The sequence below is a fragment of the Streptomyces sp. NPDC031466 genome, assembly GCF_055581265.1.
In genome coordinates this window covers 57,672-169,293 of record NZ_JBVIJT010000007.1, presented here as the reverse complement: position 1 = coordinate 169,293, position 111,622 = coordinate 57,672, and the positions used below count along the sequence as shown (strand labels likewise).

The 111,622-nt window shown below is 71.7% G+C and carries 97 protein-coding genes, 2 tRNA genes, 1 other RNA gene, 4 pseudogenes and 2 riboswitches (1 of these 106 running past the window's edge); of the genes and pseudogenes, 34 read left to right on the top strand and 70 right to left on the bottom strand.

All coding sequences use genetic code 11. The features are described from left to right. Positions 1–169: 169 nt before the first annotated feature. From ACZ5GP_RS18715 to ACZ5GP_RS18695, 5 genes and pseudogenes are all read right to left on the bottom strand, one after another. Positions 170–829: pseudogene (locus ACZ5GP_RS18715) on the bottom strand (class F sortase); the annotation flags it as partial. Between the two features lie 16 nt (positions 830–845). Next, on the bottom strand, positions 846–1,385 hold the full coding sequence (locus ACZ5GP_RS18710; RefSeq protein ID WP_468751895.1) for a hypothetical protein: 540 nt from the start codon (positions 1,383–1,385) through the stop codon (positions 846–848). 109 nt (positions 1,386–1,494) lie between these two features. Next, positions 1,495–2,274, bottom strand: coding sequence for an HAD-IIA family hydrolase (locus tag ACZ5GP_RS18705; RefSeq protein WP_361076127.1), 780 nt, complete (start codon positions 2,272–2,274; stop codon positions 1,495–1,497). 177 nt (positions 2,275–2,451) lie between these two features. Beyond that, positions 2,452–3,237 (bottom strand): hypothetical protein, encoded by a 786-nt coding sequence (locus tag ACZ5GP_RS18700; protein WP_468751894.1) that lies wholly within the window; start codon positions 3,235–3,237, stop codon positions 2,452–2,454. A 541-nt stretch (positions 3,238–3,778) separates the two neighbouring features. After that, positions 3,779–5,305: an ROK family transcriptional regulator gene (locus tag ACZ5GP_RS18695; RefSeq protein ID WP_468751893.1), complete on the bottom strand. Its 1,527-nt coding sequence runs from the start codon at positions 5,303–5,305 to the stop codon at positions 3,779–3,781. 56 nt (positions 5,306–5,361) lie between these two features. Here ACZ5GP_RS18695 and ACZ5GP_RS18690 point away from each other — a divergent pair, with 56 nt between their 5' ends. After that, positions 5,362–6,486 carry a Gfo/Idh/MocA family oxidoreductase gene (locus ACZ5GP_RS18690; RefSeq protein WP_468751892.1) on the top strand — a complete coding sequence of 375 codons (1,125 nt, stop codon included), beginning with the start codon at positions 5,362–5,364 and terminating at the stop codon, positions 6,484–6,486. Next, complete coding sequence (locus ACZ5GP_RS18685; RefSeq protein ID WP_468751891.1) at positions 6,483–7,010, top strand: heme-degrading domain-containing protein; 528 nt, start codon at positions 6,483–6,485, stop codon at positions 7,008–7,010. The genes ACZ5GP_RS18690 and ACZ5GP_RS18685 overlap by 4 nt, the downstream gene beginning before the upstream one ends. 109 nt (positions 7,011–7,119) lie before the next feature. Here the strand turns inward: ACZ5GP_RS18685 and ACZ5GP_RS18680 are convergent, their stop codons facing one another. The 3 genes from ACZ5GP_RS18680 to ACZ5GP_RS18670 form a co-directional block, all read right to left on the bottom strand. Continuing rightward, entirely contained in the window at positions 7,120–7,977 is an 858-nt protein-coding gene (locus tag ACZ5GP_RS18680; RefSeq protein ID WP_468751890.1) for a fumarylacetoacetate hydrolase family protein, read from the bottom strand. Positions 7,978–8,121: 144 nt separating this feature from the next. Continuing rightward, positions 8,122–8,883 (bottom strand): YidC/Oxa1 family membrane protein insertase, encoded by a 762-nt coding sequence (locus tag ACZ5GP_RS18675; RefSeq protein ID WP_468752152.1) that lies wholly within the window; start codon positions 8,881–8,883, stop codon positions 8,122–8,124. A gap of 124 nt (positions 8,884–9,007) precedes the next feature. Further along, complete coding sequence (locus ACZ5GP_RS18670) at positions 9,008–9,328, bottom strand: DUF6412 domain-containing protein (RefSeq protein ID WP_468751889.1); 321 nt, start codon at positions 9,326–9,328, stop codon at positions 9,008–9,010. A 578-nt stretch (positions 9,329–9,906) separates the two neighbouring features. Here ACZ5GP_RS18670 and ACZ5GP_RS18665 point away from each other — a divergent pair. The 3 genes and pseudogenes from ACZ5GP_RS18665 (at position 9,907) to ACZ5GP_RS18655 (ending at position 15,122) form a co-directional block, all read left to right on the top strand. Further along, on the top strand, positions 9,907–10,938 hold the full coding sequence (locus tag ACZ5GP_RS18665; protein WP_468751888.1) for an SEC-C domain-containing protein: 1,032 nt from the start codon (positions 9,907–9,909) through the stop codon (positions 10,936–10,938). 124 nt (positions 10,939–11,062) lie between these two features. Then, a pseudogene (locus ACZ5GP_RS18660) lies at positions 11,063–13,324 on the top strand (DUF3427 domain-containing protein); the annotation flags it as partial. A 739-nt stretch (positions 13,325–14,063) separates the two neighbouring features. Next, entirely contained in the window at positions 14,064–15,122 is a 1,059-nt protein-coding gene (locus ACZ5GP_RS18655) for an SRA domain-containing endonuclease (RefSeq protein ID WP_468751887.1), read from the top strand. A gap of 398 nt (positions 15,123–15,520) precedes the next feature. On the opposite strand, the gene ACZ5GP_RS18650 is transcribed toward ACZ5GP_RS18655, so the two are convergent. Next, on the bottom strand, positions 15,521–17,032 hold the full coding sequence (locus ACZ5GP_RS18650) for an MFS transporter (protein ID WP_468751886.1): 1,512 nt from the start codon (positions 17,030–17,032) through the stop codon (positions 15,521–15,523). Between the two features lie 321 nt (positions 17,033–17,353). Further along, positions 17,354–18,628 (bottom strand): DUF445 domain-containing protein, encoded by a 1,275-nt coding sequence (locus tag ACZ5GP_RS18645; RefSeq protein ID WP_468752151.1) that lies wholly within the window; start codon positions 18,626–18,628, stop codon positions 17,354–17,356. 336 nt (positions 18,629–18,964) lie between these two features. On the opposite strand from ACZ5GP_RS18645, the gene ACZ5GP_RS18640 reads away from it, so the two are divergent. Further along, on the top strand, positions 18,965–20,296 hold the full coding sequence (locus tag ACZ5GP_RS18640; RefSeq protein WP_468751885.1) for an SGNH/GDSL hydrolase family protein: 1,332 nt from the start codon (positions 18,965–18,967) through the stop codon (positions 20,294–20,296). Here ACZ5GP_RS18640 and ACZ5GP_RS18635 read toward each other — a convergent pair. The 5 genes from ACZ5GP_RS18635 to ACZ5GP_RS18615 form a co-directional block, all read right to left on the bottom strand. Next, positions 20,272–20,967 carry a L,D-transpeptidase gene (locus ACZ5GP_RS18635; RefSeq protein ID WP_468751884.1) on the bottom strand — a complete coding sequence of 232 codons (696 nt, stop codon included), beginning with the start codon at positions 20,965–20,967 and terminating at the stop codon, positions 20,272–20,274. The genes ACZ5GP_RS18640 and ACZ5GP_RS18635 overlap by 25 nt on opposite strands. 176 nt (positions 20,968–21,143) lie before the next feature. Further along, positions 21,144–21,827, bottom strand: coding sequence for a DUF1707 SHOCT-like domain-containing protein (locus tag ACZ5GP_RS18630; RefSeq protein ID WP_468751883.1), 684 nt, complete (start codon positions 21,825–21,827; stop codon positions 21,144–21,146). A gap of 30 nt (positions 21,828–21,857) precedes the next feature. Beyond that, the gene (locus ACZ5GP_RS18625; protein ID WP_468751882.1) at positions 21,858–22,823 is read right to left on the bottom strand and encodes an ABC transporter ATP-binding protein; all 966 of its coding nucleotides are present in this window, start codon (positions 22,821–22,823) and stop codon (positions 21,858–21,860) included. 6 nt (positions 22,824–22,829) lie between these two features. Beyond that, positions 22,830–23,672: an ABC transporter permease gene (locus tag ACZ5GP_RS18620; RefSeq protein ID WP_468751881.1), complete on the bottom strand. Its 843-nt coding sequence runs from the start codon at positions 23,670–23,672 to the stop codon at positions 22,830–22,832. Continuing rightward, positions 23,665–24,486, bottom strand: a complete 822-nt coding sequence (locus tag ACZ5GP_RS18615) for an ABC transporter permease (protein ID WP_468751880.1) — start codon at positions 24,484–24,486, stop codon at positions 23,665–23,667. The genes ACZ5GP_RS18620 and ACZ5GP_RS18615 overlap by 8 nt, the downstream gene beginning before the upstream one ends. 187 nt (positions 24,487–24,673) lie before the next feature. Between ACZ5GP_RS18615 and ACZ5GP_RS18610 the strand changes: the two genes are divergently transcribed. Beyond that, complete coding sequence (locus tag ACZ5GP_RS18610) at positions 24,674–27,064, top strand: transglycosylase domain-containing protein (protein WP_468751879.1); 2,391 nt, start codon at positions 24,674–24,676, stop codon at positions 27,062–27,064. A 35-nt stretch (positions 27,065–27,099) separates the two neighbouring features. Here the strand turns inward: ACZ5GP_RS18610 and ACZ5GP_RS18605 are convergent, their stop codons facing one another. The 3 genes from ACZ5GP_RS18605 to ACZ5GP_RS18595 form a co-directional block, all read right to left on the bottom strand. Next, on the bottom strand, positions 27,100–27,420 hold the full coding sequence (locus tag ACZ5GP_RS18605; RefSeq protein ID WP_369212939.1) for a DMT family transporter: 321 nt from the start codon (positions 27,418–27,420) through the stop codon (positions 27,100–27,102). A 46-nt stretch (positions 27,421–27,466) separates the two neighbouring features. Further along, positions 27,467–27,537, bottom strand: a riboswitch (guanidine-III (ykkC-III) riboswitch). Positions 27,538–27,589: 52 nt separating this feature from the next. Further along, entirely contained in the window at positions 27,590–27,934 is a 345-nt protein-coding gene (locus ACZ5GP_RS18600; protein ID WP_468751878.1) for a GroES family chaperonin, read from the bottom strand. Between the two features lie 43 nt (positions 27,935–27,977). Continuing rightward, positions 27,978–28,298: a DUF3618 domain-containing protein gene (locus ACZ5GP_RS18595; RefSeq protein ID WP_361076183.1), complete on the bottom strand. Its 321-nt coding sequence runs from the start codon at positions 28,296–28,298 to the stop codon at positions 27,978–27,980. A gap of 180 nt (positions 28,299–28,478) precedes the next feature. Between ACZ5GP_RS18595 and bcp the strand changes: the two genes are divergently transcribed. The 5 genes and pseudogenes from bcp to ACZ5GP_RS18570 all read left to right on the top strand — a co-directional run bounded on the left by bcp (position 28,479) and on the right by ACZ5GP_RS18570 (position 32,131). Next, on the top strand, positions 28,479–28,946 hold the full coding sequence (gene bcp, locus ACZ5GP_RS18590) for a thioredoxin-dependent thiol peroxidase (protein WP_358580114.1): 468 nt from the start codon (positions 28,479–28,481) through the stop codon (positions 28,944–28,946). Between the two features lie 129 nt (positions 28,947–29,075). Further along, positions 29,076–30,572, top strand: coding sequence for a glycine betaine/L-proline transporter ProP (proP, locus tag ACZ5GP_RS18585; protein WP_468751877.1), 1,497 nt, complete (start codon positions 29,076–29,078; stop codon positions 30,570–30,572). 140 nt (positions 30,573–30,712) lie between these two features. Beyond that, positions 30,713–31,354: pseudogene (locus tag ACZ5GP_RS18580) on the top strand (HNH endonuclease signature motif containing protein). Further along, positions 31,351–32,013: an HNH endonuclease gene (locus ACZ5GP_RS18575; protein ID WP_468751876.1), complete on the top strand. Its 663-nt coding sequence runs from the start codon at positions 31,351–31,353 to the stop codon at positions 32,011–32,013. The pseudogene ACZ5GP_RS18580 and the gene ACZ5GP_RS18575 overlap by 4 nt, the downstream one beginning before the upstream one ends. A gap of 35 nt (positions 32,014–32,048) precedes the next feature. After that, positions 32,049–32,131, top strand: a tRNA-Leu gene (locus tag ACZ5GP_RS18570). 44 nt (positions 32,132–32,175) lie between these two features. Here ACZ5GP_RS18570 and rdgB read toward each other — a convergent pair. The 4 genes and pseudogenes from rdgB to ACZ5GP_RS18550 form a co-directional block, all read right to left on the bottom strand. Then, positions 32,176–32,778 (bottom strand): RdgB/HAM1 family non-canonical purine NTP pyrophosphatase, encoded by a 603-nt coding sequence (rdgB, locus tag ACZ5GP_RS18565; protein ID WP_468751875.1) that lies wholly within the window; start codon positions 32,776–32,778, stop codon positions 32,176–32,178. A 34-nt stretch (positions 32,779–32,812) separates the two neighbouring features. Beyond that, entirely contained in the window at positions 32,813–33,208 is a 396-nt protein-coding gene (locus tag ACZ5GP_RS18560; protein ID WP_468751874.1) for a hypothetical protein, read from the bottom strand. Between the two features lie 141 nt (positions 33,209–33,349). Further along, positions 33,350–34,090 carry a ribonuclease PH gene (gene rph / locus ACZ5GP_RS18555; RefSeq protein ID WP_468751873.1) on the bottom strand — a complete coding sequence of 247 codons (741 nt, stop codon included), beginning with the start codon at positions 34,088–34,090 and terminating at the stop codon, positions 33,350–33,352. 85 nt (positions 34,091–34,175) lie between these two features. After that, positions 34,176–34,424: pseudogene (locus tag ACZ5GP_RS18550) on the bottom strand (PTS sugar transporter subunit IIB); the annotation flags it as partial. Between the two features lie 233 nt (positions 34,425–34,657). Here ACZ5GP_RS18550 and ACZ5GP_RS18545 point away from each other — a divergent pair. Then, positions 34,658–35,971, top strand: a complete 1,314-nt coding sequence (locus tag ACZ5GP_RS18545) for a PTS transporter subunit EIIC (protein WP_468751872.1) — start codon at positions 34,658–34,660, stop codon at positions 35,969–35,971. Positions 35,972–36,200: 229 nt separating this feature from the next. Next, positions 36,201–37,451, top strand: coding sequence for a PTS transporter subunit EIIC (locus ACZ5GP_RS18540; protein ID WP_468751871.1), 1,251 nt, complete (start codon positions 36,201–36,203; stop codon positions 37,449–37,451). A 98-nt stretch (positions 37,452–37,549) separates the two neighbouring features. Here the strand turns inward: ACZ5GP_RS18540 and ACZ5GP_RS18535 are convergent, their stop codons facing one another. Continuing rightward, entirely contained in the window at positions 37,550–38,302 is a 753-nt protein-coding gene (locus ACZ5GP_RS18535) for an MBL fold metallo-hydrolase (protein WP_468751870.1), read from the bottom strand. Between the two features lie 198 nt (positions 38,303–38,500). Here ACZ5GP_RS18535 and ACZ5GP_RS18530 point away from each other — a divergent pair, with 198 nt between their 5' ends. Then, positions 38,501–38,962, top strand: coding sequence for a type II toxin-antitoxin system PemK/MazF family toxin (locus tag ACZ5GP_RS18530; RefSeq protein WP_468751869.1), 462 nt, complete (start codon positions 38,501–38,503; stop codon positions 38,960–38,962). 91 nt (positions 38,963–39,053) lie between these two features. Here the strand turns inward: ACZ5GP_RS18530 and ACZ5GP_RS18525 are convergent, their stop codons facing one another. From ACZ5GP_RS18525 to clpS, 10 genes are all read right to left on the bottom strand, one after another. Then, positions 39,054–40,007: a PLP-dependent cysteine synthase family protein gene (locus ACZ5GP_RS18525; protein ID WP_468751868.1), complete on the bottom strand. Its 954-nt coding sequence runs from the start codon at positions 40,005–40,007 to the stop codon at positions 39,054–39,056. A gap of 12 nt (positions 40,008–40,019) precedes the next feature. After that, a complete protein-coding gene (locus ACZ5GP_RS18520; RefSeq protein ID WP_358580142.1) occupies positions 40,020–40,298 on the bottom strand; it encodes a MoaD/ThiS family protein in 279 nt (92 codons plus the stop codon). 131 nt (positions 40,299–40,429) lie between these two features. Then, entirely contained in the window at positions 40,430–40,531 is a 102-nt protein-coding gene (locus ACZ5GP_RS18515) for a putative leader peptide (RefSeq protein ID WP_320590866.1), read from the bottom strand. 69 nt (positions 40,532–40,600) lie between these two features. Continuing rightward, positions 40,601–41,416, bottom strand: coding sequence for an ABC transporter ATP-binding protein (locus tag ACZ5GP_RS18510; RefSeq protein ID WP_468751867.1), 816 nt, complete (start codon positions 41,414–41,416; stop codon positions 40,601–40,603). Continuing rightward, entirely contained in the window at positions 41,371–42,387 is a 1,017-nt protein-coding gene (locus ACZ5GP_RS18505; RefSeq protein WP_468751866.1) for a FecCD family ABC transporter permease, read from the bottom strand. Before ACZ5GP_RS18505 ends, ACZ5GP_RS18510 begins: the two co-directional genes overlap by 46 nt. Positions 42,388–42,509: 122 nt before the next feature. After that, entirely contained in the window at positions 42,510–43,469 is a 960-nt protein-coding gene (locus ACZ5GP_RS18500; RefSeq protein ID WP_468751865.1) for an ABC transporter substrate-binding protein, read from the bottom strand. Between the two features lie 45 nt (positions 43,470–43,514). After that, a riboswitch (cobalamin riboswitch) is annotated at positions 43,515–43,634 on the bottom strand. A 3-nt stretch (positions 43,635–43,637) separates the two neighbouring features. Then, positions 43,638–44,060, bottom strand: coding sequence for a M67 family metallopeptidase (locus tag ACZ5GP_RS18495; protein WP_358580148.1), 423 nt, complete (start codon positions 44,058–44,060; stop codon positions 43,638–43,640). Between the two features lie 88 nt (positions 44,061–44,148). Next, positions 44,149–45,636: an amino acid permease gene (locus ACZ5GP_RS18490; protein ID WP_468751864.1), complete on the bottom strand. Its 1,488-nt coding sequence runs from the start codon at positions 45,634–45,636 to the stop codon at positions 44,149–44,151. 372 nt (positions 45,637–46,008) lie between these two features. After that, the gene (locus tag ACZ5GP_RS18485; RefSeq protein ID WP_468751863.1) at positions 46,009–46,614 is read right to left on the bottom strand and encodes a DUF2017 domain-containing protein; all 606 of its coding nucleotides are present in this window, start codon (positions 46,612–46,614) and stop codon (positions 46,009–46,011) included. A 28-nt stretch (positions 46,615–46,642) separates the two neighbouring features. Further along, positions 46,643–46,948 (bottom strand): ATP-dependent Clp protease adapter ClpS, encoded by a 306-nt coding sequence (gene clpS / locus ACZ5GP_RS18480; RefSeq protein WP_468751862.1) that lies wholly within the window; start codon positions 46,946–46,948, stop codon positions 46,643–46,645. Positions 46,949–47,036: 88 nt separating this feature from the next. Between clpS and ACZ5GP_RS18475 the strand changes: the two genes are divergently transcribed. Both ACZ5GP_RS18475 and ACZ5GP_RS18470 read left to right on the top strand, forming a co-directional pair. Further along, positions 47,037–48,365 carry a nicotinate phosphoribosyltransferase gene (locus tag ACZ5GP_RS18475; protein ID WP_468751861.1) on the top strand — a complete coding sequence of 443 codons (1,329 nt, stop codon included), beginning with the start codon at positions 47,037–47,039 and terminating at the stop codon, positions 48,363–48,365. Between the two features lie 78 nt (positions 48,366–48,443). Next, positions 48,444–49,028, top strand: a complete 585-nt coding sequence (locus tag ACZ5GP_RS18470) for an isochorismatase family protein (RefSeq protein ID WP_468751860.1) — start codon at positions 48,444–48,446, stop codon at positions 49,026–49,028. Positions 49,029–49,041: 13 nt separating this feature from the next. On the opposite strand, the gene ACZ5GP_RS18465 is transcribed toward ACZ5GP_RS18470, so the two are convergent. Both ACZ5GP_RS18465 and ACZ5GP_RS18460 read right to left on the bottom strand, forming a co-directional pair. Next, positions 49,042–49,341 carry a hypothetical protein gene (locus ACZ5GP_RS18465; RefSeq protein ID WP_468751859.1) on the bottom strand — a complete coding sequence of 100 codons (300 nt, stop codon included), beginning with the start codon at positions 49,339–49,341 and terminating at the stop codon, positions 49,042–49,044. A gap of 112 nt (positions 49,342–49,453) precedes the next feature. After that, complete coding sequence (locus tag ACZ5GP_RS18460; RefSeq protein WP_468751858.1) at positions 49,454–51,874, bottom strand: immune inhibitor A domain-containing protein; 2,421 nt, start codon at positions 51,872–51,874, stop codon at positions 49,454–49,456. Positions 51,875–52,363: 489 nt separating this feature from the next. Between ACZ5GP_RS18460 and ACZ5GP_RS18455 the strand changes: the two genes are divergently transcribed. Beyond that, positions 52,364–52,675: a hypothetical protein gene (locus ACZ5GP_RS18455; RefSeq protein WP_468751857.1), complete on the top strand. Its 312-nt coding sequence runs from the start codon at positions 52,364–52,366 to the stop codon at positions 52,673–52,675. Positions 52,676–52,721: 46 nt separating this feature from the next. Here the strand turns inward: ACZ5GP_RS18455 and ACZ5GP_RS18450 are convergent, their stop codons facing one another. Both ACZ5GP_RS18450 and ACZ5GP_RS18445 read right to left on the bottom strand, forming a co-directional pair. Further along, a complete protein-coding gene (locus tag ACZ5GP_RS18450; protein WP_468751856.1) occupies positions 52,722–53,516 on the bottom strand; it encodes an RDD family protein in 795 nt (264 codons plus the stop codon). A gap of 55 nt (positions 53,517–53,571) precedes the next feature. Beyond that, positions 53,572–55,077 carry an RDD family protein gene (locus ACZ5GP_RS18445; protein WP_468751855.1) on the bottom strand — a complete coding sequence of 502 codons (1,506 nt, stop codon included), beginning with the start codon at positions 55,075–55,077 and terminating at the stop codon, positions 53,572–53,574. Between the two features lie 279 nt (positions 55,078–55,356). On the opposite strand from ACZ5GP_RS18445, the gene ACZ5GP_RS18440 reads away from it, so the two are divergent. Then, a complete protein-coding gene (locus tag ACZ5GP_RS18440; protein ID WP_468751854.1) occupies positions 55,357–55,836 on the top strand; it encodes an SsgA family sporulation/cell division regulator in 480 nt (159 codons plus the stop codon). A gap of 49 nt (positions 55,837–55,885) precedes the next feature. On the opposite strand, the gene ACZ5GP_RS18435 is transcribed toward ACZ5GP_RS18440, so the two are convergent. Beyond that, complete coding sequence (locus ACZ5GP_RS18435; RefSeq protein ID WP_468751853.1) at positions 55,886–57,256, bottom strand: FAD-binding oxidoreductase; 1,371 nt, start codon at positions 57,254–57,256, stop codon at positions 55,886–55,888. A gap of 97 nt (positions 57,257–57,353) precedes the next feature. Between ACZ5GP_RS18435 and ACZ5GP_RS18430 the strand changes: the two genes are divergently transcribed. After that, positions 57,354–58,880 (top strand): tetratricopeptide repeat protein, encoded by a 1,527-nt coding sequence (locus ACZ5GP_RS18430; protein ID WP_468751852.1) that lies wholly within the window; start codon positions 57,354–57,356, stop codon positions 58,878–58,880. Between the two features lie 3 nt (positions 58,881–58,883). Here ACZ5GP_RS18430 and ACZ5GP_RS18425 read toward each other — a convergent pair whose 3' ends face one another. After that, positions 58,884–59,333 (bottom strand): MarR family winged helix-turn-helix transcriptional regulator, encoded by a 450-nt coding sequence (locus ACZ5GP_RS18425; protein WP_468751851.1) that lies wholly within the window; start codon positions 59,331–59,333, stop codon positions 58,884–58,886. Positions 59,334–59,430: 97 nt separating this feature from the next. Here ACZ5GP_RS18425 and ACZ5GP_RS18420 point away from each other — a divergent pair, with 97 nt between their 5' ends. After that, positions 59,431–59,988 (top strand): quercetin 2,3-dioxygenase, encoded by a 558-nt coding sequence (locus ACZ5GP_RS18420; protein ID WP_468751850.1) that lies wholly within the window; start codon positions 59,431–59,433, stop codon positions 59,986–59,988. 36 nt (positions 59,989–60,024) lie between these two features. On the opposite strand, the gene hppD is transcribed toward ACZ5GP_RS18420, so the two are convergent. Further along, positions 60,025–61,173, bottom strand: coding sequence for a 4-hydroxyphenylpyruvate dioxygenase (hppD, locus tag ACZ5GP_RS18415; RefSeq protein ID WP_468751849.1), 1,149 nt, complete (start codon positions 61,171–61,173; stop codon positions 60,025–60,027). 121 nt (positions 61,174–61,294) lie between these two features. On the opposite strand from hppD, the gene ACZ5GP_RS18410 reads away from it, so the two are divergent. Beyond that, positions 61,295–61,765 carry an Lrp/AsnC family transcriptional regulator gene (locus tag ACZ5GP_RS18410; RefSeq protein WP_468751848.1) on the top strand — a complete coding sequence of 157 codons (471 nt, stop codon included), beginning with the start codon at positions 61,295–61,297 and terminating at the stop codon, positions 61,763–61,765. Between the two features lie 29 nt (positions 61,766–61,794). Here ACZ5GP_RS18410 and ACZ5GP_RS18405 read toward each other — a convergent pair whose 3' ends face one another. The 3 genes from ACZ5GP_RS18405 to ACZ5GP_RS18395 form a co-directional block, all read right to left on the bottom strand. After that, positions 61,795–62,604 (bottom strand): S16 family serine protease, encoded by an 810-nt coding sequence (locus ACZ5GP_RS18405; RefSeq protein ID WP_468751847.1) that lies wholly within the window; start codon positions 62,602–62,604, stop codon positions 61,795–61,797. 101 nt (positions 62,605–62,705) lie between these two features. After that, positions 62,706–63,347, bottom strand: a complete 642-nt coding sequence (locus ACZ5GP_RS18400; RefSeq protein ID WP_160505296.1) for a helix-turn-helix domain-containing protein — start codon at positions 63,345–63,347, stop codon at positions 62,706–62,708. Between the two features lie 330 nt (positions 63,348–63,677). Further along, positions 63,678–65,477, bottom strand: coding sequence for a DEAD/DEAH box helicase (locus tag ACZ5GP_RS18395; RefSeq protein WP_361076257.1), 1,800 nt, complete (start codon positions 65,475–65,477; stop codon positions 63,678–63,680). Between the two features lie 317 nt (positions 65,478–65,794). Between ACZ5GP_RS18395 and ACZ5GP_RS18390 the strand changes: the two genes are divergently transcribed. From ACZ5GP_RS18390 to ACZ5GP_RS18380, 3 genes are all read left to right on the top strand, one after another. Next, positions 65,795–66,208, top strand: a complete 414-nt coding sequence (locus tag ACZ5GP_RS18390) for a hypothetical protein (RefSeq protein WP_468751846.1) — start codon at positions 65,795–65,797, stop codon at positions 66,206–66,208. After that, positions 66,205–66,666, top strand: coding sequence for a hypothetical protein (locus tag ACZ5GP_RS18385; RefSeq protein WP_468751845.1), 462 nt, complete (start codon positions 66,205–66,207; stop codon positions 66,664–66,666). The genes ACZ5GP_RS18390 and ACZ5GP_RS18385 overlap by 4 nt, the downstream gene beginning before the upstream one ends. Positions 66,667–66,727: 61 nt before the next feature. Then, positions 66,728–66,802: transfer RNA gene (locus ACZ5GP_RS18380), tRNA-Cys, on the top strand. A gap of 8 nt (positions 66,803–66,810) precedes the next feature. Here ACZ5GP_RS18380 and ACZ5GP_RS18375 read toward each other — a convergent pair. The 7 genes from ACZ5GP_RS18375 to ACZ5GP_RS18345 form a co-directional block, all read right to left on the bottom strand. After that, the gene (locus ACZ5GP_RS18375; protein WP_468751844.1) at positions 66,811–67,362 is read right to left on the bottom strand and encodes an AAA family ATPase; all 552 of its coding nucleotides are present in this window, start codon (positions 67,360–67,362) and stop codon (positions 66,811–66,813) included. Between the two features lie 32 nt (positions 67,363–67,394). Then, positions 67,395–69,695: a xanthine dehydrogenase family protein molybdopterin-binding subunit gene (locus ACZ5GP_RS18370; protein WP_468751843.1), complete on the bottom strand. Its 2,301-nt coding sequence runs from the start codon at positions 69,693–69,695 to the stop codon at positions 67,395–67,397. Continuing rightward, complete coding sequence (locus ACZ5GP_RS18365) at positions 69,692–71,761, bottom strand: (2Fe-2S)-binding protein (RefSeq protein WP_468751842.1); 2,070 nt, start codon at positions 71,759–71,761, stop codon at positions 69,692–69,694. Before ACZ5GP_RS18365 ends, ACZ5GP_RS18370 begins: the two co-directional genes overlap by 4 nt. After that, positions 71,758–72,660: an FAD binding domain-containing protein gene (locus tag ACZ5GP_RS18360; RefSeq protein ID WP_468751841.1), complete on the bottom strand. Its 903-nt coding sequence runs from the start codon at positions 72,658–72,660 to the stop codon at positions 71,758–71,760. Before ACZ5GP_RS18360 ends, ACZ5GP_RS18365 begins: the two co-directional genes overlap by 4 nt. Before the next feature lie 313 nt (positions 72,661–72,973). Further along, positions 72,974–74,674, bottom strand: coding sequence for a beta-N-acetylhexosaminidase (locus ACZ5GP_RS18355; protein WP_468751840.1), 1,701 nt, complete (start codon positions 74,672–74,674; stop codon positions 72,974–72,976). 112 nt (positions 74,675–74,786) lie between these two features. Continuing rightward, positions 74,787–75,086, bottom strand: coding sequence for a DUF3039 domain-containing protein (locus ACZ5GP_RS18350; RefSeq protein ID WP_037825937.1), 300 nt, complete (start codon positions 75,084–75,086; stop codon positions 74,787–74,789). A 113-nt stretch (positions 75,087–75,199) separates the two neighbouring features. After that, positions 75,200–75,799: a YqgE/AlgH family protein gene (locus ACZ5GP_RS18345; protein ID WP_468751839.1), complete on the bottom strand. Its 600-nt coding sequence runs from the start codon at positions 75,797–75,799 to the stop codon at positions 75,200–75,202. Positions 75,800–76,052: 253 nt separating this feature from the next. Here ACZ5GP_RS18345 and murA point away from each other — a divergent pair, with 253 nt between their 5' ends. Beyond that, entirely contained in the window at positions 76,053–77,402 is a 1,350-nt protein-coding gene (gene murA / locus ACZ5GP_RS18340) for a UDP-N-acetylglucosamine 1-carboxyvinyltransferase (protein WP_361076277.1), read from the top strand. Between the two features lie 90 nt (positions 77,403–77,492). Here the strand turns inward: murA and ACZ5GP_RS18335 are convergent, their stop codons facing one another. The 9 genes from ACZ5GP_RS18335 to ACZ5GP_RS18295 all read right to left on the bottom strand — a co-directional run bounded on the left by ACZ5GP_RS18335 (position 77,493) and on the right by ACZ5GP_RS18295 (position 88,007). After that, the gene (locus tag ACZ5GP_RS18335; protein ID WP_016645140.1) at positions 77,493–77,774 is read right to left on the bottom strand and encodes an HU family DNA-binding protein; all 282 of its coding nucleotides are present in this window, start codon (positions 77,772–77,774) and stop codon (positions 77,493–77,495) included. Between the two features lie 230 nt (positions 77,775–78,004). Beyond that, positions 78,005–79,438 carry an NAD-dependent malic enzyme gene (locus ACZ5GP_RS18330; protein WP_358584573.1) on the bottom strand — a complete coding sequence of 478 codons (1,434 nt, stop codon included), beginning with the start codon at positions 79,436–79,438 and terminating at the stop codon, positions 78,005–78,007. Positions 79,439–79,796: 358 nt separating this feature from the next. Then, on the bottom strand, positions 79,797–82,136 hold the full coding sequence (locus ACZ5GP_RS18325) for a HelD family protein (protein ID WP_468752150.1): 2,340 nt from the start codon (positions 82,134–82,136) through the stop codon (positions 79,797–79,799). A 108-nt stretch (positions 82,137–82,244) separates the two neighbouring features. After that, positions 82,245–83,105: a zf-HC2 domain-containing protein gene (locus tag ACZ5GP_RS18320; protein ID WP_468751838.1), complete on the bottom strand. Its 861-nt coding sequence runs from the start codon at positions 83,103–83,105 to the stop codon at positions 82,245–82,247. Continuing rightward, on the bottom strand, positions 83,102–83,677 hold the full coding sequence (locus ACZ5GP_RS18315) for a sigma-70 family RNA polymerase sigma factor (protein ID WP_361076285.1): 576 nt from the start codon (positions 83,675–83,677) through the stop codon (positions 83,102–83,104). Before ACZ5GP_RS18315 ends, ACZ5GP_RS18320 begins: the two co-directional genes overlap by 4 nt. 139 nt (positions 83,678–83,816) lie before the next feature. Beyond that, positions 83,817–84,404 carry a CGNR zinc finger domain-containing protein gene (locus ACZ5GP_RS18310; protein WP_468751837.1) on the bottom strand — a complete coding sequence of 196 codons (588 nt, stop codon included), beginning with the start codon at positions 84,402–84,404 and terminating at the stop codon, positions 83,817–83,819. Between the two features lie 198 nt (positions 84,405–84,602). Then, positions 84,603–85,790 (bottom strand): uroporphyrinogen-III synthase, encoded by a 1,188-nt coding sequence (locus tag ACZ5GP_RS18305; RefSeq protein WP_468751836.1) that lies wholly within the window; start codon positions 85,788–85,790, stop codon positions 84,603–84,605. Positions 85,791–85,894: 104 nt separating this feature from the next. After that, positions 85,895–87,238, bottom strand: a complete 1,344-nt coding sequence (locus ACZ5GP_RS18300; protein WP_468751835.1) for a nitrate/nitrite transporter — start codon at positions 87,236–87,238, stop codon at positions 85,895–85,897. A 217-nt stretch (positions 87,239–87,455) separates the two neighbouring features. Further along, entirely contained in the window at positions 87,456–88,007 is a 552-nt protein-coding gene (locus tag ACZ5GP_RS18295) for a MarR family winged helix-turn-helix transcriptional regulator (protein ID WP_468751834.1), read from the bottom strand. 191 nt (positions 88,008–88,198) lie between these two features. Between ACZ5GP_RS18295 and ACZ5GP_RS18290 the strand changes: the two genes are divergently transcribed. Both ACZ5GP_RS18290 and ACZ5GP_RS18285 read left to right on the top strand, forming a co-directional pair. Continuing rightward, the gene (locus ACZ5GP_RS18290) at positions 88,199–89,146 is read left to right on the top strand and encodes an EamA family transporter (RefSeq protein WP_468751833.1); all 948 of its coding nucleotides are present in this window, start codon (positions 88,199–88,201) and stop codon (positions 89,144–89,146) included. Between the two features lie 58 nt (positions 89,147–89,204). Then, a complete protein-coding gene (locus ACZ5GP_RS18285; protein ID WP_468751832.1) occupies positions 89,205–89,852 on the top strand; it encodes an NAD(P)-dependent oxidoreductase in 648 nt (215 codons plus the stop codon). A 41-nt stretch (positions 89,853–89,893) separates the two neighbouring features. Here ACZ5GP_RS18285 and ACZ5GP_RS18280 read toward each other — a convergent pair whose 3' ends face one another. After that, positions 89,894–90,847 (bottom strand): LysR family transcriptional regulator, encoded by a 954-nt coding sequence (locus ACZ5GP_RS18280; RefSeq protein WP_468752149.1) that lies wholly within the window; start codon positions 90,845–90,847, stop codon positions 89,894–89,896. 196 nt (positions 90,848–91,043) lie between these two features. Between ACZ5GP_RS18280 and ACZ5GP_RS18275 the strand changes: the two genes are divergently transcribed. Further along, the gene (locus tag ACZ5GP_RS18275) at positions 91,044–92,306 is read left to right on the top strand and encodes an MFS transporter (RefSeq protein ID WP_468751831.1); all 1,263 of its coding nucleotides are present in this window, start codon (positions 91,044–91,046) and stop codon (positions 92,304–92,306) included. Here the strand turns inward: ACZ5GP_RS18275 and dacB are convergent. From dacB to ftsE, 6 genes are all read right to left on the bottom strand, one after another. Then, positions 92,215–93,822 (bottom strand): D-alanyl-D-alanine carboxypeptidase/D-alanyl-D-alanine endopeptidase, encoded by a 1,608-nt coding sequence (gene dacB / locus ACZ5GP_RS18270; protein ID WP_468751830.1) that lies wholly within the window; start codon positions 93,820–93,822, stop codon positions 92,215–92,217. The genes ACZ5GP_RS18275 and dacB overlap by 92 nt on opposite strands. A 107-nt stretch (positions 93,823–93,929) precedes the next feature. Beyond that, positions 93,930–94,300: a transfer-messenger RNA gene (gene ssrA / locus ACZ5GP_RS18265) on the bottom strand. A 146-nt stretch (positions 94,301–94,446) separates the two neighbouring features. Next, positions 94,447–94,968, bottom strand: a complete 522-nt coding sequence (smpB, locus tag ACZ5GP_RS18260) for an SsrA-binding protein SmpB (protein WP_468751829.1) — start codon at positions 94,966–94,968, stop codon at positions 94,447–94,449. 18 nt (positions 94,969–94,986) lie between these two features. Further along, positions 94,987–96,192, bottom strand: coding sequence for a S41 family peptidase (locus ACZ5GP_RS18255; protein WP_468751828.1), 1,206 nt, complete (start codon positions 96,190–96,192; stop codon positions 94,987–94,989). Positions 96,193–96,270: 78 nt separating this feature from the next. Next, complete coding sequence (ftsX, locus tag ACZ5GP_RS18250; protein WP_358584551.1) at positions 96,271–97,188, bottom strand: permease-like cell division protein FtsX; 918 nt, start codon at positions 97,186–97,188, stop codon at positions 96,271–96,273. A gap of 53 nt (positions 97,189–97,241) precedes the next feature. Continuing rightward, positions 97,242–97,931 (bottom strand): cell division ATP-binding protein FtsE, encoded by a 690-nt coding sequence (gene ftsE, locus ACZ5GP_RS18245; RefSeq protein ID WP_358584549.1) that lies wholly within the window; start codon positions 97,929–97,931, stop codon positions 97,242–97,244. A gap of 240 nt (positions 97,932–98,171) precedes the next feature. On the opposite strand from ftsE, the gene ACZ5GP_RS18240 reads away from it, so the two are divergent. Then, positions 98,172–98,357 (top strand): hypothetical protein, encoded by a 186-nt coding sequence (locus ACZ5GP_RS18240; RefSeq protein ID WP_468751827.1) that lies wholly within the window; start codon positions 98,172–98,174, stop codon positions 98,355–98,357. A gap of 201 nt (positions 98,358–98,558) precedes the next feature. On the opposite strand, the gene ACZ5GP_RS18235 is transcribed toward ACZ5GP_RS18240, so the two are convergent. The 4 genes from ACZ5GP_RS18235 to ACZ5GP_RS18220 form a co-directional block, all read right to left on the bottom strand. Beyond that, complete coding sequence (locus tag ACZ5GP_RS18235) at positions 98,559–99,266, bottom strand: hypothetical protein (RefSeq protein WP_468751826.1); 708 nt, start codon at positions 99,264–99,266, stop codon at positions 98,559–98,561. A gap of 279 nt (positions 99,267–99,545) precedes the next feature. Beyond that, a complete protein-coding gene (prfB, locus tag ACZ5GP_RS18230) occupies positions 99,546–100,652 on the bottom strand; it encodes a peptide chain release factor 2 (protein WP_468751825.1) in 1,107 nt (368 codons plus the stop codon). A gap of 335 nt (positions 100,653–100,987) precedes the next feature. Further along, the gene (locus ACZ5GP_RS18225; protein WP_468751824.1) at positions 100,988–102,220 is read right to left on the bottom strand and encodes a serine/threonine-protein kinase; all 1,233 of its coding nucleotides are present in this window, start codon (positions 102,218–102,220) and stop codon (positions 100,988–100,990) included. 116 nt (positions 102,221–102,336) lie between these two features. Continuing rightward, positions 102,337–104,025, bottom strand: coding sequence for a serine/threonine-protein kinase (locus ACZ5GP_RS18220; protein ID WP_468751823.1), 1,689 nt, complete (start codon positions 104,023–104,025; stop codon positions 102,337–102,339). A gap of 493 nt (positions 104,026–104,518) precedes the next feature. On the opposite strand from ACZ5GP_RS18220, the gene ACZ5GP_RS18215 reads away from it, so the two are divergent. From ACZ5GP_RS18215 to ACZ5GP_RS18200, 4 genes are all read left to right on the top strand, one after another. Continuing rightward, on the top strand, positions 104,519–107,938 hold the full coding sequence (locus ACZ5GP_RS18215) for an FHA domain-containing protein (RefSeq protein WP_468751822.1): 3,420 nt from the start codon (positions 104,519–104,521) through the stop codon (positions 107,936–107,938). A 289-nt stretch (positions 107,939–108,227) separates the two neighbouring features. Further along, positions 108,228–109,625, top strand: coding sequence for an ABC transporter substrate-binding protein (locus ACZ5GP_RS18210; protein WP_468751821.1), 1,398 nt, complete (start codon positions 108,228–108,230; stop codon positions 109,623–109,625). Positions 109,626–109,695: 70 nt separating this feature from the next. Beyond that, positions 109,696–110,976, top strand: coding sequence for a carbohydrate ABC transporter permease (locus ACZ5GP_RS18205; protein ID WP_468752148.1), 1,281 nt, complete (start codon positions 109,696–109,698; stop codon positions 110,974–110,976). Beyond that, positions 110,973–111,622, top strand: partial view of a carbohydrate ABC transporter permease gene (locus ACZ5GP_RS18200; RefSeq protein WP_468751820.1) — the 5' portion only. The gene runs 232 nt beyond the window's last position; 650 of the gene's 882 nt are visible here — the first part of the coding sequence; the start codon lies at positions 110,973–110,975; the stop codon falls past the right edge of the window. The genes ACZ5GP_RS18205 and ACZ5GP_RS18200 overlap by 4 nt, the downstream gene beginning before the upstream one ends.

Genomic DNA, 111,622 nt, shown 5'->3' with positions numbered 1-111,622 from the left:
CCCGGCCTGTGGGCCATTCCGCTCCTCGGAATGGCCCGTCGACCTCCCGCGCCGGTGCCGGGTTCCTCCCGCAACCCGTGCGCCCGCGGTCGAGGACCGCCCGGTCGGCGGCTCCCGGGGGGAGCGGGCCGCCGATCGGGTCGGGTGCGCCGGACGTCGCGGGCCGGCGGCCGACTCCCGTGAGGTACGCGGAGACGATCACGTTGGCCGTGTAGGCGCGGGCGGCCCTGTCGAAGGTGCCGCCGCAGGTGATGAGGCGCAGCTCGGCGCGGCCCTCCTCGTGCGGGCCGTAGGCCTTCCGCGCGTCGAAGCGGGCGCGGGTGACGACCTGGACGTCGTCGACGGTGAACTCCGCGACCGTCCCGTCGTCGCGCGCCACCCGGATCCGCTCGCCGGGCCGCACCGCGCTGAGGTCGTAGAAGACGGCTGGCTCCGTCTCCGTGTCGACGTGGCCGACGAAGAGGGCGGCGCCCGGGGCGCCGGGACGGGTCCCGCCGCCGTACCAGCCGACGGTGTCCGCCCGGGCGTACGGCGGCGGGTCGATCGCACCCTCGGGGTCCAGGCCGCGGGCCGTCACGGGCGCCGTCACGGCCAGGGACGGCACGTCGACGCGGAGCGGGCGCGCGGGCGTCAGCGGTTCGTGCGCGGGCGGCAGGTCGACGTCCGGGGGGCGGCCCACCGCGGCCGCGTCGCCCTTCGTCGGCGCGGACATGCCGCCGGGCAGCTCGGTGAGGCCGCTGCCCCACAGCCCGAGGCCGCCCAGGAGAACCGCCCAGGCGACGCCGGTCAGCAGGCGCGCGGACTCGGGCGGGCGTTCGCCGCCGGACACGGTGGGGGTCCGTCCGTCACTCGGAGCGGTGCCGGCGGGCGCTGCGGAACGCCACGGCGACGGCCGCGACCCCGGCGAGGACCAGGCCGACCACGGCGTGCCGGGTGCCGGGGCCCGCCTCGTCGGCCCCTTCGGACGCGGCCGAGGTGAGCTGCGCGGTGCCGCCGCCACCGGCCCGCACCGGAGCGCTCGGCCCGGCGCCCCGCCCCGCCACCCGGACGGTGCCGACGCCCTGATGGGGGTGGCCGTCGCAGATGACGGTGAGTTCGTAGGAGCCGGAGACGCCCTTGCGGATCCTGACGGTGCCCTTGAGGTCGTCGCCGCCCCGCCCGCTGAGCCGCGCCTCCCCCTCGAAGGCCCCCGCCCCGGCCGCCCCGGTGGCGCCCTCGCAACCGGTCACCGTGACCTCCACGGAGGCACCGGCGGCGGCGTCGGCGGGGGTGACCGTGGCCTCCACGGAGCCGCTTTCGTGGGCCCGGGCCACACCACCGGGCAGGGCGACCGCCACCAGGACGGCCACCCCGGCCGCACGGGGAGCAAGGGAACGTATTCGCATCGTGAACCTCCTGTCCTACGAGATTCACGCCGCGCCCGGCGCCCCGCACCCCGGCACGGGTCAAACGGGGGCCGTGGCCGGGGACCGGGGCCGGGGGCTCCAGAGGGCTCTAGATCCGCTCGACCAGGTCGGCGATGGAGTTCACGACGGTGGAGGGCCGGAACGGGTACTTGTCGATGTCCCGGCGCGAGGTCAGCCCGGTGAGCACCAGGAACGTCTCCATTCCCGCCTCCAGGCCGGCGAGGACGTCGGTGTCCATGCGGTCGCCGATCATCGCGCTGGTCTCCGAATGCGCCCCGATGGCGTTCAGCCCGGTCCGCATCATCAGCGGGTTGGGCTTGCCCGCGAAGTAGGGGTTCTTGCCGGTCGCCTTGGTGATCAGCGCGGCGACGGCGCCCGTGGCGGGCAGCGGGCCCTCGGTGGAGGGCCCGGTCTCGTCGGGGTTGGTGCAGATGAAGCGGGCCCCGCCGTTGATGAGCCGGACGGCCTTGGTCATGGCCTCGAAGGAGTACGTGCGGGTCTCGCCGAGCACCACGTAGTCGGGGTCGTGGTCGGTCAGGACGTAGCCGATGTCGTGCAGCGCGGTCGTCAGACCGGCCTCGCCGATGACGTAGGCCGTGCCGCCGGGGCGCTGGTCGTCGAGGAACTTGGCGGTGGCGAGCGCGGACGTCCAGATGTTCTCGACGGGCACTTCGAGGCCCATGCGGTTCAGCCGGGCCTGGAGGTCGCGCGCGGTGTAGATGGAGTTGTTGGTCAGGACGAGGAAGGGCCTGCCGGACTCGCGCAGCTTCTTGATGAACGTGTCGGCTCCCGGGATCGGGACGCCCTCGTGGATGAGCACGCCGTCCATGTCGGTGAGCCACGATTCGATGGGCTTGCGCTCTGCCATGCGGTGCACTCCTGCGGGGAAACGGGTTGGCTGGGGCGCCGGGACAGCGCTGTGCCGACGCCCCCACCCTAAACAGGAAGCCGTGATCTCGACCCTCGGCTGTTCGTCCCCGTCTCGCGGTCCGCCACGGACGACGGGCACGGTGCGGTGGCAGGGGCGGGCCGGGCCCGGCCCGGGTCAGGGGCGGCGGGTGCCCGAGCGCAGGCGCCGGTGGCGGGCCAGCAGGGCCGCGCCGCCGAGGAGGAGCGTGCCGGCGGCGGCCCCGAGGCCGAGCAGGGTGATGACGCCGGTCTGCGCCAGCTGCTCGATCGAGTCCGCGCGCTCGATCGAGTCCGCGCGCTCGGTGGGGGACGGCTCCTCGGGGGCGTCGGCCGCGACGGTGAACGCGTAGTCGTTGGAGTCGCCGACCCACTCGCCGTCGTCGTCCCTGCGCTGGACGAGCGCGGCGGACGCCACGACGCGGGTGGGCCGCGTGTCGGCGCTGAAGCCGAGCCTGACCTTGACTTCGACACTCGCGCCGGGGCCGACCGTGAACCCGGGGAAGCCGTCGTCGAAGACGCCGATGTGCTCGTCCTGATCGGTCCGCACGAACCGCACGGGCCGCCAGCGCGTCCCGTCGTGGAACTCCAGCCGGATCTGCTCGGACCGCAGCGGCTGCCGCTGGTCCACGAGGACCAGGATCGGGTGGACGCCCGAGCAGGGGTCGCCGGTGGTGTTGGTGAGCTCGATCGTCCAGCCCTGCCGGTCACCGCCCGGACGGTAGGCGGCGGGGCCCTCGTGGATGCGGGTGTCGAGGGGGAAGACGTCGCTGTCGGCGGTCCCGCAGGTGGGCGGCACCACGACGGCGTGCCGCTGCTGACGCACCTGCGGTGCGGCCGCGGCCGGCCCCGGCGCGGCGGCGGACGTGAGAGCGGCGGCGACGGTGGTGGCGACGCCGAAGGTGAGAGAACTGCGGAATCGCATGCAGGGACCTTGCCACGCGCCTGAACCCACCCCGAGGCGCCACCCGGCGGTAGACCCGATCGGCCGTTCCACAACCGCACGATCAGGCGGGATCGCGCCGGGGGCGGATTGGCCGGGGCCCCGCCCCTTGAGCGGCCGAGCGGCGACAGGACCGGCTGCCCGACCAGCAGTTACGTGCTCGGCGGGGGTCGGCCGGGGGCCCTTGCCGGGGCCGCGGGGGCCATTGACGGGGCCCGATCTGAGGGGCCGGGCGGCGGCAGAACCGCCCCGTCGGCGCACAACGCACGCTCGACGGGGCTCCGCCGGAGGCCACTGACGGGGGCCCGACCTGAGGGTTAGGCGGCGGCGAGACCGATCCGCCGGTCCACCACCGCACGAACAGACGGAGCCCGCCCGGCGCCACGGACGGGGAACCCGACCTGAGGGGCCCCGGCGACGGGACCCGACCGACCGCACGGAGAGGCGGCACCTCGCCCACGGTGATCGAAGGGGGCCCGACCCAATCGGGCGTCCGGCGACGGGGACGCCCCGCAGCCGCACGTCAGGCGAGGTCCTGGTCGCGGCGATGGGCGGGGAACGCCACCTCCGCCCGGCCGAACAGCGGCGCGAGGACGAGCTGGGCCGCGCCCTCCGCGACGGCGCGTTCGCCTCCCGGGGCGAGGGCGACGGGCACGTCCACCGCCCCGCCGCCGCGCCGGGCCCGGGCGGCAACGACGGCACCGACGCCGCGTACGAACAGCTCCTCGGCGGCGAACACGGTCCGCCCGCCCAGCAGGACGCGGTCGATGTCGAGCAGCCCGACAAGGTTGCCCGCGGCCGTGCCGAGCACGCGCGCGGCCTCGTCCAGATCGCCCCGGGCGACGGCCGCGAGGCACAGCGCCTCGACGCAGCCCCGGTCCCCGCACGCGCAGGGCGGACCGTCCAGTTGCAGCACCTGGTGGCCGAACTCGCCGGCCCCGGTGCGTGCCCCGCGGTGCACGGAGCCCGCGAGCACGAGCCCGGCGCCCAGCCCTGTGCCCAGGTGCAGATACGCGAAGGAGCCGGCGGCGTCGGCACCGGCGAGGGCCATGCCCAGGGCGGCGGCGTTGGTGTCCTTGTCCACGACGACCGGCAGTCCGAGCCGCCCCTCCAGCGCGTCCCGCAACGGATACCCGTCCCAGGCCGGAAACCCCGTCACGCGCCGCAACACCCCGCCCACGTGATCGAGCGGTCCGGGCAGCGCGACGCCGACACCGGAGACACGGGGCGCGGGACCGGCCGCCGGCCCGCGTCCGGGCGCTATGCCGAGCGGCCCCACCGTCCGCCCGGCACCGGTCCCAGCCCCGGACCCCGCCGCCCGCTCCACACCGGGCGCAACCCCGGACACCGCAGCCCGATCCACGCCGGGTGCAGTCCTGGGCGCAACCGCCCGCCCGGCACCGGGCACCTGCCTGGACGCCTCACCGGGACCCGCGTCACTCGCCGCCGAACCGACATCCGCCACCTCATCGGGCCCCGCCGACCGCTCCACACCGGGCGCGGTGCCGGGCACCGCTGTGCGCCCGGCACCGGGGGCAAGCCCAGGCAGCCCTGCCCGCCCGGCGTCGGGCCCCGTCCCGGGCAACGCCCCCCGCAGGGCCGGCGGTTGGTCGTCCAACTCCGTCAGCAGCCCCCGTACCTCCGCCGCCGCCACCTCCACGACCGCCTCCGCGCCCGCGTCGAAGGCGAGCGGGGCGCGGCGTTCGGCGACCACCGTGCCGGTGAGGTCGACGAGGACCGCCGTCAGCTCGTCGCGGTCCAGATGCAGGCCGACCGCGTGGCCGGCGTCGGGGACCAGGCGCAGGACGGTGCGCGGCTTGCCGCCCGTCGAGGCGCGGCGGCCCGCCTCCGCGGCCAGCCCCTCGGCCCGCAACCGCGCGGTGATCTTGCTGACGGCCTGCGGGGTGAGCCCCGTGCCCTCGGCCAGCTCCAGGCGGCTGATGCCCGCCTCGCCCGCCGCGCGCAGCAGATCGAGCACCAGCGCGGCGTTGTGCCCGCGCAGCGCCGGCAGGTTCACTCCGGTGTTCGCCCTGTTCCCGTACGACTTCACCCCGCCATTGTCCCCTCCGCTTGCACTTTGGCAACACCGTTGCTTAAGTGGAAGGCATGACTGGGACCTCGACCTCCGCCTCGACGACGACAAGTTCCGACACCGATAGCGGCGCCCCCCTGCGCGTCGGCCTCGTGGGGTACGGCCTCGCGGGCTCCGTCTTCCACGCCCCGCTGATCGCCGCCACCGAGGGCCTGACCCTCGACACGGTCGTGACGTCGAACCCCCAGCGGCAGGACCAGGCCCGCGCCGAGTTCGGCGAGGGCCTGCGCTGCGTGGCCTCGGCGGACGAACTGTGGGACCGGGCGGACGCCCTGGACCTGATCGTCGTCGCGTCCCCCAACAAGACGCACGTGCCGCTCGCCACCGCCGCCCTGAAGGCGGGCCTGCCGGTCGTCGTCGACAAGCCGATCGCGGGCACGGCCGCCGAGGCGCGCGAGCTGGCCGCCCTCGCCGAGGAGCGCGGGCTGCTCCTGTCCGTCTTCCAGAACCGCCGCTGGGACAACGACTTCCGCACGCTGCGCCGGCTCATCGCGAACGGCGCGCTGGGCGACGTATGGCGCTTCGAGTCCCGCTTCGAGCGGTGGCGGCCGCAGCCGAAGGGCGGCTGGCGCGAGTCCGGGGACCCGGAAGAGATCGGAGGTCTCCTCTACGACCTGGGCAGCCACGTCGTGGACCAGGCCCTGGTGCTCTTCGGCCCGGCCACGAGCGTGTACGCCGAGTCGGACGTCCGCCGCCCGGGCGCGGAGGCCGACGACGACACGTTCATCGCCCTGACCCACGCGAGCGGCGTCCGTTCGCACCTGTACATGAGCGCCACCACCTCCCAGCTCGGCCCGCGCTTCCGCGTCCTCGGCTCGGAGGCCGGGTACGTGAAGTACGGCCTGGACCCCCAGGAGGCGGCCCTGCGCGAGGGCGGGCGGCCCGCGACGCAGGACCCCTGGGGCGTGGAACCCGAGACGATGTGGGGCCGGATCGGTGCCGGGGAGTCCCCGGTGACCGGCGGCGGCCGCCCCGTGCCGACGCTGCCCGGCGACTACCCCGCGTACTACGCGGCGGTGGCCGACGCCCTGCGCGGCACCGGCGAGAACCCCGTCACCGCGCTCCAGGCCGCCGAGGCCCTGGACGTCCTGGAGGCGGCCCGACGCTCGGCCCGCGACGGTGTGACGGTGACGCTGTGACCGCGGCGCGGGACGCCACGGCCCCGACCTCCAAGGCCCCGGCCCCCGCCCCGGCCGCCACCGCCCCGACCGTCGCCGAACTGGAGGCGCAGGAGCGCCGCTTGGTGCTGCCCCGCTTCACGTACGACGACGCGTGGGCGCTCGGCTCGCTCCTGGTGGAGCTGGCGCGCGAGCGCCGCGCCCCGGTGGCGATCGACATCACCCGCGGCGGCCAGCAGCTCTTCCACGCGGCGCTGCCCGGTTCGACCCCGGACAACGACGCCTGGATCGCCCGCAAGCGCCGCGTCGTCGAACGCTACGGCTGCTCGTCGTACCTGGTCGGCTCCCGCTTCCGCGCCAAGGACACGACGTTCGAGGCCTCCTCCCGCCTGGACCCCGACACGTACGCGGCCCACGGCGGCGCGTTCCCGCTCGCGGTCGCGGGCGCGGGCGTCATCGGCGCGGTGACCGTCTCGGGCCTGCCGCAGGTGGAGGACCACGCGCTGGTGGTGGAGGCGCTGGAACGGTTCACCGCCGCCCCGTAGGCGGCACCGCCCAAAGCCCCCAGGCAGGAGCAACCGACCCCGAGGCCGGGAGCCAGGGGCAGGGGCAGGGGCAAGGGGCCGCCAGACCCGCGAAAGACCCAGGCCGGGCCTACGCGTCCTTCAGTGACTGCCGCTGCCGCCCCAGCCCCTCGATCTCCAGCTCCACCACATCGCCCGCCCGCAGATACGGCTTCGGCTCGGGCTGTCCCATCGCCACGCCCGCCGGCGTACCGGTGTTGATGACGTCGCCGGGGTAGAGCGTCATGAACTGGCTGACGTAGCGCACCACTTCGGCCACCGGGAAGATCTGCTGCGCGGTCGTGCCGTCCTGCTTCAGTTCGCCGTTCACCCAGAGTTTCAGGGACAGCGCCTGCGGGTCCGGTACCTCGTCGGCGGTGACGAGCCAGGGGCCGAGCGGGTTGAACGTCTCGCAGTTCTTGCCCTTGTCCCAGGTGCCGCCCCGCTCGATCTGGAACTCCCGCTCGGACACGTCGTGCGCCACCGCGTACCCCGCGACGTGCGCCAGCGCCTCCTCGTGCGACTCCAGATAGCGGGCCGTACGCCCGATGACCACCGCCAGTTCGACCTCCCAGTCGGTCTTCACCGACCGGCGCGGCACCAGCACGGTGTCGTCCGGGCCGATCACCGTGTCCGCCGCCTTGAAGAAGACGACGGGCTCGGCGGGCGGTTCGGCGCCCGTCTCGCGGGCGTGGTCGTGGTAGTTGAGCCCGATGCAGACGACCTTGCCGATCCGTGCGACCGGCGGTCCGATCCGCACCCCCTCGGCCGCCAGCGGCGGCAGCACCCCCGCGTCCGCGGCGGCCCGTATCCGGTCGAGCGTGCCGCCGTCGGAGAGCAGCGCCCCGTCGATGTCCGTGACGAGCCCCGACAGGTCCCGCAGGGTTCCCTGGGCGTCGAGCAGAGCGGGCCGCTCCGCCCCGGCCGTACCGACTCGCAGCAGCTTCATGGTCGAACTCCATTCCTTCGGTAGCCCGGCCGATGGGATGCGGCCATCGGAGGTTTGGTCGATCGTCCAAGGTGACCGTCCGCTCCGCAAGACCCCGTTCACGTACTGGACCCTTACCCGGCGGTAGCCACATGTCCCGGGCCTTCAGCCGGCGGCGGCCGCCAGCGGCATCCCGCCCGGCATGTCCCGGTAGAGCACCGCCCGCTCGACGGCGCTCCACGTCGTACTGGTCACCACGTACAGCGCGGCGGCCAGCGGCACGACGGCGACGGTGATCAGAGTCATGAACGACATCAGCGGCATGATCTTGCTGATGGCGCCCATGCCGGGCGTCGGCCGGTCACCGGCCTGCGGAAGCGGCGTGGCGGCGAGCTGCCGCTTGGTGCGCACGTAGTTGAACGTGGCGACCGCCGCGACGATCACGAACAGCGCCAGATAGACGAGCCCCCGCGCCCCGAACACCCCGCCGTCGGCCAGGGCGTCCGCCCACCGGCCGCCGAGCGGCGCGGCGCCGAGGGTATGACCGAGCAGCGCGTTCGACCCGCCGCCGATGCCGGAGCTGGAGAAGAGGTGGTAGAGGAGGAAGAACGCCGGCAGCTGGAAGAGGCTCGGCAGGCAGCCGGAGAGGGGCGAGACGCGCTCCTTGCGGTGCAGTTCGAGGACCGCCTGCTGGAGCCGCTCGGGGTTCTTGCCGTGCTTCTTGCGCAACTCCGCGATCTGCGGCGAGAGCCGGGCGCGCGCCTTCTGCCCGCGGGCCGAGGCGCGCGACAGGGGGTGGACGAGGAGTCGTACGCAGGCGGTGAAGAGCACGATCGCGGCAGCGGTCGCCGAGCCGTGGAACAGCGGGCCGAGCAGGTCGGCCATGCGCGCGACCAGGTCCGCGAAGACGGACATGAAGGGGGACAGGAAACTGGTCATGGAGGAGCCCTCCGAGGGGTCTCGTCGTGCCGGGAGAGGAGAGGCGAGGTCGGGAAGACGTCGCGTCGGCAGGACGAACCGCGAGGGGCTCGGGTGACGTGTGTGTGGTCCCCTACGCGGCCGTCAGGAGGTGACGGCCGGGTGCTCGGGGGCGCCTGCGACCCCGGGCGTCGGGATCGCGCTGGGGCAGGAAGGCGGTACGCCGCTCACGGTCGCGGATGGCCGTACGCACGCGGGTGCGGGGCACAGGGGGCGCGCAGCGCGCGGCGAGCAGGGAGCAGACGGCGAGGGCGGCCCCCGCGGCGGCGGTCGCGGCGAGGGCGACGGCCGCGGTGAGGCCGCCGGTGTCGACGAGAACGAGCTCGACGAGCAGGAACAGCAGGAGCAGGGCCGGGCGCGCGGCGGCTTTCCAACCACGAAGCAGCTCTCGCACCGCGTGTCCTCCCCCCTGGCTCCGTCTCCATCCCCGTCTCCGGGGCACTCCTACTGCCCCGTTATACAGGACCGATGTCGCTGAACTGAAGGAGCCTGTTCTACGGGACTGGGCCGCCCCGACCGGCACGTGACTGACCGATCCCCCGGTTCCTGCTGAGGCCGACCCCGGCCGGGCGGCATCACGGACGGGGCCCACTGACGGCGGAGCGCCACACCCCGGCCGGCCGACTGGCGCGGGGCGTACGCCGCGACGGGCGCGGCACCACGTACGTGGACCAACTGGGCCGGGACGGCGGACGGCAGACGCCAGACGCCAGACGCCAGAGCGTACCGGTGGCCGGCCCGCTGCTCACCGCCACGCGGTCGGCCGCGAGGCCTGTCGCCGTGAGGCGAGGAAGGGAGGAGGAGGAAGGGAGAAAGTGTGTGCGCTGCGCGACGGCAGCACCCTGGACGGCTCCCGGCCGCCGGACAGGCCCCTTTCCCCGCCCCACCACCGGGCACACTCCGCCTCCGCCCCGGCCGATACGACGGACCGTGCCCTCTGCGGAAGGCCCGCTCGGCAGTACCGTGTCCCGTATGCGCCCCGAGAAGCCTGCTGCCGCAGATCACGTCGACGCCGACCACATCGCCGAAGCCGCGCGCCTGGAACGCACGGCCGGCCTGTACCCGGAGGACGCCGAGCAACTGCTCCTCCAGGCCGCCGCCCACCTCGAACTGGCCGGCGTCCGCGAGCGCGCGACGACGCTCTACGACCGCCTGCTGTCCGCCGACGCCGAGTACCCCCCGTCCTCCCCCGTGCTCATCCGCGCCCTGAAGGCCGCGAACCTCTGGGAGTACGACCACGAGGCGGAGGCCCGCGCCATCATCGACGGGGTCCGCACGGCGGCCCCCCGGGACCCGGCGCCCTGGGTGATCGTGGCGGAGTCCCTGGAATCGCACGACGAACTGGAGCAGGCGCACGCCACGTTCACGGAGGCGGTGACGCTGCTGCTCCCGCCGGAGACGACGGACCCCCCGTACGCGACGCACCCGCTGCTCTTCGGCCGCCACCGCGTACGCCGCCTGCTCGGCGCGGACCACGACGCGTGGGACACCCTGGCGGACCGCGTCTCGACGGCGCCGGTTCCCCTGGACGAACTGCACGACCCCAAGCGGGTCTGGTCCCTGGGCTCGGAGAACCCCGCGGAACTCCGCGCGGAGATCACCCGCATCCAGGCGGAACTCGGCTCCTACCGCGAGGCCCTGTCCCGCCCCTTCCCGGTGGCGGTCCTGCACTGGCCGGAAGCCGAACTGACGGAACTCGTGACGGCGTACCCGTCCCTGACGGCCGAATACCCCTCGCACGAGGCGCACTTGGCGACCATAGAGTCCTCCCTGCGCGAACTCTCCGCCTCGGGCACCCCGAACCTCGGCATCGTCACCGGCACGGTCCCCTCCTACGAGGCCTTCGCAGCCTCAGAATCCACCTCCCCGGACCACCCGGACCTGCTCCCCCAATACGCCACGACCTTGGCAGCCCGAGGCCGCGCCACGGCCTGGCCGCCCGAAACCACGGCGGGGTGCTGGTGCGGCTCTGGGGCGACGTATGGGCGATGCCACGGGGTCTAGTAAAGCGTTCCCGAAGGACCTATTCGGCCAATAAGAAGCCGAACTCTTCCCTTCCTTCGTGTCGCCTTGTGGTGCCGGTGCCAGCTGCTATCACATGTGAGGCATTGCGCTGGTGAGCGCTCTAACCGGAGCATGTAAAACAGACTCATCAGCGCCCGGCAACAGGGAGGACAGCACCATCCGCACTAACCAAGCAATGAGGGCCTATCCGCACCAAAAGGACATGTTGGAACGCTTGGAGGTAGAGCGTTCCGTCCGAGGTCGGCACCACAATCTCCTTGTCGCCGCAACGGGTACTGGCAAGACTGTGATGGCAGCGCTTGATTACAAGCAGCTACGCCAGAAGGCGGGTCGTGATCTGCGACTGCTCTTCATCGCGCACAGAAAGGAGATCTTGGATCAATCTTTGGAGACTTATCGCAAAGTGCTCGACGAAGCCGACTTTGGCGAGCTTCTTTACAGTGGAGAGATCCCCAAAAATTGGGCGCACATCTTTGCGAGCGTTCAATCGATCAACTCACGGGCCCTTGAGCAACTTTCAGCCGACCACTTTGATGTTATTGTCATCGATGAATTTCATCACGGAACGTCTCCTACGTACCGGAGAATCATCGACCACTTCACTCCAGAAGAGCTTCTCGGCCTCACTGCCACCCCCGAGCGCATGGATGGCAAAAATATCCAAGATGAGTTCTTCGACGGAAATATCGCAGCAGAGATGCGACTTTGGGAGGCACTGGAAAACTCCCTCCTCTGCCCGTTCCGCTACTACGGAATCAGCGATAGTACCGACTTGAGCGTCGTGGAGTGGAAGCGAGGCGCCTACGACATGGCTTCGCTCAGTGGCGTCTTTACAGGAAATGACGCGCGTGCCCGGCTTGTCGTAAAGGCAGTGCGAGACAAGGTTCCCTCACCCAGCAGAATGCGCGCGCTCGGCTTCTGCGTTTCAGTTGCCCATGCCCGTTTCATGGCCCAGCACTTTCGCAAGGCCGGGATCAAAGCTGTCGCACTTTCTGGCGAGTCTCACCGCGATGAGCGCGAGCGAGTGCTCAACGAACTCAAATCCGGCGAGATCCGTGTCATCTTCTCCGTTGACCTTTTTAACGAGGGTCTCGACATCCCGGAGGTCGATACGGTGCTTCTCCTCCGCCCGACAGCGAGCGCTACGGTATTTCTCCAGCAACTTGGCCGCGGGCTGAGACGCACAGAGGGAAAAGATGCTCTCACCGTCATTGACTTCATCGGACAACACCGAAAAGAGTTTCGCTTCGAAAACCAGTTTCGCGCCCTGACCAATCTTACCAGGAAGCGCCTAATTGACAATATAGTCCATGATTTCCCGCTGCTTCCTTCCGGCTGCCAAATCGTCTTGGAGCCAAAGGCAAAGCAGTCCATCATCCAGAACATCAAAGAGCAGCTTAACGTCAACGTCACCACCCTAGCCCGTGAGGTAGCCACTTACGCCGAGACGCGCCTTTCTACCTATCTAGAGGAGAGCAGACGGGAGATCAAGGAGATCTATCGCGGAGGCAACGGTAACTCGTGGACCAAGCTGCTGCGACGCTCCAACCTTCTTCCTGATGTCGAACCTGAGGGAGAAATCGAGCTGCTCAAGCGTCTCCCGTCGTTCCTTCATGTCGACGACCGCGAGCGCATCGAGGCGTACAAGCACATCTTGTCGGATAGTTCTGCGACATATGAGTCCCTTCCTCCCTTGGAGCAGGGATACGCTCGCATGCTCTTTTTCAACTTGTGGGACAAGGGGGGAAGTTTTTCTACCTACGAGGATGGACTAGCCTATCTCCGTACACAGGATGCTGTATGTGACGAGATCGGCCAAGTGCTCGATCACTGCCTGGCTACCGCGGACCACTTTCCGATTCCCCTAAAAGGAGTTCATAGCCGCCTCCCTCTAAAGATGCATAGTTCCTATAACCGCTCGGAAATTCTTGCAGCGCTTGGCGTAGCTCGCCTGGGCGGCCAAATGCCAGGATCTTTCGCCCAAGGCGTGGTGGACGCTAAAGAGATCAACTCTGATGCCCTTCTCATCACGCTGGAAAAGGACGAAAAGGACTTCTCTCCCACGGTGCGGTACAGGGACTACGCGATGAGTCCTACTCAGTTCCATTGGGAGTCACAGAGCACTACCGATGAGAACTCTGTTACCGGACGCCGGTACCGCGAGCATGCACAACGAGGCAGGCACGTTCTGCTCTTCGTTCGTCGGTACAAGAACACAGATATTGGTAGCGCTGAGCCATGGATGTTCCTGGGTCCAGCTCGTTACGTTTCCCACAGTGGTAGCAAGCCGATGGCGATCGTCTGGGAGCTTGAGCAGGAGATGCCAGCCGATGTGTGGACTTATTCGGCGAGTACATCGCTTTGAGGCCTCAGTCGCATTTGAGGTCTCAGACGCACGTTACTCCTAGCGTTCTCGTCTCTAGCTAACTGGCTGGTTCGGGTCGCGAATGATGGCGCCTGCCCGCTCTACGAACGCAGAGTGTGCATGCGTCATCCCGCGGTTAGCACTCTCCCATTGGTCCCACCCCTGGCTCCGCGACCGGGTTCGGGGTCCCTCACCCTGCGCCAGCCTCAGAGCCTGCGCCGCCGCAATCGTGCTGACCGTAAGCTCATGCGCTAAGCGGATCGCCTCCTCGGGTCCCCATAGCGCCAGTTGCCTGGCGCATGACTGCATCGTCATGCTTCTCACGACCAGTTCTTCTCGGGCTTCATCAGAGAGCCTGCCACCCGCTCGTATCCCGGGTGCAGCTCGCGCCAGGGTGTCCTCAACAGCCGACTGAGCATCGAGCAGTTGCCCATATGCCTGTTGCCTCTGCCCACGGACCCATTGGAGATGCTCGGCGACAGCCTGGCCTGCCACCTGCAAGCGTGCAGCCTCAACAGCCTTTGACCCACCGATCCTTGCCCCTCGCACAGCCCAGATGCCACCGGCAAAGGCGCCGGCGATCGCTCCGACGAGGCCGAAAGCTCCAGCCAGTACCGCAGCTATCCCCTGATCCATGCCGCCATCGTCCCTTGTGCAGGCCCGACCACCAAACCGTTCGGCACGATCCTCACTCAGCCTGCGTGCCACTCTCGCGGCCTCACGGTCTAGCCTCTACGCCATGACGACATCCGCGCCCACGCTCATGCCCGGAGATGTCCGCACACGTGCGGAGATCCGTCAAGAGTTGGGGGGAAGTCCCCAAGGTGGGATCTGCCCCTCCGAGTCCAAGAAGACCGTTGTCCTCTTCTCCGACGTCAACGCCGGTGCTTCTTACGGGTATCGGGATGGATGGCTAGCTGAGGAGGACGATCTGGGTCCCATCTACACATATACCGGGGCCGGGGCTAGAGGAACCCAGACCTTTGGCGGTCTCTACGGCAAGGGCAACTCTGCGGTGCTCGATCATGCTGAACGCGGACGCACCCTCCACTTGTTCATCGCGGAGGGCAAGGTCCCTGGGTCTGGGACACGCACTCATCGCTACATAGGAACCTTTAAGGTCGATGAGCGCAATCCCTATCACTTGCAACCGGCTCTTGACGAGAACGGAGAAAACCGAAGCGTCATCGTTTTTCATCTGCGCCCAACTGGCCAGGTGTTCCGCTCTGATGCACATACGCTTCCGCCAGCAAGAGAGACACGACCCATCTTCTTTCGTGGGCGAGAAGGAAGGCGTCTGGCTAGAGCGCAGCGTAGACAGCGAAATGCACGGCGCAACGCCACACCTGAAGAGGTAATGGCCCAGCGGCGTGACGAGTTGAGCGAGAGCTACGAAAATGAACTGACCGGAGCGGGTCACTCGGTCGGTCAACTACAGGTAGAGATCGCTAACAAGACGGCCACCCTACTCTCTGACCTTTACGATGAGAGTGACAACACTCTCTACGAGCCAGCCGGCAGTACATCACGTGAAGCCATCAGAAACGCATTGGCACAGTTGTTGGACATCAGCAGGTACCTGCGCTCCATAGAGCACAGTGAACCGCTTCGACTGATGGTACTGGCGCCTGAGTTGCCCGATTCCGACATTCGAGAGCTGCTTGAAGAGCATGGTGTCGGCGTCATCTACCGTAATGACGCCGGAGGTTTCTCGGAGTTTCAAGGTGAGCGACGAACTTCTGGCTCGGCCGGCGGTTCGCTCTCTCCCTGCGTGAGATGCCCGGCCCTCAGTGCATAACCTTCGACTGTGGCTGAATGCGCCGGCGAAACCTTGGTAGGCCCATCGGCGGGGTATGGGGCACAAAGGCGCCGTCCTTACCGGGCGCGGGGCGCAGGTGCGGGCCTCGTAGAGGAGGTCCCCGGACGGTCCGCGCGCCGTGCCGAGGAGCTGGTGGACCAGGCCCGGCTCCATCCGCAGTACGCCGTCCCTGACCAGGACCGCCAGGACCGCCAGACCGCCACGGACCTCGGCGCCGCCGCCGTCGCCGTGACCTTCCGTACGTCCCTCACCCGCCTCGGCATGGCCGGATCCTTGCACAGGGATCGGATCCGGCCATCCGCCGCACGGCGCCCGGCACGCCAGGGCGCGGCCGCCCTCGGCGCCCGTCACGCCGGCGCCCCGCCGCACGACACCCGTCACGCCGGCGCCCCGCCCTCCTTCGCCTTCACCGCCGACAGCGGCTCCGCGATGTCCTCCAGCGAACGCCCCTCCGCCTTGACCGCGAACACCGCCGCCACCAGACCCGCCGCGCACATCAGGCCCGCGCCGATCTGGAAGGCCAGGACCGTGTCGCCGACGACGCCCGACTCGGTCAGCTTGGCGAAGATCAGGGGGCCGCTGATGCCGCCGGCCGCCGTGCCGATCGCGTAGAAGAACGCGATGGCCATGGCGCGGGTCTCCATGGGGAAGATCTCGGAGACCGTCAGATACGCGCTGCTCGCGCCCGCCGACGCGAAGAACAGCACCACGCACCAGCAGGCCGTCAGCGTCATCGCGCTCAGCGAGCCCCGGTCGAAGAGCCAGGCCGTGCCGAACAGCAGGACGCCGGAGACGATGTACGTCGAGGAGATCATGATCCGGCGGCCGACCGTGTCGAAGAGCTTGCCGAGGAAGAGCGGACCGAGGAAGTTGCCCGCGGCGATGACGGCGAAGTAGTAGCCCGTGCGGCCCGAGGGGATGTCGAAGAACTTGGTCAGGATCGCGCCGAAACCGAAGGTGATCGCGTTGTAGAGGAACGCCTGGCCCACGAAGAGGGACAGGCCGAGGGTGGCGCGCTTGGGGTAGTCGCGGAAGACCGTCTTCGCGATCAGGCCGAAGCCGATGCTCTTGCGCTGATGGATGGTGATCTCGCGGTCGGGGCGCGGCAGCGGTGCGCCCTTCTCCTCCTCGATCTCCCGCTCCACCGACGAGACCAACGTCTCCGCCTCCTCGCCGCGGCCGTGGATGAACTGCCAGCGCGGGCTCTCCGGTACGTGGCGGCGTACGAGCAGGATCACGAGGCCGAGGATCACGCCGAGGGCGAAGGTCAGCCGCCAGCCGAGGTCCTTGGGGAAGATGCCGGTGTTGAGCATGACGACGGAGAGCAGGGAGCCGCCGATCGCGCCCAGCCAGTAGCTGCCGTTGATGATGAGGTCGACGCGGCCCCGGTACTTGGAGGGGATCAGCTCGTCGATCGCGGAGTTGATGGCCGCGTACTCGCCGCCGATGCCGAAGCCGGTCAGGAACCGGAAGAGGAAGAACCACCAGGCGTCGAAGGAGAGCGCGGTGAGGGCGGTGGCCCCGAGGTAGACCACGAGGGTCACCATGAACAGCTTCTTGCGGCCGAACTTGTCGGTGAGCCAGCCGAAGAACAGCGCCCCGACGCAGGCGCCCGCCACGTACAGGGCCGCCGCGACGCCGGTGACCTGCGCGGAGCTGATGGCCAGGCCGCTGCCCTCCTCGGAGAGGCGGCCGGCGATGTTGCCGACGGTGGTGACCTCCAGGCCGTCCAGGATCCAGACCGTGCCGAGGCCGATGACGATCATCCAGTGCCAACGGGACCAGGGCAGGCGGTCGAGACGGGCGGGTACGGCCGTGGTGACGGTGGCCTCGGGCCCCGGCCCGGGGCCCGGGGGCGGCGACGCGGCTGGCAGGGACGACGCGGTCATGGCGGGCGGCTCCTTCCGCTGTTCCCACGTCGCCGCACCGCTGCGCGCGTACCGCTGCCTGCGCGGTCACTCGCGTGTCGCTGCTTCCGCGGCCGGACCCGCACCGCGTGGTCCACGGCCGGTCCCGCGCCGCTTCTTCCGCAGCCACTCGCGTACCGCTGCTTGCGCGGTGACTCGCACCTCGTGCTCGCACGGCCGCTCGCACCGCGCGGACGACGGCTCACTCAGCTCCGAGTGAGCTACTCCAGAGTGCCCGGCAATCGCTCCCTCACGCGCGCTGGAACCGCCGGAAGATGCCGGGCGCGCCGCGCCGGGCGAGCCCTACGCCCCGAACACCCGCGACACCGCGTAGATCGCGAGCCCCGCCAGGGAGCCGACCACCGTGCCGTTGATCCGGATGAACTGGAGGTCCCGCCCGATGTGCGCCTCGATCTTCTTCGAGGTGTGCTCCGCGTCCCAGCCGGCCACGGTGTCGGTGATGAGCGAGGTGATCTCGTCGCGGTACGTCGTGACGACGTACACCGCCGCGCCCTCCACCCAGCCGTCCACCTTCCGCTGGAGCCGGCCGTCCCGCGCCATCCGCGCCCCGAGCGACAGCAGCGAGGCCCGTACGCGCAGCCGCAGCTCGCTGCGCTCGTCCTCGGCGGCGGCCACGATCATGGACCGTACGGCCGACCAGGCGGACGCGATGAGGTCCTGCACCTCGCCGCGGCCGAGGACCTCCCGCTTGAGGCGCTCCACGCGCTCACGGGTGTCGGAGTCCGACTGGAGGTCGGCGGCGAAGTCGGCGAGGAAGCGGTCCACGGCGCCGCGCGCCGGGTGCCCGGGCATGTCCCGCATCTCGGTGACGAAGCGCAGCAGTTCCTTGTAGACCCGCTCGCCGACCCGCTTGTCGACGAACCGGGGCGTCCAGCCGGGGGCGCCGCCCTGCACCGCGTCCATCACCGAGTCGCCGTGTTCGACCAGCCAGTCGTGGGCGCGTACGCAGACCAGGTCGACGACCCTGTGGTGGCCGCCGTCGACGACGATCTTCTCCAGCGTCTTGCCGAGGCCGGGCGCGATCTCCCGGGCGTCGGCGCGGCGCGTGATGGCCTCGCCCACCACCGCCTGCACGTCAGAGTCGCGCAGCACGGTCAGCGCCCCGCGCAGCGCCGTGGCCAGCTCCGCCGTCACGCGGTCCGCGTGCACGGGCTGGGCCAGCCAGGTGCCGAGGCGGGCGCCGATGCCCACCGCGTGCAGACGCTCCCGTACGACGTCGGCGGAGAGGAAGTTCTCCCCCACGAACTCACCGAGGGAGACGCCGAGCTGGTCCTTCTTGTTCGGGATGATCGCCGTGTGCGGGATGGGCAGGCCGAGCGGGTGCCGGAAGAGCGCGGTCACGGCGAACCAGTCGGCGAGGGCGCCGACCATGCCGGCCTCGGCGGCCGCCGCCACATAGCCCGTCCAGGCGCCCGCGCCGGAGGCCGCCGCCCACTTGGCCAGTACGTACACGAGCGCGACGAGGACGAGCAGTCCCGTCGCCGTGGCCTTCATGCGGCGCACGCCCCGCCGCTTCTCCTCGTCGGCGGGGCTGTACGTGAAGCCGCCGGGGGCCACCGCCTCGCGCCCCGCGTCGGCCCCGGGCCCCTCGCCGGGCTCGGGCCTCTTCTCCGCGTCTGTGCTGCGCACTCACTTCACCCGACCCGTCCGCCTCGTACTCGTACGCCTACTCGTACTTGTCCTCGTGCTCGTGCTCGTGCTCGTCCTCATGGTCATGGTTCCCGCGTCATGTGTTCTCCGTCCCTTCCTCCCTACTCCCGGAACGAACGACAAGTTCCCGGCGTCTGAATGAGCGGAGGGGGGCAGTGTCGGCCGCCTCACGGCCCATGCCGCATCATGGGGTGATCACACCGGAGCCTCGGGGCTCCCCCTGCCCGAGGAGAAAGAACCCGCATGACCAAGCGTCACGGTTATGCCCTTCTCGCCGCGGTCATCGCGGTCATCGTGGTGGTTTCCGCCGCCATATACGTCGGCGTCGCCGGCACCGACGACGGCTCGCGGGACACCTTCGGCGCGGGCTCGCGCGGCCCCCGCAACTCCGCCGCCCCCGCCTCCTCCGGCACCTGGGTCGGCTCCTGGTCCGCCTCCCCCGCGGGGTTCGAACCGGGCACGGAGCGCAAGGGCTTCGCCGGCCGCTCCCTGCGCAACGTCGTGCACACCAGCGTCGGCGGCGACAGCGCCCGCATCACCCTGTCGAACCTCTACGGAACCACGCCGCTGAGCATCACGCACGCCTCCATCGCGGTGGCGTCCGCGTCGAACGACCCGGCCGCCGCGCCCGGCACGCTGCGCCGCCTCAGCTTCGACGGCAACACCTCGGTGGTCATCCCGCCGGGCGCCCAGGTGATGAGCGACGCCGCCCGGCTGCGGGTCCCGTACGACGGCGACCTGCTCGTCACGACGTACTCGCCGACCCCCTCGGGCCCGGTCACCTACCACCCGCACGCGCGCCAGATCAGCTTCGTCGCCGAGGGCGACCGGACCGAGGACACGGCGGGCGACGCCTACACCGAGCAGAGCCCGTTCTGGCGCTACCTCGCCGCGGTGGACGTACTGAGCAACGAGTCCGACGGCACCGTCGTCGTCTTCGGCGACTCGATCACCGACGGCATCACGTCCACGATGGGCGCCAACCGCCGCTGGCCCGACGTCCTCGCCGACCGGCTGCGCGCCGAGCCGGGCGCGCCCCGCTACGGCGTCGTCAACCAGGGCATCAGCGGCAACCGCGTCCTGTCCGACGGGCAGGGCCGGCCCGCCGTCAACCCGAGCGGGCTCTCCCGCTTCGACCGGGACGTCCTGGGCCGTACGGGCGTCAAGGCCGTCGTGATCGCCCTCGGCGTCAACGACATCCTGCGCAACCCGCACCAGAACGATCCGGACCGCATCGTCGAGGGCCTGCGCGAGCTGACCCGCCAGGCGCACGCCCGCGGCCTGCGGGTCGTCGGCGCCACGCTGATGCCCTTCGGCGGCCACCGCGGCTACGAGCCCGCCCTGGAGGCCGTGCGGCAGTCCGTCAACGAGCAGATCCGCTCAGGGACGGTCTTCGACCAGGCCGTCGACTTCGACCGGGCGCTGCGGGACCCCTACGACCCGCGCAGGCTGCGGGCGCGGTACGACTCCGGGGACCATCTGCACCCCTCGGACGCGGGGTACCGCAAGATGGCGGAGTCGTTCGACCTGTCGTCCTTGAAAGGGCGGGCTCAGGTGCCCGGCTTGCGGCCGTAGACGAAGACCTCGTCGCCCTTGCGCAGCGTGTCCCAGTACTTCACGGCGTCCTTCTTCGTCATGTTGACGCAGCCGTGGGAGCCCGGCGGCGCCCAGACGCTGATGCCGACCGAGTGGAAGGCCTGGCCGCCGTCGAAGAACTGGCTGTAGGGCATCGGCACGTGGTACAGGCTGGACACGTGGTCGATGTCCCGCCAGTAGACCTTCTTCAGGCCCGTGCGGGTCTCGTGGCCGTTGCGGCCGGTACGCACCGGGACCGGGCCGTACTTGAGGTTCTTGCCGTCCTGGATCCAGCTGATCTGGAGCGTGAGGTCGACGCAGGCGATGCGCCCCTTGTCGGTCGGGCACTTGCCCGCCTTGTTGGGGTTGTCGCCCACGGCCTTCTGCTTGTTCATGAGGTTCATGACACCCCAGGTGACGCTGCCCGCGTACCCGGCGTTCGGGCTGATCTGATGCTTGGTCTGGAAGGCCTTGATGGCCTTGCAGTCGGCAGCCGACTGCTTGCCGTCCACCGGGCGGCCGAGGAACTTCTCGACCTGCTTCTGGTACGGCCCGGTCTGCGTGGAGCAGGAGGCGGCCTGCGCGCTGCCGGTCCCGGCCGCCACCGTGAGCGGGGCCACCAGCATGGTGATCCCCAGGGCCACGGCCCCTCGTCTGCGTATGTCCCCCACTGTTGCCTGCCCCTCGTCCGCCGTCCGGCGATCGTCATGTGTCCTGCGTCCACTGATGGATTCCACCTGCTAGACAGCGCGAACCCCCGGTTCGTTGCAGGACGAATGGGCACAGGTGTGTAACAGGGGGCGATTTGTCGCCACGCCCCCCGGCGCGCAACCGCGCACGACCGCGCTCAGTCGCGCTGCTCGCGCTCGCCCTCCAGCTCCTGGCGGCGACGCTCCTCCTTGAGCCGCAGCTTCTCGGCCCTGCGCAGCTTGCGGTCGACGCCGACGCCGCCCATCAGGGCGAAGCCCGTGACGACCACGCGGGGCGAGTCGGGGGTGCCCACGCCGGTCGCCCGGTCGTCGAAGCCGCCCATGACGCCGACACCCTTGACCACGACGTTCAACTCCGGCGGCACGGTGACCTGGATCCCGCCCATGATCGTGAAGCAGCGGATCTCCACGTCGCGCTCCGCGAAGCGGGCCTCGCGCAGGTCGATCTCGCCGCCGCCCCACATGGCGAACGCGGTGAACCGCCGCCCGACCGTCCAGCCGCCCCTGCGGCCGAAGCCGCTCCAGAAGGCGAAGCCGCCGGTCGAGGTGGGCGGCCCCGCCACCATCCGCGCCGCCCAGTCGACGCCGGCCGCGTCCTGGCCCCCGGGCCGCTTCACCATGGACACCCGGGCGCCGTGCGCCGGCAGGTCGCGGGTGAGCGGCGCCAACTCGCTGTACGTACGGGCCCGGTACGCCGCGTCGAGGCGCTCCTCGAACTCCGCCATGTCGAGGCGGCCCTCGGCCATCGCGTCCCGCAGCAGTTCGGCGACCCGCTCGCGGTCGGCGTCGGAGGCCCGCAGATCGGGGAGTTCTTCACTCATGGGGGCAGCCTACGAGACTCATGGGGCGCCCTACGAGGTCCTCCTGTCCGCGTACATCTTGGCGATGACCGTCTCGATGTCCGGTTCCCGCACGGACAGATCGGCCAGCGGATAGCGCGCCGCGACCTCCGCGACGAGCGGGGCCGCCGACCGGGCGGCGGGGAAGGCGAGCCACTGGCGCGGGCCCTCGACCTTCACCACGCGCGCCGACTCGACCTCGATGGGCGGCAGTTCGCGCTCCAGGTCCACGACGAGGGTGCGCTCGCTCTCCCCCACCTCGTGCAGGCCGGCGAGCGGACCGTCGTACATCAGGCGCCCGTGGTCGATGACCATGACGCGTCCGCACAGTTGCTCGATGTCGGTCAGGTCGTGCGTGGTGAGCAGCACCGTCGTACCCGACCGCGTGTTCAGGTCGCGCAGAAAGCCCCGCACCTTCGCCTTGCTGATGACGTCCAGGCCGATCGTCGGCTCGTCGAGGTAGAGCACCTCGGGGTCGTGCAGGAGTGCCGCCGCGATGTCGCCGCGCATCCGCTGCCCGAGGGAGAGCTGACGCACGGGCACGTCCAACAGGGCCGCCAGTTCGAGGAGTTCGACGCACCGGTCGAGGTTCTCCCGGTAACGGGCGTCGGGGATGCGGTACATGCGATGCATCAGGCGGTAGGAGTCGACCAGCGGCAGGTCCCACCAGAGCGTGGTGCGCTGGCCGAAGACGACACCGATGCGGTGCGCGAGGCGGGTCCGCTCCCGGGAGGGGTCGATGCCCGCGACCCGCAGCCGGCCCGCGCTCGGCGTGAGGATGCCCGTCAGCATCTTGATCGTCGTCGACTTGCCCGCGCCGTTCGGCCCGATGTAGCCGACCATCTCGCCGCGCGGCACGGTGAAGGAGATCCCGTCGACGGCCCGCACCTCGTGCCGCTCGCGCCGCAGGAAGCCCGTCTTCTTGGACACGTCGAAGACCTTCTCGACGCCGTCCAGCTCAATGAGGTCCGGTTCCACGGAAGTTCAGCTCCCTGTGCTGCGGTACGAACGAAGGCCGGTGCGCCAGGCGAGTCCGGCGAGGGCGAGGCAGGCGACGGCCACCAGCGGCGGCGTGAAGGCCGTCCATTCGGGCAGGTCGAGCGGGTAGGGGCGGTCCAGGAGGTACAGGGCGGGCAGCCAGTTCACGAAGGCGAGCGGCAGGACGAAGGTGACGCCGCGCACCAGGTCCTTGGCGAAGACCGACGGCGGGTACTGCAGCAGCGTCGTACCGCCGTAGGTGAAGGCGTTCTGCACCTCCGCCGCGTCCCGCGCCACGAACTGGAAGGCCGCGCCCGCCAGGAACACGGCCCCGAAGATCCCCGCCCCGCTGAGCAGCATCACCGGCACCAGCACCGCCTTCACCGGGGTCCAGTCGATGTCCAGGACCACGAGCGCGTACGTGAGGATGAGCGTGCTCTGCGTCAGCCGCCCGAGCCGGTGCAGCCCGAACCGGTCGGCGGCGACCTGCGCGAGGACCGGGGCGGGCCGCACGAGGAGCGTGTCGAGCGTGCCGTCGCGCACCCGCCTGCCGAGGCGGTCCATGGACCCGAGGGACAGGTCGGCGAGCCCGAAGGCGGTGCACGAGGCCCCGTACAGGAGGGCGATCTCGGCGAGCGAGTAGCCGCCGAGCCGGTCCACCCGGGAGAACATCAGCAAGATCGCCGCGAAGTCGAACCCGGTCACCGCGAAGTTGCCGAGCGCCGTCATGGCGAAGGACAGGCGGTAGGCCATCAGGGAACGGATCCACATGGCGGAGATCAGCCGGTAGGCGCGCAGCCCCGAGCGCGCCTGCGCCCACCGCCGTCGCACCCCGCTCGGCTCAGCCACCCTGGACCACCACCCGGCGCGTCGCCGCCGCCTGGAGCAGCCGGCCGGCCGTCAGCAGCGCCGCGGCCCAGCCGAGCTGGAAGGCGTACGTCCGCAGCAGGCCGAGGCCCGCGGACCGGCCGAGGAACACATCGGCCGGCACCTGGAGCAGCGCCGACCAGGGCAGCGCGCGGGCCAGCTCGCCGAGGGCGCCGGGAAAGACGTTCAGCGGCAGCAGCATCCCGGAGAAGAAGGTGCCCGCCAGCATCGCCACCTGCGTACTGCCCGCCCCGTCCATCAGCCAGAAGGCGGAGAGCGCCACCAGGAAGCGCAGCGCGAAGCTGACCAGCGCGCCCAGCACCACCGCCAGGAGGAACGCGAGCCAGCGCAGCGGGTCGGCCGGCAGCGCCAGGTCGAAGACGAGCGCGCCGATCATCATCGGCACGACGCCGCGCCCGAGCAGCTGGAACAGCGCCCGGCCCAGGTCGCTCGCCAGCCACCACGCCTGGAGGTCCGCCGGCCGGTACAGGTCGACGGCGATGTCCCCGGTGCGGATCCGCTCGATCAGCTCGCCCTCGAAGCCGCCGCCCATCAGCGCCATGACCGTGAGCAGCGCCTGCCCGAGCCAGACGAACGTGACGGCCTGCGCCTGGTCGTAGCCGCCGAGCCCGGGCCGCTCGTCCCAGAGCGCGACGTAGGTGTAGGCGAGGATCAGCCCGAAGACGGTGTTCGTGAACACCCCGGCCGCCGTCGCGATCCGATACGTGGCGTAGCGACGGAAGCCTCCCCGGGCGACGGCCGCGTACAAACGGAACCGTCCTGTACGCACACGCATCCCTTTCACCGTGGGCCTCGCCCCTGATCGGACCAAAGCGCAGGATCGTAGTGTGGTCGGGAGCGCTCGCGCCAGGCATTTTCGCCCCGCGGCGCGTGCCTGGCGCCCGACGCGTGCGGCGAAGGTGTGCAATGGGGCCTTACGAGGCTTATCGGATGTATGACGCTGATCAGGAGTTCCGCGAGACATGAGCGACGAGCCGCAGCAGCAGGACGCCGCCGGGGCGGGTGGCGAGCCCGCCGGTACCGGCAAGGCCAAGAAGCCGAGGCGTCCCAAGCGCAAGGGCTGGCGGCGGATCTTCCCGACCTGGCGCATGGTCCTCGGCGGCCTCCTCCTGCTGATCCTGCTCGGCGTGGGCGCCTTCATGACGGGCTACACGCTGGTCGACATCCCCTCGGCTAACGCCGCGGCGACCAAGCAGAGCAACGTCTACCTGTACGCCGACGGCACCGAGATCGCCCGCGACGGCGAGGTGAACCGCGAGAAGGTGCCGCTCAAGCAGATCCCGCTGCACGTCCAGCGCGCCGTGCTCGCCGCCGAGGACCGCGACTTCTACGGCGAGTCCGCGGTCGACCCCAAGGCGATGATCCGCGCGGCCTGGAACACCGTCACCGGCAAGGGCAAGCAGTCCGGCTCCACGATCACCCAGCAGTACGTGAAGAACTACTACCTGGGCCAGGAGCAGACGGTCACCCGCAAGGTGAAGGAGTTCTTCATCTCCATCAAGCTGGACCGCGAGGTGAGCAAGGACGAGATCCTCTCCGGCTACCTGAACACCAGCTACTTCGGCCGCAACGCGTACGGCGTCCAGGCCGCCGCCCAGGCCTACTACGGCAAGAACGTCAAGGAGCTCAGCATCGCCGAGGGCGCCTACCTCGCGACCCTGCTCAACTCCCCCAACGCCTACGACGTCGCCACGCACCCCGAGAACAAGCAGCGCGCCGCCGGCCGCTGGAACTACGTCCTGGACGGCATGGTCAAGGAGGGCTGGCTCGCCAAGTCGAAGCGGGCGGAGGCCAAATTCCCGATGCCCGACGAGGCCAAGGGCGCGGCCGGCCTGTCCGGGCAGCGCGGCTATGTCGTCAAGGCCGTCGAGGACTACCTCGCCACCAACAAGATCATCGACGAGGAGACCCTCGCCAAGGGCGGCTACCGCATCACCACGACCCTGCAGAAGGACCGCCAGGACGCCTTCAAGAAGGCCGTCGACGACCAGGTGATGTCCAAGGTCGACAAGGACGCCCGCAAGGCGGACCGCAACGTCCGCGCGGGCGGCGCCTCCATCGACCCGGCCACCGGCAAGGTCGTCGCGATGTACGGCGGCATCGACTACACCAAGCAGTACGTCAACAACGCCACCCGCCGCGACTACCAGGTCGGCTCCACCTTCAAGCCGTTCGTGTTCACCTCGGCGGTCGAGAACGGCTCCGTCACCCAGGACGGCCGCCCCATCACCCCCAACACCGTCTACGACGGCACCAACAAGCGCCCCGTGCAGGGCTGGAGCGGCGGTACGTACGCCCCCGAGAACGAGGACCAGGTCTCCTACGGCGACACCACCGTCCGCGAGGCCACCGACAAGTCCGTGAACTCGGTGTACGCCCAGATGGCCGTCGACGTCGGCTCGGACAAGGTCAAGGACACCGCGGTCGCCCTCGGCGTCCCGGCGTCCACCCCCGACCTGACCGCCTCCCCCTCCATCGCGCTCGGCCCCTCCACCGCGAGCGTCCTCGACATGGCCGAGGCCTACGCGACCCTCGCCAACCACGGCGAGCACGGCACGTACACGATCGTCGAGAAGATCACCAGGAACGGCGAGGAGGTGGAGCTGCCGGAGCAGAAGACCGAGCGCGCCGTGACCCGCGAGGCCGCCGACACCACCACCTCCATCCTGCAGAGCGTCGTCCAGGGCGGCACCGGCACGGCGGCCCAGGGCGCCGGCCGCCCCGCCGCGGGCAAGACCGGCACCGCCGAGAACGACACCGCCGCCTGGTTCGCCGGTTACACCCCCGACCTCGCGACGGTGGTCGCCGTGATGGGCCAGAACCCCGAGACCGGCGCGCACACCCCGCTCTACGGGGCGCTCGGCGAGTCCCGCATCAACGGCGGCGCCTACCCGGCCCGCATCTGGGCGCAGTTCACCAAGGCCGCCCTGGAGGGCAAGCCGGTCAAGGACTTCGACCTGGAGCTGGAACAGGGCGCGGACCTGCCCGTGCCGCCCGACCCGGCCACCGGCGGCACCCAGGACCCGGCGACCGGCGGCGCCACCACCGGCGGGCCGGACACCGGCGGCGGCACGACCGACGGCGGGCCCACCGACGGGGGCACCGTCACCGGCGGGCAGGAAACCGGCGGCACCAGCACGGACGGCGGCCAGGATTCCGGCGGGCAGACGGGCGGCCAGACGGGTGACCAGAGCGACGGCGGCACCGGCTCGGACGGCGGCACGGCCGACGGCGGGGCGGCTGACGGCGGCGGCGACCAGGGCGGGCCCACGGGCGGCGGCACCGACACCGGGGGCGCCACCGACGACGGGGGCGTCACGGACGGCGCGATCGGCGGCCTGACGGAGGGCTGACCCGGGGGGCTGACCCCCGCCCGGCCGGCCGGGGGTCAGTGACCCGAGGTCGCCTTCAGGCCGACCACGGCCACCAGCAGCAGACAGACGAAGAAGATCCGCGCGGCGGTGACCGGCTCGCCCAGCACCACCATGCCGAGCACCGCCGCGCCGGCCGCGCCGATGCCCACCCACACGCCGTACGCCGTACCGATGGGCAGCGACTTGGCGGCGTAGGACAGCAGCACCATGCTCGCGACGATGCCGGCGCCCGTGCCCAGGCTGGGCCACAGCCGCGTGAACCCCTCGGTGTACTTCATCCCGATCGACCAGCCCACTTCGAGCAGACCGGCGACGATCAACAGGACCCAGGCCATGACGGCACCTCCGACGGTGAGAAACGCTCAGCGCGTTGTCCGGTGGGGTGCGTCGTCTTTGCGGAGAACCCGGTACGGCGCGTCTCGTCGGGGTCGTTCCACGGTAGCAAACACGGTCCTGGCGGGGACGCCGTGCGGGCGGGCCCGCCAGGGCCGGGTGCGGGCCCGCCTACAGGTACAGGCCCGTCGTGTCCTCGGTGCCCTCGAAACGGTCGGCGGCCACGGCGTGCAGATCGCGCTCGCGCATCAGGACGTACGCCACGCCCCGCACCTCGACCTCGGCACGGTCCTCCGGGTCGTACAGGACCCGGTCGCCCGGCTCGACCGTCCGCACGTTCTGCCCGACGGCGACCACCTCGGCCCAGGCGAGCCGCCGGCCCACGGCCGCCGTCGCGGGGATCAGGATGCCGCCGCCGGAGCGGCGCTCGCCCTCGCCGGTGTCCTGCCGCACGAGCACACGGTCGTGCAGCATCCGGATGGGCAGCTTGTCGTCGTGGTGGGTCTTCTCGCTCACACCACCGAACCTACCTGCCCCGGCGCCCGCGCGGCCCCGAGGGTCAGCGCTCGCGCCGCCGCGAGCCGACCACGAGCAGCCCGATGACGCCCACGGCGACCAGCGCCACCGGGACGATCCGCTCGATACGGGGCGAACCGTCCACCCCGACGAAACGGCCCTTCACGTCCGAGACGAATCGGTTCGCCCCGACGTACGCCCGTCCCAGCGAGTGGTCCACGCCGGAGACGACCTTCGCCTTCGCGTCGCCGACGATCGTCTTCGGGTGGACGCGCACCCCGATCTCGTCGAGCGTCTCGGCAAGCTGGTCGCGCCGGCGCTTGATGTCCGCCTCGATCTGCGCAGGGGTCCTGGCATCCGACACCGCGCTGCCTCCAGGTCGTATCGATTGTGTGGACGTAACTGTGACCACAGTCTGTCAGCTTCACGCGCGCCGCACCCCACGGCACCCCTATTACGCTCGACTCCGTCACCACACCTTTCGCGCGAAACACGTTTCGCGCGAAGCACCTTTTGTGCGAGCCACCCCGCGAGGAGACCGAAGATGAGCGAGCGACTGCAGCCCGGCGACACCGCCCCCGCGTTCACCCTGCCCGACGCCGACGGCAAGGACGTCTCGCTGGCCGACCACAAGGGCCGCAAGGTCATCGTCTACTTCTACCCGGCCGCCCTGACGCCCGGCTGCACCAAGCAGGCCTGCGACTTCACCGACAACCTCGACGCCCTGGCCGCCGCCGGCTACGACGTCATCGGCGTGTCGCCCGACAAGCCGGAGAAGCTCGCGAAGTTCCGCGAGCAGGAGAACCTCAAGGTCACGCTGGTCGGCGACCCGTCCAAGGAGACCCTGGAGGCCTACGGCGCCTTCGGCGAGAAGAAGCTGTACGGCAAGACGGTGACCGGCGTCATCCGCTCCACCGTCGTCGTCGACGAACAAGGCAAGGTCGAGCACGCCTTCTACAACGTCAAGGCGACCGGCCACGTCGCCAAGATCATCCGGGACCTGGGCGTCTGACCGCCCGGCGCCCCGGGCGCCCGCCCTGTGACAAAGCCCCCCTCGCCGGGGGCTTTCGTTTGCGCCGGTGATGTCCGAGCAGGTGAGCCCGGGGGGAGCGTCCGAAGGCAGAACGAAAGGAACCACTCCATGGCGGCCCACGAAGCGACCGAGGCCGATGCCGAGGCGGTCAAACGCCACCGCACGCTGTTCCGCGCCGTCAGACGGCGCAAGAACCCGCCGCTGCGCCGCACCGACATCACGGTCACGGACGAGGCGGCGGTCAAGCGCGCGGTGAAGGCCGCCTCGCTCGGCAACGCCATGGAGTGGTTCGACTTCGGCATCTACAGCTACCTGGCCGTCACCATCGGCCACGTCTTCTTCCCGTCCGGGAACGACACGGTCCAGCTGGTCTCCTCCTTCGCGACCTTCGCGGTGTCCTTCCTCGTGCGCCCCATCGGGGGCATGGTCTTCGGGCCGATGGGCGACAAGATCGGCCGCAAGAAGGTCCTCGCCCTGACGATGATCATGATGGCGGTCGGCACGCTCGCCATCGGCCTGATCCCCTCCTACGCCACGATCGGCTTCTGGGCCCCCGTCCTGCTGATCTTCTTCCGCCTGGTCCAGGGCTTCTCCACGGGCGGCGAGTACGGCGGCGCCTCCACCTTCATCGCCGAGTACGCCCCCGACAAGCGGCGCGGCTACTTCGGCAGCTTCCTGGAGCTCGGCACCCTCGCCGGGTACACGGGCGCGGCCGGTCTCGTCCTCATCCTCAACACCGCCCTCGGCTCGGACACCATGGACTCCTGGGGCTGGCGCGTGCCGTTCCTCGTCGCGGGCCCGCTCGGCCTCGTCGGCCTCTACCTGCGGCTCAAGCTGGACGAGACGCCGGCGTTCCAGAAGATGGAGGACGCCACCTTCCACTCGGCGTCCGAGGGCGCCTCCGCCGCGGAGAGCACTGCCAAGGGCGACCTGGCGAAGATCTTCCGCCAGTACTGGCCGACGCTGATCCTGTGCGTCGCGCTCGTCGGCGCGTACAACATCACCGACTACATGCTGCTGTCGTACATGCCGACCTACCTCTCCGACGAACTCGGCTACGACGACGCGCACGGGCTCCTGATCCTCATCGGCACGATGATCGTCCTGATGCTGGTCATCAGCCGGGTGGGCAGGCTCTCCGACCGCTTCGGCCGCAAGCCGCTGCTGATGGCGGGCATGCTGGGCTTCCTCTTCCTGTCCCTGCCGTCCTTCCTCCTGATCAAGCAGGGCAGCCTGCTCGCGGTCTCCGCCGGCATGCTGCTGCTCGGCCTCTCCCTGGTCTGCCTCCTCGGCACGATGTCGGCGACGCTCCCGGCCCTCTTCCCCACCTCGGTCCGCTACGGCTCCCTCTCCGTCGGCTACAACATCTCCGCGTCCCTCTTCGGCGGCACGGCGCCCCTGGTGATCACCTCCCTGATCGGCGTCACGGGGACGGACATGGTCCCGGCGTACTACTCCATGGCGGCGGCGGTCGTCGGCGTCATCGCGGTGGCCTGCATGAAGGAGACCGCGCAGAAGCCGCTGTCGGGCTCCCCGCCGTCGGTGGAGACCAAGGAGGAAGCGGCGGAACTGGTGGAGGCCCAGTCCCCGAGCCCCAGGTTCTGACCCTCCCCCGCGCCGCACCACGGCCCGCCCCACTCGTGCAAGTGGGGCGGGCCGTTCCGCATATCGGGCGTGACGGTCCGATTAACGGTTCGTTACTCCGTACGGGGCTGCGAACGCGTGGCCGGGGCGGAGGGGATGACATGGCGGTCAGTCCGTACACCAGGGAACGCCTGGAGGAGGCGACGAAGTCGTCGCGGACGTTGTCCGAGGCGCTCGGGAAATTAGGGGTGGACCCGATGAGCCCGACGCGGAGGTACGTGCGTGAACGGATGCGGAGGCTGGGAGTCGATACGTCGCATTTCCAGCGGGAGGCGACTCGGTGGACCAAGGAGCTCCTGGAATCAGCGGTGACCGCTTCGAGCAGCATGAACGACGTGCTGCGGAACCTGGGAGTCGAGGTCGTGGGCGGTCATCACACGCACATCAGCCGCCGCATCAAGGCGTACGGAATCGATACATCGCACTTTCGGCGGCCGTCCCGGCACGGCATCCCCAAGCAGCGCCGCACACCCGACCAGCTCTTGGTCGAACAAGACCCGGCGGACGCCCGGCGTGTCCACAGCGACCGCCTCAGGCAGGCCATGGCCGAACTCGGCCTCGCAGAGCGGTGCGCGATGTGAGGGACGGAACCGCTGTGGCGAGGACATCCCCTGCCACTGGAGGTCGATCACATCGACGGCAACTGGCGCAACAACAGGATCGGGAACCTGCGGCTCCTGTGCCCCAACTGCCACTCGACCACCGACACCTACCGCGGCCGCGGCAAAGGCCGCCAGTCGTGAGCGAGCCGGTCTGTTACCCGCGGGAGCTGCTGGCAGCGGCTGCGAGGACCTGCTCAACCGTGGAGGAGGTCATCACGTTCGTAGGGGTGCGGCCGTACCGGGGTCTGCGCCGTCATCTGTTCAAACGGTTCGACGACTACGGAATCGATGTCTCCCATATGCCGCGCCGTCTCAGAGGCGGGCCATATCCCAGGCCGGCTTCCGACGAGCTCCGACGGGCCGTTGCCCAGAGCTCGTCGGTCGCGCAGACCCTGCGCGCCCTGGGAGAAGCGGACACCAGTCGACTGCGGGCCTTGCTGCCTCAATGGGTCGCGGAGGACGGGCTCGACACCTCCCACTTCCTCGGTCAGGCCCACCAGCGAGGCAGACCGGGACCGACGCCCGTGAAGACTGCAGCGGATGTACTCGTCAAACACGGCGGGTCACGCCGCACCAGGACCATCCTGCTGCGTCGAGCCCTGCGCGAGGTCGGCGTCCCCGAGCTCTGCGACGGCTGCGGATCCCCGCCCGAATGGAACGGACGGCCCATGACCCTGGAGATCGACCACATCAACGGCGACTGGAGCGACGACCGACGCGAGAACCTGCGCCTGTTGTGCCCCAACTGCCATGCGATCACCGACACGTGGTGCAGGGGTGGAAACCGGCGCCGCCCGTAGTGCGGCATAGGGACATCGGTACCATGGGCAGGCATGCGGCCGTTGCTGAATGGTATAAGCAGAGGTTTTAGGTGCCTCGGGGCATTTGCCCATGTGGGTTCGACTCCCATCGGCCGCACATAACAGAGGGGCCGTCCACCCGGACGGCCCCTCTGCCGTTCCTCAGCCCAACAACTCCCGCACCACCGGCACCAGTCCCCGGAACGCCTTGCCGCGATGGCTGATCGCGTTTTTCTGTGCCGGGGTCAGTTCCGCGCAGGTGCGGGTCTCGCCCTCCGGCTGGAGGATCGGGTCGTAGCCGAAGCCGCCGGTGCCGGCCGGAGTCGTGCGCAGGGTGCCGCGCAGGCGGCCCTCGACCACGCGTTCCGTGCCGTCGGGGAGCGCGAGGGCCGCCGCGCAGGCGAAGTGGGCGCCGCGGTGTGCGGCGGAGATGTCGCCGAGCTGGGCGAGAAGCAGGTCCAGGTTCGCGCGGTCGTCGCCGTGGCGGCCCGCCCAGCGGGCGGAGAAGATGCCGGGGGCGCCGCCGAGCACGTCGACGCACAGGCCCGAGTCGTCGGCGACGGCCGGCAGCCCGGTGGCGCGGGCGAGGGCGTGGGCCTTGAGGAGGGCGTTCTCGGCGAAGGTGACGCCGGTCTCCTTGACGTCGGGGATCTGCGGGTAGGCGTCCGCGCCGACGAGCTCATGGGTGAGGCCTGCGTCGGCGAGGATCGCCCGGAGTTCCGTGATCTTGCCGTTGTTGCGGGTGGCGAGGATGAGGCGGGTCATGCCCCCAGTATCCAGCGCGCCGCGTCGGTCGCGGCTACGGCGTGCAGACCTTGGTGAGTTCGCCCGCCGCGTCGGTGACGGGGGTGACGTCGGGCGTGCTGTCGCCCTTGTCGATGGCGTCGCGGACGTTGTCGACGGCCCGGCCGAGGTCGTCGACGGCCTTGTCGACGTCGGCGTCGTCGGTCTTGTCGCTGATCTTGTCGAGGTTCTTGCCGATGTCGTCGAGCGCCCGGTCGGCCTCGGCGGGGTTGTCGCCGGCGTTCTCGACGGCCTGCTGGAGGTCGGTGACGCTGTCGGCGATGGTGTCCGCGGTCTGGACGCAGTCCAGGGCCTTCGAGACGGCGTCGCAGCCGACGAGGCCGACGCCGGCCGGTACGGCGATCAGGGCTGTGGCGACAGCGGTGGCGATACGACGGTGGCGCGCGGCCATGGTTGGGTCCCTCCCCGTGTGCGTACGGGCGCCCGGCTTCGCCCGCGCGCCCGTACTTGTTACAACGCCCGGCAGGGGGTCGTTGGTTGCTCGCCTGCCGTACCTCGCGCGACGTATGCGGTCAGCGCGTGCCGTGCGTGGTCAGCGGGTGGCGGCCAGCGCCTCGCGCTGGAAGGCGGCGAGGTCCTCGCAGCCGCCGAGGGCGAGGTCGAGGAGGGCGTTGAGCTCCTTGCGGTCGAAGGGCTCGGCCTCGGCGGTGCCCTGGACCTCGACGAAGCGGCCGTCGCCGGTGCAGACGACGTTCATGTCGGTGTCCGCCTTCACGTCCTCCTCGTAGCAGAGGTCGAGGAGCGGTACGCCGCCGACGATGCCGACGGAGACGGCGGAGACGGTGTCGGTGAGGGGCTTGCGGCCGGCCTTGATGAGCTTCTTGCCCTGGGCCCAGGCGACGGCGTCGGCCAGTGCCACGTAGGCGCCGGTGATGGCGGCGGTGCGGGTGCCGCCGTCGGCCTGGAGGACGTCGCAGTCCAGGACGATGGTGTTCTCGCCGAGCGACTTGTAGTCGATGACGGCGCGCAGCGAGCGGCCGATGAGGCGGCTGATCTCGTGGGTGCGGCCGCCGATCTTGCCGCGGACGGCTTCGCGGTCGCCACGGGTGTTGGTGGAGCGGGGCAGCATCGAGTATTCGGCGGTGACCCAGCCTTCGCCGGTGCCCTTGCGCCAGCGCGGGACGCCTTCGGTGACGGAGGCGGTGCAGAAGACCTTGGTGTCGCCGAAGGAGATGAGGACGGAGCCCTCGGCGTGCTTGCTCCAGCCGCGTTCGATGGTGATGGGGCGGAGTTGTGCGGGGGTGCGGCCGTCGATGCGGGGCGTAGAGGACATGGGGGCGAGCCTATCGGGACATGGGCGAGGGGCCCTTCCCCGGTTGGGGAAGGGCCCCTCAGGCGTGAACGCGGGGTTCAGGTGCTCACATCATGTCTTCGATGTCGGCGGCGATCGGGTCGGCGTCGGTGCCGATGACGACCTGGATCGCGGTGCCCATCTTGACGACGCCGTGGGCGCCGGCGGCCTTCAGGGCGGCGTCGTCGACGAGGCTGGCGTCGTGGACCTCGGTGCGCAGGCGGGTGATGCAGCCCTCGACCTCTTCGATGTTGTCGATGCCGCCGAGCCCGGCGACGATCTTCTCAGCCTTGGTGGCCATGTGTTTCTCCCTGGTTCCAAAGGACGCGGCCTCCGTACGCCGGAGGTCCGTACGCCGTAGGTCCGCTGTGTCACGTTAACGCACGGTTGGACCATCTTCGCGGGCGGTCACGGCATGGGTGCCCGAGGATGACGGTCCAGGTGTCGTCCGCGTCGAATGGCGTCGAGGCGGCGCTCCCCACCCGTTCCCAACTGGTCTACACCAGTTTTCAACGACCGCCAAACCTGGTCTGTTCCGGGAGGACGCCGATGAGTTCCGACGCCGCCGCGGTGCCGCGGAAGAAGTGGTGGAACGGCCTGTTCCAGGGGTTGCAGAAGATGGGCCGCAGCCTTCAGCTGCCCATCGCGGTGCTCCCGGCGGCCGGCATCCTCAACCGGCTCGGCCAGCCGGACGTCTTCGGTGACGAGGGCCTCGGCTGGACGAGCGTGGCCAAGGTGTTCGCGGCGGCGGGCGGCTCGCTGCTCGACTCCTCGCTCGGTCTGCCGCTGCTGTTCTGCATCGGTGTCGCGATCGGTATGGCGAAGAAGGCGGACGGCTCGACGGCGCTCGCGGCGGTCGCCGGTTTCCTCGTCTACTACGCGGTGCTGCGCGCCTTCCCCGAGGACTGCCCGGCGGACACGACGTTCGGGGCGGCGGGGATGTGGAGCGGGGTCTGCGTGGCGGAGGACGGGCAGGTCGCGCAGGCCGCGTACCAGAATCCGGGGGTGTTCGGTGGCATCGTGATGGGGCTGCTCGCCGCGTGGTTCTGGCAGCGCTACCACCGGGTGAAGCTGGTGGACTGGCTGGGCTTCTTCAACGGCCGCCGGCTCGTGCCGATCATCATGGCCTTCGTCGGGCTGATCTTCGCTGGGCTGTGCGTGTGGATCTGGCCGCCGGTCGGTGACGCGCTGACCAGCTTCTCCAAGTGGCTGGTGGATCTGGGCTGGCTGGGCTCGGGCATCTTCGGGGTGGCGAACCGCGCGCTGCTGACGGTGGGCCTGCACCAGTTCCTGAACACCTTCGTGTGGTTCCAGTTCGGTGACTACACCAAGCCGGACGGCACGATGGTGCACGGCGACATCAACCGGTTCCTGGCCGGGGACCCGACGGCGGGCCAGTTCACCTCGGGGTTCTTCCCGATCATGATGTTCGCGCTGCCGGCGGCGGCTCTGGCGATCACGCACTGCGCGCGGCCCGAGCGGCGCAAGGTGGTGGGCGGCATGATGCTGTCGGTCGGTCTGACGTCGTTCGTCACGGGCATCACCGAGCCGATCGAGTACTCGTTCCTGTTCATCGCGCCGCTGCTGTACGTGCTGCACGCGGTGCTCACGGGGGTCTCGATGGCGGTGACGTGGGGGCTCGGCGTGAAGGACGGTTTCAGCTTCTCGGCGGGGCTGATCGACTACGTGATCAACTGGAGTCTGGCGACGAAACCATGGCTGATCCTGCTGATCGGCCTGGGCTTCGGCGTCGTCTACTACTTCGTGTTCCGCTTCGTCATCACGAAGTTCGACCTGGCGACCCCGGGGCGGGAGCCGGAAGAGGAGGCAGAGGCGCTGGACCGGGAGCAGACGAAGGCCTAGGCCCGCCTTGCGGGTAGCCTCTGTTCTCCCTCCGCTTGAGGCCCTTGGACCGTGCCGTCCGGGGGCCTTTGGTCCGCCCTGTCCGGATATGGCCGAGCCCACAGGAATCGCGGGTTCCTTACGTCACCTTCACCGTGCTACAACAGGTCTACACCAGTGAGTGGTGTAGACCACCTGGGTGCTGTCCACCCCCAACTGTCCCCGACAGCACCCGCACATGGAGGAAGACATGAGTACGGCCACCGCCAAGGCGGCGCCCGCGAAGAAGCGGGGCTCCGGCCTGTTCCAGGGCCTGCAGAAAGTCGGGCGCAGCCTGCAGCTGCCGATCGCGGTGCTCCCTGCGGCGGGCATCCTGCTCCGCCTGGGCCAGCCGGACGTGTTCGGCCCCGACGGGCTCGGCTGGGGCAAGGTCGCCACGGTCTTCGCCACGGCGGGAGACGCCGTCTTCGCGAACATGCCGCTGCTGTTCTGCATCGGTGTCGCGATCGGCTTCGCCAAGAAGGCGGACGGTTCCACCGCGCTCGCCGCGCTGGTCGGCTTCCTGGTCTACAAGAACGTGCTGACCGCGTTCCCGGTCACCGAGGCGAAGATCCAAAAGGGTGCGGACATAGCCGCGACCTACAACGACCCCAAGGTCCTCGGCGGCATCGTCATGGGCCTGATCTCCGCCGTCGTGTGGCAGCGGTTCCACCGCACCAAGCTGGTGGACTGGCTCGGCTTCTTCAACGGCCGCCGCCTCGTGCCGATCATCATGGCCTTCATCGGCACCGCGATGGGCGTGCTCTTCGGTCTGGCCTGGGGCCCGGTCGGCGACGCCATCACCAACTTCGGTGAGTGGATGACCGGTCTCGGCTCGGTCGGCGCCGGCATCTTCGGCGTGGTCAACCGCGCCCTGCTGCCCGTCGGCATGCACCAGTTCGTGAACACCGTCGCCTGGCAGGAGATCGGCTCCTTCACCGACTCCGCGGGCGCCGTCTGGCACGGCGACATCCAGCGCTTCATGCACGGTGACCCGACGGCCGGCCAGTTCATGTCGGGCTTCTTCCCGATCATGATGTTCGCGCTGCCCGCGGTGGCGCTCGCCATCACCCACACGGCCCGCCCCGAGCGCCGCAAGGTGGTCGGCGGCATGATGATGTCGCTGGCGCTGACCTCGTTCGTCACCGGCATCACGGAGCCGATCGAGTTCGCGTTCATGTTCATCGCCCCGGTGCTGTACGTGGTCCACGCGCTGCTGACGGCCCTCGCCATGGCGGTGACCTGGGCGCTCGGCGTGCACCACGGCTTCACCTTCTCGGCCGGCGCGATCGACTACGTCCTGAACTGGAAGTTCGCCGAGAAGCCCTGGCTGATCATCCCCATCGGCCTGGTCTTCGCGGCCGTGTACTACGTCGTGTTCCGCTTCGCGATCCTGCGGTTCGACCTGCCGACCCCGGGCCGTGAGCCCGAGGAGGAGATCGAGGACCTCACCAAGGCGTAGGGCGCACCCCGCTCGCACGAAGGCCCCGGGACCAGGACGGTTCCGGGGCCTTCGTCGTGCGTGCGGCGCGGAGATCCCGCCGGGGGTGCGGCGCGGGGTCACACCTCGTACGTCGCTCCGGGCGCCGCCAGCTCCGTCGGGCCGTCGTACACGGCGCGGGCGTCCGCGAGGTTCACCCGGGGGTCCGTCCACGGCGGGATGTGGGTGAGCAGCAGCTTTCCCGCGCCGGCCCGCCGCGCGCACTCGCCCGCCTCACGGCCGTTGAGGTGCAGGTCGGGGATGTCCTCCTTGCCGTGGGTGAAGGCCGCCTCGCACAGGAACAGGTCCGTGCCGAGGGCGAGTTCGTCCAGGCTCTCGCAGCTGCCGGTGTCCCCCGAGTACGTGAGGGACCTGCCCCCGTGCTCGACGCGGATGGCGTACGCCTCCACGGGGTGGCGCACCTTCTCGGTGCGCACCGCGAACGGTCCGATGTCGAAGGAGGCCGGTTTGACCGTGTGGAAGTCGAAGACCTCGCTCATCGAGGAGGCCGAGGGCGTGTCGGCGTACGCGGTGGTCAGACGCTGCTCGGTGCCCTCGGGGCCGTAGACCGGCAGGGGGGCGCAGCGGCCGCCCTCGTGCCGGTAGTAGCGCGCCACGAAGTACGCGCACATGTCGATGCAGTGATCGGCGTGCAGGTGGCTGAGGAAGATCGCGTCGAGGTCGTACAGACCGATGTGGCGCTGCAACTCGCCGAGGGCGCCGTTGCCCATGTCGAGCAGCAACCGGAAGCCGTCGGCCTCTACGAGGTAGCTCGAGCAGGCCGACTCCGCGGACGGAAACGACCCCGAGCAGCCGACGACGGTGAGCTTCATGAAGCTGGAACCTCCGCGCTGGCGAAAGAGCTGGGGGGTGGGTGTGCGGTCCGTCGAGCGTAAGGCGCGAAAGGTCGGGTCGCTCCTCCGTCGCGGGGCGTTGTGGGGGAACTCACCTGCGGTGTCACCGGTTCGGGTGGCGCGTGGGGCGGGGGGAGTGGTGGGCGTACGGGCGAGTGCGCCGGTACGGTCGTGTCCATGGACACGTCCTGGTGGCTCGCGCTGGCCGCCGTGGTGGTGCTCGCCCTCGTCGTCACGCTGGTCGACGGCTGGGGCCGGGGCCCCCGGCGGTCGAGCACCCGTCCCTCCGGGCCCTCGCGGCCGCCCCGGGGGCCCCGGCGGCGGCTGCCCGCGCCGCGGCCCGCGGAGATCTGGTGGGCGCGGGTGCCCTATGAGGACGGGCCCGGCGGGAAGGACCGGCCGTGCCTGGTGCTCTCGGTGCGCGGGGAGCGGGCGCGCGTCGCGAAGATCACCAGCAAGTTCCACGAGGAGCGGGCGGGGGTGATCCCGTTGCCGCCGGGTTCGGTGGGCGACGCGGAGGGGCGGGCCAGTTTCCTGGAGACCGACGAGCTGCGGGACGTGCCGCTGTGGGAGTTCCGGCGCCGGGCCGGGGTGGTGGACCCGGTCCTGTGGGACCAGGTGCGGTATCTGGCGGACTGATCCGCCCTCTCCTCTCCCTGGGGCCTTCGCCCCGGACTCCCGTTCCTCGGACGCCGGGAGGAGCCGGGCCGGCCCCTCCGGCGTCTGCGGGTCAGGCCCAGAGCTGGCCCTGCAGCGTCTCGATGGCCGCCTCGGTGGTCGGGGCGGTGTAGACGCCCGTCGAGAGGTACTTCCAGCCGCCGTCGGCGACGACGAAGACGATGTCGGCGGCTTCCCCGGCCTTCACGGCCTTCTTCCCGACGCCGATCGCCGCGTGCAGCGCGGCGCCCGTGGAGACGCCCGCGAAGATGCCCTCCTGCTGGAGGAGTTCGCGGGTGCGCGTCACCGCGTCGGCGGAGCCGACGGAGAAGCGGGTGGTCAGCACGGAGGCGTCGTACAGCTCGGGGACGAAGCCCTCGTCGAGGTTGCGCAGGCCGTAGACGAGGTCGTCGTAGCGCGGTTCGGCGGCGACGATCTTGATGTCGGGCTTCTGCTCGCGCAGGTAGCGGCCGACGCCCATGAGGGTGCCGGTGGTGCCGAGGCCCGCCACGAAGTGGGTGATGGAGGGCAGGTCGGCGTAGATCTCCGGGCCCGTGGTGGCGTAGTGGGCGCCGGCGTTGTCGGGGTTGCCGTACTGGTAGAGCATGACCCAGTCCGGATGCTCGGCCGCCAGCTCCTTGGCGACGCGGACCGCGGTGTTGGAGCCGCCCGCGGCCGGCGAGGAGATGATCTCGGCGCCCCACATGGCGAGCAGGTCGCGCCGCTCCTGGGAGGTGTTCTCCGGCATGACGCACACGATGCGGTAGCCCTTGAGCCGGGCGGCCATGGCGAGCGAGATGCCGGTGTTGCCGGAGGTCGGCTCCAGGATCGTGCAGCCGGGCGTCAACCGGCCGTCCTTCTCGGCCTGTTCGACCATGTGGAGGGCCGGCCGGTCCTTGACGGAACCGGTCGGGTTGCGGTCCTCCAGCTTGGCCCAGATGCGGACGGAGTCCGAGGGGGACAGGCGCGGCAGGCGCACGAGCGGCGTGTTGCCGACCGCGGCGAGCGGGGAGTCGTAGCGAGGCATCCGGGATCGGGCCTAGACCATGCCGCCGGCGACGGCCGGCAGGATCGTGACGTTGTCGCCGTCGGCGAGCTTGGTGGAGATGCCGTCGAGGAAGCGGACGTCCTCGTCGTTGAGGTACACGTTCACGAAGCGGCGCAGCTTGCCGTCGTCGACGATGCGCTCGGCGATGCCCGCGTGCCGCGAGTCGAGGTCGGTGAAGAGCTCGGCGAGGGTGTCGCCGCTGCCCTGGACGGCCTTCTCGCCGTCGGTGTAGCTGCGGAGGATGGTGGGGATGCGGACCTCGATGGCCATGGCTGAGGGCTCCTGTCGGAAGAGTTCAGGTGAGGGGGCGCGCGGCGGTCCGGCCGTGCTCGTGCACCGGTGTGCGCGGTCGTACGCGGTAGGGGCGCCGCGGCCCGTCGCTGGCCGTACGGCGGCAGGGGTCAGCGCGAACAGATGGCGCTGCTGAGCCTGCACAGGTCGACGTGCAGACGCGCCACGAGCAGCATGCCCGGCATCTTGTCGCTCACGTCGTGGGAAACCATGCGCTCATCGTATCGATTCCCGGTCCGGGTCCTGGAATGTGATCTCACATGATGGATGTTTTCCGTCCATCACCTGGATGCCGGGAGGTAGGTGACCGTCGGCGCCCCGGTCGCCGGGTGCACCGCGACCTCCGCCGTCACGCCGTAGACCTCGGCGAGCATCTCGCTGGTCAGGACCTCTTCGGGGGTGCCGGACGCGGCCACCCGGCCGGCCCGCAGGACGTAGAGGCGGTCGCAGAAGTAGGCGGCGAGATTCAGGTCGTGCAGGGCCAGGAGATTGGTCGTGCCGAGGGCGCCGACCAGGGAGAGGATCTCCAGCTGGTAGCGGATGTCGAGGTGGTTGGTCGGCTCGTCGAGGACCAGGACGGCGGGCTGCTGCACCAAGGCCCGGGCCACCAGCGCGCGTTGGCGCTCACCACCGGAGAGCCCCGCGAAGCAGCGCTCGGCGAGAGGGGCCGCGCCGACGCGGGCGAGGGCGGCCCGCACCAGTTCCTCGTCCCGCCCGCTGTCCCCCTCCCAGAACCGCTTGTGCGGGGAGCGGCCCATGGCGACGATCTGCCGGACGGTGAGGTCGAAGCCCGCCTGCCCGTCCTGCGGGACGGTGGCGATGCGCCGCGCGCGGGCCTTGGCGCCGAGCCCGGCCAGATCGGCGCCGTCCAGCAGGACGCGGCCCTCGGACGGGGCGAGCGCCCCGTACACGCAGCGCAGCAGCGTCGTCTTGCCGCTGCCGTTGGGGCCGACGACGCCCACGGTCTCGCCCTCGGCGACGGTCAGGCACACGCCGTCGAGCAGCCGTGCCCCGGCGGGCGTGCGGTAGCCGACGTCCTCGGCGCGCAGCGTCACGCGGCCATCCCCTCGGGGCGGTGGCTCCCGCGCAGCAGCCACAGGAAGAACGGGCCGCCCGTCAGCGCGGTGAGCACGCCGACCGGGATGTCCTGCGGGGCGGCCACCGTGCGCGCGGCGAGGTCCGCGACGACCAGGAACACCGCGCCCATGAGCGCCGCCACCGGCAGCAGCGGGCGGTGCGCGGCGCCGACCAGCATGCGGGCGGCGTGCGGCACCAGCAGGCCGACGAACCCGATGGCGCCGCTGTACGCGACGAGGACGCCGGTCAGGAGCGAGGCGAGGACGAAGACGGCGGCGCGGAAACGGGCGGTGTCCAGGCCGAGGACGGTGGCGCCCTCCTCGCCGACGAGCAGCAGGTCCAGGGGCCGGGCCAGCGCCACCAGCAGGAGCGTGCCGACGGCCAGGACGGCGCAGGGCAGGGCCAGCATGTCCCGGCGGGCGCCGCCGAGCCCGCCGAGCGTCCAGTACAGGACTTCCTTGAGCTGCTCGGCGCTGTCCGCGGTGACGAGGATGAGGCTGGTCAGGGCGGACAGGATGGAGGAGACCGCCACGCCCGCCAGGATCAGGCGCCCGGTGGCGAGGCCCCCGCCGCCGCTCGCGGCCAGGGCGTGGACGAGGACCAGGGCGAGCAGGGCGCCCGCGAAGGACGCCGCCGGGATCGTGACGGCGGTGGACAGGCCCGCGCCGAGGCCGAGGACGCCGCCGAGCACGATCGCGGAGACCGCGCCGACGGAGGCGCCCGAGGAGACGCCGAGCAGGAAGGGGTCCGCGAGGGGGTTGCGGACGAGGGCCTGCAGGACGGTGCCGATGACCGCCAGTCCGGCTCCTACGGTGGCACCCAGGACGACTCTGGGGAGTCGCACGTCCAGGACGATGGTGCGGAACGGGGAGGGTTCCGCGCGGCCTGTCAGGATGTCCAGGACTTGGGTCGGGGGGATGTGTACGGAGCCCAGGGCCAGGCCTGCGAGTAGCGCTGCCGCGAGGGCTGCGGTCAGTCCCGTCAGGATCAAGAGGCGGTGCCCCCTGGAGTTCCGTCTGTCGCCCTTCGGGCTCGTCCTCAAACGCCGGACGGGCTGGATTTCGCCTCCCCCGGGCTGGAGTTGACCGCCGTCGGGCCGATTCCGCAGGGTGCTCACAGCTGGTCCGCCAGTTTCCGCACCGCCTCCGGGGCTCGTACTCCTGTCACCACGTCCGACAGGGGAAGCACCGCGAACCGCTTGTGCTTGATCGCGGGGACGTCCGCCAGGACCGGGTCGTCGAGGAGGCGCTTCTTCTTCTGGGCGACGCTCGTGGCGCCGTAGTCGAGGATCAGGACGACCTCGGGCCGGCGCTCGACGACGGTCTCCCAGGACGCGTCGCCGAAGGACTTGCCGAGGTCTGCGAAGACGTTGCGGCCGCCCGCCCGCTCGATGATGTCGTTGCCGATGCCCCGGCCGCCCAGCGTGAACGCGGTCTTGTCGCCGCTGTCGTAGACGAAGACGGAGGCCGGCTCGTGGCCCCGCGACTTCTCCTGGGCGGCGGCCAGTTCGCGGCGCGCGCCGCTCACCCACTTCCGCGCCCGCTCGCGCACCCCGAACGTGGCGCCCACCTCGCGCACCTCGCGGTACACGTCGTCCATGGAGACCGCCCGCTTCGCGCAGGCCTCGACGTTCAGGCGGCTCTCGATGCCGGACTTCGCGAGGGCGGAGCGAGCGCGGCCGTCGCCGGCGAGGAAGGCGCTGGCGTAACCGCCGTAGACGAAGTCGGGGTCGGCGGCGAGGAGCTTCTCGTAGGAGGGGTACTCCCCGGCGAGCACGGGGACGGACCTGTACGCCCGCTCGTACTTCGGCAGGACCTGGTCGTCGAGGTAGGCGGTGCCGACGAGGCGGTCCGCCAGACCCAGTTCCAGCATCACCTCGGTGGCGTGCTGGTTCATGGTGACGGCGCGCTCGGGGGGTGCCGCGTACGTCGTCCGCACGCCGCAGTTGGTGACGGTGTACGGGAATCCGGCGGCCTTGGCGGCGGGCCTGGCGTCACCGGGTGCGGACGAGGAGCACGCGGCGAGCGGGACGAGCAGGGCGGCGGCGGTCAGGGCGCGCAGGGCTCGGGACATGGCTGAACTGCCTCCTCCGGGGGATTTCCGCGTCCCCCGCGTTGCGTGGAGTGCGGGCGGCAGGTCAGTTCCTGACTCCCCCGCCCCGGTGCGGGGTGGGGTCACAGTGGCGGGACCGTGCCGGATTCGCACCGGCTTCCTGGCTCCCGCCGCCCGAGGATGTCGGGCTCAGTATGCCTGGACCACGCGCACCTCTTCCTCGGTGACCTCGCCGTCCACGATGCGGAACGAGCGGAACTGGAAGGGGCCCGCGTCGTCGGTGTCGGCGGTGGAGACCAGGACGTAGTGCGCGCCGGGCTCGTTGGCGTAGGTGATGTCGGTGCGGGAGGGGTAGGCCTCGGTCGCGGTGTGCGAGTGGTAGACGATCACCGGCTCCTCGTCGCGGTCGTCCATCTCGCGGTAGAGCTTGAGCAGGTCGCCCGAGTCGAACTCGTAGAACGTGGGCGAGCGCGCGGCGTTCAGCATCGGGATGAACCGCTCGGGGCGGTCGGTGCCGGCGGGGCCCGCGACCACGCCGCAGGCCTCGTCGGGGTGGTCCTGGCGCGCGTGCGCGACGATCTGGTCGTGGAGGGCCTGGGTCAGGGTCAGCATGGCAGTCAGGATAAGCAGAGGGCCCGCACCGTACCGGAATGCGGTACGGGCGGGCCCGAATGCTGGACAGGTCCCCGAGGGGCGGGTGTCAGTCCTTGGCGGCCGGCTCACCGTCGGAGGCGACGGCGGGGGTCTTGCGCTTGTTGAAGGCGGCGGCCTCCGGGTTGCGCTTCTTGAGGATCAGGTAGGAGCCCGCGAGGATCGCGACCCACACCGGAGCGGCGTACAGCGAGATCCGGTTGTCCTCGTCGATGCCCATCATCACGATGACCATGCCGATGAACAGGAGCGCGAACCAGCTCGTGTACGGGGCTCCGGGCGCCCGGAAGGTGGACTGCGGCAGCTCACCGCGGTCGGCCTTGCGGCGGTAGCGGATCTGGCACGCCAGGATCATGATCCAGGCCCACATGCCGGAGATGGTCGCGAAGGAGACGACGTAGGTGAACGCCTTGCCGGGCCACTGGTAGTTGATCCAGACGCCGACCAGCATGCACGCGGCGGAGGCGGTGGTGCCGATCAGCGGCAGGCCGTTCTTCGTGAGCCTGGTGAAGAACTTCGGGCCCTGGCCGTTGAGCGCCAGGTCGCGCAGCATGCGGCCGGTGGAGTACATGCCGGAGTTGCAGGAGGAGAGCGCGGCGGTGAGGACCACGAAGTTCACGATCGCGGCGCCGATGCCGAGGCCCATCTCCTCGAAGGCCGCGACGAACGGCGAGACGCCGGGCTTGAAGTGCGTCCACGGCACGACCGACAGGATCATGATCAGCGCGCCGACGTAGAAGACGGCGATGCGCCACGGCACGGTGTTGATGGCCTTGGGCAGGACGGTCTTCGGGTCCTTGGACTCGCCCGCGGTGACGCCGACCAGCTCGACGGCGAGGAACGCGAACATCACGATCTGCAGCGTCATCAGCGTGGAGCCGATGCCGTTGGGGAAGAAACCGCCCTGGTTCCACAGGTGGGCCACGGAGGCGGTGTCACCGGCGTCGGAGAAGCCGATGGTGAGGATGCCGACGCAGATCAGGATCATGCCGATGATGGCGGTGACCTTGACCATCGAGAACCAGAACTCCAGCTCGCCGAAGAGCTTCACGGAGATGAGGTTCGCGCCGTACAGGATGACCGTGAAGATCAGCGCGTAGGCCCATTGCGGGACGGAGCCGTGGGTCCAGTACTGCATGTACTGGGCGGCCGCGGTGACTTCCGTGATGCCGGTGACGACCCAGAAGAGCCAGTACGTCCAGCCGGTCACGAAGCCGAAGAACGGGCCCATGAATTCGCGCGCGTACTCCGAGAAGGAGCCCGACACGGGGCGGTACATGAGGAGCTCGCCGAGCGCCCGCATGATGAAGAAGATGACGAGGCCCGCGATGGCGTACGCCAGGATGAGGCTGGGGCCCGCCTTGTGAATGGCCTTGCCCGCGCCGAGGAACAGGCCGGTGCCGATGGCACCGCCGATCGCGATCATCTGGATCTGCCGGGCCCCCAGACCGCGCTGGTAGCCCTCGCCGCCGGCGGCCTGCCCGGCACCATCGCCGTCGTGCCCGTCGTGCTGCTCTTCGACCTGCACTGAGGTCATGGTGACGCCTTTCTCCATGCTGATCCGCGCCCGCGTCTCGCGTTGATGGCTGCGGATCAGGTCCTGATCCCCCCGGATATGTATGGAGTGCTACCGGCGGTCTGCCGGCCCGAGCGCCCTCGGTGACATGGGTGGCGTCACCGAGCGGTCGTGAAGATTTATCACGGCGGCAACAGTGAGGGAATCGGCCACCTGTGGCGCACACCACAGGGAGAAGCGGACAAAGTCCGCCTTGGTGCGTATAACCGGACAATGAAGTGACGGGATCGTTATCCGGATTTGAGCGTCCGCTGAGCGAACGGACCGCCATGTGAACAGAAGGTGTCCTGTACAGCAAATACAGCTGTCCCGTACACCGATTTTTGGCCCCGCTCAGCCCAGCAACGTCCCGACCAGCGTCTCCTGCAGTCCGCCGAGCCAGAGATACGCCATCACCATCGGCTTGCGCGGGTCCGAGTCCGGCAGCCGGTAGAGCAGGTCGGCGTCCTCCTCGTCGGTGACCTCCAGGCGCGTGCCGATCGCGAGCCGCAGGTCATTGAGTGCCCCGAGCCAGTGCCGCGACTCCTCGACCGACAGCTTCAGGACAGCTCCGCCCTCGCCCGGGGACGCCATCGCGTCCAGCGAACGGATCACGACCAGCGCGTCGTCCCGCTTCTTGGCCCGCAGGTCGTTCTCCGTGAACCGGCGGAACTCGGCCGAATACGCTCGCAGTTCCTCCTCGCGCCCGATGTCCCCGGTCGCACTGCCGGGGCCCCCGTACGCGTCCGGCAGCAGGCGCTGCATCACGGGGTCGGCGGGCGGCTCGCTCGGCCCCTCGGCGAACAGCTCGGCCAGCGGGTCGTCGCCGGGCTCCCCGCCGGGGCCGGGGCCGATCAGCTCCAGGAGCTGCACGGCGAGGGAACGGATGATCGAGGTCTCGACCTCGTCGAGCGCGACGGCGGCGCCGCCCCCGGGGATCGGTTCGAAGTGTCCAGGCATCAGATGCGTCGCTGCTTCCGGTCCGCCGCTACTTGCGGTCCTGCTGAAGGGTGGCCCACAGCCCGTACCCGTGCATGGCCTGGACGTCGCGCTCCATCTCCTCGCGGGAGCCGCTGGAGACGACCGCGCGGCCCTTCTCGTGCACGTCCATCATCAGCTTGGTGGCCTTCTCCTTCGAGTACCCGAAGTACGTCTGGAACACGTACGTCACATAGCTCATGAGGTTCACGGGGTCGTTGTGCACGAGCGTGATCCAGGGGACGTCCGGCTCGGGGACGACGAACGTCTCCTCGTCCGATTCCGGGCGGGTGATCTCTGCGGGAGCCGTACTCACACGCCCATGCTGCCACCTCGGTGGGGCACTCGCACAAACGGGCCCACGAAATCGTCAGAGTGACGAGATGCGGGGTAGCATCCTTCGCATGAACACAGCGGACCTTGGCCTGCCGGTGGATGTTCCGTCGACGGCGCTCTTCACGGACCAGTACGAGCTGACCATGCTCCAGGCCGCACTGAAGGCCGGCACCGGCGACCGGCGCTCGGTCTTCGAGGTCTTCACCCGCAGACTGCCCGAGGGGCGGCGCTACGGCGTCGTGGCGGGCACCGGGCGGGTCCTGGACGCGGTGGAGAACTTCCGCTTCGACGCGGACGTCCTCGGCTTCCTGCGCGAGCGGGACATCGTCGACGAGGCCACCCTCCAGTGGCTGGCCGGCTACCGCTTCACCGGCGACATCTGGGGCTACCCCGAGGGCGAGGTGTACTTCCCCGGCTCGCCGATCCTGCGGGTCGAGGGCTCCTTCGCCGAGTGCGTGCTCCTGGAGACCGTGATCCTCTCCATCCTCAACCACGACTCGGCCATCGCGGCCGCCGCCTCCCGGATGTCCTCGGCCGCGGGCGAGCGCCCGCTGATCGAGATGGGCGCCCGCCGCACCCACGAGCTGGCCGCCGTCGCCGCCTCCCGCGCCGCGTACGTGGGCGGCTTCGCGACCACCTCGGACCTGGCCGCCGGCTTCCGCTACGGCATCCCGACCGTCGGCACCAGCGCCCACGCCTTCACCCTGCTGCACGACAGCGAGCGCGACGCCTTCCGCGCCCAGGTCGACTCGCTGGGACGCGGCACGACCCTGCTCGTGGACACCTACGACGTCACCGAGGCCGTCCGCCTGGCCGTCGAGGTCGCCGGGCCGGAGCTGGGCGCCGTGCGCATCGACTCGGGCGACCTGCTGCTCGTCGCCCACCGGGTGCGCCAGCAGCTGGACGAGCTGGGCGCGACCGACACGAAGATCGTCGTGACCTCCGACCTCGACGAGTACGCCATCGCCTCCCTGCGGGCGGCGCCCGTGGACGCGTACGGCGTGGGTACCCAGCTCGTCACCGGCTCCGGGCACCCCACCGCCTCCATGGTCTACAAGCTGGTCGCCCGCGCCCACTCGGCGGACCCGGCGGCGCCCCTGGAGCCCGTCGCGAAGAAGTCGCTGGGCGCCAAGAGCTCCGTGGGGGGCCGCAAGTGGGCCGCGCGGCGGACCGACGAGCACGGTGTCGCCGAGGCGGAGGTCGTCGGCACCGGCGCCGTGCCCCCCGAGCTGGCGGACCGGCAGCTCCTGGTCGAGCTGGTCAAGGGCGGCCGGGTCGTCGCCCGCGAGCCGCTGGACACCGTCCGCGACCGGCACGCGGCCGCGCGCGCCGGGCTGCCGCTCTCGGCGACCCAGCTGTCGCGGGGCGAGGCCGTCATCCCCACGGAATACCTCTGACGGGCCCGGGCAGGCTCCCTTCCCGCACCGCACCCGAAGTCCCCACGCTCGTCGTCACCCCACCAAAGGACACCGCCCATGCGCCGCGCGCTGATCGTCGTAGACGTCCAGAACGACTTCTGTGAGGGCGGCAGTCTCGCGGTCGCCGGGGGCGCGGACGTGGCCGCGGCCATCACCGAGCTGATCGGGCAGGCCCCGGCCTGCTACCGGCACGTGGTGGCCACCCGGGACCACCACATCGATCCGGGCCCGCACTTCTCGGACCAGCCGGACTACGTGGACTCCTGGCCGCCGCACTGCGTGGCGGGGACGGAGGGCGTGGGCTTCCACCCCAACTTCGCCCCCGCCGTCGCCTCCGGGGCGATCGACGCCGTCTTCGACAAGGGCGCCCACTCGGCGGCCTACAGCGGTTTCGAGGGCGTCGACGAGAACGGGCTGTCCCTGGCGGACTACCTGCGGGAGCGGGAGATCACGGAGGTCGACGTGGTCGGCATCGCCACGGACCACTGCGTGCGCGCCACCGCCCTGGACGCGGCGCGGGAGGGCTTTGGGACCACCGTCCTGCTGGACCTCACCGCGGGCGTCTCCGGGGAGAGCACCGAGCGGGCGCTGGCCGAGCTGCGCGCGGCGGGCGTCGAGCTGACGGGCAAGCCCGTCGTCTGATCCGGGGCCGGGCTCAGCGGCGCAACGCCCGGATCGGGTGCCACAGCTCCTGCAGGGAAGTGGGCGCCGTACGCCATATCAGGCCGTCCGGGTGGTGCAGCACCGCCGTTATCTCGTCCGGCGTGGGCGGCTCCGCGTTGCCCCGCAGGTACACCGCCCGCAGACCGAGGTTGCGGAGCCTGGTCAGGGCCCTCGCGCGGTTCACGGCGTGCACGATCATGCGGACCGCGCCGCCGGCCGGCGCCGGGCTCGGCAGGGTCAGTGCCACCACCACGCTGCCGTTCGGCAGCTTGCAGAAACCTCCTGCGGACATGCCGGATCACACCCCCGTCAATAAGAAGTACACAGCACGCACCTAAACACGATCGGCCGCCGCCCGCTAGGGGGCGACGGCCGATCATGGCTTGACCTGCGTTAACGCTGGATCAGCGCTTGGAGGGGCCCACCTGGACCGTGATCGAAGAGCCGTCCTTCGGCTGCTTCAGGATCTGGATCTTGGTGTTGGTGTCAGTGACCTTGACACTTCCGGTGGGGTTGGACGCGTACCAGTAGGTGCCCTTGTGGTCGTCGAAGGCCGGGACGCCCTTCTGGGACTTGAGCTTCAGCGCGACGTCCGCGTTGTGCAGCGTGAACGCGTCCGTCGCGTACTTGCTGAACGGCGCGTCGTACGGCTGGATCTTGTTGCGCAGCAGCTCGCCGTTCTTCCACTTCAGCGGCTTGGCGTGCGCGTCGACCGGCAGGATCAGACCCTCGCCGGGGTGCTGGCTGGTGTTGTTGTCCTTCTGGGAGGTGTCCCACTGCCAGACCATCAGGCCGGTCTGGTAGGGGTAGTGCTCGACCCAGTCGGGGCGGGTGGTCGAGAAGCCAAAGTTGTACGGGCCGACCTTGAGGGTCTTGTCGTACGAGACGTACTGGCGGTTCTCGGCCAGGTAGTACTGGTCGTACTTCTTGGTGAAGGACTCGCCGATGCGCGAGAAGCCCTTCGACGTCCAGCCGTTGTCGTCGCCCTCGGCGCCGTCCTCGAAGAGCTTGGCGCCGTCCGCGGTGATCGCGATGGCGTCGGCCGCGAAGCCCTTGCCGCCCGCGCCGCCGTCGGTGGAGTAGCGGAAGCGGACGTCGATCTTCTTGCCGGCGTAGGCGTCGAGCGGGAAGACCAGCTTCTTGTACGCGCCCGAGACACCGGTCAGCGCGGGCTTGTCGCCGGCGTCACGGGTGATCGGCCTGCCGTCCGCGGTGCCGTCGACCGGCGTCCAGTTGGCGCCGCCGTCCGTGGAGACCTCGGTGTAGAGGTAGTCGTAGTTGGCCTCGATGTCCCACCAGCCCTGGAGCGACAGGTCGGCCTTGGCCTTGCCGGTCAGGTCGACGGAGCGCGTCAGGGTGTTCTTCAGGTCGTCGCCCTGGTTGCTCCACCACTGCTTGGAGCCCTCGGCGGGCTTCACGATCTTGGTGGTGACGGCCTTCTTCGGCAGGTCGACGACGAGCGCCTGGCGGTGGCGGGTGTTGTACTCCGAGACGCCCAGCTTGTGCTCGGAGGTGGTGGCCGCCTTGGCCTTGGCGTAGTCGAGCCAGCCCAGCTGGAACTTGTCCCAGGCGGTCATGTCGCCGGGCAGGTCGCCGATCGCGTCCTTGCCGGTGCCGAGCCAGGAGCCGGCCGACATCAGCGACCAGAAGCCGACCGAGTTCTCACCCTTGCCGCTGGTGTCGTACAGGTCCGGCAGACCGAGGTCGTGGCCGTACTCGTGGGCGAAGACGCCGAGGCCGCCGTTCTCCGGCTGCATCGTGTAGTCGCCGACCCAGATGCCCGAGTCGCCGATCTGGGTGCCGCCGGCCTTGTTGTTGCCGGGGCCGGTCCGGCCCGCGTCGTTGCCGTACGCGTACCAGCGGTGCGCCCACAGGGCGTTCTTGCCCTCGGCGCCGCCGCCGGCCGACTCGTCCTCGCCCGCGTGGACGATCTGGAAGTGGTCGATGTAGCCGTCGGGCTCGTTGAAGTCGCCGTCGTTGTCGAAGTCGTAGCGGTCCCAGAGGTCGTACTTGGCCAGGTCCGCCTTGATCTGCGCGTCGGTGCGGCCCTGGGCCTTCTGGGCCTTGGCCCAGGCACTCACGCCGTCCTTGACCGCGTCCCAGACGTTGGCGCAGTTGGTGTCGCCGCAGTAGTTCGAGCCGTAGCGCGCCTCGTTGTAGTCGACCTTGACCCAGTCGGAGACCGCGCCGTCGACCGAGTAGCGGCCCGAGGAGGTCTTCTCGTAGTAGGTCTTCAGCGAGTGCTTGGTGTTGCCCTTGCTGTCCTTGCCCTCTCCGAAGTACAGGTCCTCGAAGTGCTTGCGGTTGTAATCCGCCTGCCAGGCCGTGCTGTTGTCCTTCGCCCGGTTGGGCTTGGCTATCTTGTTGTGCAGCGGGCCGGGCTTGCCGCCGTACTTCTTGACGGGCTGCTCCGGACCCTCGGGGCCGTCCGGGTCGTACATGGTCGTGTCGTCGACCTTGTTCCCGAACTCCACCAGGATCGTGAAGACCTTGTCGGTCTTCTCGCGGCCCAGCTCGACGTACTTCTTGTCGTCGAGCTTGACGACCTTGGAGGCGCCGCGCTTCTGCACCTTGGCGTCGCCCTCGATGACCTGCTGGAGGGCCGCCTTGCGCTGCTGCGCCTGCTGCTTGCTGAACGGACCGTCGAGGTCGTGGTCGACCTGCGCCTTGAGGCGCGAGGGGTCCTGCCGGTCGACGGCGGGAGCCGTGCCCGGCGCCCCGTCCCCGGGCGCGGCCGCGGCCGTCGACACCGAGTACGTGGCGGCCGCCGCGGCCACCGCTACGGCCACCGCCGTTGCCCTGAACGTGCGTGTTCTGACTGTCACTTGATGAATGTCCTCCCCACGCGCCCGCGCGAATGGCGGACCGAGATCCCGGTCGGAGGGGGGTCCGCGCGCGATGTACGCGTCACAAGTGACGACATTCGACCGGAAGTACGGGAGAAAAGACAGACCTTGACTTGAACAGGCCAAGTGCACTATGCGACCCACGGATCCGCTATCCGGACACGGGTCACGCGCTCACCGTACGTTCGAACAAGCGCGCCGCACCGTCCACTTGATGGACGTCATGAACCCGTGCGCCCCCTATGCTCCGGCACCGTGGGTTAGGTCACGCTTACCGCCCGTTCCCGTCGGGCATGGAGCGTCATAGAGTCAATCGACGGTGCGCCACCACGCGGGACGGCACTTCCCAGGACGCCACCGGCGAGCACCCTTTGATTCGCGAAGATCGGTACCCACATCCGCATCCGCCCCCACGGCCAGAGCGTGGGGGGATCACTGCCGAGGACGGATCACGTCATGCCTCGTCCCATGCCACGTCCGACCACCGCACAGATCGCCTACGGTTCGGTGACCGTCGTCTTCTCCACGCTCGCCATGCTGCTGCTCTCCCAGACGGGTTCGGGAGTGGCCGGTGTCGCGGTGATAGCGGTGGCCGCGCTCGGCCTCGGCTTACTGGTGGCGATGACGGTGCCGGCGCCCGCACCGGAGACGCCCGTATCGGAGGCGCCCGCGCAGGAGGCGCCCGTATCGGAGGCGCCCGCCGGGGCCGCCGCCCCCGGACGCGTCCCCGCGCAGCGTGCCGTGCTCGCCGAGTCCGTACGCGAACCGGCGGGCCCGTGAGTCACGGGCCCGCCGGTCGTGGTGCCGTCGCACCGGGTGTGTTCCGTCAGGCGCTGACCACCACCGTCTTGGCGGCCTTGTCGTGCAGGCCCTGTTTGTAGGGCTTGTCGAAAAAGCTCCACCCGCCGCAGATCGCCGTCCAGATACAGGCGCAGCAGAACGCGAACGGCAGCCAGAGCACGGCCGCGCGGACGAGCGCGGACTGCGTGCTCGGGGTGGCGCCGTCGCCGAGGTTCGCGACGCGCATCCCGAGCAGCTTCTTGCCGAGCGTCTGCCCCGTCCTGGAGATCATGAAGGTGTCGTACGCGAGGTAGAGCACGGCGGCCAGCAGGGACTGGCCGAACGACCTGCCCGTGTTCACCTTGTCCGGGTCGACGTCGTACTCGGATGTGTTGAACAGCCAGGACAGCAGCCACACGACGATGCCCACGAGGACCATGTCGATGATGCGGGCGAGGACCCGCTTGCCGCTGTCGGCCAGCGGGGGCATACCGGCCAGCGGATCCTGCCCGCCGTACCCGCCAGGACCGCCGTATCCGCCGTATCCGCCGGGTCCGCCGGGTCCGCCGGGTCCGCCGGGTCCGCCGGGTCCGCCGCCGTAGGGGCCGCCGCCTCCTCCCCCGTACGGGCCGCCGCCGCCATAGGGGTCGCCGCCGTCGGGCGGGGGCGGGACGCCGTAGGGAGAGCCGCCAGGGCCCGGGGGCGTGTTCCCGTACGGGGCGCCGCCGCCCGGGGGCGGGGTGTCGTAGGGGGAGCCACCGCCCGGCGGGGGCTCACCCGGCGGCTGCTTCTTGAAGGGGTCGTCGTCCGGCGACGGGTTCCGCGGCGGTTCGGTGCTCATGGCCCGAGTCGACCGCGACCGCCCGGCCCGCGCATCCGGCGAGCGGCCGACCGGGTTACCCCGCGACGAACGTGCCCGCCGCCTTGTCGTGCCAGCACTGGCGCCACGGCTTGTCCACGAGGCACCACAGCACGCCGACGACACCGATCACCAGGAGCCCCGGCACGCTGTAGACGAGCCAGCGCCGCAGCGCCGCGCCGAACGTGGGCGTCTCGTGCTCCTCGATGTCCCGCACCTCGATGCCGCACACCCGCTTGCCCGGCGTGCGGCCCCACTTGGCGGTGGGCAGCACCTCGTACAGGACGCCGAAGAGGAGGATGACCGCGAGGACGATGCCGAGGCAGCCTGCGGTGGTGCCGTCGAGCAGCCAGACCGTGGTCTTCTCGCCCGACAGCTTCGCCGCGTCGATCTTGCTGTCGATGTGGTCGGCGGCCTTGGCGGCGAGCGGCAGCGCCGCCGCCCCGGTGACGGCGGCGAGGGCGACCGTGTCGATGAGCCGCGCCACCAGACGCCTGCCGAGCCCCGCGGGCCGGGCCGACGCCTGATTCCTCGCGAGCGCGAGGAACGGGTCCTCGACCACCGGCTTCCACGGCACGACCGGCTGTCCCTCGCCCTGCCGCGCCGGGTCCGGGGCGCCGCCCGCGAGCTGGTGCACCTGCTGCGCCCAGGAGGCCGAGCCACCGCCCGGCCCCGCGGTGACGGGCGACGCCGCACCGCCCTGCGGGGGCGCTGCGCCGGGCTGGGGGTGGGGGGTCTGCGGGGGCTGGTGTGGCGCCGGGGTCTGTGCCGGTGCGGAAACCTGCGGCGGCACCGAAGCCTGCGGCCGTGCGGGGGACTGCGGTGGTACCGAGGACTGCGGTGGTACGGGAGCCTGCGGTGGTACGGGAGCCTGCGCGGCGGCGCTCCGGTCGGGGTGGCGTTCCGAGGCGGGGCGGATGGCGCGGATCGCCATCGTGCCGTCGGTGCCGGTCGCGGGGGCGGGGATCCCGGCGGACTTCACCGGGCCCGTGGGGCGGCGGAACGTCACGGTGCCCTCGGCGGAGGCCGGCCTCGACGCACCGGAGTTCGGGGCGCCGGCCTCGGCGGTGGAGGCGTCGGACGTCGCGGCCCCCGGCTCCGCGGCGCGGCTCGTGCCCGTACCGGGACCGCTTGCGCCCCGCGCAGGGCCGGGCGCCGCTTCCGCCTGCCCGCGAGGCACCGCCTCGCCCGATACGCGCGGGTCGGCCCCGCCCGGTCCCGCGCCCCACGAGATCCGGCGCTCCTGCTCGCCGCCGAGCCCGGACTGGCGTGCGGCGTCGGCCTGCCAGGCGGACGCGGGCTCGGACCGCGCGCCCGGGTCCTCGTCGAAGAAGTGCGGCCCCGTCTCCTCCACCGGGGGCGCCACCGCGGTGCCCGCGCCGGGCGGGAGCGGCAGGGGTTCGCCGTCGGACGGCGCGGGGCGGCTCGTACCGGGCACCCAGGCGGCGCCGTTCCAGTACCGGACGTAGCCGGGAATGGACGGGTCGGGGTAATAGCCTTCGCGGGGCCGCTCGTCGCCTGGGGCCGGAGTTGGGGCGCTCATGTCCGTCGTCCCGTATCTGCTCGGGGGTCGTGTGAGGGCTCCACATCTATCAGACCTCCGCGGGTCACCGGGCGGCTCCCGCCCCACGGACCACTTTCCGGGCACGCTTCCCCCACTTTCCCCGCGAGGCCCCCGCTCCCCGCGGTGGCCTCTTGGCAGTCGCCCGTGCAAGACACCGGAAGAAAATCCCGCGAACCCGCGTAATGCTCCGGGGGCCACGCGCTCTCCACTCGTACGGGTCCGCTCCCCGGGCCCTCCGAGGAAAGGAAGCGCACCGACATGCACTCCGTGGTGGAACGCGAGCTCGAACTCAAGCTGATCCTCTCGCCGGAGCGGATCGTCCCCGTCCCGGCCCGGCTCACCTACCGCACCGACGACCCCTACGCCGTCCACATCGCCTTCCACATCGGCTCGCAGAACCCCGTGCTGTGGACGTTCGCCCGCGAGCTGCTGGTGGAGGGGGTGTTCAGGCCGTGCGGTCACGGGGACGTGCGCGTCTGGCCGACGAAGACGGACGGCCGCGGCGTGGTGCTGATGGAGCTCAGCTCACCGGACGGCGAGGCCCTCCTGGAGGCCCCCGCCGGCGCCGTGTCCGCCTGGCTGGAGCGGGCGTTGCGGGTGGTCCCGCCGGGCTCGGAGAGCGATCGGCTGGGCATCGACGACGGCCTCACCGAGCTGCTGGCGCCCACCGGGGGCCGGGTGGACGAGCTGTGGCCGCGCGAGTCGTGGCCCGCGGACGATTCCCAGGACGGTGAGTGAGCCGTGCGGCCACGGGGGCGCCTTCGCGCGGGGTTCTGCGGGGGACGGGTCAGAACAGCTTGCCGGGGTTGAGGAGCGAGTGCGGGTCGAAGGCCGCCTTGACGGCCCGCTGCATCTCCACCCCCACCGGCCCGATCTCGCGTGCCAGCCACTCCTTCTTGAGGACGCCGACGCCGTGCTCGCCGGTGATGGTGCCGCCGAGTTCGAGGCCGAGGGCCATGATCTCGTCGAAGGACTCGCGGGCGCGCCGCGCCTCGTCGGGGTCCGCCGCGTCGAAGCAGACGGTGGGGTGCGTGTTGCCGTCGCCCGCGTGCGCGCAGACCCCGATGGTCAGGCCGTACTTCTCGGCGACGCGCTCCACGCCGGCGAGCATGTCCGCGAGCCGGGAGCGCGGCACGCACACGTCGTCGATCATCGTGGTGCCCTTGACGGCTTCGAGCGCGGTGAGCGACAAGCGCCTGGCCTGGAGGAGGAGTTCGGACTCGGCGGTGTCCTCGGCCGGGACCACCTGGGTGGCGCCCGCGGCCTCGCAGAGCGCGCCGACGGCGGCGAGGTCGGCCGCCGGGTCCGGGGTGTCGAAGGCGGCGAGCAGGAGGGCCTCGGTGGTCTCGGGCAGGCCCATGTGCGCGAGGGCGTTCACGGCCTTCACGGTCGTACGGTCCATGAGTTCGAGCAGCGACGGGACGTGCCCGCCTTCCATGATCTTGCAGACGGCGTCGCAGGCGTCCCGCGAGGAGGCGAACTCCGCGGCGAGGACCAGCTGCCGGGGCGGCCGGGGGCGCAGCGCGAGGACGGCGCGGACGACGATGCCGAGGCTGCCCTCGGAGCCGACGAACAGGCGGGTGAGGTCGTAGCCGGCGACGCCCTTGGCGGTGCGGCGGCCGGTGCTCATCAGGCGGCCGTCGGCGAGGACGACGTCGAGGCCGAGGACGTACTCGGCGGTGACGCCGTACTTCACGCAGCACAGGCCGCCGGAGGCGGTGCCGATGTTCCCGCCGATGGTGCACATCTCCCAACTGGAGGGATCCGGCGGGTAGTACAGGCCGTGTTCGCCGACCGCGCGGGACAGCGTGGCGTTGACGACGCCCGGTTCGACGACGGCGATCCGGTCGACGGGGCTGATCTCCAGGATGCGGTCCATCTTGACCAGGGACAGCACGATGCAGCCCTCGCTGGCGTTGGCGGCGCCGGACAGGCCGGTGCGGGCGCCCTGCGGCACCACGGGGACGCGCAGCTCGGTGGCGGTGCGCATGACGTGCTGGACCTGCTCGACGGTGCGCGGCAGGACCACGACGGCGGGGGTGCCCGCCGCGCAGAAGCTCGCCATGTCGTGGGCGTACGCGGAGGTGACGTCCGGATCGGTGAGGACCGCCTCGGCGGGCAGTCCCTCCTGGAGCAGTGCGACGAGGGTGCGGCTCATGATCACAGCCTCGCACCCGGGGCCATCGGTGTGAACCCGTGTGCGACGCCTTCGGCGCGCCGGGATGTGATCTTCGTATTGACGCACAGTGAACGTCATGAAGTCCTACCGGTCCCGGTCCTCCCTGACGCCTTCCACGTCCCTCATGGAGCCCGCGAGGCCGCCCGGGAGACCTTCGTCGCTGCGGCGCGCGCTGGTCGCCTCGGCGGTGGGGGCCGTGGTGCTCGGCGCCGCCCACGCGCTGGTGCCGCTGGACGACGAGGAGGCGGCGCCGCGCGCGCTCGGGCCCGCGGGGCGCGCGCAGCTGGCCGTGGGGGCGGGGGCGCCGGCCGCGCTGCCGGATCTGACGGCACTCATCCGGGAGCGTGAGGCGCATCTGCGGGCGCACCCCGGCGACGACCACTCCTGGGCGGTGCTCGGCTCGGCGTATGTGGCGCGGGGGCTGCGTACGGCGGACTTCGCGTCGTATCCGAAGGCCGAACAGGCACTGCGGACCTCGCTCAAGGTGCGGCCCGTCGGCAACGCGGAGGCCCTGACGGGGCTCGCCGCCCTGGCGAACGCCCGGCACGACTTCCGGGCGGCCCGCGGGTGGGGCGAGCAGGCGGTGCGGCAGGCGCCGGGGCGGTGGACGGCGTATCCCCCGCTGATCGAGGCCTACACCGGGCTCGGCGACGCGAAGGCGGTCGGCAAGGCCCTGGACTCCCTGCGGAAGCTGGGCTCCGGTGCCTGGGTCAGGTCGCGCACCGGTCAGGTCTACCGCGACCGCGGCTGGCGCGAGGACGCCAACACCGCCCTGACCGACGCGGTGGCGCTCGCCGAGAGCCCCGCGGAGAAGGCGGCGTGCCTGCACCGCGTCGGGGAGCTGGCCTGGGAGCGCGGCGAACCGGCGCAGGCGCTGCGCTACTTCGACGCGGCGCTCGCCGCCGACCGGGACCACCACGCGTCACTGGCGGGCCGGGGCCGCGCGCTCGCGGCGCTCGGCCGCACCTCCGAGGCACTCCAGGCCTACCGCTCGGCGCTGGCCAGGCAGCCGCTGCCGGAGTACGCCCTGGAGCTGGGCGAGCTGTACGAGTCGCTGAGGCTGCGGCCGGCCGCGCGCGCCCAGTACGACATGCTGCGGGCGCGTGTGAAGCAGGAGGGCGCGGGCGGCGTGAACAACGAGCGGGTCCTCGGCTTGTTCGAGGCGGACCACGGCGACGCGGACGCGGCGGTGAAGCGGCTGACGGCGGAGTACAAGCGGCACGGCGGCCCGCAGACGGCGGACGCGCTCGGCTGGGCGCTGCACCGGGCCGGCGACGGCGAGGCGGGTCTGAAGCTCGCCACCAAGGCGATGGAGAAGGGTCCGCGCAGCGCGCTGTTCGCCTACCACCGGGGGGAGATCGAGCGGCAGCTCGGCGACTACGGGGCCGCGCGGCGGCACATCGGGGAGGCGCTGCGGATCAACCCGTACTTCTCGCCGCTCGCCGTGCCCGAGGCGAAGGACGCCCTGGAGGCGCTGGGCGAGCCGCCGGAGGGCGGCCCGGCGCAGATGTACGCGCCGGCCGACGCGCCTCCGCCACCGCCGCTCCCGAGCCCGCCGGCGCGGCGGACGGCGCCTCGCGGGACGTCGGCGGGGGCCTCCTAGGCGTCAGCGGGCCGCTGGGTCCGGGGCGGGCGGCGGGCCCCAGGGGGCTTCCAGGGCCGTCCGCAGGGCGCCGGCCAGGTCGTCGCCGATGCGTTCGGCGAGCTGTTCCTCCAGGCGGGCGAGGGCGGCCTTGGCCTGGAGGTGCGCGTGTGCGCCGGCCGCGGTGCGCCTGATCAGGCGTTGCCGGGCGGAGGCGGGGTCGGGGCCCTGTTCGAGGACGCCGGCGGCGACGAGGCCGTGCACGGCCTGGTGGGCGGTCTGGCGGGTGACGCCCATGCGCCGGGCGAGCTCGGAGACGGTGGTGCCCTCGTCGTCCAGCACCGAGCAGAGCTGCACCTGGGTCGGGGAGACGGGGGCGGCCCCGGCGGCGGCCATGGCCGCGGCGAGCCCCTCCTCGAACCAGCGACGGGCCTCGCCGAGGAGTTGGGACAGGTCGCGCTGGGTGGACGGCATGGCTTCCTCACAGATGTGCTCACCGGCTTGCTCACCGGCACCCGGCAATGTCAGGCTACCTGACATTCCGTCGGTCCCGACTCCTCCGGAGCATTCCATGACCATCGAGTACGCCACGCGCCACCGGTCCGCCTCCCGCATCCCCGCGGACCCCGGCAAGCCCTACTTCATCGAGAAGGGCGAGGGCGACCGCGCCCATCTGTTCGGCGACCTGATCACCGTCTACGCGGGCGGCGAGCAGACCGAGAACACCTTCAACTTCTTCACCGTGGAGGGCCCCAAGGGCGACCTCATCCCCGCCCACCTGCACGCCGACACCCACGAGGTCTTCTACGTCACCCAGGGCGCCGTCCGCCTCTTCGTCGAGGACACCGAGGGCGAGCAGCAGGAGAAGCTGCTCACCCCCGGCGACTTCGGCTTCGTACCGAAGAACTGCACGCACGCCTACCGCATGGAGCGCCACCACAGCCAGGTCGTCGGCGTCGCCGCGGGCCCCGGCGGCACCTTCGAGCGGTTCTTCGAGAACCTCGGCACGCCCACCGGGCAGCACGGCCTTCCGCACCAGCCGCTCATCCCCGAGCCCCACAAGTGGGGCACCGTCCCCGAGCGGTACGACGTGACCTTCCTGCCCGACCACCAGTGGCGCACCCGGTGACCGGGTGCGCCGGAGCGGCGTCGGCCAGAGCGGCGGCTAGAGGTTGCCCCGCTTCTCCTGCTCCCGCTCGATCGCCTCGAACAGCGCCTTGAAGTTGCCCTTGCCGAAGCCCATCGAGCCGTGCCGCTCGATCATCTCGAAGAACACCGTCGGCCGGTCCTGGACCGGCTTGGTGAAGATCTGCAGGAGGTAGCCGTCCTCGTCGCGGTCGACGAGGATCTTCAGCTCGCGCAGGGTCTCCACGGGCACCCGGGTCTCCCCGGCCCACTCCCCCAGCGTGTCGTAGTACGAGTCCGGGGTGTCCAGGAACTGCACGCCGGCCGCGCGCATCGTGCGGACGGACTCCACGATGTCGTTCGTGGCGAGCGCGATGTGCTGGACGCCCGCGCCGCCGTAGAACTCCAGGTACTCGTCGATCTGCGACTTCTTCTTGGCGATGGCGGGCTCGTTGATCGGGAACTTCACCTTCAGCGTCCCGTCGGCCACCACCTTCGACATCAGCGCGCTGTACTCGGTCGCGATGTCGTCGCCCACGAACTCTTTCATGTTCGTGAAGCCCATGACCTTGTTGTAGAAGGCGACCCACTCGTTCATCCTGCCGAGTTCCACGTTGCCCACGCAGTGGTCGATCGCCTGGAAGGTCCGCTTGGCCGGCGGCTCCACGAGCGGCTTCGCGGCGACGAAACCGGGCAGGTAGGGGCCGTCGTAGTCGACGCGCTCCACCAGCGTGTGGCGGGTCTTGCCGTAGGTGGCGATGGCGGCGAGGACGACCTTGCCGTTCTCGTCCTTCTCCTCGTACGGCTCGGTGATCCCGCGCGCGCCGTGGGCGACGGCGTACGCGTACGCGGCACGGGCGTCCGGCACCTCGATGGCGAGGTCCACGACGCCGTCGCCGTGCTCGGCCACGTGGGAGGCGAGGAAGTGGCCCCGCTCGGTGGAGGCCTTGATGACGGAGGTGAGGACGAAGCGGGCGGCGCCGTTCGTCAGCACGTAACTGGCGGTCTCGCGGCTGCCGTTCTCCGGTCCGGAGTAGGCCACGAGCGTCATTCCGAAGGCGGTGGAGTAGTAGTGCGCGGCCTGCTTGGCGTTGCCCACGGCGAAGACGACCGCGTCCATTCCCTTGACCGGGAAGGGATCGGCCTCACGCGCGGTGTCGGGGGTGGGGTGGGTGCTGGTCTCAGTCATGAGTTGAGGCTCCACCCGATTGACAAGGTGCGCAATAGTTTGCGTTTTCAGTGGTCAGATTGCCCAGTGGAAGGCCAGGATGAGCGGGCTATCTGTACATCATGACCATCCGGGAGGCCGCATGGCGATCGATCATCTGGACGGCAGACTCATCGTGCTCCTGGCGCGTGAGCCGCGTATCGGGGTTCTTGAGGCCTCCCGCAGGCTGGGCGTGGCGCGTGGCACGGTGCAGGCGCGGATGGACCGACTGCAGTCCAACGGGGTCATCCGGGGCTTCGGCCCCGAGGTCGATCCCGCCGCGCTCGGCTACCCGGTCACGGCGTTCGCGACACTGGAGATCAAACAGGGCCAGGGCGCGGACGTGCGGGCCCATTTGACGACCGTCGCCGAGGTGCTCGAACTGCACACCATCACCGGCCACGGCGACATGCTCTGCCGCCTCGTGGCCCGCTCGAACGCCGATCTCCAGCGGGTGATCGACCGGGTGGTGGGTTTCACCGGCATCGTCCGCGCCTCCACGGCGATCGTCATGGAAAACCCCGTTCCGCTACGGATCATCCCCCTGGTGGAACAGGCTTCCGAGGATCCTTGAGCACAGGCCGGCGGGCCGGGTTGGGTTGGTCAGCAGTTCGGGACGGCGGTGCCCTTGGCGAGGGAGCGCAGGGACTCGACCGTTCCCTTCAGGGTCGTGACCGGGACGAGGCGCAGGCCCTTGGGGCGGTTCGCCCGGGCGTCGGCGCACTCGGCCTTCGGGACCAGGAAGACCGTCGCGCCGTCGCGCCGTGCGGCCCGCGTCTTCAGGGCGACGCCGCCGACCGGGCCGACCTCGCCGGAGGCGGTGATCGTGCCGGTGCCCGCGATGTCACGGCCGCCCGTGAGGTCGGCGCCGCTGCCGTCGCCGTCCAGTTTGTCGATGATGCCGAGCGAGAGGAACAGCCCGGCGCTCGGGCCGCCGATCGCGCCGAGGTCGGCCTTGACGTTCACCTTGCCGGTGCCGTTGAAGCCGTTCGCCTTCAGGTAGCCGAGCGCCGCCTTGGTGGCCGCGTCCTGCGACTTCCTCATGTCCCCGAGGTTGTGCTCGCGGACTTCCTTCACGTTGTCGCCGGTCGGGTAGACGGAGTCCTTCGGCATCACCGCCCGGTCGCTGCGGAACCAGCCGTCGACCACGTCACCGAGCCGCACGTCCATCTGCGGCCCCGTCGCGACGATCGTCGTCATGCGCAGGGCGCCCTTCGTCTCCCGCGTGGGCACGCCGGTGATGGTGAGGACCGGCTCGCCCTCGTACTTCCCCAGCACGTTCGCCGTCCCCCCGGGCTGCGCCACGGCGAACGGCAGCGGCGCGAGCCCCGCCACGGCGAGCAGCGCCGCGACGGGCAGCGCGCAGACGAGGAGGACCTGGGGGCGCGTGAAACGAGGCAGGGAGAAGACCACGGGATCAATCTAACGTGACGTCCGGGGCGACCTGGAGCCGCCGAGCCCGTCCGGCGTTCGAGGACGAGCCCGGCGCAGCCGGCGACGGACCCCGCCCAAGCTCAGCGCAGCGCGTCCGCGACCTCCCGCGCCGCGTCCACCACCCGCGGCCCCACCCGCTCCGGCACGGAGTCCGCCAGCATCACCACGCCCACACTGCCCTCGATGCCGGTCACCCCGACCAGGGGGGCCGCGGCGCCGCTCGCCCCGGCCTCCAGCTCACCGTGGGTGAGCGCGTATCCGGGGTCGGTCGCCAGCCCCTGCCGGGCGGCCAGGATGGCGCGGCCCGCGGCACCCCGGTCCAGGGGGTGCCGGAATCCGGTGCGGTACGCGACGTGGTAGTCCGTCCAGGTGGGCTCGACCACCGCCACCGCGAGGGCCTCCGTGCCGTCGACGAGCGTCAGGTGCGCCGTGGCCCCTATGTCCTCGGCGAGCGAGCGCAGCGCGGGCAGCGCGGCCTCGCGGACCAGCGGATGCACCTGCCGGCCGAGCCGCAGCACGCCGAGCCCGACGCGGGCACGCCCACCGAGGTCCCGTCGTACGAGCGCGTGCTGTTCGAGGGTGGCGAGCAGGCGGTACACGACCGTGCGGTTCACGCCGAGCTTGTTGGACAGCTCGGTGACCGTCAGGCCATGGTCGGTGTCGGCCAGCAGCTTGAGGACGCGCAGTCCTCGGTCCAGCGTCTGGGATGTCTCCGCGGTCACGACGCCCACTCCTTTGGTGAGGGTCGGCGACCTCCTTACGCGGCGGTTGCGCCGCCGGTCCCGTGGGCGACGCGCGTCAGAGGCCGCCGGTCGGAACACCGGCTGCGCTCCGCGGCGGCGCTGCCACGGGGCGTGTGCGTGTGCGGGGACAGTAGCGAGGCCGTCCCGCTGAGCGGAAGAGTTCGTCCAGAATCCGGGCATCGGGAGGTCCACGGCGCCCCCATTGCCCCGTTACGCGGGGCGCGAGGGCAGGCGTGCGCACGCCCTGCGCACAACCCCTCCCCACCCGGAACGCCCCGCTCCCGCCGGGCGGCTGGGCGCCGCGGGGGCTCACTTCATGCGGGTGGCCCACTCCTGGACCTTCTCGATGCGCTGGCGCAACTGCCCCGCCGTGGCCTCCGCGCTCGGCGGCCCGCCGCAGGTGCGCCGCAGCTCGGTGTGGATCACGCCGTGCGGCTTCCCGCTCTGGTGGACGTAGGCGCCGACCATCGTGTTGAGCTGCTTCCGCAGCCCGAGCAGCTCCTTGTGGGAGACCACGGGACGGCGCTCGGCGGGCAGCTCCAGGAGGTCGGCCTCCTCGTCGGGCTTCTTCCTGCTGTGCGCGATCTGCCGGGCCTGCCGCTTCTGGAGCAGCATCTGCACCTGGTCCGGTTCGAGGAGGCCGGGGATGCCCAGATAGTCCTGCTCCTCCTCGCTGCCCGGGTGCGCCTGCATGCCGAACTCGGCGCCGTCGAACAGCACCCGGTCGAAGACGGCCTCGGACTCCAGCGCCTCGAAGGAGAACTGCTCCTGTTCGCCGGTGTCCTCGTCCTGCTCCTTGTTCGCCTCGTCCATCTCCTTCTCGGACTCGGCGTAGGGGTCCTCCTCGCCCTCCTTCTTGGGCTTGTCGAGGGCGTGGTCGCGCTCGACCTCCATCTCGTTGGCGAAGGTGAGCAGGTCGGGCACGGTGGGCAGGAAGACGGAGGCGGTCTCGCCGCGCCGCCTGGACCGTACGAAACGGCCGACGGCCTGCGCGAAGAAGAGCGGGGTGGAGATGGTGGTCGCGTACACGCCGACCGCCAGACGCGGCACGTCGACGCCCTCGGACACCATGCGGACGGCGACCATCCACCGGTCGGTGCTCGCGCTGAAGTCGTCGATGCGCTGGGAGGCACCGGTGTCGTCGGAGAGGACGACCGTGGCCTTGGTCCCGGTGATCTCGCGGATCAGCTTGGCGTAGGCGCGGGCGGAGTCCTGGTCGGAGGCGATGACGAGCCCGCCCGCGTCCGGGATGGCCTTCCTGACCTCGGTGAGCCGCTTGTCGGCGGCCCTGAGCACGTTCGGCATCCAGTCGCCCCGGGGGTCCAGGGCGGTGCGCCAGGCCTGCGAGACGGCGTCCTTGGTCATCGGCTCGCCGAGCCGGGCCGCGATCTCGTCCCCTGCCTTGGTGCGCCACCGCATGTTGCCCGAGTACGACAGGAAGATCACGGGCCGCACGACGCCGTCGCCGAGGGCGCTGCCGTAGCCGTAGGTGTAGTCGGCGGCGGAGCGCCGGATGCCGTCGTTGCCCTCCTCGTACGTGACGAAGGGGATCGGGTTGGTGTCGGAGCGGAACGGCGTACCGGTCAGCGCCAGGCGCCGCGTCGCCGGCTCGAACGCCTCCAGGCAGGCCTCACCCCACGACTTCGAGTCACCGGCGTGGTGGATCTCGTCCAGGATGACGAGCGTCTTGCGCTGCTCGGAGCGGTTGCGGTGCAGCATCGGCCGCACGCCGACGCCCGCGTACGTGACGGCGACGCCCTGGTACTCCTTGCTGAGCGGCCCCGCGCTGTACTCCGGGTCCAGCTTGATGCCGATCCGGGCGGCCGCCTCCGCCCACTGCTTCTTCAGGTGCTCGGTGGGGGCCACCACGGTGACCTGCTGCACGACGTGGTGGTGCAGCAGCCAGGACGCGAGCGTGAGCGCGAACGTCGTCTTGCCGGCGCCGGGGGTGGCGACGGCCAGGAAGTCTCGCGGCTGCTCCTGGAGGTACCGCTCCATCGCCCCCTGCTGCCAGGCACGCAGCTTGTTGGCGGTGCCCCAGGGGGCGCGGCCGGGGAAGGCGGGCGAGAGGTGGTGGGAGGAGTTGGCGGCGGCGCTGGTGGTAGTCACGGTCTCCGGGTTTTTACGGCTCGGGTACGTACGACAACCGGGCCACCTTACCGGTGATGGATCGGGGTGCCGGTGAGATCGGGGCGGGGGCCGGGGCGGGTGCGACGGGACTCACACGGACGTCTTCGGTCGCCCGGCACCGTCAAAGACCCCGGCCGACCGAAGGCACCGCCCGAACCGCACCCGGTTCCGCGTCACACGACGGTCGGCGGTCCGCTCCCCCGACGCGGAAGCCTTGCCCGTCCGACCGACCCTGGTCACCGTGACGGGCATTGCCTACGCTGAGCCGCGTCGGCAGAGCGGGAGCGGGGAGAGGCGTGGATCCAGAGATCGTCACCGTCGCGGGGGTGGCCGGCACCACCCTGGTGAGCGCGTTGACCACCGACGCGTGGCAGCACGCGCGCGACGGCGTCATCGCCCTGTGGCGCCGCTTCCGCCCCGAGGGTGCCGACGCCGTGACGCGGGACCTCGACGAGGCCCGCACGACCCTGCTGGCCGCCGCCGGCACACCGCAGGACGAGGTGACGGCGCAGGCCCTGCGCCTGGCCTGGCAGGGGCAGGTGATGGCCGTACTGCTGTCCAACCCGGAGGCCGTCGACGCCGTGCGCACGCTGCTCGCCCGGATCTCCCCGCCGCGGGAGCACGAGGCGGGCGTCCAGATGCACGCCACCGCCCAGGACCACGGCCGGGTCTACCAGGCCGGCCGCGACCAGCACATCACCGAGGGGTGACGCCGGTGCGCCCGGACGGCGGGAACCCGCCCCGCTTCCACGGGGAGGCCGACGGCGGCGGACGCGTGTACCAGTCGGGGCGCGACCAGCACGTGACGGAGAACCACTTCCACCTCCCGGCGCCACCACCCGCCCCCACGACCGGGGGCATGGGCATGGGGGCCGGCGCGGACACCGACCGCAGAGGATTCATCCAGCGCGTCGGCGGCCTCGCGGGCGCCCTCGTCACGGACGGCGTCAGCAGGAGCGGCAGCCAGCTCAGGATCGACCCCGCGCTCATCGGGTCACTCGCGACGCTGCGCCGCTCCCTGGTCGCCTCCGAACGCTCCCTCGGCCCGGCCCAGGTGCCGCCGAGGTGCGCTGGAGCGCGGAGTTCGAGGCGTTCGCGCGGCGCGTGGAGTTCGCCCGTTCGTGAACGGGGTGTGGCGGTCCCGTTGCGGGGGCGGCCGTTTCCTTGAGGAGGCCGTCGCCGGCGTCTACGTTCAAGGGGTCGGGTTCGCACACCGGAGCCCGGTGCACGGCCGTGTGCCCGAGTGGCTGAGGGGCTGGACTGCAAATCCAGTAACGCGGGTTCGATTCCCGCCACGGCCTCCACGACGGAGTCAGGCGATCCGCGCGTCCTCAAGGCGCGCCAGGATCGCGTCCACCGTCTCCCCCACCGAGAGGTCCGAGCTGTCCAGCCACAGGCCGAGGCGCGGGGTGGTCTCGCGCAGGCCCGTGTCCAGGTCCCGGACCGTCCACGCGCCGTAGCCCGTCTTGCCGCGTCCGGCCTCCCGGGCGGCGACCGCCTCGGGGCGCGGGGCGAGGACGACCACGTACACGGGGCGGGTGCGCAGCAGTTCGACGTACGTCCGCAACGACGGCCCCAGGATGACGTCCTGGACGACGGCCGTGAAGCCGGCAGCCGCGTACGCGTCGGCGGTGGACGCCGACAGGCCGTACCGCAGGCGCAGTTGCGCCTCGGCCTCTCCCCCGGCCCCCGGCTCGAACTCCACGCCGCCCGAGACGATCATCCGCCGGTAGACGTCGCCCCGCACATGCGCGGACTTCGGCAGCCGCTCGGCCAACGCCTGGGCCACCGTGGACTTTCCGGCCGCCATGATGCCCGTGACGACGACGACACCGGTGGGGTCAGAGGTGGTCATGGCGCCCATGGTGCCACCGGGCCCCCGGGCGCCGCGAGGGATTACTGCGCCACCGCCGCCTGCGGGCGGATGGGCAGGCGGTTGACCGGGCGGCCCGTCGCCGCGCGGACCGCCGAGGCGACGGCCGCTGGGGAGGTGACGACCGGCACCGCGCCGGCCGCCTTCGCGCCGAAGGGGGCGACGACGTCCCGCTCCTCCACCAGCTTCACGATGCGGATGTCGGGGGTGTCCAGGGCCGTGGGCAGGGCGTAGCCGGTGAGGTCGGGGTGGCGGACGATGCCGCGCGGGGTGCGGAGGTTCTCCGTCAGCGCCGCGCCCACGCCCTGCGTGACGCCCGCCTCGATACGGGTCCGGAGCTGCGCCGGATTGAGGACGCGGCCCACGTCCTGGGCGACGGCCAGCTCGACGACCCGCACCGAGCCGATCTCGATGTCGACGTCCACCACCGCGCGGATCGCGCAGAACGCCATGCCCACGAAGGCGTCGCCCTGCCCGGCCTCGTCCAGCGGCTCCGTCGGATGCGGGCGGCACTGGGCCGTGGCCCACAGCTCCTTGCCCTCCAGCGCCTCGGTGACCGTCGTGGACAGCACACCGTCGTACGAGGTGATCTTGCCGTCGGTGATCTGGAGCAGCTCGGTGGACATGCCGAACTTGTGGGCCAGCGGCTGGAGCAGCTGGGTGCGGACCATCTTCGCCGCGCGCTCGACCGCGCCGCCGGACACCCAGGTGTGGCGGCCGCGGCAGCTCGGGCCCGCCGGGGGCTGGTCGGTGTCGACGGGCGCGACCCGCACGTCCTCGATGCCGAGGGTCTCCTGGACGATCTGACGGGCCAGCGTGGTGAAGCCCTGGCCGGTCTCGACGGCCGCGCAGATCACCGTGGCCATGCCGTCATGGACCTTCACGGTGGCGGTGGAGACCTCGTCCGTGCCCTCGGCGCCCAGGAGCTGGACCATGCCGAGGCCGTAGCCGACACCGCGCCGCACGGCGGCCGGCTCGCCCGCGCCCTCGGGGCCGCCGGGCAGCAGCCACTCGTCCTCGGGGGTGTCCTTGGGTAGCTCGGGCAGCGGGAAGTCCCGTACGGCGGCGAGGAGTTCGGCCACCGGGGCCGGGCACGTCACCGTCTGGCCCGTGGGCATGATGTCCCCGGTGGCCATGGCGTTGCGCAGCCGCAGCTCGGCCGGGTCGACCCCCAGCTTCTTGGCGATCTTGTCCATCTGGGCCTCGTACGCGGCGCACACCTGCATGGCGCCCTCGCCGCGGACGTGCCCGGAGGGCGGGTTGTTCGTACGGACCGCCCAGCCCTCGATGAAGGCGTTCGGCACGACGTAGGGGCCGCAGGCGAAGGAGACGGCGGCGGCCAGCGCCTCCGAGGAGGTGTCCGCGTAGGCGCCCGCGTCGAGCAGGATCTGCGCCTCCACCTTGACCAGGCGGCCCTCGGCGTCCGCGTGGTGGCGGTAGCGCAGCAGGGTGGGGTGGCGGTGGGCGTGGCCGAGGAAGGACTCCTCGCGGGTCGCGGTGATCTTGACGGGGCAGCCGGTGCGCAGCGCGAGCAGCCCGAGCGGGAGCTGGAAGCTCGCGTCCTCGCGGTCGGCGGTCGCACCCGGCACGCCGGTGACGACGACCTTCACCTGGTGCGGCGCCAGGCCGTAGCAGGCGGCGGCCCGGTCGCGGTCGGCGTGCGGGTCGGTGGAGGCGATGTACAGCTCCACCCCGCCGTCGGGGCGCGGCACGGCCAGGCCGGCCTCGGCGCCGATCGGCGCCGGGTCCTGGCGGCCGATGCGGTACAGGCCCTCGACGACGAGTTCGCCCGCCGCCTCCGGGTCGCCGTGGCGCAGCGGGATGTGGCGGATGAGGTTGCCGTCGGGGTGCAGCGGCTCGGCCTCGAAGGCCTTCTCGGGGTCGGTGACCGGTTCGAGCAGCTCGTACTCGACGATGACGGCGGCGGCGGCCATCCGGGCGGTGTCGGGGTGGTCGGCGGCCACGGCGGCGATGGCCTCGCCGTGGTGGCGTACGACGTCGGCGGCGAAGACCGGGCGGTCCGGCGTCCTGCGCCCGTGCAGCGCCTCGCCGGGCACGTCCTCGTGGGTGATGACGGCGCGTACGCCCGGCATCTGGAGCGCGTGACGGGTGTCGATGGAGACGATGCGCGCGTGGGCGTGCGGGGAGCGCAGGACCGCCGCCCACAGCAGGCCCTCGGCCCACAGGTCGGCGGCGTAGGGGAAGGTGCCCTCCGTCTTGGCCCGGGACTCCGCCGGCGGCAGGGACGCGCCGATGCCGTGCGGCAGCGGCTCGGGGCCCGGCGCGGCGGCGGGCGGCGTCACGGTGGTGGTCTCGTCGCTCACGCCTGGCCTCCGTCCTGGCCGAAGGGGCCCCGCGGCCCTTCGTACGGCCCGTCGTCGTACGCGCTCTGGTGGACGCCGCCCGCGCCCGGGGCCGCCTGGTGCGGGATGCGGGCCTCGTCGCCCTGCTCGGCGGCCGCCGCCGAGCTGTCGGCGGCGGCGCTCGCCTCGCGCTCGGCGACCACCTCGCGCACGGCGTCCAGGACACCGCGGTAGCCGGAGCAGCGGCAGAGGTTGCCGCACAGGGCGCGGCGGGTCTCCAGCTCGCTGGGGGCGGGGTTGCCCTCCAGGAGGTCGTGCACGGTCATGGCCATGCCCGGCACGCAGAACCCGCACTGCACGGCGCCGCACGCGGCGAGCGCGCGCTGCACGTCGGAGGGCTGCCCGTCGGTGGCCAGGCCCTCGACGGTGCGGATCTCGCTGCCCGCCGTGGTGGCGGCGGGCACCAGGCAGGACGCGACGAGCCTGCCGTCCACCTGGACGTTGCAGGCCCCGCACTCGCCCTGCGAACAACCGTCCTTGGCGCCCGCGAGACCGAGCCGCTCCCGCAGGACGTACAGCAGGGACTCGCCGATCCAGGCGTCGGTGACGGGACGGTCGGTGCCGTTCACGCGCAGCACGTAGGAGCCGAGGGGGTGGTCGTCGTGCAGGGGGTTTGGGGCGATGACGGGGGCGTCGGCGGTCTCGGTCGCCGCGTCGTCGTCCGGAGCGGCCTGCTCACCGCTCTCGGCGTCCGGCGCGGCGGCCTCGGCGGGCGCTTCAGCGGTCTCGGCCGCCGCGTCGGGCGCGTCCGCGTGATCCGGCCCGTCCACGGGCTCGGGGGCCGGGACCGGTCCGGGAGCGGCGACGGGCCCGAGGGCGATGGGCTCGGGGGTGACGGCCGGTTCGGCGGGCGCGTCCTCGGGGTGCTCCGAGGGCGCGGGCGTTTCCGGGGCGGTGGCGATGGCGCCGGGAGCCTCGTACGGGGCTTCGGGCGCCGCCTGTGCGGCCGGCTCCGTCGGCGCTGCGGGCTCGGCTTCCTGGGCCGCCTGCGGAGCGGCCTCGGCGAAGGGCTGGGGGAAGGCGTCGTCCAGGGCGCCGTCGGCCGGGGCGGCCTGCTCGGCGGACTCGAACTGCTCCGCCGGGTCCGACGCGTCGAGCACCGCCGCGATTTCCGCCGCCTCGGCGGCCTCGGCGGCCTCCTGCGCGGTCTCGACCATCTCCTGAACCGCCTCGGCGGCCAGCGCGGCCTCCGCGGCCTGCGCCGCCTCGATCCCCGACTGCCCGGCGGGCGGCACGCTGACCGCCCGCAGCAGCGTGGTGCGCTCGAACCCGCTCTCCCGCGGCTCCTGCGGGGCGGGTTCCGCGGCGGGCTGCTCCGGGGTCCCCTGGGGCTGCTCGCCCCAGGGCGCGCCGGCGCCCGCGCCCGTCGCCCACGGCGCGGGCGCGCCGCCCGGCAGGGTCGCCGGCGGCGTGCCGCCGCCGGGCCAGGAGGTCAGCTGCGTGCCGAAGGGGTAGCCACCGGCCTGCGCGGACGCCGTGTACTCGCCCGAGTCGTCCGGCAGTTCGCCCTCGGCGACCGGGATGGACCACTGCCCGGTGATGTCGGAGGAGGGCGCCGCGCCGGGGTGCGCGTAGGACTGCCCGTAACCCTGGCTGTGGCCCTGCTCGTAGCCCTGGTGGTCGTATCCCAGGGGCTCCGACTGCTCGTACCCCTGGTGCTCCGGCGGCTCGTAGCCCTGGTGCTCCAGGCGCTCCAGATGCTCCTGCTGCCCGTATCCCTGGCCCTGCCCGTAGGCCTGCGCCTCCACCGCTTCGGTGCCGGGGAAGCTCCACTGCCCGGTGGCGTCGTAGCCGCCCGTGGCCTCGGGGGGCATGACCCATGAGCCGGTGGCCGCCGGGTCGGTGGCGTCGGCGGTGGTCGGGGTGACCGTTATCTGCGGCGGCACATAGCCGTGCCCGGGCGCGGCGAGCGGGACGTCCAGCATGCCCTCGGGGAGCTGCACGAACGCCGTGGCGTCCGAGTCGTACTCACCCTGCGGGTGCGGCTGCCAGCCGCCGCCGTTGTCGGCGTTCCGGTCGTCGCTCACGACAGCGCCCTCCCCAGTGCTCGTCGGGCCAGCACGGCGACGGTGCGCCGCAGGTGCAGTACGCCGGGCGACAACGGCTGTTCGGTGCCGTCGGCCGCCGGGGGCTGGTCGGGGACGCAGGCGGCCCCCACGTACTCGCCGAAGGCGGTGACCGCCTCCGGCACGAGGCTGCCGCGCTCGCCGTCCCAGTCGATCAGCGAGGCGACCCACTGCTCGGCCTCCAGGGGCCGCAGCGGCATCGGCGCGATGGCGCCGACCGCGCACCGCACCCCGCGGCGCGCGGGGTCGAGGACCAGCGCGACGGACGCGGTGGCCCGGCCGGGGCCGGTGCGTCCGGTCGCCTTGAGGAAGACCTGGGGGGCGTGCAGCAGGGGCACGCGCACGAAGCCGATCAGCTCGCCGGGACGGAGCATCTCCACGCCCGCGAGCAGGTTCGCGACGGGGACCTCGCGGCGGGCCCCCCCGGGTCCGGCGATGATCAGGACGGCTTCGAGGGCGGCGAGCACGGGCAGCGCGTCGCCGGTCGGCGCGGCCGAGGCGATGTTGCCGCCGAGGGTGCCCGCGTTGCGGATCTGGGGCGGCCCCGCGGCGCGCGCGGCGGCGGCCAGGGCGGGGATCAGCGCGGCGAAGTCGGGGCGGCCCATGCGGGCGTGGGTGAGGCCGGCGCCGAGCAGGGCGTGCCCGTCCTGGTACTGCCAGCCGCGGATCTCGTTGATGCGGCCGAGGCCGACGAGGGCGGCGGGGCGCAGCTGTCCGGAGTTGACGGAGGCCATGAGGTCGGTGCCGCCGGCGACGGGCACGGCGGCGGGCATGGCGGCGAGTGCCGCCACGGCCTCGTCGAGCGTGGCGGGCAGCTTCACCGACCGCGGTGTCGCCGCCTGCGGTGCGTGCGTGCTCAAAACCGGCTGCCCCTTCCCGATGCCCGGCCGTGTACTTCACCTGCGTCACGTACGTGAAGTGCTCGCCGTCCGCGACGTGTCACCGTTACGCCTGTTCCGCCGTACGGTACGTGCTCCCCACCCGGACGTGGCAACTCTGGCACATCTTCCGCGGGGCCCGACGCGGGGGTCCGCTAGGAGGCATTCGTCCCCGGTCCAGGGGGATATGCCGTTTTCGCACGGCTTTTGGCGGCCCGGGGTGGGGGGCGCGGACCGCCGGGCCGGGCACGCGGGCAAGGGGCACGCGCCCGGCAGGATCTCACCGGAAGGGACCTCACACGATCGGGGGCGGCCCCTCGATCGGGCGGCCGAGGTCACTGTTCGTCAGCCCTTCGGGGGCCGGCCGCCGCTGCCAGGGCAACGGGCCGCCCGGCGGGCGGTAGTGGACGCCGAGGGCGTCGAGTCGCGCGTAGTGGGCCTCCATGCGGCGGCCGAAGTCGGCGAAGTCGCGTTCGGCGGGCGCGGGGAGGCGGCGCCAGGCGACCTCGCAGAAGGCGGCGAGGCGGGGGAAGACCTGGTAGTCGACGCGTTCCTGGTTCTCCATCACCTCGGTCCAGACGTTGGCCTGGGTGCCGATGACGTGCGCGGCCTCCTCTTCGGTGAGTTCGGCGGGGACCGGCTCGAAGCGGTAGACGTCCTCCAGGGTGCGGACGAACCCGATGGGCATCGGCTCGTCGGGGCCGCCGTCCTGCCGGTGGTCCAAGTACACGTGCTGCTCGGGGCACATGATGACGTCGTGGCCGGACCGGGCGGCGGCGATCCCGCCGCGGTAGCCGCGCCAGGAGGAGACGGTGGCGCCCTCGGCGAGGCCGCCCTCCAGGATCTCGTCCCAGCCGACGAGCCGCCGCCCGCGGGCCGTGAGCCAGGCGTCGAAGTGCCGGATGAACCAGCTCTGCAGCCCGTCCTCACCCTCGACGCCCAGCTCCTCGATCCGGGCTTGCGCGGCCGGCGAGGCCTTCCACTGGACCTTGGGGCACTCGTCGCCGCCGACGTGGATGTACGGGGACGGGAAGAGTTCGAGGACTTCCTCGAAGACGCCTTCGTAGAAACGGAGTACGTCCTCGGTGGGGGCCAGCACGTTCGGGCTGACGCCCCAGGTGTCCCAGACCGTCAGCGCGCCCGTGTCGACCACGTCGGTGTTGCCGAGGTGTGGGTAGGCGCTGATCGCGGCCTGCGAGTGGCCCGGGATGTCGATCTCGGGGACGACGGTGATGTGCAGGGAGTCGGCGTACGCGACGATCTCGCGGATGTCGTCCTGCGTGTAGAAGCCGCCGTGCGGGCGCTCCTCCCACAGCGGCGAGTTGCGGTGGCCCCACTTGGAGCGGGCCCGCCACGCGCCGGTCTCCGTGAGCTTCGGGTGGCGCTTGATCTCCACGCGCCAGCCCTGGTCGTCGGTGAGGTGGAAGTGGAAGACGTTGAGCTTGTGGGCGGCGAGCAGGTCGAGGTAGCGCAGGACGCCGTCCTTCGGCGTGAAGTGCCGGGAGACGTCGAGCATCATGCCGCGCCAGCCGAAGCGGGGCGCGTCCTCCACGACGGCGGCGGGCAGCGGGTGCCGGGCGCCGGGCCGCAGTTGAGCGCGCCGGAAGGCGTCGGGTCCAAAGAGCTGACGGAGCGTCTGGGCGCCCCAGAAGACACCGGCGGCCGCGCCGCCGCGGATCTCGACGCGGCTGTCGTCGACCGTGATCCGGTAGGCCTCCGGCTCCAGGGAGGCGTCGATGAGCAGGGAAACGGAGTCGCCCGCGCCCTCGGCGCCGGGGGGCAGCGGCAGGCCGAGGGCGGCGCCGAGCGTGGCGCGCAGCCAGCGCTCGGTGGACTCGGTGCCGGGGCCCGCCCACAGGGTGGTGGCCACTCCGGCGGTGAAGGGGGAACCAGGCACGGCCTCGGCGCGTGCGGGCGCCGGGATGAGGTCGGCGAGCGGCGCGAAGCGCCTTCCATCAGGGCGGTGGTGGGCGACGGGTGGGCGCTCAAGAGTCATGCGACGCAAGGCTGTCACGCGATCGCAGCACGCAAAAGGGGCGTTGCGGCACGCGCAACGCCCCTTCGGCGAGGGGTCTCCGGGTGGCCCCGGAGGGGAGGGAGGAGGGGGGCTACTTCTTGCCGCCGTCCTTGCCGCCCTTGTCCTTGTCGCCGCCGGCGCCCATGGACTCGTAGATCTCCTTGCACATGGGACAGACGGGGTACTTCTTCGGGTCGCGGCCGGGGACCCACACCTTGCCGCAGAGCGCGACGACGGGCGTGCCGTCGAGCGCGCTCGCCATGATCTTGTCCTTCTGGACGTAGTGCGCATAGCGCTCGTGGTCGCCGTCACCGTGCGACACCTGCGGCGTCGGCTCTACGAGGGTCCCCGTACCTGCCCCGCGCTCGGGCTCGGGCTCAAGAGTGCTCATAAGGGCCAAGGGTACTCACGCGCGCCGCGTCCGGGCAGCGGCCGCCGCCCCGAGCCCGTCGCCGGCACACCGGCGGGGCTCCGCACGACGAGCCGGGCGGAGCGCTTCCTCGGTCAGTTGAGCGAGGGGTCGTCCGGATAGGTGGCGACCATCGCCAGCTCGCTGCGCTGGCGTCTGAGCACCGCGCGCCACAGCCGCTCCGGGTCGGGCGAGGAGACGTCCCCCGGCTCGGACTCGACCACGTACCAGGCGCCGTCCGCCAGCTCGTTCTCCAGCTGGCCGGGCCCCCATCCGGAGTACCCGGCGAAGATCCGCAGGCTGCCGAGCGCCGGGGAGAGCAGCTCCGGCGGGGCCTCCAGGTCGACGAGGCCGATCGCGCCGTGCACCCGGCGAAAGCCCACGGGGTCGACGCGGCCGGTGCGGTAGCGGATGCCCGACGGCGTGCCCTCCTCGCCGGGGATCACCGCGACGCCGAGCGCCGAGTCCAGCGAGACGGGGCCGCCCTGGAAGACGACGCCCGGCGCACCGGCCAGCGCGCCCCAGCCCTCCAGGATGTCGGCCACGTCCACGGGCGTCGGGCGGTTCAGGACCACGCCGAGCGAGCCCTCCTCGTCGTGGTCGAGGAGCAGCACCACCGCGCGGTCGAAATGGGGGTCCGCCAGGGCCGGCGTGGCCACGAGCAGCCGCCCTGTGAGCGAGGACACCTCGGTCATGGTCCACATGATCCCGCATCTTCGCCGCGCGCGGGGAGGGAACGGCCCCACGGGGACCGGTGCAGTTCAGGGCGCATGAGAACGGCCGGAGCGCACAGCGGCGGCGGTGACCCGGAGTGTCCGGTTCCGTACGGTTCGTGTTGTGGCGAACTCATGACCTGTTTTGCACGCCCTTGCCCTTACGGAAGGGGGGTACACGGCCATTACGCTTGCCCCTTGGTCCCCCCGTCCATCCAATCGGAACGCGAGATTCATGACCGTCACCGGCATTGACGATGTACTGCTTGTCCACGGCGGCACCCCGCTGGAGGGCGAGATCCGTGTCCGCGGCGCGAAGAACCTCGTGCCCAAGGCCATGGTTGCCGCGCTGCTCGGCAGCGCTCCGAGCCGGCTGCGCAACGTCCCCGACATCCGCGACGTGCGTGTCGTGCGCGGCCTGCTGCAGCTGCACGGCGTGACGGTCCGTCCCGGCGAGGAACCGGGAGAGCTGATCCTGGACCCGTCGCACGTGGAGAGCGCCAACGTCGCCGACATCGACGCCCACGCCGGCTCGTCGCGGATTCCGATCCTCTTCTGCGGGCCGCTCCTGCACCGCCTCGGGCACGCCTTCATCCCCGGCCTCGGCGGCTGCGACATCGGCGGCCGTCCCATCGACTTCCACTTCGAGGTGCTCCGCCAGTTCGGCGCGACCATCGAGAAGCGCGCCGACGGCCAGTACCTGGAGGCCCCGCAGCGCCTGCGCGGCACCAAGATCCGCCTGCCCTACCCGTCCGTGGGCGCCACCGAGCAGGTCCTGCTCACCGCCGTCCTCGCGGAGGGTGTGACCGAGCTCTCCAACGCCGCGGTCGAGCCGGAGATCGAGGACCTGATCTGCGTCCTGCAGAAAATGGGCGCGATCATCGCCATGGACACCGACCGCACCATCCGCATCACCGGTGTCGACAGCCTCGGCGGCTACAACCACCACGCCCTCTCGGACCGCCTGGAGGCCGCCTCCTGGGCTTCCGCGGCCCTGGCGACCGAAGGCAACATCTACGTCCGCGGCGCCCAGCAGCGCTCGATGATGACCTTCCTGAACACCTACCGCAAGGTGGGCGGCGCCTTCGAGATCGACGACGAGGGCATCCGCTTCTGGCACCCGGGCGGCTCGCTCAACGCCATCGCCCTGGAGACGGACGTGCACCCCGGCTTCCAGACCGACTGGCAGCAGCCGCTGGTCGTCGCGCTGACGCAGGCCGCGGGCCTGTCCATCGTCCACGAGACGGTGTACGAGTCGCGCCTCGGCTTCACGTCCGCGCTCAACCAGATGGGCGCGCACATCCAGCTCTACCGCGAGTGCCTGGGCGGCTCCGACTGCCGCTTCGGCCAGCGCAACTTCCTGCACTCGGCGGTCGTGAGCGGCCCCACGAAGCTCCAGGGCGCCGATCTGGTCATCCCCGACCTGCGCGGCGGCTTCTCTTACCTCATCGCGGCCCTGGCGGCCCAGGGCACGTCCCGGGTGCACGGCATCGACCTGATCAACCGCGGCTACGAGAACTTCATGGACAAGCTCCAGGAGCTCGGCGCGAAGGTCGAGCTGCCGAACGGCAGGACGGCGCTCTAGCAGCCCGTGGCGCGCCGGCCGGCGCGCTGCCCGGCGCATACGAAAGGGGCGGTCACCCAGTGGGTGACCGCCCCTCTCAGCTGCTCGGGGTTACTTCCCCTTGGCCGCTTCCTTCAGCTTGGAACCAGCCGAAACCTTGACGCTGTAGCCGGCCGGGATGTTGATCGGCTCGCCGGTCTGCGGGTTACGGGCGGTGCGAGCGGCACGGTGGGTGCGCTCGAAGGTCAGGAAGCCGGGGATGGTGACCTTCTCGTCGCCCTTGGCGACGATCTCGCCGACAGTCTCGGCGAACGCGGCCAGCACGGCGTCGGCGTCCTTGCGGGTCACCTCGGCGCGGTCGGCCAGCGCGGCCACCAGCTCACTGCGGTTCATGTTTGTACTCCCGTGTTCTTTTGCCGTTGAGGCGTGATCGAAGCCGATGCTGCCAGGGTCCTCGGACAGTCCCCGGACCCGGGTCTTGCGTCAGACCCTCGCGCCCGATTACGCATCCTGCCCCCACCTGCGGCGGGAAAGCCAATCCGGCACCCTCCGAAGGGCCGCAGGGCCATGGTCCGCCACCCTAAAGGGGCGTTTACGACCGGGCCTCCCGCGACGCGCCGAGGTCAGGCGGACGTGGGACCCGTCACAGCGGCGCCCGCGGCCTTCGCCGCGGTGCGCACCGCACCGGCCACGGCGCCCGCGACCTTGTCGTTGAAGACGCTCGGAATGATGTAGTTCCGGTTCAGCTCGTCCTCGGCGACGACGTCGGCGAGCGCGCCCGCGGCGGCCAGCATCATCTCCGTGTTGACGGTACGCGACTGGGCGTCGAGCAGGCCGCGGAAGACGCCCGGGAAGACCAGGACGTTGTTGATCTGGTTGGGGAAGTCCGAGCGGCCGGTGGCCACGACCTCCGCCGTCTGGCGGGCGATCGCCGGGTCGACCTCGGGGTCGGGGTTCGCGAGCGCGAACACGATGGCGCCCTCCGCCATGGCCGCGACGTCGTCGCCGTTCAGCACGTTCGGGGCCGAGACGCCGATGAACACGTCGGCGCCGACGACGGCCTCCTTGAGCGTGCCGGTCAGGCCCTCGGGGTTGGTGTTGTCGGCGATCCAGCGCAGCGGCGAGTCGGCGGCGGCGGAGACCAGGTCCTCGCGGTCGGCGTGCACGACACCGTGGATGTCGGCCACCACGGCGTTCTTGACGCCCGCCGCGAGCAGCAGCTTGAGGATCGCCGTACCGGCCGCGCCGGCGCCCGACATGACCACGCGTACGTCGCCGATGCCCTTGCCCACCACGCGCAGCGCGTTGGTGAGCGCGGCCAGGACCACGATCGCGGTGCCGTGCTGGTCGTCGTGGAAGACGGGGATGTCCAGGGCCTCGCGCAGCCGCGCCTCGATCTCGAAGCAGCGGGGCGCGGAGATGTCCTCCAGGTTGATGCCCGCGAAGCCGGGGGCGATCGCCTTGACGATCTCCACGATGGCGTCGGTGTCCTGGGTGTCCAGGCACAGCGGCCAGGCGTCGATGCCGGCGAAGCGCTTGAAGAGGGCCGCCTTGCCCTCCATGACCGGCAGGGCGGCCTTCGGGCCGATGTTGCCGAGCCCGAGAACGGCCGATCCGTCCGTTACGACCGCAACGGAGTTGCGCTTGATGGTGAGGCGGCGCGCGTCCTCGGGGTTCTCCGCGATCGCCATGCAGACCCGGGCGACACCCGGGGTGTAGATCATGGAGAGGTCGTCACGGTTCCTGATGGGGTGCTTGGACTGCATCTCGATCTTGCCGCCGAGGTGCATCAGGAACGTACGGTCGGAGACCTTGCCGAGGGTCACGCCCTCGATGGTGCGCAGCTGCTCGACGATCTCGTCGGCGTGCGTGGTGGAGGACGCCGCGATCGTCACGTCGATCCGCAGCATCTCGTGGCCGGAGGCCGTGACGTCGAGGCCGGTGACCGAGCCCCCGGATGACTCGACGGCCGTGGTGAGCTGGGAGACCGCGGTTCCGCTCGCGGGCACCTCCAGCCGGACCGTCATCGAGTAGGAGACGCTGGGCGCCGTTGCCATGGCCGACTTCCTCTGCTTTCACCTTGTAGCTGTTGCCGTCCGATGGTCGCACCTACCAGCGGGTACGTGGTAGTCGCCCCGGATTGAGAACGTTTTGTTCACCGGCGGTCACACCGCGCTGTCGGATCGATTTCGGAAAGATGTTTCCACCATACGAGAAGTTGGGGGAAACAGAAAGAGGCCCACGTCACTTGGTGACGTGGGCCTCTCCCGTACGTTCATGACACCGGCCCGCCATGCTCGCCTCGCGGCAAGTGGTCGCTCGTGGCGACGAAGGTTGGGCCCGGGGGCTTGGATCGAGCCGGTGCCACATCCAAGGTAACAAACGAATCCCGCATGGCAATTCCGTCCCGGGAACTCAATCCCGGAGCAGGTCCGGCACGCCCCGCTCGTCCGGTTCGTCCCGCTCCCCCGAGACCACCGTGAGCTGCTGCGTCGCCCGCGTCAGCGCCACGTACAGCACCCGCAGGCCCGCCGGGGACTCGTCGGCGATCTCCGCGGGCGAGACGACGACCGTCGCGTCGTACTCCAGGCCCTTGGCCTCCAGGCTGCCGAGCGCCACCACGCGGTCGCCGAGCCCGTCGAGCCAGCGGGCCGCCTGGTCGCGGCGGTTCATCGCGACGACCACGCCGATCGTGCCGCTCACCCGCTCCAGGAGCCGGGCCGCCTCCGCGCGCACGCACGCGCCGAGGTCCCCGTCGCGCACCACGGAGAACCGCGGCTGCACGCCGGTCGAGCGGACCGCCGACGGGGACAGGGCGCCCGGCATCGCGAGGGCCAGGACCTTGGCGGCCAGCTCCGCGATCTCGGCGGGGTTGCGGTAGTTGACGGTGAGCGTGAAACGGCGGCGCGGGCGGCTGCCCAGGGCCTCGTCGCGCGCCGCGGCCGCCTCGTCCGGGTCCGACCACGAGGACTGCGCCGGGTCGCCCACCACCGTCCAGGTGGCGTGCCGCCCGCGCCGGCCGACCATGCGCCACTGCATGGGGGTGAGGTCCTGCGCCTCGTCGACGATGACGTGCGCGTACTCGGTGCGCTCCGCCGCCAGGCGCTCGGCGCGCTCACGCTGGGTCTCCTCGCGCTGCGGCATCAGCTCTTCGAGGCCCGTGAGCAGGTCCAGGGGGTCCAGCTCCTTCTTCTTGCGGGGCCGGTGCGGCGTGCCGAGGATCGCCTGGAGTTCGTCCAGGAGCGCCACGTCGTGCACGGACAGGGCGTCCCGCTTCAGGGAGCGGGCGACCTTGCGGACCTCGCCGGGGTCCAGGACGCGCCGGGCCCAGCGGCCGAGGCGCCGCTCGTCGCCCATCGCGGCGAGCACCGCGCGCGGGGTCAGCTCCGGCCACCAGGCGTCGAGGAAGCGGATGAAGTCGTCCTCGGAGGTGATGTCGTCGTCGAAGGAGGAGCGCAGCTCGGCGGCCAGCTCGGGGTCGGAGTGGCGGCCCGCGGCCCCCGACTGCGACCACAGGGCGTCCAGGAGGAGCTTGCGGGCGCGCGGGCGCAGCAGGTTGACCGGGGCGGTCCCGCCCAGGGCGTTGCGGCGGATGCGGTTCAGCTGCTCCGCGTCCAGTTCCAGCCGACGGCCGAACGCGACGACGCGCAGGCGGGTGGGGGCGCCCTGGGGCTCCCTGGGCGCGGGCGCCGGGTCGTCGCCGAAGGTCAGCTGCTCGTCGCGCGGGGGCGCGGGCCTGGCCGCCACGCCCTCCAGTGCGCCGCGCGCCGCCTTGCGCAGCACCGTCAGCATCCGGGAGGAGCCCTTGACGCGGGCCACCGCCGGGGAGTCGTACACCGTGGCCTCGACGCCGTCGACCAGGGAGCCGACCGCGCGGATCGCCACCTGGCCCTCCTCGCCGAGGGAGGGCAGGACGCCCTCGGTGTAGGCGACCAGGAGCGGGGTCGGGGAGACGATGAGGATGCCGCCCGCGTATCTGCGACGGTCCTGGTAGAGCAGGTAGGCGGCGCGGTGCAGCGCCACCGCCGTCTTGCCGGTGCCGGGGCCGCCCTCCACGTACGTCACCGACGCGGCGGGCGCGCGGATCACCATGTCCTGTTCCGCCTGGATCGACGCGACGATGTCCCGCATGGAGTGGCTGCGGGCCTGCCCGAGCGCGGCCATCAGGGCGCCGTCGCCGATCACCGGGAGCTTCTCGCCGTCGAGGTAGGCGGTGATCTCCGGGCGCATCAGGTCGTCCTCGACGCCGAGGACCCTGCGGCCCTTGGAGCGGATGACGCGGCGGCGCACGACGCGGCCGGGGTCGACGGGCGTGGAGCGGTAGAAGGGGGCGGCGGCGGGCGCGCGCCAGTCGATGACGAGCGGGGAGTAGTCCGCGTCCAGGACGCCGATGCGGCCGATGTGCAGCGTCTCGGCGATCTCGGCCGTGTTGTCCTCGTTGACGGCGCCCTCGGCGGGCTCCACGGCCGTGTAAGCGCCGTCGGGGCCCTTCTTGCCGTCCTTGCCCCGGAGCAGGTCGATGCGGCCGAAGAGGAAGTCCTCGAACTCGTTGTTGAGCCGGTTGAGGTGGACCCCGGCGCGGAAGACCTGCGCGTCGCGCTCGGCGAGCGCGCCGGGCGTGCCGACCTGTGCACGCTGCGCGGCGTCGTTCATCAGGAACTCGGCCTCGTGGATCTTCTCCTCGAGGCGCCGGTAGACCTGGTCGAGATGGTCCTGCTCGACGCTGATCTCGCGGTCGCGAGTGCCTGACGGCATTACTGCGTTGACGTCGGCCACCGGGGCCCCTTTCAAGCGTGCTGCTGCCCCTGTTGAGCAGCCGTCCACCGTACGCGAAAGGGACCGTGCTTGTGCACCCGGCAGCGGTTACACGTCGACCCTGACCAGCCGGTCGCCGTCGAACGTGGTCACCTCGAAGTGATCGATGTCGTTGCGGTCCATCGCGGCGCCCCCGTGGACGTACAGCGGGCCGCGCGCCCACTTGTCCGGGCTGTCCTTGATGCCGTAGCCCCACTTGGGCACCGACCAGCTGGTGACCGTCTCCTTGGCACCGTCCTTGCCGACGGCGACCAGGGAGCACTTCAGCGGGCCCTTGACGTTCTTCAGCTCCAGGACGGCGTGGGTGCCCCACGCCTTCTTCTCGGTGCCGACCGTGGCGCTGACCTTCGTCGCCGGGTCCGTGGCCCCCGCCTTCTCGTCCATGTGGTGGAAGAAGGCGTCCTCGGCGGGGCTGGTGGGGTGCGGGTCGGCGGCGACGTCCTCGGGGCCGCCGCCCTCGCCGCTCACCGCGAGGACCGTGAGCGGGCCGCCGACGATCAGCGCGACCGCCACCGCGACCAGGAGCAGACCCCGCCTGCGCCGCTGCTCACGCCGGCGCGAGACCTCGCCGAGCAGGCGGTCGGCCAGGCGGGGGCCCGGGCGGGCGGCGAGCTGGTCGCCGACGGTCGGCGCGCGGTGGGCGCCGTGTCCGCCGTGCCCCCGGTGCCCGTCGTGGCCCCCGCGCCCGTCATGGCCCCCGTGCCCTTCGGGGAAGCCGGCCAGCGCGGCCAGCATCGGCTCCACGCCGGACAGCTCCGCCAGCTGCCGCGCGCACGGCTCGCACCCGGCGAGGTGCGCCTCGAACCGCGCGGCGTCGGCCTCGTCCAGGACCCCGAGCGCGTAGGCGCCGACGCTCTCGTGGACGGTCTCGTCCTGCCACCCGCCCTGGTGGCCGTGGAACCCGGTCATGCCGTCACCCCCCGCTCCTCCAGTGCGAGCTTCATCGAGCGAAGCGCGTAGAAGACCCGTGAGCGGACCGTGCCGCTGGGAATGCCCAGCGTCTGCGCCGCCTCGTTGACCGTACGCCCTTTGAAGTAGGTTTCAACAAGTACCTCTCGGTGCGCGGGAGTCAGGTCCTCCAGCGCGTCGGAGAGTGTCATCAGCCACAGCGCCTTATCGATCTCGTCCTCCGCGGGGATGACCTCCAGCGGCGACGGATCGACCTCCTGCGGCCGGGCCTGCCGGCTGCGGTGGCCGTCGATGACGATGCGCCGGGCGACCGTCACCAGCCAGGGGCGTACCGAGCCGGTCGCCCGGTTGAGCTGACCGGCGTTCTTCCAGGCACGGATGAGTGTTTCCTGCACGACGTCCTCGGCGCGCTGCCGGTCTCCCGCGACGAGCCGCAGCACGTACGCGAGGAGCGGGCCCGCGTGCTCGCGGTAGAGCGCGCGCATCAGCTCCTCGTCCGGGCCCGCCGGCCGGCCCAGTCGGTGCCGGGGCGGCTGGCGGCGTTCATCGGCCACGGCGGAATCCTTGCGCACGTCTGCCTCCGGTGTCCGCCCTTCGGGCGGGTCGGGCGGGTCTCACGACGGGGATACGTACGCGGGGCACGGGGCGTTCAACGCCTTGTGGGGCGGGTTGGGTCCGGATGCGTAACGGGGTGCGGGTCCCGGCGCAGGCTCAGGTGCGGGCGAGGGCCGCCCTGCGGCGGTGCCGGGCCACCCGCTCGCGGTTGCCGCACACCTCGCTGGAGCACCAGCGGCGGCGGTGTCCGCGCGAGGTGTCCAGATAGACGAGTGGGCAGTTGTCGCCCTCGCACCGGCGGATCCTGGCGCGGGCCTCGGGGTCGGTGAGCAGGTCCACGGCGTCCCTGGCGAGGCAGGCGACGAGCGCCGCGCAGTCCGGGTCCTCGCGCAGGGCGCGGACCAGGGTGCCGTCGGCGGCGCGGACCGCACGGGGGGCCGGGGGCGCCTGGGCGGCGAGGGCGTTGACCCGCTCCAGGGCTTCGGCGGCCGGCCTGTGCTCCATCTCGCCGAGGACCGACTGCCGTATCTGGCCGCGCAGTTCGTGGAAGGCGGTGAGCCACGCGGGGCCCGCGGCGCGCAGGGGTGTGCCCGCCGGGACGAGGCCGGTGCCCATGAGCCAGGCGCGCAGTCCCGCCACGGAACCGAGCCGTTCCACGGGGTGGGTGGTCGCCACGAGATCCAGACAGCTCCGCCCGGAGTCGAACCGCGGCTCGTACGGAGCGGAGGCCGTGCCCAGCGCCATGCGTCTGTCACCGCCTCGGGGGTCGCCGGTGAGTGAGGGCGGCCGCGTGCCACCGGTTCGAGGCCGCCGCGCACCGCGTACCCCCTACAGTGCCCGTCCCCCGCCGGGTCCGGAACCCCTGCCACCGCACGCATCGGACGAGCCGTCAGCTTTCCGGGACGGACGGTTGCTTGTTCCGCACCGGGGTCGGGCCGGTGGTCACTGGCCGTACTTGGACTCCGCCGTCGGGTCGACCGCCAGGCGGTACCCCCGCTTGACCACCGTCTGGATCAGCTTCGGCGCCCCCAGCGACGTGCGCAGCCGGGCCATCGCCGTCTCCACCGCGTGCTCGTCGCGGCCCGCGCCGGGCAGCGCGCGCAGCAGCTCGGCGCGGGCGACCACCCAGCCGGGGCGGCGGACGAGGGCGCGCAGCAGGGCCATGCCCGCGGGCGGCACGGCCCGCAGTTCCTCGTCGACCAGCACCGCGTGGCCGCGGATCTCGACCCGGTGCCCGGCGACGGGCAACACCCTTGCGCGGGACGGCAGTTCCTGGCACAGCAGCTGGACGAGCGGGCCGAGCCGGAAGCGCTCGGGCTGCACGGTGACCACCCCGCGGGACTGGAGCGGCAGCGCCGTCACGGGACCCACACAGGCGGCCAGGACGTCATGGTCGAGGGCGGCGAGGAACTCGGCGGCCATGCCCCGCTCCTCCGCCCGCGCCAGCAGCGAGGCGGCGGCGGGCGCGCTGGTGAACGTCAGCGCGTCCACGCCCCGCCCGGCCGTCGCGTCGAGCAGCCGGTCCACGGGGGCGAGGTCCTCCGGCGGCAGCCAGCGGTACACGGGTACGCCGACGACCTCCGCGCCCCCGGCCTCCAGCGCCTCGACGAAGCCGGGCAGCGGCTCGCCGTGCAGCTGCAGGGCGATGCGCCGGCCGGCGACGCCCTCGCCGAGCAGCCGGTCGAGGACCTCCGCCATGGACTCGGAGGAGGGCGACCACTCCTCGGTGAGCCCGGCGGCGCGCACCGCGCCCTTCACCTTCGGCCCGCGGGCGAGCAGCTCCACGCCGCGCAGACAGCCGAGCAGGGCGTCGCCGTACCCCCAGCCGTCGGCGGCCTCGATCCAGCCGCGGAACCCGATGGCGGTGGTGGCGACCACGACGTCCGGGGCGTGGTCGATCAACTGCCGTGTCGCGTCGAGCAGTTCACTGTCGTCGGCGAGCGGCACGATGCGCAGCGCGGGTGCGTGCAGCACGGTGGCGCCGCGCCGCTGGAGCAGCGTGCCGAGCTCGTCGGCGCGGCGGGCGGCAGTCACGCCCACGGTGAATCCGGCGAGGGGCCCGGGCGCCGGCTGCGCACCGGGTGACGGGCCGGGTGAGGGGCTGCTGGGCTGTGGTGGAGTGGCGTGCATGGTTCGTCTCGTCTCGTCCCGCTCGTGGCTCGTGGGCGGCGGACGACCGAGCCTGTCAATCGTGCGTGACAGGCCCGGATCACGGCGATGTCCGCCGTGTTACGTCACACCTCGGCGTAGCTGAGCTGCGGCTTCGCGTCAGGGTCGGCTCCGGCGGCCGTCCGCGTGGCCGCCTTCCCGCGAAGGTATACGGCCCAGGTGAGGACCGAGCACACCCCGTAGAAGGCGAGGAACCCGACGTAGGCCCCCGTGCCCGACCCGGCGCTCTGGAAGGACTGCCGCAGCGCGAGGTTGATGCCGAGCCCGCCGAGCGCGCCGACCGCCCCGATCAGCCCCATCGCCGCCCCCGACAGCCGCCGTCCGTAGGCCGCGGCCTCCTCGGCCACCAGCCCCTTGCGCTCCGCCTTGGTCTGGAAGATGCCGGGGATCATCTTGTACGTCGAGCCGTTGCCGAGTCCGGTGAGCACGAACAGCGCGATGAAGGCGCCGACGAACAGCGGCAGCGACTCCTTGACGGAGGCCACCACGATGACGCCGGTCGCGGCCCCCATCCCGACGAAGTTGCCGAGGGTGATGCGGGCCCCGCCGAACCGGTCGGCGAACCGTCCGCCCACGGGCCGGATGAGGGAGCCGAGCAGCGGGCCGATGAAGGTGATCTGGGCGGCCTCCAGCGGCGTCCGCCCGAACTGCGTCTGCAGGACGAGCCCGAAGGCGAAGCTGTACCCGATGAACGAGCCGAACGTCCCCACGTACAGGAACGCCATGATCCATGTGTGCGCGTCCCGCGCCGCCGCCTTGACGGCCCCGGTGTCATTGCGCACGGAGGAGATGCTGTCCATGTGGCGGGCGGCGCAGAAGACGGAGAGGAGGATCAGCGGGATGTAGATGCCGAGCACCACCCGGGGCCCGCCGCTCGCCCCGATGACGGCGAGCCCGACGAGCTGCACGACCGGTACGCCGATGTTGCCGCCCCCCGCGTTGAGGCCGAGCGCCCAGCCCTTCTGCCGCAGCGGGAAGAAGGAGTTGATGTTGGTCATGCTGGACGCGAAGTTGCCCCCGCCGACGCCGGTGAGCAGCGCGCACACCATGAAGGTGGTGTAGGAGGTCCCCGGTTCCATGACCGCGAAGGCGGCGACGGTCGGCGCGAGCAGCAGCGAGGCGGCGATGACGGTCCAGTTGCGGCCGCCGAAGCGGGCGACGGCGAAGGTGTACGGGACGCGGACGACGGCGCCCACGAGGGTGGCCATCGACACCAGGAAGAACTTGCCCGCCGGGTCGATCCCGTACTCCGGTCCCATGAACAGGACCAGCACGGACCACATGCTCCAGATGGAGAACCCGATGTGCTCGGAGAGCACCGAGAAGGCGAGGTTCCGCCGGGCGACGCGCTCGCCCCCCTCCTCCTTCCAGAACCTCTCGTCCTCCGGGTCCCACCGCTCGATCCACATCACGTGCCTCCACGGCTAGTCCGCAACCACGTCCGCGTCCACATCCGCGTCCGCGCCCACCGGCCTCGGCCGGCGCGGCCGAAGTGGCGTCGGTCCCGAAGGTAGGGAGAGCGCGTTTCGGTCCTGTGGCGTCCAGTGACCGGCGGGGAACGTTGCTCTCACCGGGGGCGGGGCGGGGTGGTGAGGGTGGGCCGCCGCCGAGGGCGTGGGCGGCCGCTCAGCCGAGGTGGGTGTCCCCGAGGGAGACCAGGAGGCGGCGCAGCGCCCAGTCCAGCGCCTCGCGGTCGGCGGGGGTCAGGGCGGCCAGCATGCGCTCCTCGTTGGCGATGTGGTCGACCACCGCGCGGTCCACCAGGTCGAGTCCGGCCTCGGTGAGGCGTACGCGGATGGCCCGGCGGTCGGCGGGGTCGGGGCGGCGCTCGATCAGCCCCTTGCGCTCCAGCTTGTCGAGGCGGTTGGTGATGGCGCCCGAGGTCACCATCGCGGTCTTGAGGAGGCCGCCCGCGGTCAGCTCGTGCGGGGCGCCGACGCGGCGCAGCGTGGCGAGGACGTCGAACTCCGGGAACTCCAGGTTGTACTCGGCGAACACCTTCTTCATGCCCTTGCTCAACAGGTGGTCGGCGCGCTTGATGCGGCCCACCAGGGCCATCGCGTCCAGGCCGGAGAGTTCCAGGTCGGGGCGTTCGCGGCGCCACTGGGCGCGGAGCTCGTCGATGGCGTCGGGGCGGGGGTCGGCGGGCTGCTGCTCGGCGCGCTGCTGGTCGGCCATGGGTGTGCTGCTCCTTCTGGTCCCTCTGGTCGATATGGGCGAGGGATCTCTCAGTGCTCGGTATCTGAACGCCGGGCATCTCAACGACACATCTCTCAACGTTCAGATACTTGACGTTCGCGGATCGCCGGTCCATATTTATCTCAACGTTGAGAATAACAGCGTTCAGGGGAACAGCGAGGGGAACCGTCATGTCCGTCAGCAAGAGCACCGCCGCACAGCGTCCGGCCGCACAGCCCGCGGCCCCCGGCATCCGGGCGCCCCGCACCTCGGCCAAGGCCGCCGCCGGCGTCGCCGCGCTCGCCGCCATCGGCCCGGCCACCTGGGGCACGACCTACGTGACGACCACCGAGCTGCTCCCCCCGGACCGCCCGCTGCTCGCCGCCGCCCTGCGCGCGCTGCCCGCCGGCCTGATCCTGCTCGCGCTCACCCGCCGACTGCCGCGCGGCGACTGGTGGTGGAAGGCCGCCGTGCTCGGCATGCTGAACTTCGGGGCGTTCTTCCCCCTCCTCTTCTTCGGCGCCTACCGCCTGCCCGGCGGGGTCGCCTCCACGATCAGCGCGGTCATGCCGCTGCTGGTGGCGGGCCTCGGGGCGGGCGTCCTGAAGGTGCGGCCCACCCGCCGTACGTTGATCGCGGGCCTGGTCGGCGTCGTGGGCGTCGCCCTGCTGGTGCTGCGCGGCACCGCGGCGGTCGACGCCACCGGGATCGCCGCGATGCTGGTGGCCACCACGCTGATGGCCCTGGCCGTGGTCCTCAGCAAGCGCTGGGGCCGCCCCGAGGGAGTCTCGCTGCTCACGCTCACCGGCTGGCAGCTCACCGCGGGCGGACTGGTCCTCGCGCCCCTCGCCCTCACCGCGGAGGGCCTGCCCGACCACTTCACCGGCGCCAACATCGCCGGATACGCCTACCTCGGCGTCATCGGCACGGCCATCGCGTACGCCCTGTGGTTCCGCGGCATCGAACGCCTCCCCGCCTCCTCGGTGTCCTTCCTCGGCCTGACCAACCCGGTGGTGGCGACGCTCGCGGGCCTGCTGCTCCTCGGCCAGACACTCACGTTCTGGCAGGTCGGCGGCCTGATCCTGGTGCTGGCGAGCGTCGTCCTCGGCCAGAACCTGCGCCGCGCCGGCAGGTCCTGACCCCGCCCCTCGTCACCGAACACGACCACGCCCACGTACACGAACACGAGGAGAACCCATGCGCATCACCGTCTTCGGAGCAGCGGGAACCGCCGGCAGCCGCGTCGTCACCGAGGCGCTGACCCGCGGCCACGAGGTCACCGCGGTCGTCCGCGACCCGGCCCGCTTCGGCGCACTGCACCCCCGCGCCACGCACCGCACGGGCGACGCGGGGGACCCGGACCAGGTGGCGGAGCTGGCCGCCGGGCAGGACGTCGTGGTGAACGCCACGAGACCGGCGCCGGGCCGCGAAGCCGACCACGCGGCCGTCACCAGGGCCCTCCTGGCGGGCCTCGCCACCACCCCGGGCGTCCGCCTCCTGGTCATCGGCGGTGCGGGCAGCCTGACGGTCCCCGGCACGGACGGCATCCAGGTGATCGACGACCCGAGGTTCGTCCCCCCGGCGTGGCGCCACGTGGCCGAGGCCTCCAACGCCCAGTACGAGGCTCTCCGCACCGCGGACACCCCCGTGAACTGGACCTACCTGAGCCCCCCGGCGCTCCTGGAACCGGGCATCCGTACGGCCCGCTTCCGCCTCGGCGAGGACGAACTCCTGGTGGACGCGGAGGGCAAGTCCGCCCTGTCCATGGAGGACTTGGCGGTGGCCCTGCTCGACGAGGCGGAATCCCCGCGCCACCCCCGCGGTCGCTTCACGGCCGGATACTGAGCGGGAGCTGAGCGCGGCCCCTCGGGGGTGACGGCCATCCGTCAGTCCTGGCCCCTCATGACGAGAGCGTCCACGTCCGGAAGCCAGCCGTCCGCCGGCCTCTCCAGCCACCCCTCGGCCGCGGCCAGCTCCGCCGCGGCCGCGCGCACAGCGGCAACTCCCGGATGGATCAGCCCCTTTGGCCACACCAGTGACACAGGGGAGAGCGGTACGGGGTCGATCAGCGGCCGCAGCTCGGCGCCCGGCATGGCCGGAAAGTCCACGACGGCCAGGGCCGGATGACGCTTCTTCGCCATGATCCGCTCGAACTCGTCGGGCCCCACGGCGAGCGGCGCGGGCGGCGCGAGACGGATGCCGCGCCCGTCGAAGAGCCGGCGCGCGAGGTCGGTCCACTCCAGCGTCCCGGGGTTGCCGGCGCCCGCGTACACGCTCTCCCCGGCGAGCGCGTCCAGCGGCACGGCGGGGAGCCGGGTCAGCGGGTGGCCGTGGGGCAGCAGTACCGCCATCGGCTCGTACCGCACGGGCTGCTGGGCGAGCACGGCACGCAGGGCGGGGTCGAGACCGGCGTACCGGCCGAAGGACATGTCCAGCCGTCCGGCGAGCAGCTCGGCGGCGGCGCCGGTGAGGCCGCTCTCGAAGCGGGCCATCAGCTCGCACTCGGGGGCGAGTTCGCGGGCCCGCTCCAGGATCCGCCCGAGGACGAGACCGGGGCTGTTGAGGTCGACCAGCAGGGGCCGCGCGGCTCCCGTGAACGCGGCGACCAGCTCGTCCTGCGCCTGAAGGACCCGCCGCGCGTACGGCAGGAGCCGCTCGCCGTCGGCGGTGAGGGCGACCTGCCGCGTCGAGCGGGTGAAGAGCTGGGCCCCCACCTCCCGCTCCAGGCGCCGCACGTCCCGGCTCAGCGCCTGTTGTGCCACGTACAGCCGGGCGGCGGCCCGGGTGAAGTGCAGCTCTTCGGAGACGGCGACGAACGCGCGCAGCAGGCGCGGTTCCACGTCACGGGAGAGTGCGGGCCCCGCGACGCGTTCTCCGGCGGGTCGTGCGCCATGCTCTGCGGTCACCGCCGGAACTTACAACGCGGGCGCGTGAATCGGCGCCCAGAAGGTGTTGGACCCCGTCGGCCGTCCCGGGCGAGCCTGAAGATCCACACCCCGTGCCGGCCCCGGCCCACACCCCGCGAAGGCCCCCCGCATGCCCCTCCCCCGCACTCCTTACGCCCGCCTCTTCGCCATACCCGGCGCCACCGCCTTCACCGTCGGCAACCTCGTCGCCCGGCTGCCCATGGGCATGTTCAGCGTGAGCGCCGTCATCATGATCTCCGGCGCCCGTGGTTCGTACGCCCTCGCCGGCGCCGTCACCGCGACCGGACTCGCGGCGACCGCCGTCGTCGCGCCCTGGACGGCGCGGCTCGTCGACCGGCACGGACAGGCCCGCGTCGCCGTGCCCGCCACCGTGATCGCCGCGCTCGGCTCGCTCTCGCTGCTGCTGTGCGTGCGTCACGGAGCACCCGACTGGACCCTCTTCGCGTCGTACGCGGCCACGGCGACGACCCCCAACACGGGCGGCATGTCCCGCGCCCGCTGGGCGTACCTCCTCAAGGGCGACGCCGGGGCCGTGCACACGGCCAACTCCTTCGAACAGGCCGCCGACGAGCTGTGCTTCATGCTCGGTCCGGTCCTCGCGGCCTTCCTGTGCGGCGCGCTCTTCCCGCAGGCGGGCACGTTGGCCGGCGTGGTGCTGCTGCTGACCGGCGTGCTGGTCTTCGCCGCCCAGCGGGCGACGGAACCGCCGCCCCGGCCTCGTACGGACTCCTCCACCGGGGCGGCATCGCCGCTTCGCGCGCGCGGGATGCCCGCTCTGCTGGTCGCCTTCCTCGCCACCGGTGCCGTCTTCGGCTCCCTGGAGGTCGTCACGATCGCCTACGCCGACGCGCGGGGCCACAAGGGCGCCGCCGGGGTGATCCTCGCGCTCCAGGCCGCCGGTTCCTGCGCGGCGGGCCTCGTCCTCGGAGCGGTGGAACCGCGTGGCCCGCTCGTGCGCCGGCACCTGCTGTGCGGTGCCGCGATGGCGGGCCTGATGACGTTTCCGCTGCTCACTACGGTGGTCACGGAGTCGCTCGTGGTCCTGTCCGGGGCGCTCCTGGTCGCGGGGATGGCGACCGCGCCCACCATGGTCACCGGCATGACGCTGGTCCAGCACCGCACCCCCGAGGGGCGGCTGAACGAGGGGATGACCCTCGCGGTGACCGGCCTCCTCGGAGGCATCGCGTGCGGCGCGGCGGGCGGCGGCTGGGCGGTGGAGCGGCTCGGCCCCGTCGGGGGCTACTGCGTGCCGGTCGCCGCCGCCTGCCTCGCCCTGCTGCTCAGCAGCGCGCAGGCTTGCGCCACGAGCACTCCACGTCACCGTCCTGGCCGTCGCCGCCGTGTTCGGCCGCGCGCGTCGAACGGGGCATGACCGGCACGGCCTTGTCCTCGGTGGAGGAGGCGAGGGTGACGACGATCGCGTCCTCCAGCGCCTTCACCGAGGGGGCCAGGTGGTTGTTGAGGATGACGCTGAACACCAGTTCGCGGCCGCCCTTGTCCTTCACATAGCCGGACAGCGCGGAGGCGCCCGTCAACGTGCCGGTCTTGGCGCGGGCGTTGAGGGCCGCCGGGGTGCCGCACATCCGGGAGCGGAGCGTGCCGCCGACGGACTTGCCGGGCCCGCAGGCCACCGGCAGCGACGCGTACCAGTCCGCGAACCACGGCTCGCCCTTCACCGCACGCAGCAGCGCGATGTACTGGTCGGCCGGGGCGTTGTCCTTGCGCGAGAGCCCCGAGCCGTCGACCTGGCGCAGCCGGCCCGGGTCGACGCCGGCGGTCTTCAGATAGCCGCCGATCGCGGTGATGCCGTCGCCCCAGCTTCCCGGGCGCCCCGTGGCCTCGTACCCCATGGCCTTGGTGAGGCTCTCCGCGTGCATGTTGTTGGAGAGTTTCATGAACGGCACCAGGAGGTCCTTCAGCTTCATGGACGCGTGCGAGGCGAGCCGCCGGGCGCCCTCGGGCGTGGCGGTCCCGGTCCGGGTCGGCCCGCTCACCCGCACCCCGTGCGCGGCCAGCGCGTCCCTGAAGACGGCGGCCGCGTACCCGGTCGGCTCCCAGACGGTGACCCACTCCTTGGTGGTGGCCCCGCCGACCGGGACCGTGCCGCTGACGGTGAGGGTGTTCGTGCCGTGCCGCCGCTCCACGGCGAGGGTGTCCGCGCCGCCCCCGGCGACGGTCCGCGCCCGCAGATCGATGTCCACGTAGTCGGTCCTCGGCGTCAGGGTGACCCGCGGCCTGTCCCCGGCCCTCGCCCCCGGCGCCACCTCGACGATGACCGTGCCCGTGTCGTAGTCCGTGTCGGGGGCAAGGCTCAGGGCGCTGATCTGCGCCGCGTAGTACGCGGACTCGTCGTCGGCGCTCCAGGTGTCGCCGACGCGCCGGGCGTCGAAGCGGGTGTCGTCGGCGATCAGGCGCCCGGAGACGCGCCGGATGCCGGAAGCGGCGACCTGCGCGGCGAGCCGGTCGTAGTCCCCGGCGAGCGTCGTGGGGTCGCCGGTGCCCCGCAGATACAGGTCGCCGCGCAGGACGCGCCCCTGCCGTTCGCCGACGGCGAATACGTCGGTGGTGAACCGGTGGTCGGGCCCCAGCAGCTCCATGGCGGCGGCCGAGGTGAGCAGCTTGGTGTTGGAGGCGGGCATGAGGCGTCCGCCGGGCCGGTGGCGGTAGAGGACGTCGCCGGTCGCGGCGTCGGCGACGACGACACTGGCGACGGCGCCCTCCAGCCGGGGGTCGCCGAGGACGGTGTCGATGGCCTCGGGCAGCCCCGAGCGGTCGGTGTCGGCCCCGGCGGGAGAGCCGACGGAGAGGGTGGCCGCCGTGACGGCGAGCACGGCGGGCCAGATCCAGTGGCGCATACGGTGGTTGACGCGTCTCACGGGTCTTCTCATGACCCTGGAGCATCCCGGAAGGCGCCGCCGGGCGACAGACCCCGCTCCGGCCGGACACGGAAAAAGCCCCCTGGCCGGGGCCAGAGGGCTTCAACCTCACATGGGAATTGTGGAGATGGCGGGAATCGAACCCGCGTCCAACGGTGCAGAATCAGGGCTTCTCCGTGTGCAGTTCGCTGCGATTTTCTCGGCCCCGGCGATCACGCGAACAAGTCGCCGACGGGCCCAGTCACTGTTTGATTTCCTCCTGGACCCCGTGACCGGGTCCAGAAGTTTAGTTCCCTAGCTGATGCCAGGATCCGGGTCGGGAACAGCCCCGGGCTGACACTTCACCGAGTCGCTACTTAGGCAGCGAGGGCGAAGGAATCGCGCTTGGTGTTGGCGATTATTGTTTGCGACATATGGTTTACGAGATCATTGCCGCTTCCTCGACACGCTTCCCCTGCTTCGACATCCGCTGTCGAAACCGATCATCCCCATGTTGTTTTTTCAATGTGGGCCCCTGCTGGGCGGGGACCCGGTGCTCCTGCCGTGCGGAGCAGAACCCATCGTACGTGACCAACGCCCGACGGTGCCAGCCCATTCCCGCGGGCGCCCGGCCCCGGCCGCGGCCCCGGCGGACGGCTAGGCGATGCCCTGCCGGCGCCGCGCCGCCGAGACCGCGCGGTTCGTCTCCCGCGTGTCCTGCTTCTCGCGCAGCGTCTGCCGCTTGTCGTACTCCTTCTTGCCCTTGGCCAGCGCGATCTCGACCTTGACCCGGCTGTCCTTGAAGTACAGGGCCAGGGGCACGATCGTGTGACCCGTCTCCTGCGACTTGGACTCCAGCTTGTCGATCTCCGCGCGGTGCAGCAGGAGCTTGCGCTTGCGCGTGGCGGAGTGGTTGGTCCACGTGCCCTGCACGTACTCCGGGACGTGGATGTTGTGCAGCCACGCCTCGCCCCGGTCGATCTGCACGAAGCCGTCCACCAGGGAGGCCCGGCCGAGCCGCAGCGACTTGACCTCGGTGCCCATCAGCACCAGGCCGCACTCGTAGGTGTCCAGGATGATGTAGTCGTGCCGCGCCTTCTTGTTCTGCGCGACCATCTTGCGGGCGGGGGCCTTCTCATTGGCCTTCGCGGCCTTGCGTTTTACCTTTTCCTTCGCCATAGTGCGGCCATTTTCGCACTACGAGGGGGGTCCGAGGCCAGTCAATACCGCTTCGGCCCGCTCCTTCGCCCCGCGCTCGACCTCCAGGTCCGGGGAGATGCCCCGCCCGTCGACGGCCCGCCCCGAGGGGGTGCGGTAGTGCCCGACGGTCAGCTCCGCGACGGAACCGTCCGGAAGACGGCTCGGCATCTGCACCGACCCCTTGCCGAAGGTCCTGGAGCCCACCACCACCGCGCGGCCCCGGTCCTGGAGGGCGCCCGTGAGCAGCTCGGCGGCGCTCATGGTGCCGCCGTCCACCAGCGCCACCACCGGCCGGTGGGCGTCGCCGCCCCGCTCGGCGTGCAGGGCCCGCTGCTCGCCCCGCACGTCGTACGTGGCGACGAGACCGCCGTCGACCAGCGCGGACGAGGCGGTGACCGCCTCCGACACCAGGCCTCCGGAGTTCCCGCGCAGGTCGAGCAGGATCCCGGCGCCCTCGGGGGCCGTACGCACGGCCGTGCGTACGGCCTCACCGGAGCCCTTGGTGAACGCGGCGACCTTGATCATGACGGCACCGTCGGACAGCTCGGTGACGGTGACGGAGTCCGTGGAGAGGCGGGCCCTGCGCAGCGTCTCGCTCCACGCGCGCGTGCCGCGCGTCAGGCCCAGGCGCACCGGGGTGCCCGCGCGGTCGCCGCGCAGCAGGGCGACGACCTCCGTGACGGGGCGGCCGGTGACGCGTTTGCCGTCGACGGCGCGCAGGCCGTCGCCCTCGCGGATCCCGGCACGCTCCGCCGGCCCGCCCTTTTGGACCCGGGAGACCTCGATGCGCCCGTCGGCCCCGCGCCGGGCCCACAGTCCGACGCCGGTGTACGCGCCGTCCAGGGCCTGCTCGAACTTCCGGTACTCCCCGTGGGAGTACACCGAGCCCCAGCGGTCCCCGCTGCGACTGACGGCCTTCTCGGCGGCGTCCTTGGCGGACTTGCCGTCGGCCATCGCCTCGGCGGCGGCGTCGGCGGCCTCCTCGGCGGTGCCGGCCTCGGCGCCGAGCGGGGCGACGGCGCCCGAACGTGCCGCTGGGGGCGGCGGGTTTCGGCCGTCGTCCGCCGTGTCGCTCCAGGAGCCGGTGGCGGCGCCGGTGACCAGGGCGCTCGCGAAGACCAATGTCAGCGTGGCCCCGCGGCGGAGGCGGCGGACGCGCGGGGGCACGGCGAGCCGATCGGCGAACCGGTCGAGACCTGACATGCCGATGAGTCTAGGACAACGAGGGGCGCCGCACGGTTGGTTGGACCATGCGGCGCCCTGGTACGGCGAGGGTACTCGTCACACCTTGAGGTACTTGCGCAACGCGAAGAAGGCGGCGAGCGCGGGCATCAGCAGGCCGATCGCGAGCACCAGCGGCAGCTTGGTGAGGACCGCGTCCCAGCCGATGAAGTTGATGAGGTTGATCTTCTCGGAGAGCGCGAGACCGTGGTCGATCATGAAGTAGCGGCCCGCGACGAGCATGCCGCAGGCGAGGGCGCCGCCGATGAGCCCGGCGACGGCGGCCTCCATGATGAACGGCATCTGGATGTAGAAGCTGGAGGCGCCGACCAGCCGCATGATGCCCGTCTCCCGCCTGCGGCTGAACGCCGAGACGCGCACGGTGTTGACGATCAGCATCAGCGCGACGACGAGCATCAGCGCCATCACGGCGACGGCCGCCCAGTTCATGCCGTTGAGCAGCTCGAAGAGGTTCTCCAGGTAGTCCTTCTGGTCCTCCACGGACTGCACGCCGTCACGCCCCGAGAAGGCGGTGGCGACGACCTGGTACTTCTCCGGGTCCTTCAGCTTGACGCGGTAGGACTCCTGCATCTGGTCCGGTGTGAGGGAGCTGGACAGCGGGGAGTCGCCGAACTGCTCCTTGTAGTGCTTGTACGCCTCGTCCGCCGTCTCGTGCGTGACCGTGTCGACGACCGGCATCTTCTTCAGATCCCGCAGGATCTGGTCCTTCTGCTCGTTCGTGACGGCGCCCTTGGCGCACTTGGGGTCCTGCTCGGCGTCCGCCTTGTTGCACAGGAAGATCGAGACGTTGACCTTGTCGTACCAGTAGCCCTTCATCGTGCTCACCTGGTCGCGCATGAGCAGCGAACCGCCGAAGAGGGCGAGCGAAAGCGCTACGGAGACGATGACCGCGAAGGTCATCGTGAGGTTGCGGCGGAGACCTACGCCGATCTCCGACAGGACGAACTGGGCGCGCATGGCGGCCTTTCAGTGGATCAGGTGGATCAGATGGTACGGGCGGGGCGTAGCCGTCAGTGCTGGTAGCCGTAGACGCCGCGCGACTGGTCGCGCACGAGACGGCCCTTCTCCAGCTCGATGACCCGCTTGCGCATCTGGTCCACGATCTGCTGGTCGTGGGTGGCCATCACGACGGTGGTGCCGGTGCGGTTGATCCGGTCGAGCAGCTTCATGATGCCGACGGAGGTCTGCGGGTCGAGGTTGCCGGTCGGCTCGTCGGCGATGAGGAGCTTGGGCCGGTTGACGAACGCGCGCGCGATCGCGACGCGTTGCTGCTCACCGCCGGACAGCTCGCCGGGCATCCGGTCCTCCTTGCCGCCGAGACCCACCAGGTCGAGGACCTGGGGCACGGACTTGCGGATCTCGCCGCGGGACTTGCCGATGACCTCTTGCGCGAAGGCGACGTTCTCGGCGACGGTCTTGTTGGGCAGCAGGCGGAAGTCCTGGAAGACGGTGCCCAACTGGCGGCGCATGTGCGGCACCTTGAAGTTGGACAGACGCGCGAGGTCCTTGCCCAGGACGTGCACCTGGCCGTGGCTGGTGCGCTCCTCGCGCAGGACGAGGCGCAGGAAAGTGGACTTCCCGGAGCCGGAGGACCCCACGAGGAAGACGAACTCGCCCTTCTCGATCTCCAGGGAGACGTCCCTGAGCGCGGGGCGGGTCTGCTTGGGGTAGGCCTTGGAGACGTTGTCGAAACGGATCACGGATGCACCACGGGTTGCCGGGGGTAGGTGTGCGTGACCCTACGCGAACCCGGTGTGCGAGCGCAGTCGGCGTCCGGAGTTGCGCGGTTTGTCGCGCTGGTACGGGGGTGCGGGGACCCCCGAAACGGTGGCGGGGCGGTGGGCCGCGCCGAAATCCGCGGAAGCTGGCACAGTGGTAAGGGGAACGATTGGGTTCCCCGTAGCGTTGGGCAGGCTGAGACTGTGCGGGAGGAGAAGCGCATGACCCTGGATCGGTTGGTATGCGCGAACTGCGCAGCGCCCGTGAGTGAAGGCCGTTGCCCCGTGTGCCGGGCCAATCGCGCGCGCATGCAGCAGGAAGGGCCCTTCGCGGGCCTCAATCCCGCGGCACTGATAGCGCTGCTCGTGGTGCTGATCGCGGCGGTGGCGCTGCTGTCGCAGCGCTAGTCCGCGTAGCCACGCGAACGCGGAGCGGCAGGAAGCGCGGAGCGGCAGCAATCCGGACCGGAGAAGGGCCCGGGGCTTCGATGGAGCCCCGGGCCCTTCTCGCGTATGTCCTGCCAGGCGGGTCCTGCATGCCGCGCACCCGCACTGCGTACGTCGTGTACGTGCCGTACGTCTCCGTGCGTCACGCGGCTCACGCCTGGGTCAGGCGGCCGCGCCGCGGTTGCCGACGAGGCGCGGCAGGACGCGGAAGCCGATGCCACCGACGATCATCGTCGCGGCGCCGATCAGCAGGAAGGTGGTCTCGGTGGCGCCGGTCTCGGCCAGCTCGCCGTTGCCGCCCCCGGCAGTGCCACCGGTGCCCTTGTTGCTGCCGCCCTGCTCGACCGGCCTGGAGCCGGTGTCGGTCAGGCTGTCCTTGCCCTGGCCCTGCTCGACGGGGTTGGAGCCGCCGGCCGGGTCGGTGTCGTTGCCGCCACCGTTGCCGCCGCCGTTGCCGTGGCCGTTCCCGCCGCCGTTGCCGTTGCCCCCGCCGTTGCCGTTGCCGGGCTCGTTCGGGCCGCCCGGGTCCGAGGTGGGCGGGTCGGTCGGGTCGGCCGGGTCGGTCGGGTCGGGGTCCACCGGGTCCTCGGTGGGCTCCGGCGGGTCCGTCGGCTCACCGGTGGGCTCCGGCGGGTCGTCCGTCGGCTCCTCGGTGGGCACCGGCGGGTCGTTCGACGGCTCTTCGCCCGGCTCCAGGTCCACGTCCACCCCGACCCCGCTGTCGTCCGCGTGGGCGCCGGCGCCCACGCCGCCGAGTTCCACGCCCACGTCGAGGGCCGAGGCGGCACCCGCGGCGGTCAGCGAGGCACCGGCGGCGATCACCGCACCGGCGGCTATCCGCGCGACACGGATCCGCGTCTTCTTGGTCATCTGGTTGCTACCCCCAGTAGCTGAATCGTCAGAGAGGCAGCGTCCGGGGCGGCGTTCGCCGGGGCGTTCGAGCAGCCCCCGCAGTTCCCACGCGCCCCAGTGATACGCATACCGCGCGCCAGCCTTTCCACTTTTCACAGCAGCGTCAAGGTCGTTGCGGGCGCGATGTCCGATATTGGGGCAGTTGACCGGCGTAGGGAGATGTGACTGTGACGAAAAAGGCAACTGCCGTCGCTTTGACCGCAGTTGCCTTGTCGATAAAGCCGCTCTCGGCGGCTTTTACTTCTCCTGCTGCTTGCGCCAGCGAATTCCGGCTTCCAGGAAACCGTCGATCTCGCCGTTGAACACGGACTCCGGATTGCCGACCTCGAACTCCGTGCGCAGGTCCTTGACCATCTGGTACGGGTGCAGGACGTACGAACGCATCTGGTTGCCCCAGGAGTTGCCGCCGTCGCCCTTGAGGGCGTTCATCTTCGCCTGCTCCTCCTGGCGGCGGCGCTCGAGGAGCTTCGCCTGGAGGACGTTCATCGCGGTCGCCTTGTTCTGGATCTGCGAGCGCTCGTTCTGACAGGAGACGACGATGCCGGTCGGCAGGTGGGTCAGGCGCACCGCGGAGTCCGTGGTGTTGACGCCCTGCCCGCCGGGGCCCGAGGAGCGGTACACGTCGACGCGCAGCTCGCTCTCGTCGATCTCGATGTGGTCCGTCTGCTCGACCACCGGGAGGATCTCGACACCGGCGAAGGAGGTCTGGCGACGCCCCTGGTTGTCGAACGGCGAGATGCGGACGAGGCGGTGGGTGCCCTGCTCCACGGAGAGCGTGCCGTAGGCGTACGGGACGTTGACGGCGAAGGTGGTCGACTTGATGCCGGCCTCTTCCGCGTACGACGTCTCGTACAGCTCCGTCTTGTAGCCGTGGCGCTCGGCCCAGCGCAGGTACATGCGCTGGAGCTTCTCGCTGAAGTCGGAGGCGTCGACGCCGCCGGCCTCCGCGCGGATGGTGACGAGCGCCTCACGGGCGTCGTACTCCCCGGACAGGAGGGTCCTGACCTCCAGCTCGTCCAGCGCCTTCCTGACGGCCGTCAGCTCGGTCTCCGCCTCGGCGCGGGTGTCCGAGTCGTCCTCCTCCTCGGCCATCTCGAACAGCACGCTGAGGTCGTCGATGCGCCCGCGCAGCGCCTCGGCCTTCCTGACCTCCGCCTGGAGGTGGCTCAGCTTGCTGGTGATCTTCTGTGCCGCGTCGGGGTCGTCCCACAGGGACGGCGCGGCCGCCTGCTCCTCGAGCACGGCGATATCGGCCCTCATCTTGTCGAGGTCCAGGACGGCCTCGATCGACTCCATGGTCGAGGAGAGGGACTTGAGCTCTTCGGATACATCGACGACTGCCACGACTCCAGCGTAACGGCTGCCGCAAGCGACCCGGTCCTGGCGGGGGCGCCTCGGGGGTTTTCGCGTGGCCCCGGGTCTGCCCGCGCCGCAGGGTGTCACCCACCCACCCACCCGTTTGCCCCCTAGGAACCCCCGCCCCGCAGACCGACGCCGGGCAAACGGGTGGGTGGGTGGGAGACATCCGCCGCGAAGCGGCGGGAAACAGCCCACCCGGCCGCAGGCGAGGGACAAGCAGGCCACGTCACGGCACGGACAGCCCCGGGTCCCCTCCGGGGGCGGGGAACATGCCGGGCCGGGTCACGGCGCGGGCGATACCGAGAAGGTGCCAGGCCACGTCACGGCGTGGGCGGGGCCGAGTCGCCCGTCCGGGGCCCCGCGTCGTCGCCCGACGTGGCCGCCCACGTCCCCACCCCCGCCGCCGCGACGAGGACGACCCCCGCCACGCCGAGCGTGATCCTGCGCCGCCGGGTAGACGCCCGATGCTTCGCGGAACCGGGCCGCGCCGCCCCGGCCGCCCGGGGCACCCGGGCCGTGCCCCGCGCCCCGCCGGCCAGCTCGTCGGGCCCCGGCACGCGCATGGACGTATGCGTGTCCCGGTTGGCGTCCGCGGACGCCGGGCCCCTCACCAGGGGCACCGCCCCCCGCCGGGGCGAGGACTGACGCGGCTCGGGCGCCGACTCCTCGTACGCCTCCTCGGCCGGCGAAGGCTCCGTGTCGGGTTCGTCGACGTCCAGCGGCGGCATCCCCGCGACCAGCGGCAGCAGCTCCCGCAGCCGCGCGGCCAGCTCGGAGGCGCGCAGCCGGGACGCCGGGGCCTTGGCCAGGCACTGCACGAGGAGCTGCCACAGCTCCTCGGGGATGCCCGGGAGCGGCACCACCGTCTCGGTGACGTGGCGCCGCAGGATCGCCCCGGGATGCCCTCCGCCGAACGGCGTGAACCCGGCGAGCAGCTCGTACAGGACCGTCGCGAGGGCGTAGATGTCGACGGCCGCGCGCGGCGGGAGGCCCTCGATGATCTCGGGCGCGAGGTAGTCCGGCGTACCGATGATCTTCGTGGCGCGCGTCCGGCGCGGCGAGTCGATCAACTTGGCGACGCCGAAGTCGGTGAGCAGGGCGGGATGCGCCCCGCCGGGGCCGAGGGGGCCCTGCATGTCCAGGAGTACGTTCTCGGGCTTGACGTCGCGGTGGACGATGCCCGCGGCGTGCGCGGCGGCGAGCCCGTCGGCGACGTCCGCGACGATGGCGACGGCGGCCTCGGGGGCCATGCGCCGCTCGCGGTCGAGGCGGGTGCGCAGGTCGGTGCCGCGGACGAGGTCCATCACCAGGGCCAGGTCGTTGCCGTCGACCACCAGGTCGTGGACGCCGACCACGCGCGCGTGGTCGAGGCTGAGCAGAGCCGTGCGCTCCTGGACGAAGCGGCCGACGAGTTCCTGGTCGGAGGCCAGGTCCTCGCGCAGCAGCTTGATGGCGACGGGACCCTCGGGCCCTTCGCCGAGCCACACCGTGCCGGCGCTGCCACGGCCCAGGATCTGGTGGGCGGTGTACCGGCTGCCGATCTTGCGCGTCAAGACTGCTCCTACGGATGCGTGTTGGCGACAAAACTACGCGTCCTTGCCGCCAACCTTCACTCCGGGAGCGGATTTCACTCGACAGATGTCGACAAATCCACAGAACCGTCTGCGCGCTAGTTGCCGCTGACCTTCCCGATCCAGCCGCTGACCGTGTCGTACCAGTCCGTCAGCTGCTCCCAGTACCCCTTCGTCGAACCGATCCAGCCCTGGAGCGGGCTGAACTCCCACACCAGCCAGCTCGCCACGAAGAGGATGACGAGCGTGAACAGGCAGCCCTTGAGGCAGCCGAGGCCCGGGATCTTCATCGGGTTGGCGCTGCGCTGACGCGGCGGGCGCGGCTCGCGCGCGGGGCGTGGGGCGGGCGCCTGGGGCGCGGGCGGCTCCGGGGGCGCCGCGTACCGCTGCGGCTGGTGCTGCGCCTGGTAGGGCTGCTGCTGGTACGGCTGCTGCGCCGGCCCCTGCTGGGGCCGCTGCCCGCGCGGCTGGCGCGGCGCGTACTGCTGGGGCTGGGGCTGCTGCGGCTGCTGCGGGGGCCGGGCGACCTGCCGCTGGGGGCGGCGGCGCAGCGGGTCCTGGCTGGGGTCGAGGTAGGACTGGACCTGCGTCTGTTCGTTGCGGTCGCGGGCCGCGCGCATCTGGTTCTGCCAGGGGTGCGGCTCGTTCGGGTCGCTCCCGGGGCCGTTCGGCGGGACCGGCGGCATGACGGCGGTCGGGTCGGCGGCGCCGTGGTGGGGCAGGACGGACGTGGGGTCGGCGTCACCGGGACTGTGGCCCGGGGTGCCGGTGTTCCGCATGACGCTGGTCGCCGCGTTCGGGTCGTACGAGCCGGCGTTGTTCGGCAGGACCTGCGTGGGGTCGGCCGCGCCCGGGGCGTCCGGCACGTGGGCGGGCGCCGGGTCCGGCATCAGCAGGGCGCCCACGCCCTCCGCGGCGACGATCTGCGCCGGGGTGGAGTGCACGCCGATGCCCTCGGCGACGGTCCGCAGGCCGCGCGCGAGGTTCTCGGCGCTCGGGCGGCGGTCGGGGTTCTTGTCCAGGCAGCGCTCGATGACCGTCCACAGCGGGTCGGGCACGGTCGAGGGGCGGCGCGGCTCGGCGCTGAGGTGCTGGTGCAGCACTTCGAGGGCCGATCCCCCGCCGAACGGCGGACGGCCGGTGACCAGCTCGTACAGCAGGATGCCCGCGCCGTAGATGTCGACGGCGCTGGTCTGCGGGCGGCCCTCGGCGGACTCCGGCGCGACGTACGCGGGCGTGCCGACGAATTCATGGGTGCGGGTCAGGCCCGGGGAGTCCGCGAGGCGGGCGATGCCGAAGTCGGTCAGCATCGGGTGCATGCCCTCGGCGTCCTGCTTCAGCAGGACGTTCGCCGGCTTCAGGTCGCGGTGCACGACGCCGTCGGCGTGGCTCGCGGCGAGCGCGTCGGCGATCTGGGCGGTCAGCAGGGCCGCCGCGACCGGCGTGAACGGGCCGTTCTCGCGCAGATAGCGGTGCAGGTCGGGGCCGTCCACCAGGTCCATGACCAGGGCGAGGAGGTCGCCCTCGACGACGAGGTCGCGGGTCCTGACGATGTTCTCGTGGGTCAGCCTGAGCAGGACGGATCGCTCCCTGAGGAAGCGCATCACGACGTCCGCGTCGTTGGCGAGCTCTTCCTTGAGGACCTTGATCGCGACCGTCTCACCGGGCTGGCCGGGAACGGCCGCCTCGGCCCCCGCGGTCTCCCGCTGGCGGGCCCGCCAGACGGTGCCCGTGGCGCCGCGCCCGAGCGGCTCCTCGAGCAGGTACTTGCTGCCTACCGGCCGCACGTCATGCGCTCCCTGCTGGTCTGGCTGGTCCCGACCGGACGCTGGTCCTGTCCGGGGGGCTGTCCGAAGGTGTTCCGATCCACTGTAGTGCCGCCGACAGGGACACCGGCCGCTCCGATTCCGCCCGGCCTTTTCCTCCCGGAGGCGTTCCGGATGCGTTTCGAAGGCGCTCCGGAGGCGTTCCGCGGGCGCTTCGAAAGCGTTCCGGATCGGTGTTCGGTGGAAAGACGCGCCCCGGTGGCCATTGGTTGCCGGGCCCTCTCGAATTGACCTTCTCCGGAGAAGGTCCACAGATATCCGCAACGGTCCAAGCAGGCACTTTTCCGAGCAGAGCCGACCAATCAAGATCACTTACGGGTGGCCGCCGGGCGTGTTGTCGGTGGCAGGTGCGAGGATGCCTCCAGTACTGGCCGACGTGCCCGTGTGCGGTGGGGGGAATCACAGCGCGAGTCCCCGTGCCGGGCGCCCAGCGCAGAAGGGACCGCTGACGGCGATGCAGATCCGGCTGACCGTCCTCGGGCCGCGCAGCGGCCAGACCGAGCAGCAAGGCCGCCCCCAGGCGGCGCCGGGGGTTCACGGCGCCTGTGACGTCCTGGTCACCGCGCCCGCGGGGACCGCGCTCGCCGCGGTGGTCTCGGGCCTCGCCACGACCGTCGCGGGCAGCGAGGGCCCCCTCGTGCTCTACGCGGGCCCCGAGCGCCTCGACGCCCAGCGGTGCACGCTCGGCGAGCCCCCCTTGATCGACGGCGCGGTGCTCTCCCTGGGCGCGCCCGCCGAGCCGGGCCCCGAACCGACCGGCGCGGCCGCCCAGTTGCACGTGGTGGCGGGCCCCGACGCGGGCGGCGTCCATCTGCTGCACGGCGGCCAGATTCGCGTCGGCCGTTCCACCGAGGCGGACGTCGCGCTGGACGACCCCGACGTCTCGCGGCTGCACTGCGCGGTCACCCTCGCCCCGGACGGCCGGGTCACGGTCACGGACCTCGGCTCGACGAACGGCACGTCCGTGGACGGCAGGGAGGTCACCGACCGCCCCGTGCCGCTCGCACCCGGCTCCCTGCTGCGGATCGGCGAGTCCGCCCTGCGCCTGACGGACGGCGCCCTCGGCACGGCCTCCGGCACGGGCGGCACCCTGGCGACCGCGCCCGACGGCGAGGGGCACGTGCGCGTGCGGGCCACCGAGGCCCCGCAGCCCGCCTTCCTCGCCCCCTCCCACCCCACCGGCCCGACCCCGCACGCGTACGGCTCGGGGGACTGGGGAGCGGCGGGCGGCGGCACGACCGGGTCGTACGGCGGCCATCACCCCGGCGGACCCCACGGCACGCCCCACCCCCCGACGACGCACGACGCGGCACACAGGTCCCCGGACACCCACGCCGGCACTTTGGGGGCGTACGGGATGCCCGGCGACGCACCCTCCCCCGGTGAGGGCGCCCGACTCGGGACCCCGCTGCGCGGCACGACGGTGCCGCGCGGTCTGCGCAGGCGCGGCGGCCTCTCGGCCTGGGCGCGTCGCCTGACCGGCGGCCGGGACGGCGGGCAGGACCAGGGCGCGTACGAGGAGTACGAGCCGTACGACGGTGAGGCGGACGACGGTTTCGGCGCCCCGGAGCCCACCCCAGAGGAACTCGCCGTGGCCGCCGCGGCGCGCACCCCCGAATTGTGGCCGGATCCCGCCGCCCTGCTGCTCGCGGCGCTCGGCCCCGGTCCCCGGCTGTGGGAGCGCGGCCCGGACCACCCGGAGGCCCTCGCGGTGCGGCTCGGGACGGTCGACCGGGCGGGGCCCGGCGATCAGGGCCTGCTGCCCGCCGTGCCCGTCACCGTGAGCCTGCGGGAGGCGGGCGCGCTCGGCCTCGCGGGGCCCAGGGAGCGGCTGACCGGCCTGGCCAGGGCCGTCGTCGCCCAGCTCGGCGCGCTGCACTCCCCGGACTGCCTGGAGATCGTGCTGATCAGCACGGACCGGGCCCGCACCACCGCCGAGCGCACCGAGGAGTGGGCCTGGCTCGGCTGGCTCCCCCATCTGCGGCCCACCCACGGCCAGGACTGCCGGCTCCTGCTCGCCTACGACCGCGACCAGGCGGCGGCGCGCGCAGACGAGCTGATCCGCCGCCTGGACGACCACATCGCCGACGCGCGCGCCGGGGACGGCGCCCGCCGGGAGCCGGGCTCGCGCACGGTCGTCATCGTCGACGGCGACCCCGGCGCGGCCGGGCTGCGCGAGGCCATGGTCCGGCTCGCCGGTGAGGGCGCGCGGGCCGGGATCCACGTGGTGTGCCTCGCCGAGACGGCGGCGGCCTCGCCCGCCTCGCCGGTCCTCGACACCTACGAGGCCGCGTGCGCCGTCTCGCCCGCCTTCCGCGCCTGCGGCGCCGTCGCGCTGCTCAGCGGTGACGTGGCGACCGCGCTGCGGCTGATGCGGACGGCGGGCGGGCGCCCCGCCGGGCACGGCACCGTCGCCACCGTGGACGCGGTGTCGGCTGCCTGGGCCGAGCGGTTCGCCCGGGCCCTGGCGCCGCTGCGGACGGACGGCGCGGCCGGCGAGGGGCACGCGCGCGTGTCCGCCCCGCTGCCCCAGGCCGCCCGGCTCCTGGACGAGCTGGGGCTGGCCCGGGCCACGCCCGCCTCGCTGATGGCGCGGTGGGCGGCGGCCGCGGACGACCCCGAGACGCTCGGCGGACGGGCCCTCGCGGTGCTCGGCGCCGGCCCGCGCGGTCCCGTCGTCGCGGACCTCGCCGCCGACGGGCCGCACCTGCTCGTCGAGGGCCCCGCCGGCAGCGGGCGTACGGAGCTGCTGCGCTCGGTCGCCGCGTCCCTGGCCGCCGCCGAGCGGCCCGACCGGCTCGGCATCGTGCTCGTGGACGGCCGGGACAGCGGTGGCGGTGGCGCCGCCCGGCAGGGTGCCGGGCTCGGTGCCTGCACGGACCTGCCCCATGTCACCACCCACCTGGTGGCCAACGACCCGGTGCGGATGCGGGAGTTCGCGCAGTCCCTGGCCGCCGAGCTGAAGCGGCGGGCCGAGCTGCTGGGCCGGCTCGAATTCACCGAGTGGCACACCCAGCGCGAGGTGTCGGGGCGGATGGTGAGCCAGCGCTCGCAGTCGTCCTCCCGGGCCGGTACGGGTACGGGAGCGGGCAGGGTCTCGGGAGCCGGGGCCACGAGCGCGTCCGGTTCCGCCTCCGTGCCCGCCCAGACGCAGGCACAGGCCTCTTCCGGGCGGGCCCAGGCCCAGACGGCCCAGGCCCCGTCGGCAGGGCAGGCGCAGACCCCTTCGGAAGCGCAGACCCGAACCCAACCCCCTGTAGAAGCACAGGCACAGGCAGCGGACGGTGGCCTCGACGTGACGTCCGGTTCCACCATGCGGCTGCGGCCCGCGGCGGCGCGGCAGCGGGTCGAGCCCGGGCCCCCGCTGCCCCGGCTCGTCGTGCTCGTCGACGACTTCGACGCGCTGCTCGCGCCCGCCCTCGGCTCCGCGGGGCGGCCCGCCGCCGGGTCCGTCGTCCGCGCCCTGGAGGCGGTGGCGAGGGACGGCGAGCGGCTCGGCGTCCACCTCGTGGCGACCACGGGGCGCAGCGAGCGGATGCCGGAGACCGAGCTGGGCCAGCGCGCCTCGCTGCGGGTGACCCTCGACGCGGTGGTGCCGGGACCGGAGGAGCCCGCGCCGGGGCGGGGCGAGCTGCGCTCCCCGGATGGCCGGGCGACGCCCTTCCAGGCGGGCCGGGTCACCGGACGCATCCCCCGTACGGCGACGCTGCGGCCCACGGTCGTGCCGCTGGAGTGGGAGCGGATGGGGGACCCGCCGGCCCGCAGGCCCGTCCGGGAGCTGGGGAACGGCCCGACCGACCTGGCCCTGCTCGCCAGCGCCCTGGAGCGGGCGGCGCGGTCGGTCTCGGCGGAGCAGGTGCCGTCCCTGCTGTGACCTCTCGGCGCCGCCGTCCCGTCGGCCGTCCGGCGCGCCCGGCCCCACGGTCTGAAGGGGCGCGCGTTACCGGTGAGTTGGCGGGTACGTCAGTCATGTCCGGCCGGGGCGGGCCCTGTTGGTGCCTAATGTCGTCAGTGAGGTGACAAGGCCCGGTACCTGGGGGCGACGCGACGTCACAACGGCATCACGATCTTCGAGTTGACACCGCAGGCCATCTTGCCGCCCCTCCCCGCCCGGGCGTAGACCAGTGCGCACGGGACTCGCCAGGGAAGAGAACGGGGCAGTGATGCGCAGCACTCTTCGCAGTACACGCAGGACACCGCAGCACCGGCGTACCAGCGCCAGGATCGCCGCGGCTCTCGTCGCGGGGACGCTCGCGCTCACCGCCACCGCGTGCGGCGGCGACGACAAGGACGACGGCGAGACGGGGGGCAGGACCGGGGGCAAGGACACCGGGGCCACGGTCGAGCTGCCCAAGCTGGAGGGGCAGAACGTCTCGGTGGCCGCGGTGTGGGGCGGCTCGGAGCGCAAGGTGTTCCTCAAGGTCCTCGACGAGTTCGAGAAGAGGACGGGCGCCGAGGTCTCCTTCGTACCCGCGCAGGACCCCATCATCAGCTTCCTGGAGTCGAAGGTGGCGGGCGGGGAGCCGCCGGACGTCGCGATGCTGCCGCAGGTCGGCGCGATCGAGCAGGCCGTGGCGAACAAGTGGGCGAAGCCGGTCGGCGCCGAGGCGCAGAAGCAGTTGGAGAAGAACTACGCGAAGGGCTGGCAGGACCTCGGCGCGGTCGACGGCAAGCAGTACGGCGTGTACTTCAAGGCCGCCAACAAGTCGCTGGTCTGGTACAACACGCGGGTCTTCGAGAACGCGGGCGTGAGCGAGCCGAAGACCTGGGGCGACTTCATGAAGACGGCCCAGACTATCTACGACTCCGGGGTGCCGCCGGTATCGGTGGCGGGCGCCGAGGCGTGGACCCTCACCGACTGGTTCGAGAACATCTACCTGTCGCAGGCGGGCCCGGAGAAGTACGACCAGCTCGCCCAGCACAAGATCAAGTGGACGGACCCGTCCGTGAAGGAAGCCCTGACGACGCTCGGTGAGCTGTTCGGCAAGAAGGGTTTCGTGGCGGGCGGCGCGGACGGCGCGCTCCAGACGGAGTTCCCCGCGTCCGTGAAGCAGACGTTCAAGGGCGGCGACCAGCCCAAGGCGGGCATGGTCTTCGAGGGCGACATGGTCTCGCTGCCGATCTCGGAGACGAAGGCGAAGGTGGGCAAGGACGCCAAGGTGTTCCCGTTCCCGGCGGTGGGCGACGAGTCCCCGGCGGTGGTGGCCGGTGACGCGGCCGTGGCGCTGAAGGACAGCAAGGGCGCGCAGGCGCTGCTGACCTATCTGGCCTCGCCGGACGCCGCGCGGATCTGGGCCGAGGCGGGCGGGTTCCTCTCGCCCAACAAGAACCTCGACATGGGCGCGTACCCGAACGACGTGCAGCGCAACATCGCCAAGGCGCTCATCAAGGCGGGCGACGACATCCGCTTCGACATGTCCGACCAGGCGCCGCAGTCCTTCGGCGGCACGCCGGGCAAGGGCGAGTGGAAGGCGCTGCAGGACTTCCTGAAGAACCCGAAGGACGTCGAGGGGACGCAGAAGACGCTGGAGACGGCCGCCGCCAAGGCCTACAAGGACTGACGCGGTGACGTCCGTGCACGCCGGGGGCGACGCCAAGGCGGCGCCCCCGGCCCCGACTCCGCGCAAGAGCGTGACCGGCACCCGCACGACCCTGGCGGTGCTGTTCCTGCTGCCCGCCCTGGTGCTGCTCGGCGCGCTCGTCCTCTACCCCATCGGGTACTCGCTGTTCCGCAGCTTCTTCGACAAGTCGGGCGACTTCACGGCGTTCGGCAACTACGAGACGCTGTTCACCGACGACAGCATCCTGACCGCCATCAAGAACAACGCGATCTGGGTGGTCGTGGCGCCCACCGTCGCGACCGCGCTCGGCCTGATCTTCGCCGTGCTGACCGAACGGGTGCGCTGGGGCACGGCGTTCAAGCTGGTCATCTTCATGCCGATGGCCATCTCGATGCTGGCCGCGGGCATCATCTTCCGGCTGGTGTACGACTCCGACCCGGACCGGGGTGTCGCCAACGCGGTGGCGGTGACCGTGCACGACACGTTCGCCGAGTCCTCGGCGTTCCCGCAGGCGCACCCCAGCATGAAGTCGCCCCTCAAGAGCGCGGGGGGCGGCGCCTTCATCACCCGCGAGCCGGTGCGGGCGGGCACCCCGGTGGTGCTGCCGCTGACCGGCGTGGCGCCGGACACCATGCCGGACGCCGCGAAGGCGGCCAGGCCCGCGCAGGCCGATCCGGACAAGGTCACCGGCACGGCCTGGCAGGACTTCACGCGCGGCAAGGGCCGGGGGAAGATCAACGCCCCGGACGCGGCGGAGTTCGGCTACGCCGGCATCACGGTCGAGGCGGTCAAGGACGGCGAGGTGGTGGCCTCCACGGAGGCGAACGCCGACGGTACGTTCGCGCTGCCGAAGGCGGCCGACGGGGCCCTGCTGCGCTATCCGGCGTCGAACTTCCGGGAGCCCTACAACGGCGTGGACTGGCTCGGCCCGTCGCTGATCACGCCCGCGATCATCGGTTCGTACCTGTGGATGTGGGCGGGCTTCGCGATGGTCCTGATCGCCGCGGGCCTCGCGAGCGTGCCGCGTGAGCTGCTGGAGGCGGCGCGGGTGGACGGGGCCAACGAGTGGCAGGTCTTCCGTCGCGTGACGGTGCCGCTGCTCGCCCCGGTCCTCGCGGTGGTGCTGGTCACGCTCATGATCAACGTACTGAAGATCTTCGACCTGGTCTTCGTGATCCCGCCGGGCTCCTCGAAGGACGAGGCGAACGTGCTGGCGGTCCAGCTGTACAACTCCGCGTTCCTCGACAAGGACCCGGGGGTGGCGAGCGCCATCGCGATGCTGCTGTTCCTGCTGGTCATCCCGGTGATGCTGTTCAACATCCGGCGCATGCGGCGGGAGGGCAGGCGATGACCGCCCAGATCGAAGTGGTCAAGGCCAGGCAGTCGCTCGGCGGGCGGGTGGCGTCCTTGCTGGGGAGCACCGCGCTGCGGGTGTTCCTGGTGCTGGTCGGCCTGTTCTGGCTGATGCCGACGATCGGCCTGCTGCTCGGCTCGTTCCGCACGTCGGCGGACATGAGCGAGAGCGGCTGGTGGAAGGTGTTCTCGGCGCCCTCGCAGATGACGCTGGACAACTACGCCAACCTCCTCAAGGACGAGACGATCACCGACTCGATCCTGTCCAGTGTCATGATCACCGTCCCGGCGACGCTGCTCGTCGTGGTCATCGGCTCGCTGGCCGGGTACGCGTTCGCCTGGATGGAGTTCCCGGGCCGGGACTGGTGGTTCCTCGGGGTCGTCAGCCTGCTCGTGGTGCCGGTGCAGGTGGCGCTCGTGCCGATCGCCGAACTCTTCGGCAAGATCGGCATCTTCGAGACCACGGTGGGTGTGATCACCTTCCATGTGGCGTTCGGCCTGCCGTTCGCGATCTTCCTGCTGCGGAACTTCTTCGCGGAGATCCCGCGCGAACTCCTGGAGGCGGCCCGGCTGGACGGCGCGGGCGAACTGCGGCTGTTCCTGCGGGTGGTGATGCCACTGGGGGCACCGGCGATCGCCTCGCT

Excerpts from the sequence above, each read along its gene's own strand:
- ACZ5GP_RS18710 (WP_468751895.1), bottom strand. The coding sequence starts at position 1,385 with ATGCGAATACGTTCCCTTGCTCCCCGTGCGGCCGGGGTGGCCGTCCTG.
- ACZ5GP_RS18705 (WP_361076127.1), bottom strand. The coding sequence starts at position 2,274 with ATGGCAGAGCGCAAGCCCATCGAATCGTGGCTCACCGACATGGACGGC.
- ACZ5GP_RS18700 (WP_468751894.1), bottom strand. The coding sequence starts at position 3,237 with ATGCGATTCCGCAGTTCTCTCACCTTCGGCGTCGCCACCACCGTCGCC.
- ACZ5GP_RS18690 (WP_468751892.1), top strand. The coding sequence starts at position 5,362 with ATGACTGGGACCTCGACCTCCGCCTCGACGACGACAAGTTCCGACACC.
- ACZ5GP_RS18680 (WP_468751890.1), bottom strand. The coding sequence starts at position 7,977 with ATGAAGCTGCTGCGAGTCGGTACGGCCGGGGCGGAGCGGCCCGCTCTG.
- ACZ5GP_RS18665 (WP_468751888.1), top strand. The coding sequence starts at position 9,907 with ATGCGCCCCGAGAAGCCTGCTGCCGCAGATCACGTCGACGCCGACCAC.
- ACZ5GP_RS18655 (WP_468751887.1), top strand. The coding sequence starts at position 14,064 with ATGACGACATCCGCGCCCACGCTCATGCCCGGAGATGTCCGCACACGT.
- ACZ5GP_RS18650 (WP_468751886.1), bottom strand. The coding sequence starts at position 17,032 with ATGACCGCGTCGTCCCTGCCAGCCGCGTCGCCGCCCCCGGGCCCCGGG.
- ACZ5GP_RS18640 (WP_468751885.1), top strand. The coding sequence starts at position 18,965 with ATGACCAAGCGTCACGGTTATGCCCTTCTCGCCGCGGTCATCGCGGTC.
- ACZ5GP_RS18630 (WP_468751883.1), bottom strand. The coding sequence starts at position 21,827 with ATGAGTGAAGAACTCCCCGATCTGCGGGCCTCCGACGCCGACCGCGAG.
- ACZ5GP_RS18615 (WP_468751880.1), bottom strand. The coding sequence starts at position 24,486 with ATGCGTGTGCGTACAGGACGGTTCCGTTTGTACGCGGCCGTCGCCCGG.
- ACZ5GP_RS18610 (WP_468751879.1), top strand. The coding sequence starts at position 24,674 with ATGAGCGACGAGCCGCAGCAGCAGGACGCCGCCGGGGCGGGTGGCGAG.
- ACZ5GP_RS18605 (WP_369212939.1), bottom strand. The coding sequence starts at position 27,420 with ATGGCCTGGGTCCTGTTGATCGTCGCCGGTCTGCTCGAAGTGGGCTGG.
- bcp (WP_358580114.1), top strand. The coding sequence starts at position 28,479 with ATGAGCGAGCGACTGCAGCCCGGCGACACCGCCCCCGCGTTCACCCTG.
- proP (WP_468751877.1), top strand. The coding sequence starts at position 29,076 with ATGGCGGCCCACGAAGCGACCGAGGCCGATGCCGAGGCGGTCAAACGC.
- rdgB (WP_468751875.1), bottom strand. The coding sequence starts at position 32,778 with ATGACCCGCCTCATCCTCGCCACCCGCAACAACGGCAAGATCACGGAA.
- ACZ5GP_RS18560 (WP_468751874.1), bottom strand. The coding sequence starts at position 33,208 with ATGGCCGCGCGCCACCGTCGTATCGCCACCGCTGTCGCCACAGCCCTG.
- rph (WP_468751873.1), bottom strand. The coding sequence starts at position 34,090 with ATGTCCTCTACGCCCCGCATCGACGGCCGCACCCCCGCACAACTCCGC.
- ACZ5GP_RS18545 (WP_468751872.1), top strand. The coding sequence starts at position 34,658 with ATGAGTTCCGACGCCGCCGCGGTGCCGCGGAAGAAGTGGTGGAACGGC.
- ACZ5GP_RS18540 (WP_468751871.1), top strand. The coding sequence starts at position 36,201 with ATGAGTACGGCCACCGCCAAGGCGGCGCCCGCGAAGAAGCGGGGCTCC.
- ACZ5GP_RS18535 (WP_468751870.1), bottom strand. The coding sequence starts at position 38,302 with ATGAAGCTCACCGTCGTCGGCTGCTCGGGGTCGTTTCCGTCCGCGGAG.
- ACZ5GP_RS18530 (WP_468751869.1), top strand. The coding sequence starts at position 38,501 with ATGGACACGTCCTGGTGGCTCGCGCTGGCCGCCGTGGTGGTGCTCGCC.
- ACZ5GP_RS18525 (WP_468751868.1), bottom strand. The coding sequence starts at position 40,007 with ATGCCTCGCTACGACTCCCCGCTCGCCGCGGTCGGCAACACGCCGCTC.
- ACZ5GP_RS18520 (WP_358580142.1), bottom strand. The coding sequence starts at position 40,298 with ATGGCCATCGAGGTCCGCATCCCCACCATCCTCCGCAGCTACACCGAC.
- ACZ5GP_RS18515 (WP_320590866.1), bottom strand. The coding sequence starts at position 40,531 with ATGGTTTCCCACGACGTGAGCGACAAGATGCCGGGCATGCTGCTCGTG.
- ACZ5GP_RS18500 (WP_468751865.1), bottom strand. The coding sequence starts at position 43,469 with ATGTCCCGAGCCCTGCGCGCCCTGACCGCCGCCGCCCTGCTCGTCCCG.
- ACZ5GP_RS18495 (WP_358580148.1), bottom strand. The coding sequence starts at position 44,060 with ATGCTGACCCTGACCCAGGCCCTCCACGACCAGATCGTCGCGCACGCG.
- ACZ5GP_RS18490 (WP_468751864.1), bottom strand. The coding sequence starts at position 45,636 with ATGACCTCAGTGCAGGTCGAAGAGCAGCACGACGGGCACGACGGCGAT.
- ACZ5GP_RS18485 (WP_468751863.1), bottom strand. The coding sequence starts at position 46,614 with ATGCCTGGACACTTCGAACCGATCCCCGGGGGCGGCGCCGCCGTCGCG.
- ACZ5GP_RS18475 (WP_468751861.1), top strand. The coding sequence starts at position 47,037 with ATGAACACAGCGGACCTTGGCCTGCCGGTGGATGTTCCGTCGACGGCG.
- ACZ5GP_RS18470 (WP_468751860.1), top strand. The coding sequence starts at position 48,444 with ATGCGCCGCGCGCTGATCGTCGTAGACGTCCAGAACGACTTCTGTGAG.
- ACZ5GP_RS18465 (WP_468751859.1), bottom strand. The coding sequence starts at position 49,341 with ATGTCCGCAGGAGGTTTCTGCAAGCTGCCGAACGGCAGCGTGGTGGTG.
- ACZ5GP_RS18455 (WP_468751857.1), top strand. The coding sequence starts at position 52,364 with ATGCCACGTCCGACCACCGCACAGATCGCCTACGGTTCGGTGACCGTC.
- ACZ5GP_RS18450 (WP_468751856.1), bottom strand. The coding sequence starts at position 53,516 with ATGAGCACCGAACCGCCGCGGAACCCGTCGCCGGACGACGACCCCTTC.
- ACZ5GP_RS18445 (WP_468751855.1), bottom strand. The coding sequence starts at position 55,077 with ATGAGCGCCCCAACTCCGGCCCCAGGCGACGAGCGGCCCCGCGAAGGC.
- ACZ5GP_RS18440 (WP_468751854.1), top strand. The coding sequence starts at position 55,357 with ATGCACTCCGTGGTGGAACGCGAGCTCGAACTCAAGCTGATCCTCTCG.
- ACZ5GP_RS18435 (WP_468751853.1), bottom strand. The coding sequence starts at position 57,256 with ATGAGCCGCACCCTCGTCGCACTGCTCCAGGAGGGACTGCCCGCCGAG.
- ACZ5GP_RS18430 (WP_468751852.1), top strand. The coding sequence starts at position 57,354 with ATGAAGTCCTACCGGTCCCGGTCCTCCCTGACGCCTTCCACGTCCCTC.
- ACZ5GP_RS18425 (WP_468751851.1), bottom strand. The coding sequence starts at position 59,333 with ATGCCGTCCACCCAGCGCGACCTGTCCCAACTCCTCGGCGAGGCCCGT.
- ACZ5GP_RS18420 (WP_468751850.1), top strand. The coding sequence starts at position 59,431 with ATGACCATCGAGTACGCCACGCGCCACCGGTCCGCCTCCCGCATCCCC.
- hppD (WP_468751849.1), bottom strand. The coding sequence starts at position 61,173 with ATGACTGAGACCAGCACCCACCCCACCCCCGACACCGCGCGTGAGGCC.
- ACZ5GP_RS18410 (WP_468751848.1), top strand. The coding sequence starts at position 61,295 with ATGGCGATCGATCATCTGGACGGCAGACTCATCGTGCTCCTGGCGCGT.
- ACZ5GP_RS18375 (WP_468751844.1), bottom strand. The coding sequence starts at position 67,362 with ATGGGCGCCATGACCACCTCTGACCCCACCGGTGTCGTCGTCGTCACG.
- ACZ5GP_RS18355 (WP_468751840.1), bottom strand. The coding sequence starts at position 74,674 with ATGACTCTTGAGCGCCCACCCGTCGCCCACCACCGCCCTGATGGAAGG.
- ACZ5GP_RS18350 (WP_037825937.1), bottom strand. The coding sequence starts at position 75,086 with ATGAGCACTCTTGAGCCCGAGCCCGAGCGCGGGGCAGGTACGGGGACC.
- ACZ5GP_RS18345 (WP_468751839.1), bottom strand. The coding sequence starts at position 75,799 with ATGACCGAGGTGTCCTCGCTCACAGGGCGGCTGCTCGTGGCCACGCCG.
- murA (WP_361076277.1), top strand. The coding sequence starts at position 76,053 with ATGACCGTCACCGGCATTGACGATGTACTGCTTGTCCACGGCGGCACC.
- ACZ5GP_RS18335 (WP_016645140.1), bottom strand. The coding sequence starts at position 77,774 with ATGAACCGCAGTGAGCTGGTGGCCGCGCTGGCCGACCGCGCCGAGGTG.
- ACZ5GP_RS18330 (WP_358584573.1), bottom strand. The coding sequence starts at position 79,438 with ATGGCAACGGCGCCCAGCGTCTCCTACTCGATGACGGTCCGGCTGGAG.
- ACZ5GP_RS18325 (WP_468752150.1), bottom strand. The coding sequence starts at position 82,136 with ATGCCGTCAGGCACTCGCGACCGCGAGATCAGCGTCGAGCAGGACCAT.
- ACZ5GP_RS18320 (WP_468751838.1), bottom strand. The coding sequence starts at position 83,105 with ATGACCGGGTTCCACGGCCACCAGGGCGGGTGGCAGGACGAGACCGTC.
- ACZ5GP_RS18310 (WP_468751837.1), bottom strand. The coding sequence starts at position 84,404 with ATGGCGCTGGGCACGGCCTCCGCTCCGTACGAGCCGCGGTTCGACTCC.
- ACZ5GP_RS18305 (WP_468751836.1), bottom strand. The coding sequence starts at position 85,790 with ATGCACGCCACTCCACCACAGCCCAGCAGCCCCTCACCCGGCCCGTCA.
- ACZ5GP_RS18300 (WP_468751835.1), bottom strand. The coding sequence starts at position 87,238 with ATGTGGATCGAGCGGTGGGACCCGGAGGACGAGAGGTTCTGGAAGGAG.
- ACZ5GP_RS18295 (WP_468751834.1), bottom strand. The coding sequence starts at position 88,007 with ATGGCCGACCAGCAGCGCGCCGAGCAGCAGCCCGCCGACCCCCGCCCC.
- ACZ5GP_RS18290 (WP_468751833.1), top strand. The coding sequence starts at position 88,199 with ATGTCCGTCAGCAAGAGCACCGCCGCACAGCGTCCGGCCGCACAGCCC.
- ACZ5GP_RS18285 (WP_468751832.1), top strand. The coding sequence starts at position 89,205 with ATGCGCATCACCGTCTTCGGAGCAGCGGGAACCGCCGGCAGCCGCGTC.
- ACZ5GP_RS18275 (WP_468751831.1), top strand. The coding sequence starts at position 91,044 with ATGCCCCTCCCCCGCACTCCTTACGCCCGCCTCTTCGCCATACCCGGC.
- dacB (WP_468751830.1), bottom strand. The coding sequence starts at position 93,822 with ATGAGAAGACCCGTGAGACGCGTCAACCACCGTATGCGCCACTGGATC.
- smpB (WP_468751829.1), bottom strand. The coding sequence starts at position 94,968 with ATGGCGAAGGAAAAGGTAAAACGCAAGGCCGCGAAGGCCAATGAGAAG.
- ACZ5GP_RS18255 (WP_468751828.1), bottom strand. The coding sequence starts at position 96,192 with ATGTCAGGTCTCGACCGGTTCGCCGATCGGCTCGCCGTGCCCCCGCGC.
- ftsX (WP_358584551.1), bottom strand. The coding sequence starts at position 97,188 with ATGCGCGCCCAGTTCGTCCTGTCGGAGATCGGCGTAGGTCTCCGCCGC.
- ACZ5GP_RS18240 (WP_468751827.1), top strand. The coding sequence starts at position 98,172 with ATGACCCTGGATCGGTTGGTATGCGCGAACTGCGCAGCGCCCGTGAGT.
- ACZ5GP_RS18235 (WP_468751826.1), bottom strand. The coding sequence starts at position 99,266 with ATGACCAAGAAGACGCGGATCCGTGTCGCGCGGATAGCCGCCGGTGCG.
- ACZ5GP_RS18215 (WP_468751822.1), top strand. The coding sequence starts at position 104,519 with ATGCAGATCCGGCTGACCGTCCTCGGGCCGCGCAGCGGCCAGACCGAG.
- ACZ5GP_RS18210 (WP_468751821.1), top strand. The coding sequence starts at position 108,228 with ATGCGCAGCACTCTTCGCAGTACACGCAGGACACCGCAGCACCGGCGT.